Raw genomic sequence first — 115343 nt, forward strand, 5'->3', positions numbered from 1 at the left:
CTCTTGCCAAATGTTTGAGGATTTGTAATTCTACATCCATTGCCCTGCTTACCTTCCAGAGTTTTTTCTTTTCATCCTTTTATTCAGAATACTCGGAAAGTGACAGAAGAGGGTTAGTCCTTAATCTAAAAGCACTAAAGTGCTTACTACAAGCCTATCTAAAAAGTTACCACACTACGAATTGATTCACCCTTGTGCATTAAATCTAAAGCATCATTAATCTTTTCAATTGGCATTACATGAGTAATTAAATCATCAATATTTATCTTCCCATCCATATACCAATCAACAATTTTCGGCACATCTGTACGCCCTCTAGCACCACCGAATGCTGAACCTTTCCACACGCGCCCAGTGACTAATTGAAAGGGACGAGTGCTAATTTCTTGTCCTGCACCAGCAACACCAATAATTACACTCATACCCCAACCTTTATGACAGCATTCTAAGGCTTGACGCATGACTTTAACATTGCCAATACATTCAAATGTGTAATCAGCACCGCCTTTGGTTAACTCCACTAAATAAGCGACTAAATCACCTTCAACTTCATTGGGGTTAACAAAATGCGTCATGCCAAATTTTTCAGCCAAAGCACGTTTACTAGGGTTAATATCCACCCCAACAATCATATTAGCTCCCACCATCCGCGCCCCTTGGATGACGTTTAAACCAATACCGCCTAAACCAAAAACTATGACATTTGCTCCTGGTTCTACCTTGGCTGTATTGATGACTGCACCAATACCTGTAGTGACACCACAGCCGATGTAACAGACTTTATCAAAGGGTGCATCTTCACGAATTTTAGCAACAGCAATTTCTGGCAATACAGTGTAGTTAGAAAATGTCGATGTCCCCATGTAATGATGAATCATCTGCCCATCGATACTAAAGCGGCTACTACCATCGGGCATAACACCGCGTCCTTGGGTAGCGCGAATTGCTTGACAGAGGTTAGTTTTAAAACTTAGACAATATTCACATTGTCTGCATTCTGGGGTGTACAGAGGAATTACATGATCCCCCGGCTTGACACTGGTGACATCAGCACCTACCTCTACCACCACACCCGCCCCTTCATGGCCTAAAATGGCGGGAAATAAACCTTCGGGATCGGCTCCTGAAAGAGTGTAAGCATCGGTATGGCAAACTCCACTGGCTTTAACCTCAACCAATACTTCTCCCGCTTTCGGCCCTTCAAGTTGAACCGTTTCAATGGTCAACGGCTTACCCGCGCCGTAAGCTACTGCTGCTTTCACTTCCACGCGCTAGCCCTCCTAATCAATTCAAAATTCAAAATTCAAAATTCAAAAAACACCTATGCTGCAATCGTACCTGGAATAGGTGAGGAGTGGGGAGTGGGGAGTGGGGAGTGGAGGAAGTGGGGGGAGATGAGGAAGTGGGGGGAGATGGGGGAGTGGGGGAGCAGGGGAGCAGGGGAGCGGGGGAGCAGAGGAGAAAATATTCATTATCACTGTCAACTGTCAACTGTCAACTGTCAACTGTCAACTGTCAACTGAATAACTGTCTCCTGAATTGCATTTTTTTCTAAGATTGGTACATTAGTTACAGGCGACAAGTCTGGAAAATGTTAACTGTCTGGCGCATTAGGCGCACAATTTTTGTCAACTCGATTATCTTTACTGTTAAAACTTATGAACCCTGCCCTAACTAAAATTGGCGATCAAATGTCCAACCTGACTGGTGTACGAGCGATTATGAAGGACATTGTGGAAACGTTACAGTCTGGTGGAGGGCAGGATTTAATTAATCTCAGTGCAGGCAACCCGTTGATATTACCAGAGGTAGAGCAGCTATGGCGGGATGCGACAACAGAACTTTTAGCTAGTTCTGAATATGGGGAAGTGGTTTGTCGTTATGGTTCTAGCCAGGGTTATGGGCCTTTAATTACGGCGATCGCCAAAGATTTTAATCAGCGCTACGGTTTAAACTTGACTGAGCGCAACATCTTAATTACTCCCGGTAGTCAAACTCTCTATTTCTACGCCGCTAACGCTTTTGGGGGCTACGCTAGCAATGGTGAACTCAAGCAGATAGTTTTGCCTTTGAGTCCTGACTACACTGGTTATGGTGGTGTGTGCTTGTTCCCAGAAGCTTTACACGCTTACAAGCCTACTCTGGATATTGATGCTGCTAACCACAAGTTCAAATATCGTCCTGATTTTAGTCAACTGTCAGTCAATGAAAACACAGGCTGTATTATCTTCTCGCGTCCCTGCAACCCTACAGGTAACGTTTTAACAGAAGAGGAAGTGAGAAAAATTGCTGCCCTGGCTGCACCTTACAATGTACCTGTATTGATTGATTCTGCCTATGCCCCTCCTTTCCCAGCTCTCAACTTTACAGAGATGCAGCCAGTGTTTGGTGACAATATCATTCACTGCATGAGTTTATCGAAAGCAGGACTACCTGGAGAACGCATCGGCGTTGCTATCGGCGATGAAAAGTTAATTCAAGTTTTAGAGTGCTTTCAGACAAATTTGTGCATTCATCCCTCACGCTATGGACAGGCGATCGCAGCTCGTGCTATCAACTCCGGTAGCCTCGTACAAATAGCCGAACAAGTTATCCGTCCCTTCTATCAAAACAAATTCACTGTTCTCGAAAATACATTAGATGCCGCTATGCCCAAGGATTTACCTTGGTTCCTCCATCGCGGTGAAGGGGCAATATTTGCTTGGTTGTGGTTAAAGGATCTCCCCATGACTGACTGGGAATTCTACCAACTACTCAAGAAAGTAGGTGTCATTGTTGTCCCTGGTAGTACCTTCTTCCCAGGTTTAAAAGAAGACTGGCAGCACAAACACCAATGTCTACGCATCAGTCTCACTGGTAGCGATGAAGAAATTGCCCTGGCTATGCAGCGTCTAGCCAAAGCCGTCACCCAAGTTTACCAGCCTACAGCTGTTAGTGCCTAAGAGATGAAGCGTAAAGAAAGCAGAGGCGCAGGGGCGCAGGGGGAGCAACCCACCCCTAGCCCCTCCCAAGAGGGGAACGGAAAGCAGGGGCGCAGGGGCGCAGGGGCGCAGAGGAGAAACAAAGCCAAAAAATCCCAGTCCCCAGTCCCCAGTCCCCAGTCCCCAGTCCCCAACCCCGACGAATGGCTACAAATTGGCAAAATCGTCGCCGCACAGGGCTTATCTGGGGAAGTCCGAGTCTATCCTGACTCCGACTTTCCCGAACGCTTTGAAGTGCCGGGAACTCGGTGGATATTGCGTCCGGGGCAGACTGAACCCCAACCTATAGAATTGTTACACGGTCGTTATCTAGAAGGGAAAAACCTGTATGTTCTGGAATTAGCTGGTGTGGAAAATCGCAACCAAGCAGAAGAATTGCGCGGTTGTGTGTTGTATGTGCCAGCAAGCGATCGCCCCGAATTAGGCGAAGATGAATATCATGTCATCGATTTGATTGGTATGGAAGTATTCTTACAGACCTCCGGCGATTTTGTAGGCACAGTAGTTGATGTCATCCCGGCTGGTAATGATTTACTAGAAGTAAGTTTGCATCAGCCAGATGCTAGCGACAGAAAACCCCAGACTGTATTGATACCCTTTGTCAAAGCGATCGCACCTGTAGTAGACTTACAAACTCACCGCATTGAAATCACTCCCCCGCCTGGGTTGTTAGAGTTGGGGAGTTAATCAGTTATCAGTGAACAGTTAACAGTTAACACTGAACATAACCTGATAACTGACAACTGATAACTGATAACTGACCAGTCCCTACTTCTTCGCTTCCTGCAACGGCTGTGCTACACCACCTTGTTGAGACAGAATCAAAGTTGTGCCGGCTACTGCTAACATTGCAATGATGGCTAAACCCAAAACAGCAGTTTGCCTTTTCAACCTCATGACTGTGACCAAGATTTCCATAGCTGTAGCAGTCCCCGTGGTGGGAATAGGCTTGAGTGCTGCTAAAGCATCTGCCGCATTAGCATAACGATATTGCCATTTGAATGCCGCCATCCCCATTAACCACGAACGGAAACGTAAATTAACTTGGGGAGCTAATTTTTGGAGGTTAAAACAACCATTACTGTTAATTAACTGGTCAATATTTATAGAACAGCTATTAGTCAGCAAACAAATTATTGTTACGCCTAAACTATACAAATCTGAAGCTAAAGAAAGAGGATAACCTAATTGTTCTTCTGGTGACATGAAACCGGGTGTTCCTGCTATCAAGCTGGTGAGAGTTGTTTCTGTACCTTGCACCCTAGCTAAATCAAAATCAACCAAGTAAGCATTTAATTGTTCATCAATTAAAATGTTTTCTGGTTTGATATCTCGATGAATAATTGGGTCAATTCGTTGTTGTAAATAAACTAAAATTTCTAGAATTGACAAAGCAATTTGCTTAATTTCCTCTGGATGAAATCTGTGTCTTGAGCTTAAAGGCACAGCCTTTTTATACTCCATTACCAGATAAAAAGCCGTCTGAGTTGCAAAAGAATTTAAATAGCGGGGAATGCGGGGATGATTTAGCTTTTGCAGGATTTGGGCTTCGTGTTCATAAGCTTGAAAACCAGACCAGTCAGCAGTGGTACTGGGACAACTAAACTCTTTAATTACTACCTGTTGCTTGGACTTACGGTCATAAGCTAAATAGGTGATGCGTCCTTCTTCTCGGTTACGTCCCAGTTCTCGAATCACTTGATAGCCTAAAGCAGCACAATCTGGATGATGAATTAAGGGAATTGCCCGTTTATCACGCACATCAAGCTCCATTACACACCACCTGAGATTGATTTTGTCAAGGTGCAACCCACCAATTATAAACATTCACCCAGACTGTTACTTGCCATTTTGCCTTATTTAGTCCATAGTCAGTTATCAGTTATCAGTTGTCAGTTGTCAGGTTATTTCTACTGTTCACTGTTCACTGATAACTGTTCACTGTCCCCAGTCCCTAACCTCTGGACTCTAACCATTCAACAATTTGGGCGTTGACAACATGGGGAACTTCGTCGTGGGGACAATGACCAGCGCCAGGAATGGGAATAATTGTGATGTCTTTGCCGTTCTCCTGCGCTTGTTCGTAAATCTTCACGCCTGTAATTGGTGTCCAGGGGTCGTCAGCGCCCCAAATCACCAATAGGGGATGTTCAACTTGGGGTAATAGTTCCCCTGGTGTGGGGCCTGGTGGTGCTGTGAGGATGGAGGCGAAGACTTGTTGCGCTCCGGGGTCGCAGGATGGGGTATACAGTAAGTCTACTAACTCATCGGTGACGGCTGTGCGATCGCGGTAAACTTGGTAGAGTGTGCGGCGAATTTGCGCTTTTTGGCGGATGCGGTTAAACACGAATTTGCCTGTGATGGGCGATCGCACTACTCTATTAAAAGTAGACATAACAATCCGCAATGGTGGGTTCAATTCGTGGGGACGATGACTCAAACCACCAGCCGAGTTAATTAAAACGCCACCAGCCGTAATTTCTGGATATTTCGCCAGCACTATCAAACTAATAAGCGCACCGATAGAATTACCAATAAATACGGCTGGTTGTTGGATATGATCTGTCCAAAAATCTTTTAAAAGTTCTACCCAAACATCCACACTATAATCAATTGCGGGTTTCGCCGAACCACCAAAACCCAACAAATCAATAGCATACACTTGGTAGCCTGCATTGGCTAAAACGGGAATATTTTTGCGCCAATGTCCAATGGAAGCACCGAAGCCGTGAACCAGCACCAACGGCTGTCCAGTACCCATGACTGTGTACTGAATTTTGTAATTGCGCCAAGTCCAAACCAGTTTCTCAAAATTAGCGATCGCACTTAGCTGTTGAGTGTTTAAAGTCATTCTTATGATTAAGATTCCTATATTCTCATTTTCTATGGTAAAGCCTCTCACCTGCCAGAATTTACGGCAAAATGGGATTTTTTAGCCACAAGCATCATCAAAGTAGATATCAATAGTATTAATTAATACTATTGATTAAAATTTAAATTTTTCCCTAACCTACTGTATTAGCCTTGACAAGCTCAGGACTTACGCAAGTGTCACAATTAGTGGTTGGTGCGTGACGCTACAAGTCTCATGACTACGTTCAAATATTATCGCTCCTCACACACCCTACAGAAAAAATATGCCAGTTGCGTAAGTCCTAAAGCTAATAGGGTGGGTTAGCACAATCTTTTGAGAAAAAGCGACCATTCGCTGCTATTTTCTAAACTTTATCGCTGTTTTGCACATATACAGTTCTCACAGGAAACGGAATTGAAATACCTGCTTGTTGATAACGTTTATGCAGCTTTTTAATAAACAGATGTTTACCAATACGCTGATCAAAATATTCACTAACACGCATATATAAGGTATAGTCTATACTAAAATCACCAAAAGTATGAAACCTAATATATGGCTCATTTACAATTAATTCTGGAGCTATTTCTCGCATTACCTCTTTAGCAACCTCTACAGTTATTCTTTCTACTTCTTCTAAATCACTGTCATAACTCACCCCCACCTTCATTGTTAAAGTAATTTCTTTAGCTGGGAGATGATAGTTAGTAAAAATTGCCGAAGCTAGCTTCGAGTTGGGAACAATAATTACATTATTCGATAATTCCCTAATAGTAGTATTACGCCATGTAATATCAGTAACATAACCTTCTTGTCCAGCATCTAGTTTGACATAATCTCCAGTTCTAACTTGCTTGGAAATAATTAAATAAAATCCAGAAAATATATTAGCTAGAGTATCTTGTAGCGCTAAACCAACCGCCAAACCACTAATTCCTAATGTTGTCACAATTGGTGTAATTTCAATACCCAGCGTTTGTAATAAAAGTAATGCGCCTAAAACCAAAACACAAGCTTTAGCCAGATTAGCAATGAGTGATGCTGTAGCTCTTTCTGTTTTATGCGTATATAACCGGACAAAACCTGAAACCAGATTAGCTAATACTAATGTGACTGATGAGAGGAAAGCAATTTTAGTAATTCTTTGAAGTAAAATAATAATATCTGGCTTGAGAGGCGCACTCACAATTGCTGCCGAAAGCCCTGCAAGTGTAAACCAGATAAATGGCATACGCCGCAAAGCTTTAAATATGATGTGACTTCCCGGAATTTCCTTTTTTACCGCGAATTTTTCTAACTTTTTGAAGATGAATTTCTCGCCAATCACTCCGGTAATTAAACCAAACAAGAGCAATCCTAGAGGTAAAATCCAGTCAGTCATAATTATTAAGTCGGTTTAAGAACTTATCATATCGTAGTGGTTGGTAATTGGTAATGGGTAATAGGTAATAGTAAAACCCAATTACCTATGACCTATGACCTATGACCAGCCAGCCTAACCATATTTTAAGTAATTAGCCTGATTTTACATAACATGGAATTACCAATCATTTATCACCCAGATTACGTCGCGCCACTACCCCAAGGACATCGCTTCCCGATGGCTAAGTTCAAACAACTTTATGAATTGCTGTTAGCTGATGGTGTAGCACAAACAGAACAAATTCACACACCAACAAGTCCACCCCAAGAGTTAATTGCATTGGTTCATACCCCAGACTATGTGCAAGCATACTGTGAAGGCACATTAAATCCTCAAGCACAGCGTCGTATTGGTTTACCTTGGAGTCCAGCCTTAGCAAATCGTACCTGTGTAGCGGTAGGGGGAACAATACTTACAGCACAGTTAGCACTTAGTCAAGGTTTAGCTTGCAATACGGCTGGCGGGACTCATCACGCTTTTCCTAGTTATGGTTCTGGTTTTTGTATTTTCAACGATTTAGCGATCGCATCCCGCGTTTTGCAGAAAATGGGACTCGTGCAGAAAATCCTCATCGTTGATCTAGATGTCCATCAAGGAGACGGTACAGCGTTTATCTTCCAAAATGACGATAGTGTATTTACCTTTTCCATGCACTGCGAAGTCAACTTCCCTGGAACAAAGCAAAAAAGTGATTTAGATGTTCCCCTCCCCGTGGGAATGGAAGATGACGCTTACCTCCAAACCTTAGCCAGCTACTTACCAGATTTACTCACAGATATCCAGCCAGATGTAGTATTTTACGATGCAGGCGTTGATCCGCATATGGGCGATCGCTTAGGTAAACTAGCCTTAAGCGATACTGGTCTTTTCCGTCGGGAAATGCAGGTTTTGACTACCTGTGTCAGTGCCGGTTATCCCGTCGCCTGCGTCATCGGTGGCGGTTACGCTGATGATATGCAGGCCCTCGTTTGGCGACACTCCCTATTACATCGCGCCGCCAGTCAAGTCTACCACCAATACAAGCTTTAATACACTAGTTGACATCCTCCTCAGCCTGAAGGCGTGAGGATTCCAATTCTGTGGGAGGAGCGCCGATTGAAGTGTTAAAAGAGTATATTAAGAATCAAAGCCGCCCTCCGCTACACTCTCATAGCGGGGCTTGAATCCCATTCTTTTGGTCAATAAAACGCTAGTATGGACTTATACTTAAGTAACAATTGACAAAATTTACTTTTGGCTGAAACTGGTATCCTCTTAATGTATAATCCAGTTCTGATGAGCGAAACCACCGTTACAGAAGTTATTATCAGAAAATCGAATTTTCTAATTATTTAAAAATTAGGAAATTTGCCAGAATTATGCTTTTTGAATGATCATTCATAAATTAACCTGGAGTGGGGTCACAAGTTCAAAAGTCTCAGTCTATGGTTGCATAATTCTTAATGGAAAATTCGGTCGTATGTTGATGTAAGGGATTGTCTTACTCGATACAATTTAAAAGCTAGGACAGCCGAGGAGAAGCAAGTGGTTTTATTAAAGGGCTTTGAAATTGAAATGTACACCGGAACGCCTCAAGGTGAAATCGTCGGTCTCTCGGATAAAATTGTGGCGGAATTGGACGGGTTTGTCAGAGAACCGGATAGCCGGAACGTAGAATACACAACCAGCCCATTAAACAGTTATGAAAGTTTATTGTGTGCCTTGCTACGTCCTCGGCGTGAATTAAGAAATTACCTTCAGCAATTGGGCGACTATACCCTAATTCCGGGGAGTACCTTATCTTTGGGTAGAAGCGATCGCTTTTTCCGCTCCGACCCAACTAACCCCTATCATGACTATATTGAGCAAACCTACGGCACAAAAGTAGTCACCGCTAGCGTGCATATCAACGTAGGCATTGATGACCCAGAATTGTTAATGCGTGCTTGTCGGTTAATTCGTGTAGAAGCGCCTTTGTATTTAGCCCTCAGCGCCTCATCTCCCTTCATCGACGGTAAAGCCACAGGCTATCATTCCACCCGTTGGGGACTCTTCCCCCAAACACCCACCCATGTTCCCCTATTTACCAGCCACGCCCATCATATCGAATGGGTAGAACAGCAATTGGCTATGGGGACAATGCAAAACGTCCGTCACTTGTGGGTGTCAGTAAGACCAAATGGCGATCGCCGTCCCTATGATTTGAATCGTCTAGAATTGAGAATCTGTGACCTAGTTACAGACCCAATTTCTTTATTAGCGATCACTGCCTTCTTAGAAGCCCGCTTATTACAGCTAATAGAGAACCCTGATTTAGATCCGTTAACCCAAAGTCAGTTTTCTGCTGAGGAACTTATTACCCTCACCAATAAAAACGAAATGGCCGCCGCTAGTGCTAGCCTTGATGCCCAACTCACACAATGGCAAGATGGCAGAAGCATAGTAGCTAGAGATTGGATTCAAGAAATATATCAACAAGTTTGGGCGATCGCCAAACAACATGGATTTAGTTGCTTCCTCTCCCCCTTACAAAAAATCCTCCGGGAAGGAAACGAAGCCCAACATTGGCTACAACTGCATAAAGTCGGCTTTGATACCCAGTGCGTCATCACCCAAGCCATAGCCGCCACCCAAGAACGCGAAATTGAACTGCAAGATAAACTTTGTATGCCAGCAACAGCATAAATCTATAGTCCATAGTCAAAACTGTTGACTGTTGTACGGGCGGGTTTAACTGACATATTTGTTTTCGCCATGAATTTCTCCATAAACCCGCCCCTACTGACTAATGACCAATTTTTTTGTTTTAAAATTCTAATCGATATAGTTAAATTTACACTTATTAATAAAACCTATGATTGCCCTCTACCTTTTGGTAGATTTATCATAATTAATAGATATTTTGATACAAACATAAGATATATAGACAATGCCGCAGGTAGTTTTAGTTAATCCACAAATCCCCCCCAATACAGGCAATATTGCTCGTACTTGTGCCGCTACAGGTACAGAGTTACATTTAGTAGGGCCATTGGGATTTGAAATTAGCGATCGCTACCTCAAAAGAGCCGGGTTAGATTACTGGCCTTACGTCAAACTGCATTATCACAAAACTTGGGAAGCCTTTAAAAATATACATCAAGAGCGTGGGGGCAAATTATTAGGTTTTTCAGTTAGAGGTAGTTCTAATTACATCCAATTTCAATTTCAACCGGATGATTGGTTGCTGTTTGGTAGTGAAACCACAGGTTTACCTGACAATGTTCTGTCGGCTTGTAATGCCACCCTCCACATTCCTATGGCTGAAGCTGGTGTTCGTAGCTTAAATCTTTCAGTTAGTGTGGCAATAAGCTTGTTTGAAGCACGTCGTCAGTTAGGGTATCTGCTATAAATAGTTACATGATTTTATTAGAACTTACGCAAGAAAACGAAAAATAAGGGTTTAGACAAGGGTATAGGGGTCTAGTGCTGTAAATGTTCAAAAAACTTATCTAGCAGTAGCCAGATAGGTTAGGACATAGATAAATCATCAAATCTTTCAACCAAGCAGCTTGTGAGGCTGTCAACTCTCACCTGTCACCTGCTATATTTCTATATCTTTACACCCAGTTTTAACAGACACCCTTGGTGCATAATTCCTGTTTGCCACTTAATAAATAAATGTATTAATTAATACTGCTCCTGAGTGAAAACAGTGTATATATTGAAAATATTGAGAAAATACAGGGAATTAATTATAAGAAATTTGTATAGGAAAATCCATCGCATTTGCGACTTGAATGATAGATTTTGATGAATTAAAATCATCTCAATTTGCGGAAACAAAAGGGGTGAAAGCTATTCATATAAAGCATTTGCACTGTCATATCTGGTTATGGGTGCTTGAACAGTCAAAAAAACTGTTAAAAGTGTGTACGGTTGTTTTTTTGGGAATAATCGACGTAAAGTCTCATGTTGGGAAGACTGATCAAGTCAAAAACACTTGAAAAGATCAACAGCAGGGGGCATTGCTTTTCCAGAGTCATAGCCGAGAAATTGCTGATGGCAACAGTTGACTAGGTAAGTATATAATTTCCGGTCAACAGCACCTAAAGCAAAATCAGCCAAGACAAGTGTGAATAGCAAACTGTGTAAGGGTGTGTGGAGTGGAAAAGACAGGTAAACATAGCAACTGTAAATTTTGCTGACAGGTGTGAACTTGTCTAAATCAGAGAAGCAGGTTAATCTTGCCTAAGTATCTCTGGTGAAAGTGATTGAAATCTATCTGATGATGTGATCTAAATCATTGACTAGTATCCAACTGGAAAATTGAGGTCAGTTAAGCGCTAGTGATCATAGGAGGTCGTCTTTGAAACGAGCATTGAAAAAAAGAGTGAAAGCTGTGTTGAACAATACCCCTAGCAGCGATGATGCCCCGGCAGATCAGTTAAACGTAGTAAACCACCAAGCTAATCGCCGAGCGCGTAGACAAGCGGCAATGATTGGTTTAGCCATTTCTATGGGAGCAACCAGCCTTTTGGTGCCTCGACAAAGCGATCAAGCCCAAGCGGCTGCGCCTGTGGGTAGTCAAAAGGCAGCTTCAACTATTCCTACAACTTCCGATACTGAAGCAAAATCAGCTGCGACAAAACTAGGCACGCCGCTAGCTATATCGGCCAGCACACCAGAGAATCCTGTCATATTAGAACCGACAGCAGTGTCACAGTTGCCTGGACTAGAAGCTAAGTTGCAGGTTTTGGCAAGTGGAAAATCCGTTCAACTTCCCGTACCAGAGAATAATACTCAAAACGTTGCCGCAGCAAAAGATGCCGTCAACCAGCAAGCTCAACTGGCACAAGGGGAACAAACAACCAAGCCAGTAGAACAGGTAGCAGCACAACCTAGCAATGTCAACGGTGCGACTGCTGAAGAAAACACAATATTAACAACACAGTCAGCAGACAATACAACTGCTGATGATGAAATAAACGCTCAATTAAAAGCGCAGCAAGAGTTTGCGCTGAATCGTTTACAAGAAAAATCGAACCGTTTAAGAAAAAGTCTGGCGGAGTTGCGGTCTGAGGGGTCAAAAGATACATCAAAAACTACTGTTGGGTTGACACAGCCAACAGTTTTAGCCAATCAACTGCCACCATTGAACACAAATGGTACAGTCATCGAACAGCCGTTGACAGTAGCAAATGGCAAAGAGAATCTGGCAACGACTATAAAACAGCCACAGCCGATTACCATCCCAGTACAACCAATTACAGGAAGCGCACCATCAACAGCAAGCAGTTACGAAGTTAAACCTGGAGATACTTTAGCGGCGATCGCCAGCAGATACAAAACCACAGTGGCAGCACTGGTAAAAGCCAACAATCTCAGCGATCCCAATCAACTACAAATTAGTCAAAAACTAGTTATCCCTGGTGCGACAGTTAACAAAACTACCATCGCTCAAGCACCAGTCATCATTAGCTCTAACCGCGTGCAGTATGCTACCACGCCTTTATTGCCTAACGTCTCATCAGACAATACCAGAGTTAACCCGACTGTGCCAGTTGCTCAGGCTCCAGTGGTAGCGGAAAACAGCAGTATTCCTATTGCTGTGCCAACACCAGGAACAGTTGAAGGTCAACAACAAGTTGATACAATTGTTCCGCCAGCCCCAGAATCAGAGCCTGTAACAGCTGATGCTCAAGGCGTAGGTGGTAATGCTCCCATCCCCAAAGCCTTTATCGAAATACAGCAGCCTCAACAACCTGCTAATACAATCGCTAGAGGCAGAGGCGATCGCCTGCGTAGCTTACAAGCAGAGATTCAAAAGCTACAAGCCAAATACCGCGCTCAACAATCTGGGACTCCATCTGCACTAGTAACCGTTAGTGAAAACAACGATACTGCTGTACCCATCCCTGTCGCTAGCCCCAGAAATGCGACAGTTACTAGACCCGTTTCCAGACAGCTAGAAAGGGTTGTACAGATTCCTGTTCCCACACCGCTAGCACCAAACTACAGCAGCGAACCTGTTAAGCCTGAATTTCGCGCTACCATCCCTGTCAACGAGCCACTAAATCCAGATTTTATCCTCAATCAAAGGGGAACTAACGTATCTCCTGCTCGTACAGGTAAACGTAATGCCACACCGCCTACTCGACTCAATGCTTCTGAGTCACTAGGAAGGCTGCGAGGAACTACTGTATCTCCCTCATTGCCACCTTTGGCAGCTGTAGACCAGTATTTACCTCAAGCAGTTGATGAGAACGTACCTCCTCCATCGAACTCGTCAACAGTAGCATACAACTGGCCAGCAAAAGGTGTACTCACTTCTGGCTACGGTTGGCGCTGGGGGAGAATGCACAGAGGTATTGACATCGCTAACGCTGTAGGCACACCCATTTATGCTTCAGCCGATGGTGTTGTTGAAAAAGCTGGCTGGAATAAAGGCGGTTACGGTAATCTTGTAGATATTCGCCATGCAGACGGCAGCTTGACCCGTTACGGTCACAACAGCAGAATTTTGGTACAAGTGGGTCAGCAGGTACGCCAAGGGCAGCAAATCGCCGACATGGGTAGCACTGGCTTTAGCACTGGGCCACACAGCCATTTTGAAATTCATCCATCTGGCAAAGGCGCAGTCAATCCTATCGCCATGCTTCCAACCAACCGCATATAAGACCAATTCGCCGTAGCCTGCGGCTAGGCTAACGTCTCCGTAGGTAAGGCTTAAGCCTAAGCAATTAATAAACATAGATGCGGCAAGACTTTCGTGAGAAAGCATCTGCCGCCTAATTTTAGAGAATTGGTATAATTTTTGCCTATCTTCAATTCAATAATTGCTTTATCTGTAGAGGGGGTTTAAACTCCCTCTTTTATTTTGGTTACAGGATTGGGGATTGGGGATTGGGTACTGGGGATTGGGGATGAGAAGAATGTAGGGTGCGTCAGTAAGAGAAACCCTGGCTGTACCAAGAAAATATTCATACTGACGCACCCTACTAACTCTGGGGATTGGGGTAGATTAACAGATACTTCTCTCTGCTATCCTGAGTTTGGCAGAACGCGATCGCGGGTTATTGGCAATCTCAGCTTCTGTAGCAGTGATGGGTTTTTTGGTTAAAACTTTTAATAGAGGTGAATTTCTTAAACCGTGTTTTACTAAACGGTCTTCCAAGCTGTGAAAACTGATGATGGCGATTTTGCCACCAGGGACAAGGGCTTGGGGCGCTTTTTCTAAGAAAGTTTCTAGGGATTTTAACTCATCATTGACGACGATACGCAGGGCTTGGAAGACACGGGTAGCGGGGTGAATGCGACCATAACGGTATTTGGGGGGAACAGAAGATGCGATCGCCTCGGCTAATTCTGTCGTGGTGTGAAAGGGGCGTTTTTCTACAATTCTTCTCGCAATGCGTCGTGAAAGTCTTTCCTCGCCGTATTCAAAGAAAATCTTGGCTAACTCAGCTTCATCCCCATCATTAATCACATCGGCGGCGGTTAAGGTTTGTCTTTGATCCATCCGCATATCTAAATCTGCTGCATGGCGAAAGCTAAAACCCCGTTCTGGTGTATCTAAATGATAAGAACTCACGCCTAAATCGGCGAGTATCCCATCAAAACTAGCGCTGGGGAACTCATAAGCGGCAAAATTACTGCGAACAAATTTTACGCGATCGCCAAATTCTCCTAACTCTTTCTGCGCTGCTGTTAAAGCATCCTCATCTTGGTCAACAGCAGTTAGCTTGATATCTGGTGCAGCCTCTAAAATCAAACGACTGTGACCACCACCTCCTACCGTTGCATCCAAATAATGACCGCCTGGACGCACCGCTAGACCTGCGATTACTTCTTGCGGTAATACAGGGAGATGGGAAAATATTGGTTCTTGATTAGTCATTGGTCATTGGTCATTGGTCTAGAGAAAGGGGAAGGGGAAAGGGGAAAGGGGAAAGTCTTCTCTGTTTACTCCTTCACCTTTTACCTTTTCCTCTCTTCCAGTCAACAGTTAACAATATCACTGTTCTACAATTACATCCAAAAAATACTCAAAAATCAACAATTGAATGCTAATGATTGAGAATGGCTGCATTTGATAAGAGTTGGAATTTTTTCTCAATCTTGGGATTGTTATTTAAAACTACAAAAAAGGCAGGATAGGGAAATTCTATATTTTGAGATAGAGTATTGGCAAGTTCAGAGTTAGCTGATTCAGATGCAAATTGCCAAAAATTATTTTTTCGCACCACTCCCAAAACATAGAGTGGTTTTTCTGGGAAAAATTGGACAACTTTTCTAGTTAAGTAAGCTGTGGTAATTTGAGGATAACGAGATAACTGTTGACGCAGTTTATTTACTTCTGATTCTGGTAAATTATGAGAGAGAAATTCGTCACTATTCTTGATAGTTGAGCGTTCAGCTTCCGCTTGCAACATTAGCTGATAATGCTCCTCTGCACGTTGTCGATAAGACTGTGCTTGTTCTAAATTTCCTTGTTGTTGTAGGAAGTCATAAATTAGCCGACAACCGTCAATTACTGCATCCTTATCTTTGGCGATCGCTCTCTCAATATATTCTATGCCTTGCTGATCTTGTCGCTTTAATAATATCTGCCCTAATAAATAATTAGCTGAGACATGATGCTCATTTCTGCCGACAATTTCCTCTAATATCGGTAAAGCTGCTGACTCACTTTCAAAATCCCATGTCAGGAAAGCTAGTTGTAGAGATTCATCGATGGTAAGTTGTTCTTTTTGGGCTTTCTGTTGTAATTGTTTGAATGTAGCTCTTGATTCTTGAATTTCTGTATGTTTTTGTCGCCAAGCGGTGGCTGTCTGTTCTCGCCAAGCTTGGTTAAAATGCTCGATAAATTTGATTAAGGACTCTCCCAAAAACCCATTAGCTGCATTAGTTGTAATAGACATATTGATGTCTATATCTTCTTCAGCATAGGGAATATAACCCAAAGCCCTCAGCCTATCTTTTAAACAAGGACGAGTATCGGCGTTATTAGTTTCCTCGGACAGAGATACTTTTAAATATAAATCTGCTGTCTCTCTATTAATTGCTTGTAAAAAACCTTTCTCCATTTGTGCATAAATTTTGCTGGGAGGTTCAATTTCTGTTTGTATCTGTTGATAAACATCAGACCAGAAATTATTCTGTAAAAATCTAGACTTGACCTCAACATTTATTAACGTTTCTGCCGCGTTTTGCACCCCAGTAATATCAACAGCACATTTATCAGCTTCATACTCATTCCTCCGGGCTAAAACAAAGGAATAAGCATTGAAAAAGGGGACATATAACTTGAGAAACCAATCAAAAATTAATAATGAGAATTGATTTCCACCTTGTTCTCATCCTGCTATCAGGCGATACCAAGTATAACGCTGGCGATAAATCCAACCACTGAAACGATTGTGATTTCCTGATAAATGTCCTAATTCATGGGCTACAACAGCAAGAAATTGTGCCGGTGATAGTGCTAGCATGAGAGGTAGACCAACAATTAAGTAATTGCTGTACCATAAGAGCAAACCTAAACGTGGTATTTGGATCACACCCGCGTTAAAATCGGCTGTAAGCAGAATGTGGTGAAACCTTGGCGCTTTTAACTGGGAGGCGATTTCGTTAACTACACGATAGAGTTCGGGTGCATCTTGGGCTTTTAATGGTAAACCATCTGGTGGGGGAAAAGCAACCCAGAGCGATCGCAATAACACAAATGCAAAGGCCAGCAAAAACAAGCTACCTCTAATTGCTGAGGAGGAAATTCTTTGACTATTCAACATCAGCAGCAGCAACCCCACAGACAAACCCAGCGTCGCCGCTAAAATCAAAAATATGTAGGCGTAACCCAAAGTAGCCAAAAAAGCAACGTGTAACTTACAGTAATTTGTAGGTAAATGAGGTACAGATATAAATGGTAAAAGTCTTGTGGGGTGGGCATCTTGCCCGCCCTTTTGTAACTCACTCAGATGAAATATGCTGTATAAGTACGTGGCTGTTTGTGAGCGAAGATTTCTAATTTCTGAATTAACGCATCAAAACGCTCTTGATTGGCAATCATAAGTATGTATTAGAAATGTAAAACAGCAATATAACTGAAACATAACCTGTCTGACTTACGTATAAATTCAGATAAGAATTGAAGATATTGTGATTTAATGCCAATTAGTGGAGTGATGACGATAAATCACATCAATTGAGTCAATAGATATTCATGATTATTTTTTCTTCCCCTTTACCCATTGACCAAAGAGGAAAAAATTCTTATGGCTCAACATTTTTAGCTATCGAGCTTTCCTATAATAATTGAAGAAGTGAAACAAAATGAAACATCAAGCAAAACCCCTCAGTTGCCCTCATCTCTCAGATATACCCGCCTATGGATAACACATTTAGGGCGTATCCCCAAGATCATCATACAGACTTGATTTTGGCAGATGTGAGCGAGCTTGTCTGGATGGCATCAACACGGTTCAACTCGAAAATTTCATAATGGGAGAACAAGGAATTTATGGCAAGAATAGAAACCCGCACTGAACCAATGGTGCTGAATATGGGGCCACACCATCCCTCAATGCACGGGGTTCTGCGGCTAATTGTCACTTTGGACGGTGAAGATGTTGTTGACTGTGAACCAGTAATTGGCTACCTCCACCGAGGAATGGAAAAAATAGCCGAAAACCGTACCACTATTATGTATGTCCCCTACGTTAGCCGATGGGACTACGCAGCTGGGATGTTCAATGAAGCTGTCACCGTCAACGCACCGGAAAAGCTAGCTGGTATTGCTGTTCCTAAACGCGCTAGCTACATCCGCGTCATCATGCTGGAATTGAACCGTATCGCTAACCACTTATTATGGTTCGGCCCGTTCTTGGCTGACGTAGGCGCACAAACTCCTTTCTTCTATCAATTCAGAGAACGGGAGATGATTTACGACTTGTGGGAAGCCGCCACAGGCTACCGTATGGTAAATAACAACTACTTCCGTGTTGGTGGGGTAGCTGCTGATTTACCCTATGGTTGGGTAGACAAGTGTGAAGAATTTTGCGACTACTTTTTACCTGTAGTTGATGAATACGAAAAGCTAGTCACCAATAACCCCATTTTCCGCCGCCGCATTGAAGGTATTGGCACAATTAGCCGCGAAGAAGCGATTAACTGGGGACTTTCCGGCCCCATGTTGCGTGGTTCTGGCGTAAAATGGGACTTACGGAAAGTTGACCATTACGAATGTTACGACGATTTCGACTGGGATGTACAATGGGAGACTGCCGGCGATTGTTTAGCCCGTTATATGGTCAGAATGCGGGAAATGCGCGAATCTGTAAAGATTATTAAGCAAGCAATCAAAGGATTACCCGGTGGCCCTTACGAAAACCTGGAAGCCAAGCGTTTAGCGGCTGGGAAGAAATCAGAATGGGATGCGTTTGATTATCAATACATTGGTAAGAAAGTTGCGCCCACCTTCAAAATGCCCAAGGGGGAAATTTACGCCCGTGTAGAAAGCGGTAAAGGGGAACTAGGAATTTATCTCATTGGTGATGATAATGTCTTCCCTTGGCGGTGGAAAATTCGTCCAGCAGATTTCAACAACCTGCAAATTCTCCCTCACCTGTTGCGCGGTGTGAAAGTCGCGGATATTGTCGTTATTCTCGGCAGTATTGACGTGATTATGGGTTCTGTGGATAGATAGGGGGTTCGTAGTAAGGACTTTAGTCCTCAAGAAAGGGCTAAAGCCCTTACTACAAACTTTATATTGTGTCTGGGTCGATATTTAACTCCCGCAATTTTGCTGCTAAACGTTCGGCTTTTTGTTCTACCTGTTCTATTCTTTGTTGTCTCTGGTCTGCTGTTTCTTCAGGTGTTGGGACTAATTGTCTATCTGCTGTAAAAAACCGCAACAAGCCCTGATGGACTCCCAAATATAAGCCTAACTGTTGACTCCATAAATATCCTTGTTCGTCTGGTTGCAGAGGTTGATATTCTCCATCGACTAAATGAAATCCGGCGAATTCTAAGGTGTAGGGGTCAAACCAAAGATAATCAAAAGTGCGGAAGGTATTTTGGTATATTTCTTTTTTTAAATTTCTGTCAGTCTTGGCTGTGGAGTCAGATAAAATCTCCAGAATGAAATTTGGGTATTTACCATCTTCTTCCCAAACTACCCAGCTTTTTCGGGTTTTACGTTCACACCCCAACACTACAAAAAAGTCTGGGCCGCGAAAATATTCTGATTTGAGTTGACGCGGACTGTAATAAATGGTCAAGTTTCCCGCCGCGTAGAAATCATTTCTATCTCGCCACAGCCATTCTAAGCAGGTTAAAAGTAAAATTATTTGTCGCAGATGCAGTTCAGTTTCCAAGGGTGGTTCGTCACTATATAAATCACCAGGGGGAAATATTACATCACTATGGATGTTTTCTTGAGATGCTAATTCTTGAGCAATGGTCATAGAATTGATGGGGCATCAAATATTTATGGATTTATTTTAACAGTGTGGTAATTGCTTATTTTTTTTTGCAGATGATAAGTAGAGAGACTTAATAAAATGTAAGTTTGTAGTAAGGACTTTAGTCCTTTAAAACCCAGCAACAGAGCGATAAATCGCTCACTACGAACAACAATCCATTTTACATTTAATTATGTCTACGTACTTACTACTCAATACTGTTCCCTGTTCCCTGTCCCCTATCACCTGTCCCCTGTCACCTAATATTATGCTCCTGGTTGGAAATAATCAAGGAGGCGATCGCCTGAATCGGCGCGAATCAATGCCACAACTACATCGGGTAAGGCGGTTAAACTGGGGTAAACTAGATAGCGTGCTTCCCAATGAGGATGAAATTTATCTTTATAGGTGTGCAAGCCTTGAAAATTGTAGAAACGATTTAAATGTTCCACAAGGTAGCGTAATACTTTCTCTAATCGCTTTGATTCTGGTTTTTCACCAACCCCAGCTAATGCAGATAAACCAAAGTTAAAGCTGTCGTAACCCTGATCTTTAAAATGTTGTAATAGGGAAGTAAAGAGAAAATCCATTGTCCCATTTTCTATCGATGGGCGATGACGCATCAAATCGATGGTGGCTTCATTAAGTTGATATTCTGATAAAATGTTGGTAAACGCATCAATTTGACCATCGGGATTTGTGACAACAGCAATCTCACACTCCCGTAAATAAGCTTCATCAAACCAACCTAAAGAAAAGCGTTTTTCTGAACCTTGCACCATTTTTAACCATTCATCACTCACTGGTTTAAGTTGCTGCAATAATTCATTAGTAATTGGTGGTTGATAGAAATTAACTTGATAACCTAATTTTGTTAAACGGTTGATAGAAGGACGAAAGTTTTTACCTGCTTTGCCTTGTAAAGTGAAACTCTTGAGGTCAACGATCGCCTCTTCCCCAATTTTCAGCACCTGAAACCCTAAATTGGTGTATAATTGCAAATCATCGGGTAAAGTTTGGTAAAAAGCTGGATACCAATCATTACGCTGGCAAAACTCTCGAAAACTGGCGATCGCTTCCATTCTATCTTCGATGGGGCCGATGGGATCACCTAAAGCGATCGCTCCTCTGCCTTTAGGAACATAAGCAATTACACTCAGACCAGAAGGGCTAAAATAGTAACTTTTATCACTTAAAAGCGTTAAAGCTGCTAAGGAAGAACGTCCATATTGCTGGACAATTTCTTTAGCTTTGCGTTGTTCACTTGCAGTAGTAGAATTACGCGATAAAACAGGCTGTAAAAGCATAATTACTGCAAATGTCATTGTACTGGCAGCAATTATATAAATAGAATTGGCGAAAAATTCCCCAAATCTACTTTTTGGTTGCAGTCCCCAATTATCCTCTGTAAAAAACATTGCCAAAGTTTGCACGACGGCTTCACCCCAATTAAAATTTTCGGTGAATTTGCCATCTAACAAATAAAATCCTACTGTTCCATAAGCCAGGGTGAATAATAATGCACCTATTAATATCCGCACACCCCGCGCCACTGAAGGACGGTCAGATTGTGCTGTAAACACATCGCGCATTAAAATTAACTGTACCAATAAAACCCCAGATAAAAGACTTTCTTCGTAATCCCATCCTTTTAATAAATGACTAATTATAGAAATAACTAATAAACCTATAGTCAAAATCCAAGCTACTCGTTTTCGTCGTAATAAATTACTGGCAAGTGTTAATAAAATAAACCCTGTGAGGGCAGCAAATATATGTCCAGTAGCACGAATATCAAACGGTAAAAATTCTTTTAACCAATGATTTCTGCCATACAAGTTAGGGGTGACTGCTGATAATAAATTAACTACTCCAACTATTGCAGTTAGAATAGAAGCACTCCCCAGTCCTAGTTGAGTTCTAGATATCTTATTCATTTGGATTTGGAATTATTAAACTGTTCTCCCACATAAGTCAGCGAATCTCTCAGATGTTTGTGAAAATAATTCCACCCTATATCAGCACCTGATAAACCATGTCCTCCGGGAAATTGATAGAAAACATTCTTTATTCCTAACTGATTTAATGTTTGATGAAATGATTTTGTCGAAGCTAGTAATTCCGTATCATTCATGCCTGCATCTAAATAAATATGCAGTCTTTTTCTATCTTCAGGTGATAGCTGTTGGACAAATTTTTGGGGACTATTTTGTGGGCCGCTATTATCAGTAAAATAGCCACTGTGACTAAAAAAGATATTGAAGTTGTTGAGATAGCGTAACCCGATATTTAATGCCCCCCATCCCCCGGAAGATAGACCTCCTAAAGCCCAAAATTGAGGTGCTTCGAGAGTGCGGTAGCGTGATTTGACTGTTTGGACTAACTCCGAACCTATTAAAGTGCCTATTTTACCGTTAGTCCCATCAAAATAGTCGGGGTCATATAAAGGACTAGAACCGCGATTGTCGTTACCATCGGGTGTAATCACAATTGATGGAGGTAACTTTTTACTCTTATATAAGTCAGATAATATATTTAATATGGCATATTTATCAACATAAGCACGGGCATCATCATGACCGCCGTGTAATAAAAATATAACAGGATATCGCTTTTGAGGATTTTTGCTATAGCCGGGAGGTAAAATCAAGCCATAATTGCGGACTGTACCCATTGCTTGGGAGTTGAAGGTTTCTAACTTAAATTTTAGCCCGGTATTGTCTTCTTCTTGGGGTGGGTCGAATTGCGGTGCGCCTAATACAAATACATAGTAATAACCGCCACCGATGAGGATAGCGATCGCACCGAATATACCCATGAAAATTCTCGTAATTTTCCGATTTTTCGTTAATATATAAGGCATACTTTATTTTTAAATTATTAGTAGAGTGGGCAGTGCATCGCCAAAAAGATCATACATTAAGCATTGCCCAGATCCAGGTACTGAATTGAAAACTATTGTTGATGAAGTAAATTTTTAGATGTGCTGGCTGTTTGGGCAGTTTTAAATTGTTCCCCGACAAAAGTCAAAGAATCTGCTAAATGTTCCCGCCAATATTGCCAAGTGTGACCTCCAGAATATTCACGAAATACATGATAGATATTTAAGCGTGCTAGTTCTTGACTAAAATCCTTACTTTCTTTTACTTCATCACGATCTGAGCTACCTGTATCTAAATAAATTCTTAATCTTTTCTTAGCTGCTGATGGTACATCTTTAATATAAGTGATTGGGCTATTGGCTGGGCCGCTTTTATCTTGAAAATAACCACTATGACTAAATAAAATTGAGAAATTATTTAAGTTACGTAAGCCTACATTAACTGCACCCCAGCCACCGGAAGATAATCCACCAATTGCCCAAAAATCAGGATTAGGTAAAGTACGATAACGGCTTTTAACTACTTGTACTAGTTCCTTACCAATAGCTGTAGAAACATTCCCATTAGGGCCATCAAAATATTCAGGGTCTCTATAGGGACTAGATCCCCTTTTATCGTTACCATCTGGGGTAATGATAATACTAGGCGGTAACTTGCCTGTGGCGTAGAGTTGTTCTAAAGTTGTCAAAGCTTTGCCCTTGCCTAACTTAAACCAATCTATGGGTGAACCATGTCCACCGTGAAGAAGAAAGACAACTGGATAGCTTTGCTGTGGGTTTTGTGCGTAGCCTGGGGGTAAGGATACCCCGTAGGTGCGGCTTCCCCCCATCACTTGGCTGTTGTAGGTTTCTATTTGATAGCTGAGGGATGCTACCTTCTGGGTGCTTGGTTGTGGCTGTGATGTAGAGGGGGTTGTTGGTGGTGTTTGTGCGGTAGCTGTTAATGTGAGGAGACAGAAGGAAATACTGGTGAGGAAGAATAATCGAGATGTTTTGTTATTCATACTTCGAGATTAATAGTAACACCAATTTGAAAAAAGAAGGCGACAAATCCAAAGCCCCAAAGCCTTGTTGTGTCTGGATTTCTAATTTTGAATTTTGAATTTTGAATTTTGAATTGGTATAACTTTTTGTTTTAACCAATTAGCGATCGCTCCATTCACCAACTCAGCACATTCAGCCATGACCAAATGTCCCCCATCGGCAAAATGTAAATGAGTCCCGTGATCAAAGTGACTGGTTAACTCATCCCCCATCTTGGCGGTAAAGGTGGGGTCTTTTCCGGCTGTAATTATCAAAGCCGGAATATGCAGATTCTTGGGTAAGGGATGACGGATAAAAAAGTTGTAGTTCCAAAAGATTTCTAAGCTTTTATAAGCATCAAAATCTGTAGGTGCTGGGTTCTCTGTAAAAAACCGTTCCATGACACTGTGACGGTAGGAAGTTGAGAGAAATTTATTAATTGTTTGCACACCAGGCAAATGCAGCAAATATCTGCCACCCCAAGCCATAAACTTCATCAAAGGAATTTCCCACCAAGGCGCTAAATCATGAGTTCCCCCAGCAATAGCAATAATTCCCCTGACTTGATGATGCTGGACAAACTCTAAACCGATGGGAACGCCGTAACTATGGCAACACAACACAGGTGATTGCATCCCGAAGCGGTGCAATAATCGGTGTAAGTCTCGACAATGCCGCCTGATGGAATAGCGAGAGTAACGACTAGACTGACCATTCCCTGCCAAATCATAGGCTAAAACCTCCCAACCTTGAGCCAAGGCATACTCATACTGCATCCTAAAATTGAAGCGGTTCCCCGTTCCCCCGTGGATGAAAACCATCGGTGGATAAACACCAGGACTATGGCTGACTTGTAAATTTACGCCTCGACGTAGGTGAATTTTTTCGCCAATAAGTGCATCATGATGAGACATAAGAAATGGGGAATGAGGGTAAACAGGAAAAACAAGAATTGACCACTGACTTACGACTAATTTCCATAGCTTACGCAAAACATTTGTCAATAGTGTGTCAACCTGATGGACAATTGACGGCTACTTTTCCCTGACTTTTCACGTTATGTGGAAAAGCGTTCCGTCAGACCTAACCCCCCAGCCCCCTTCCCTACAAGGGAAGGGGGAGAAATCAAAGCCTCTAACGCCACTTGCTACAACGCGGGAAACCCGCGCAACGCAGTGGCTCCTCCTTGTAGGAGAGAGGTTTGGAGAGAGGTCTTCCAGATCCCGTGAAAAGTCAGCTACTTTTCCCTGTACCCCCAAGCCTATATGTTCAAAAATCTCCGATTTAATTTTGGTTACTTGTTGAGTTTGTTATTATTGGCGCTTTGTATATGGGCGATCGCTAATGAATTACGAGCTTATAATTATCAAGATATCCTCAACTCACTAGCGACTATTCCCAAAAGGCGATTAAGTTGGGCGATCGGACTAACGATGGTTGGTTATTCCATCATGGTGGGTTACGATATTTTGGGCTTTCACTACGTTGGTCGCAGCCTATCGTGGCCTAAAATTGCTTTAACTAACTTTATTAGCTCGGCGTTTAGTAATACTATCGGTTTTGCCTTATTAACTGGCAGTGCTATCCGCTATCGATTTTATACCGGGTGGGGCGTGCCAGTGGTGGCGATCGCACAAATAATTGCCTTTGTGAATTTTACCTTTTGGTTAGGAATGCTCACCGTTGCCGGGTTGATTTTTCTCACAAATCCTTTGCCAATTCCGACTCAATTACACTTATCTTTTACTTCAGTACGTCCTCTGAGCTTTATTTTTATATTTTTACTAGCGATTTACTTATTCAGCAGTATTTTCATTAAACAATCATTAACAATTCGTGGTCATGTCTTCCGTTTTCCCACCTTCTCTATATGCCTAGCCCAAATCGCTATATCTAGCCTTGACTGGGTTTTCGCCGCCTCAGTTCTTTATGTCATTCTGCCTACTAATACAGATTTGTCTTATGCTAATTTTTTAGGAGTTTATTTACTAGCGATGTTAGCCGCAGTCATTAGTAACATTCCAGGGGGATTAGGTGTATTTGAAACTGTAATATTGCTCTTACTTTCTTCTAAAATATCAGCAGTAGCAATTTTAGGTTCACTATTAGCTTATCGGGGAATCTATTATTTTTTACCTACATTATTAGCAGCTAGCTTACTTGGTATTTTTGAACTTAAATATAGAAATACGATTTAATAATTAAAAAAAATAAATATCTTTGAGGTAGGCAGTGCATCGCCCTACTTATAGCTGAAATATTAAAATTAAATTAAACTTTTGTGGGTGGACATCTTGCCGCCCTAGTAGGAGCGCACATCTGTGCGCCCCTACAGATAATCAATGTGTTGTAAATATTTTTGGAATCGGTATTATAGCAGGGGACAGGGAACAGGTTCAAAAGCCCTTTAAAGTAAAGGTTTTATGATTCATGTATGTCCTAACCTATGTGGCAACTGCTATATATAAAATAAATTTTAATTAGAACAGCATCAAATTAGATCCTGTAACTGTGTCAAGATTAAATGAAATAAGTATTTAGCAGAAAAAGTGTGAAATCATGATTGTATGGTAGTTCAGGTTGTCTACTTCTTTTAGTATCATTGTTGAATTAAAGTCTGATAAATTACTATATAAATCAGGACTTACGCATCGAAGTTTTCTGTTGAGGCAGGGTGTAAGGGTGTAAGGGTGTAAGGGTTTTAAAGATTTACACCCCTATACCCCTATACCCCCACACCCTTGCCCAAACGCTTGATTTTTCGTTTTTATGCGTAAGTCCTATAAATGTGAAAGACTGGACTTATTCATAATTTTAGAACTGTGCAAATTCACTCCCACGCAGAATTTGAACCTAGCCCAAATAACCCTACTGAACAGGGTTTACAAAAAGTTCTCCAGCGTCTTGTGCAAACAATGCAAAGGGACGCATTAGTGAGACAAACGACGAACAACCTCAGAGAATCGCTGCAAGTTGATCGGGTAGTGTTATATTACTTTTACTCGCAATGGCACGGACAAGTCACCTTTGAAGCATTAAGTGCGGAAGAATTTTCCATATTAGGGTCAACTGGGCCAGATGAATGTTTTAATGATGAGTATGCAGCCTTGTATTTAGCGGGACGTACAAAAGCGATCGCTGATATTGAATCAGAAATCATCAACCCTTGTCACCGCAACTTCCTCCGCACTCTGCAAGTCCGCGCTAACCTAGTCGTACCCGTTTTAGTCCCCAAAGGATTATGGGGACTGCTAATTGCCCATCACTGTCAAGCACCCCATTCTTGGACAACATCAGATATACAACTAATGCAGTCAGGAGCGGAAACTTTAGCCACATCGCCTTACATCTTGGAAAGTTGAACTAGGCAGGGGAAAAATCAATTTAAAATACCTCTGAGATTGAATTTAACTAAAACTTACGCAACTGGCAGATTTTTTCTGTAGGGTGTGTGAGGAGCGATAATATTTGAACGTAGTCATGAGACTTGTAGCGTCACGCACCAACCACCAATTGTGACACTTGCATAAGTCCTGTGAAAATTAACAACGAACAAATCAGGGTTAGAAAAAACGTGAGTGAATACTCTGACAAATGTTGAGATAGATCCGGGTAATGGATAGCCTTGCAGGGGAGAGGAATTGAAGTGGGGTTTTGCAGATCCCGTGAAAAGTCAGATAATTTCGTAGGGCGCTGCACTGCCCACCACCAGCTTATTGAGAAGATGCAAGATGTCAGTGAACCCTCCGTCAGTGCTACAAAAAGCCATAGCCCAACGCATTGCTAACAGCCCCGAAAGGCGAATAACCTTTGCAGAATATATGGACATGGTGCTATACCATCCCGAACAAGGTTATTATTCTAGCAATGCCGTAAAAATTGGCTTCAAAGGCGGTGATTTTTTCACCTCCGTTAATCTCGGCGCTGACTTTGGCGATTTACTAGCAGAACAATTCGCCCAAATGTGGGATATTTTAGGGCAACCCGTACCCTTTTATTTGGTAGAAATGGGTGCAGGACAAGGACTGTTAGCTTTACATATCCTCAAATATATCCAGGCGCAATATCCCCAATTATTTGCCGCCTTGCAATACCTAATTGTAGAAAAGTCCCCAGGCTTAAAGCAAGAACAGCAGCAACGCTTACAAGAGTTTCCTGTGCGCTGGTGTAATTGGGAAGAGATAGAATCTAACTCAATTATTGGCTGCTTCTTCTCCAATGAGTTAGTAGATGCTTTCCCAGTGCATCAGTTCATGATAGAAGCAGGCGAGTTGCGAGAGATTTATGTAACCTTGCGGGGAGATGAGGGAGTGGGGGGAGATGGGGGAGATGAGGGAGATGAGGGAGATGAGGGAGCAGAGGAGCAGAGGAGCAACCCACCCCTAACCCCTCCCAGGAGGGGAAAGGAGCAGAGGAGCAGAGGAGCAGAGGAGCAGAGGAGCAGAGGAAGAAATACTTATTTCCCAGTCCCCAGTCCCCAGTCCCCAGACGAATTAACAGAAATAACCGCCGCACCCTCTACGCCTAAACTCGCCGAATATTTTGATTTAGTGGGGATTAATTTAGCCCAAGGTGGTTATGAGGATGGCTACCGTAGTGAAATTAATTTAGCAGCCCTTGATTGGTTGAGTATAGTAGCCGACCGCTTGCAACGCGGGTATGTGATAACAATTGATTATGGCTATCCTGCCAGCCGTTATTATAACCCCAGGCGATCGCAAGGAACCCTACAGTGCTACTATCAACACCGTCACCATGACAACCCCTACATCAACATTGGACAGCAAGATATCACCGCCCATGTTGACTTTACCGCATTGGAGAAATGGGGCGATCGCTGCGGTTTAGCAAAGCTGGGTTTTACCCAGCAAGCTTTATTCTTGATGGCTTTAGGATTAGGCTTACGTATCGCCGCCCTCTCCCACCAACAAATCTCCGTCCCTGAATTGCTAAATCGACGACAAGCCCTACACCAACTAATCGATCCCACAGGACTAGGAGGTTTTGGAGTTTTAATTCAAAGCAAAGGACTGACAAAACAACAAGCTTCTCAACCACTCAAAGGTTTGACTGTACCGGGAGGTTAGGGACTGGGGACTGGGGGGGAAAGGGGAAGGGGGGAAGGGGAAAGTAATCTATGGACTGTTGACTATTGACTATGGACTAATGACTAATGACTAATGACTAATAACCAAATAATTAAAACTCTATATTAAGAATGCTCAATCGGCTGTATATAGACTAGCATAACAGTGATTACTATGAGTCGAGCATCAGAGGGGAGTTACAATTATGTCTACTCATGACCTAATAGTGCTAGTAACATTACTGAGTCCTGGCATCTTGCTTTCAGTTGTCATTATGGCAACATTTGCCGCAGGTGGCTGATCGCTAGATCCAGGCGTAGGGAGTAGAAAAACAACGTAAATCTGTTAACTGTCAACCGTCAACGTCAACAGTTAAATAACTACTCCCTGACAACGTAGAATCAAACGATGACAACGCGGCACAATCAAAGGAACGTGAAAAATGAAGGTGGCATTTCTGGGAACTGGACTCATGGGACTACCAATGGCCCAAAGATTGTTAGCAGCAAATATAGAGGTAGTCGCTTATAACCGTACCCCAGAAAAATTAGCACCATTACAAGCAGCAGGCGCGGAAGTAGTGACACATCCCCGCTACGCCATTCGAGAGGCTGAATGCGTCATCCTCATGCTAACTAACGCCGCCGCAATATATCATGTATTGCTTTCGGATACATCTTGGCGGACTCTGGAAGGACGTACTATCATTCAGATGGGAACAATTACTTCCACCCAAAGCCAAGAAATTCGCAATTCTGTCATTGGTGGTGGCGGCGAATATATAGAAGCGCCAGTGTTAGGAAGTATACCCGAAGCCAAGGCGGGAACGCTGACGGTGATGGTAGGTGCTGAACCCGAACAATATGAACGCCGTCTAGATTTACTCAAGAATTTTGGCCCAGAACCTTTACTAATAGGGCCAGTAGGAACAGCATCCGCTTTAAAATTAGCCTTAAATCAGTTAATAGCTTCATTAACTACTAGCTTTGCCTTGAGTTTAGCTTTTGTGCAGCGTCAAGGTATTGATGTAGATAAATTTATGGAAGTCCTGCGGGGAAGTGCGCTATATGCGCCTACCTTTGATAAAAAGCTGCAAAGAATGCTGGATGGGGATTATAGCAATCCCAATTTTCCGACAAAACACTTACTCAAAGATACAGATTTATTTATTTCCGAAGCTCAATATTTAGGTTTGGATCTCAGCAGTATTGAAACTGTGCAGAAAATTTTACAAACAACAATGAAGATGTCGTTTGCTAATGAAGATTATTCTGCCATCTTTTCCATTATTAAAGATTGGGGAGAACCAAGCGGCGGTTAGTAGGGGCGCATGGTTTGTAGTAAGGACTTTAGTCCTTTTCTCAGGGCTAGAGCTGCTTACTACGAACTGTTATATCCCCCTCTCAAGCTTCATGTTTGTTGTAGCTGTGCAATTCTTTCTACCAAAAGATTAACTTGAGCAGGTTTGTTGCGGAACCAGTCTGTTGACCATATTCGGTGGATTTTCCAACCAAGTTTTTCCAAGACTTGTTGTCTGAGGCGATCGCGATCGCGTGCAGTCGGTGAACTATGATAAGATGCACCATCGCACTCAATCCCCAACAAAAACTCACCTGGACGGTTTCTATTGACAACTGCCAAGTCAATGCGATAACCTGAGCATCCAACTTGGGAACGAATTATATATCCTCTTGAAGTTAAGGCGTGATAAACGTCTTCTTCAAATGGAGAGTCGAATTTAAGTTGGTCAGTATAAAAATTACCTTCTAGTCGTTCTCCACCACTAGCTGCGTACTCTAAGTAATCTCGTAGTAATCTTAAACCTTCGCTTTTGCTGCGTGATAAGTCGATGTCACCAGCCACAATGGAAGAAACTAATGTTATTTTACATTTTGCTCTGGTCACAGCTACATTCAGCCGTCGTTCCCCACCTTGTTTATTGATGGGGCCGAAGTTAAGATTCAGCTTACCATCAGCATCATAACCATAGCCAACGCTAAGTATAATTGCATCTCGCTCATCACCTTGGACGTTTTCCAGCGCTTTGAGGAAAAACTGGGGTGAATTATCGTTGCAAAATGCTTCAAAATCAGGATTATCTTTGCCTAAAATCTCAATTTGCTCCTGAATAGCATCAGCTTGAGCTTCGCTAAAAGCAATAATACCCAGAGATTGAGCCGGAACAAGTTGAAAATGTTCTAAAGCCAATTGTGCAACTACTTGAGCCTCTCTTTGATTATCCTTACGTCCAGCGCGATCATATACACCATCAGGAACGTGTTTAAACTTTACGCCCAAATCTGGATTTTGAATTGGGTTAGGAAATGTTACTAATTGAGAATCATAAAAATGCTGGTTAGAGAAAGCTATTAATCGTTCATCTCGACTACGATAATGCCATTTTAGTGTACGTCCAAACATAAAGTTTGAACATTCATCTAAAACACTTTCAGCATTTGCATCATCTTCGTCAATTATATCTTCATCATTGTCTTCCACTTTAAAAAATGATGTGGGAGGCAGTTGTTTTCTATCACCAATTATAATTACTTGATCAGTGCGGATAATTGAGGGAACCACATCCTCTGTGCGTAACTGAGAGGCTTCATCAAAAATGAGAACATCAAAATGAACTTCATTAGCATCAATATATTGACTCACTGCAAGCGGACTCATCATCCAACAAGGTTTTAAGGCTTTAACTATATTTGGTATTCCCTTTTGTTTGTCATTCAGCAGTTTACGAATTGGTAAATGCTGTCTTCTTCTAGTTACTTCTTTCTTTAATCTTGGTAATTCAGATTGAATAACCGAAGCTTTTTCTCTGTTTTGCCAGCGTTGTAAATGAAACCGTTTTAGTCGTTCTCTAGCTAAATATAGTTGAGAGTTATCTAGCTTAAAAAATTCTTGTATTCGCTGTTCATGTACTGCTGGATTAAAATTTTTTAACTCTGTTTTTCTAGCCCAAATGGCATCTAAGCAGGTTTTATAAATTAGCTTTTCTAAAGAGGGATACCATTCTTCAGGTTCTATTTGACTATCACGCAAAGCATCAATAAACTTCTTATTTACCAGATTTTCTAGCTTTTCACAAGTCTCTTTGTAAGCCAACCATCCTTGAAAATCTTGCAGTTCAGAGTCAGCTAAATTTAAGAATCTTTCCAATTCTCCAAAAGTAATTTGATTATATGTTAGGTAACTATCTGTAATATCACTTTCTCTAAAGTACGACAGAATGAAATTCCATCCCTGCTTAATCTCATTAACATTAGAGGAAAATCCGTTGACTATTTCAGATAATTCTCTTCGCCGTGAAGGTACATTTATAATTTGCTGAACAGCATCACCAGGAAGAGAGTAATGTTGTAAACCAATCAACCAATCTAAAGCTGCTTCAATTGGTTTCAGATCCTCTTCACTAGACATTTGCGGGTCAAATAAAAAGCCAAAAATTTGATTGGGTAGATAGTCAACTTGACTGAGCTTATTTCGTAAGACAACAATAGGATTAGGTTTATTGTTTCGCAAAGCTTCTATAAAAGCCTGAGCGCCTAAACTTTCAAGTTGATCATAAATTTCTTTAAACCTCAACCAGTCTCGAAAGTTCCGTATATCAGTTTTGGCTAGACTTAGAAAATTTGCCAAATCAGTAAATAAAATTTGCTTGTGCGGTAGCACTTGCCCAAAAATATCACTTTCATTGAAGTATAAAAGCAGAAAATTTATTCCTTGTTGAAAATCTTCATTGAAAGATTCTAATTTCTGAATTAATTTAGCTAACTCTTGGCGCAGAGAAGGAGAATTTACAATATGCTGAACCGCAACCGTAGGTAGTGAATACTGTTTTAATTTGTTCAGCCAGCTTAAAGCTTGTTCAATCTGTCTTAATTCCGCTTGCGTAGCAAATTCTGGATTAAATAAAGAGCCGAAAATCTGACGAGATGGGTAATTGCTTTGATACAGTTCGTTGCGTGCGGCTTGTATTTTAACAGCTTGTACTAAATCTTGTTTTAATTCTTTATATGAAAGCTGTACCTCTGTAGTGCGTAGTCTTTTTAAAAGCTTAATATCACGCCTGTATCTAGGATTCAAAACTCGAAAAATCCAAAAGCGACTGTATTTTTGAAATCTATTGGCTAAACCTGGTAATTCAGAGGAGAATAAATCAGAATGATATTTTTGGTTAATAAAGGGTTCATTTTCTTCTAAAAACTTAATATCTGCTTGCAACTTAGTAAACGCATTCTCAGCAGTTGAAATATCCACTAACGTCCAATCGTTAGGTAAATTAGCAGGAGCATTTAATATATGCTTCAAAGCAGGAAGATAAGTTTCTACATTTTCTAGATTCAATAGGGTTTCAACTCCTAAAATCCTTTGTAAGGATTGACTCAACTCCTGAATTAGAGAAATAGATTTTTGGAATTTATCAAGTTTTTGAGAAATTTCTAACTCCTGGGATTCTGAAATGAACTTTGATTTACTTCTTTCCCAAATATTTGTGATTTCTTCTCTTAAAAATGGTATGAATGAAGAAAGATGATTCAATAAATCTAAAACTTCTGGAGAAGGCATTCTCATCGCAATTTCTCTAACATCCTGCCTCAAAATGTTAAAAGCATTACGAGCGATCGCAACATTTACCTGAGTCCAATTCTCTGGTAATTGCAGTGGTGCTTTTGATACATATGATAGAGCTTGATAGTAAGTGTCTAATGACTCTAGATTAGATATAGGTTGAAGTTGTATAATTGATGATAATTGTTGACTAAGCTTTTGAGTTACCAAAATCGCTTGTTGAAAATCCGCTAGTTTCTCTCTAATTTCTAATTCAAGCTCATAAGAATATGATTTAAGGGAACTTTTTGCCCAAATCGTTGTCTTCTCTCCCTTGAAGAATGGCAAAAACTGAGCTAACTGATTTAATAAATTTTTGGCTTCAACCAAGCGAATTTGATTCCATTGATTGAAGTTAGACAAGATAACATTAATGTTAGGAACGCCTTGACGTTCTTTTTGCAAAATCTCACCATAAAATAAGTGGTGAAAGTAAAGCCTCCTCTGGCTTGTCCTTGTCATACCAAGTTAGCGTACCCATTGCTAAGAATAAGCTATTGAATCCTCGTTCTTCAATTGATTTACGTGCTTCAGTACGCAATGTCTTCAGCCGCTTGATTTGCTCGTTTCCTGTTTGACGAGTAATTAATTCAAGAGGATTTTTTGATGAAGATAATGCTTTAGTGCTTTTCGACAGCACATTATCTTGAAAGTCGCTATCAACAATGGAAAATTTGAATGTTTTCCTTTTTTCTACAAAGTCTGTAAAGATAATATCTAATTCGTCTGTCAGCACTTCCAATGTTCGGCGGTTGTCTGGTTGAAACTTAATCAAAGGATTCTTACGCCCTAAATCAGCCAATCCAGCTTTCCATTTAGCAATCTTTTGAATAATTTTCTGTTGAGCTTCTTGATTAAGCGGCTTCACGTTTATTCTTTAGCATAAATACTTGTTGTTTAATATTATACATAAATTTTTATACAAGTATTCGTCACTTTATTACAAGGAATTTACAAATTTTTATTGTATTGAATTAAATAATATTAATAAGTTTAAAGTACTATTTTAGCCTTGCTACAAGAGTAGATTTTTCTATATAACTACTAAAAGTTAGAGGGGCGGACAAGGTTTGTAGTAAGGACTTTAGTCCTTTTCTCTGGGCTAGAGCCGCTTACTACGAACTGTCCCCAATTCTCTAACGCCCGTTACTAGAACGGATGATGGGATTTTCTACAGAATCACGATACTGTTGAACTGCATCTGTGTAACCGATAGGTAGCACAGCTTCAACGTTTTCATGGGGGCGGGGAATAATTACCCAAGACTCTAAAGTACCACCGTGAACATTCTGTGCTGCTTCCACACCAGCAGCCATTGCTGTCTTAACTTCGGAAACGTCTCCACGAATATTTACTGTAAAACGAGCGCTACCAACTCGGATATAGCCTACGAGAGTAACACGGCCAGCTTTAACCATAGCATCTGCTGCTGCTAACACAGCCGGGAAACCCTTAGTTTCTAACGCTCCCACTGCTTGTAATGACGACATTTAGTAATCTCCTGTATGAATAATAATTTTATGTGGCGTACCAGTTTATTGTACGCAGCTACGCTACATAAGCTGATAGCAAAATTGCTTAGAAAGCCCTAAAAGGCTCTGATTTTGAGGTAAAGTGAATGGGAAGAATATCTTCCACATTTGCTGGAGGGTTGGGAACTATGTAATGGGTGATTACTTCACCACCATATGCTTGTTCACCAGCCTCAATTCCCGCCTCAACGGCTCTTTTTACTTCCGCAACTTGTCCCCGCACAGCAACTAACAAACGAGCGCTTTCTGCTTGACCATAATATACAAGGGTAACTGCGGCAGATTTTACCATCGCATCTGCTGCCGCTAACACAGCCGGAAATCCTAAAGTTTCGATTACGCCAACCGCCATTGGCATGGCATTAGCTCCTGATACAAAAAAGTTAAGTGATATTAATTGTACGAGGCTTTCGACTCCATTGTGATACTGAGGGGGAAATTTCTTTTGGGGGGAAGGGGGAAAGGGGAAAGGGGGAAAATAATTAACAACTGTCAACTGTCAACTGTCAACTGCCAACTGTCACCTGATAAACTAGAATTTATGTTTCCAAGTTTTTTACCTGCCGCAGTTGGGCAACTTACCGAAGCTGAGTCGATCGCCTTAGCTAGAAGTATCCAAATTCATGCGATCGCTACTCCCCTGAGTAACCAACCAATCACCACAGCCTACGTACATCAAGGGAGTGGGGGTATACCTATTTTATTAATCCACGGCTTCGATAGTTCTGTATTAGAATTTCGTCGTCTTCTACCACTGCTAGCACAAGAAAATGCAACTTGGGCGGTGGATTTGTTGGGTTTTGGCTTTACCGAAAGACTCGCGGGGTTACAATTTAGTCCTGTTGCGATTAAAACTCACCTCTATTACTTCTGGAAAACTCTCATTAACCAACCTGTGATTTTGGTGGGTGCATCAATGGGCGGTGCAGCAGCTATTGATTTTACCCTGACTTACCCAGAAGTAGTAGAAAAATTAGTATTAATTGATAGTGCTGGTTTGCGCGGGGGTTCACCGCTAACTAAATTTATGTTTCCCCCATTGGATTATATGGCGGCTCAGTTTTTGCGGAGTCCGAAAGTGCGCGATCGCGTCGCTCGTGCTGCTTACAAAAATCCTAGTTTTGCTACTGTTGATGCTTTATATTGTGGTGCATTACACCTAGAAATGCCTAGCTGGCCTGAAGCTTTAATTGCTTTTACTAAAAGCGGTGGTTACACAGCTTTCCGATTTAAAAAATTGGCAGAAATTACCTCACCTACCTTAATTTTATGGGGTGATAGCGATAAAATTTTGGGTACTGAAGACGGCAAAAGATTTAAAAGGGCAATTCCCCATAGTCAACTAATATGGATCGAAGATTGTGGTCACATACCACATTTAGAACAGCCAAAAATTACTGCTCAACATATCCTAAATTTTCGTAGGTAAAGAGGTTAGGGGTTAGAGGCTAGAGGCTAGATGCTAGAGACTAGAGGTTAAAAGCTAGAGGTTAGGGCTGGGGGTGAGAGTAACTTATCTCAGTTAGACTAAAAGTGCGATTCTGTCAATTATTAAACTGATAAAAGTTTCAAAGGCTGTAATTGTGATTTAAGGGCTAGAGCGTGTTTTCAAACTTTAAAAGTATGTAGGATTAAGCGTAGCGCAACCAACAAAGCCTCGCAACCCTTGGGTTAAGGAACGAAACCCAATCTACATCTAACCCCGAACCCCGAACCCCGAACCTCTAACCCCTTTCAAGGGCAGGTTTTTTACACTTCGACCCAAAAACACTGATTTTAGGGTGTAGGGGTATAAGGGTGTAGGGGTGTAGGGGTAGATGAAAGTCTGATAATTTACTGAATCTTATAGTCCTCACTGATTACTTTATGAAAAACCTGCCCTTAAGAGACCTCTAACCCCTAGCCTCTAACCTCTAACCTCTAGCCCCTAACCCCTAACCCCCAAAGAGCTTTTCTCATGTCTAACTCCGAACAAGATAGAGTCATCGTTCGCCCAGTGGATGAGTATAACCAGAGATTGGTTGCTTATGTACATCCGCCCAATTGGGAAAATCCCCAACCTGCTGATTGTTATGATTTGGTAGTCATCGGTGCAGGGACGGCTGGTTTAGTGGTGGCTGCTGGTGCGGCTGGTTTGGGTTTGGGTTTAAAAGTGGCGTTGATTGAAAAGCATCTCATGGGTGGAGATTGCTTGAATGTGGGTTGTGTACCTTCCAAAACTATTATTCGGTCGGCGCGGGTGGTGGGGGAAATTCGCAATGCTAAAAATTTAGGTGTGAATATTCCCAATCAAGTTAATATCGATTTTCCCGCAGTTATGGCCAGGATGCGGCGAGTGAGGGCGGGAATTAGTCATCATGACTCGGCTGAACGTTTTACATCGCTGGGGGTTGATGTTTTCCTGGGGAGTGGGAAATTTGCTAGTAGTGACACTGTAGAAGTGGCTGGTAAAACCCTTAAGTTTAAAAAGGCTGTAATTGCTACTGGTGCAAGGGCGGCGAAACCTACCATTAGGGGGATTGAACAAGCTGGATATTTAACTAATGAAACGGTTTTTTCTTTAATTCAAAGACCAGAAAAGTTAGCGGTGATAGGTGGTGGGCCTATCGGTTGCGAATTGGCGCAAGCTTTCCGCCGTCTGGGGAGTGAGGTAGTGTTGATTCATAGTGGCTCCCATGTCCTCAATAAGGAAGATGGGGAAGCAGCACAAATTGTGGAAAAAGCGTTAATGCGGGATGGGATTCGCTTAATATTAAATGCCAAGGTAGAAGAGGTTGTCACTGTAACTGAGGGTAAGCGGTTGTACTTTTCTGCTAGCGGTTGTCGTGACTCTGTAACAGTAGATGAAATATTGGTGGGTGTGGGGCGATCGCCTAATGTTGAAGGGTTAAATTTGGCAGCCGTCGGTGTAGAATACGACCAGCGCCGAGGCGTAATAGTCAATGATTACCTGCAAACAACAAACCCCAAAATTTACGCTGCTGGTGATATCTGCATGGACTGGAAATTCACCCATGCAGCCGACGCAGCTGCGAGAATTGTGATTAAGAATACGCTATTTTCTCCCTTTGGTTTGGGAAGGTCAAAACTCAGTAGTTTGGTAATGCCTTGGGTGACTTATACTGATCCAGAAATTGCCCATGTGGGGATGTATGAACACCAAGCCAAGGAGTTGGGGATTGATGTAGAGACAATCAAGATACCTTTTAGTAGTGTAGACCGGGCGATCGCTGACGCGCAAGAAGAAGGTTTCCTGAAAATTCACCACAAAAAAGGGTCAGATAAAATTCTCGGTGCAACCATTGTCGCAGCTCACGCCGGCGAAATGATTTCCGAAGTCACCACAGCAATTGTTAACAATATAGGTTTAAGCAAATTAAGCAGCGTCATTCATCCCTACCCCACCCAAGCCGAAGCCATTAAAAAAGCCGCCGACACCTATCGCCGTACCCTTCTCACAGCGAATACGAAAAAACTCTTGGGATTTTTAACTAAATTTTCTTGAACTGGGGAAGGGGGAAAGGGGAAAGGGGAAAGGGGAAAGGGGAAAACTGATAACTGATAACTGACAACTGATAACTGTCAACTGATAACTGATAACTGATAACTGATAACTGATAACTGATAACTGTCAACTGATAACTGTCAACTGATAACTGATAACTGACAACTGATAACTGTCAACTGATAACTGATAACTGATAACTGATAACTGATAACTGATAACTGATAACTGTCAACTGATAACTGATAACTGATAACTGTCAACTGATAACTGATAACTGATAACTGATAACTGATAACTGATAACTGTCAACTGATAACTGTCAACTGATAACTGATAACTGATAACTGATAACTGACAACTGATAACTGTCAACTGATAACTGATAACTGATAACTGATAACTGATAACTGATAACTGATAACTGTCAACTGATAACTGATAACTGATAACTGTCAACTGATAACTGATAACTGATAACTGATAACTGATAACTGATAACTGTCAACTGATAACTGTCAACTGATAACTGATAACTGATAACTGATAACTGACAACTGATAACTGTCAACTGATAACTGATAACTGATAACTGATAACTGATAACTGATAACTGATAACTGTCAACTGATAACTGATAACTGATAACTGTCAACTGATAACTGATAACTGATAACTGATAACTGTCAACTGATAACTGATAACTGTCAACTGATAACTGATAACTGTCAACTGACAACTGACAACTGACAACTGACAACTGACAACTGACAACTGACAACTGATAACTGATAACTGATAACTGATAACTGACAACTGATAACTGATAACTGATAACTGACAACTGACAACTGACAACTGATAACTGATAACTGACAACTGATAACTGATAACTGATAACTGATAACTGTCAACTGTCAACTGTCAACTGAGAACTAGCAGCAATTAATGCGGCGGCTTCTAAACTAGGTAAGGGATGAGAGAAAAAGTAGCCTTGAACCGATTTACAGCCTAACTTGCTTAAAATTGTGACTTGTTCTTGGGTTTCTACACCTTCAGCGATCGCACTCATACCTAGTTTATTTGCTAAAGTGACGATAATTTCGATAATCTCTTGATTGCGGCGATCGCTGGCTAAGGGGTTAACGAAGGAACGGTCAATTTTTAATACATTCACCGGAAAGCTATAAAGGCGACCTAAAGAAGAGTAGCCTGTACCAAAATCATCAATCAATATCTCAATTCCCAATTCTCGTAGTTTTAGGAGTGTAGCAGTTGCTTCATCAGCATTTTCTACAATCACACCTTCGGTAATCTCTAGTCCTAAACAATTAGCATCAAGACCTGTTGATTGCAAAATTTGTCGAATTTGTTCGATTAAATTTGGCTGGGAAAATTGCTTGGCGCAAAGATTAACGCTCATTCTCATGAATGAGCGTTGAGGATAGTTGATCTGCCATGACTGCATCTGGCGACAAGCTTCATACAGCACCCAGTAACCAATATCGACAATTAGTCCAGTTTCTTCCGCTAAGGCAATAAAATCTACAGCATTGAGTAAACCACGCTCTGGATGTTGCCAGCGTAGCAGTGCTTCAAAACCTACAATATCACCACTCATGAGTGAAATAATTGGTTGGTAATACACTTTAAACTCTTGACGTTCCAGCGCTCGACGCAAATCAGCTTCTAACTGCAATCTCAAGAGCGCATTAGCATACATATCTCGGTTAAATAGAGCGTAGCGCGACTTTCCCAAGGCTTTAGCGCGGTACATCGCCGTATCTGCATCTCTGAGTAGTTGTTCTGGATGGTCATAGTTGACGGTGGAACTCAAAGCGATGCCGATACTTGCACTTGTAAATACTTCTTGTCCATCCAATTTTAAGGGTAATTTTAGCTCTTTTTGTATTCGTTCTGCCACCTTGATGGCATCTGAAACATCTTGAATATCTTCTAGTAGGATGGTAAATTCATCGCCTCCCAACCTTGCGGCTATATCTGTGGAGCGAATGCAGGCGGCTAGTCTTTTGGCAATAGTAATTAAGAATTGGTCTCCTTTGAGGTGTCCAAGACTATCATTGATGACCTTAAACCGATCTAAGTCTAGGAACAACACAGCAAATAAATAATCTTTCTGTCGTTTGGTTTGCTGGAGTGCGTGTTGTAAGTGTTCCATGAAGAGAGCGCGGTTTGCTAAACCTGTCAATCTATCGTAAAAGGCGTTCTGACGTAATTGTGCTTCTGTTTGCTTGCGTTGTGTCACGTCAAACGCTGTAGTAATTACCAAATTTCTGCCATCGGGTAGTTTTCCCAAGGTTGCAGAGTGAAAATCCCAGATGCGGGTTTCACCAGTGCTAATTTTAATGCTGTATTCTCCTTCAGCAATTCTCCCATCAAGATTATGTAAGGGTTCAATATCAGATTCCTTTTTTTGTTCAAGATTTCCAGAAGCTTTTTTAGTCCAGTCTGCAACTGTCTGAATTTCGTCGATGCTGTATCCTGTGATTTCTGTCCAAACATGATTAATTAACAGGACTTCTCCATCTTCGGTGTGCAGCATCATTGGTAAAGGCGCATCAAAAATGGCGCGGCGAAATCTGGTTTCACTTTGATGTAAGGCTTCTGAGGCGTAAGCAATTCTTAATGCTTCTTCTATCTTCTGACGCTTGACATCTAAGCTATCTAACCCTCTGGCGTAGTACCAAATTAAACCCATAAAAGCAGCTACATTGCCAGTTACGTGCAGGCTCAAGCTAAACGCATGATCAAACCATGCCATTCTCTCACCCAGCAATCCCAGCGATCCCAGGGAAAAGGGAATAGCGATCGCCGCCGGTAGTAGCATTCTCGCTGTCATTCCACCCGCACTATTACTGATGAGCAAACCCAAAAAACCCTGGGATGGCGCTAGCAATAATGTACCAATCGAGAGGAGGAAAAATGTTATACCTGTGTGAATGGCTGTGTGCGTCAACGATGACATTCCCAGAAGCTGTTTGACCCCGTAAATATAGCCAATCAAGACCTCTATGGATGTCAATGTAGTCGCAATTGTCAGTAATTGTACTGCCCGATAACCGACATGGTTAGCAGCCAAAAGCCATAATGCAGAACCAATTAAGCTAAAATTTAAAGCGGATACAGATGACATTCTACCAGGGTTTGCGGTAGCAGATTCTACACTAGTCTGGCTAATCGCTGCTAATTTATCGGCAAATAGCAGTTGATCAATTCCCAAATTCCATCCCAATAAATATTGACTGAGGGTCAAAAATCCTAATAGTGCGATCGCTATAGCTAGCACCTGAGCTATGGAATGCTTGATCTTTCTAGTTGAGTGCAGAAAATTTAATGCTAAACCAGATAACACAAAACCTAATGCTGTGTTAGGTTTCATCGTAGTCCACTCTGGAAAAATGCTTTTAAGGATGGAAATATCAAAATACCAACCTAACAGTACAGCACAACCTAATAAAATGACAAATACACTTATAAATTTTGAAGCGCTTTTTAGCACATTAATAAGATAGCTCTTTAGCGGATAGGTGGGCATAAATGCTAGCACTTTTCTTAAAAAAATAGCGATATTAAGCTGCTATCTTCAACCATATCAAAGTATAGATTTTTCTAATCATCACCGAGGGATGATTTATATGAAAGCTTAAATTTTAGCTTTGCATCTTATTTGTTATAAGAGACAGTTATTAAACGCATAATCGCGTGATTAGGGCGAGGCAAGATGGCAAATTTGCAGTAGAAAAAATTACAACAAGTTTAAAATTACATCTGGCGCTATCCCTTAGACTAGGGGCAGCAACCTTGTTCAGACTGGTCGAAGGAGGTGGAAAGTGACAGAAGTGAACAATTCAAACGTTACTCTTGGTGATGTTTCTCGTAGAGAATTGCGTGATTTAGTGCGAACTCAATTGCGAATGTTGCTAGAAGCAGGCGATTTACAGGGAGCGAAAGCTATTCTTGTACCTGTACAGCCTGCGGATATTGCCGAAGCAATTGAAGGTTTGCCAGAGACAATGCACGCTTTGGCTTTTCGCCTACTTTCTAAGGATGAGGCCATTGAGGTTTATGAGTATCTCGACTACAGCGTTCAAGAAAGATTAATTGCCGAACTCAAAAGTCAAGAAGTCCGGGATATTGTCGATCAAATGTCTTCTGATGATCGAGCCAGGTTATTTGATGAATTACCAGCAAAGGTTGTCAATCATCTATTAGAACAACTCAGCCCAACAGAACGTCAAGCTACAGCCTTGATGTTAGGTTATGAAGCTGATACAGCTGGGCGCATCATGACTCTAGAGTTTATTGCCCTCAAAGACAATATGACCGTGGCACAAGCCCTAGAACGTATTCGCTGCCTAGCTAATGCTAGTGAAATGATTTATTATCTTTACGTTACTGATCAGGCACGACGCTTAACGGGAATTGTCTCCTTGCGCGAGTTAGTCACATCTCAACCAGAACAAACCATTGGCGAGGTGATGACTCGTGATGTGATTTTTGTCAACACTGATACCCACCAAGAAGAAGTAGCCAAGTTAATTCAACGGTATGATTTTCTGGCTGTACCCGTTGTAGACAGACAACAGCTGTTAGTAGGGATAGTTACTGTCGATGATGTGATTGATATTCTGCAAGAGGAAACTACTAAAGATATTTATGCTTTAGGTGGTGGTGTGCAGTCCAGTGGAGACAATTACTTCCAAATGAATTTATTAGAAGTTGCCCGCAAGCGAGTGTTGTGGTTATTTGTGCTATTAATCACAAATACTGTAACTGGCACAATTATTAAATCCCAAGAGGATATTTTGACTCAAGTAGTCACACTGACGGCATTTATTCCTCTGTTGACTGGGACTGGTGGTAACGTAGGGGCGCAGTCTTCTACGGTAGTGATTCGGGGGATGAATACAGAAGAAATACGATCGCTCGGCCCTTTGCAGGTAATTGGACGGGAAGCGATCGCTGGTGCGTTGTTGGGGGGTATGCTAGGTACTATCGCTACTATCTGGGCTTATTTTCTCCAGGGTCGATTAGAAGTAGCGATCGCTGTCGGTGTTAGTCTCATAGCCATCTCGGTTTTAGCTTCCGTTTCCGGTTCAGCACTACCATTTTTATTCCGATTTCTGCGTTTAGATCCCGCCTTAATGTCAGCACCATTTATTACCACAGCCGTTGACGTACTTGGAGTTCTAATTTACTTCAACCTGGCACGGGTAATTTTAAGGTTATGAACTGTTGAGTATGGACTAATGACTAATGACCAATGACATTTACAATTCTGAAGCCGTATCAGGAGCTACAATTTCACCTTTACCCAAGTTGAGTATCAGGTCTTGGTCTGTAATTAGTTCGTTCAATTCTTTCACCTGTAAATTCATTTCCTCACAGGCTTTTCTCAGTTCTTGTGCGAATTTATTTAAGTCATCGCCGTAACCACATTGATAGGCAGCAGTTTCTATACCCTGTTTAGCATTTGCCCTCGCACAATCTACTAATTCTGTGCCATGTAATGGTTTTAGCGATGCCATAAGCCGTTTCTTTTCTTAAATGTTCCTTATTATGTATAGCAATTTTTCAGTCTTAAATCATCTCTCTGTTGGTAGACAAAGAAGGGACTGATACCGTTTATTGATGAAGATGCACTTTATTCTTGACTGTAGAGACGTTGCATGCAACGTCTCTACATAATTTATTTGCTGCAACTTCATAGAGAATTGGTATGAGGACTAAGGAATGGGAAAAACCTTTTTTATTTTTAATTAAGAGGTTTTTCCCTAATTTATTTTTTTGCAAATAATATATTCTCTTTCTTTTTAACCGTTAACTACTTCACCACCATTAGGATGTAAAACTTGACCAGACATATAAGAAGAGTCATCAGAAGCTAAAAATACATAGCTAGGTGCAACTTCTTCTGGTTGTCCTGCTCGTTGCATTGGTACTTGTTTACCAAAGCTTTCTACTTTTTCTTCTGGGAATGTAGAGGGGATTAAAGGTGTCCAAATAGGGCCGGGTGCAACAGCATTAACTCGAATACCCTTGCTCACTAAATTTTGTGATAAGGAGCGGGTAAAAGCAACAATTGCCCCCTTTGTTGCCGAGTAATCGAGCAATTGGGGACTGCCTTTATAAGCTGTAACTGATGTGGTATTGATAATTGCACTACCTTCTTTTAAGTGCTTGATTGCAGCTTTTGTGAGGTAGAACATGGAAAAAATATTAGTTTTAAATGTCCGTTCTAACTGTTCTTTGGTAATATCTTCGATGTTTTCTTGGGGATGTTGTTCAGCTGCATTATTGATGAGAATATCCAGTTTGCCAAACTCATCTACTGTTTGTTGGATAGCGCGTTGACAAAAAGCTTCATCAGTGATATCGCCAGCGATCGCAATTGCACGCCGTCCATACTCTGCTACTGAATTTTTGGTTTCTTCTGCGTCGCCATGTTCGCTAAGGTAGACAAACGCTACATCTGCACCTTCTTTGGCAAATGCGATCGCCACAGCACGACCAATTCCACTATCGCCACCAGTAATTAAGGCAACTTTATCCTTTAACTTACCACTACCGCGATATTTTTCATCATCGGCTTTGGGTCTGGGCTGCATTTTTGATTCTGTCCCAGGTGGTTGCTGTTGCTGTGGTGGTTGTAATGTTTGATTTTCTGGCATATATTTCTCTCGGTAATTTTTCAGCAATTTCTTAATAGAGATTAAAAAAATAATTGCCTTTTTTAATCCCCACAATTAAACCTTGGATCGACAACTCAACCCAAGGTTTAATTGTGCTTTTGCACTCACTTGCTAATTGCAAGTTTACGCATCTTCACCCCGGATGCTAGCCAAACATATTAATTGCTGGCTAATGTAAATAAATAACAATATTGCTCCTCACACCCAACACACAAGGATTAAATTGACCACGGAAAACAAGTACACAACTCTCTTTAGATGTAGGATTGCTCCTCTTCATCTGCTTTAAAATTATCTATTATGTAATTAATATTTATCGGTCTTTAGGCGGAAACAAAATTTATTTATTATCAATCTACAGGGGGAAAAATTAAGAGGCAGAAAGTACAAGTATCAAGACATAATTTATATTTATACCGTTTATAGATTTTTAACCCCAGTGAGACGCAAAAATAATTAAACGCAGATGCACGCAGATAAATTTGTACATCAGCAGACTAGGCAACGCTATATAAGTTTTACAGCAGATTGCGGGTAAATGAGGTACAAATGTTCAGCAAAAAGCCATGTAAAAAAAGACTTTCAAGCCTGTTCCCTGTCCCCTGCTGTAGATTTAATTTCACAAATTTATGTAGGGTGGGCAGTGCAGTGCCAGATAGATAATACTACAGATACTACTTACGAAATAAAATTATGACAACTCGCACTCTGGGACTACCTGCAAACCTATATGACTATTTACTAGCGATTTCTTTACGGGAACCAGAGGTATTAACCCAATTACGCCAGCAAACAGCCCAGCTTCCTGTGGGAAGAATGCAAATTGCACCAGAACAGGGTCAATTTATGGCGTTGCTGGTGCAATTGATAGGCGCAAAGAAAACCTTAGAAGTAGGAGTATTTACAGGTTATAGTTCTTTGATAGTTGCACTAGCTTTACCTGCTGATGGGAAGGTAGTAGCCTGTGATATCAGTGCAGAGTTTACCAGCATCGCTCAACTTTATTGGCAGCAAGCCCAAGTAGCTCATAAAATTGATTTACACCTCGCCCCAGCGTTGGAAACCTTAGATAAATTACTTGCAGCAGGGGAAGCGGAAACTTTTGACTTTGCTTTTATTGATGCTGACAAGAGCAACTATGATAATTATTATGAGCGATCGCTACAATTAATCCGTCCAGGCGGTCTCATTGCCATTGATAATGTACTTTGGTCTGGTAGAGTCGCAGACCCCCAAGTGCAAGATAATCGTACCAAAAAAATCCGCGCCTTTAACGAAAAGTTATTCCAAGACCAGCGTATCAGCTTAAGCCTCGTCCCTATCGGCGATGGATTAACTTTGGCAAGGAAGAAGTGACATACTCACGCTTCCTGAGTACAGGTAAGCGTGAGCTTCTCAGAGACTCTTCAATGAAGACTCAATATGAGTCAGAGAACTGTCGTCAACTCACACGCATTCATCCCACGCTCATTCGAGTGAGACGTGGGACTTCTGCTGAAATTAGTTAAAAACTAACTCTTAACTCTCAGCTATCGACACTCACCCTTGTTGGGTGAGTGTGAGTCTCCTTGCACAAAGAGGCAAAATATTATAATAATGATTATCATTTTAATTTTGCTCTATGTCAGTCAAACCATTGAACTTATGTCAACGTCCGCGTCGTCTGCGGCGCAATGCAACACTGCGAAGGATGGTAAGGGAAACAACTCTCAGCGTAGATGACCTAATTTACCCAATGTTTGTCATGGAAGGAGAAGGGCAAAAAGTAGAAATTTCCTCCATGAGTGGGTGTTACCGATATTCTCTAGATTTGTTGCTGAAAGAAATAGCCGAAGTGTACAGTTTGGGAATTAATGCGATCGCACTTTTCCCCGTCATCCCCCAACATAAAAAAGACGACACAGGTACAGAAAGCTACAACCCAGAGGGATTAGTACAACAAACAGTTAGAGCCATTAAACAAGCAGTTCCAGATATTGTTGTCATCACCGACGTAGCCCTTGACCCCTTTACTACTCATGGTCACGATGGCTTAGTCGATGAAAAAGGCAATATTTTAAATGACCCGACTGTAGAAGTGTTAGTAAAAATGGCACTTTCTCAAGCCACAGCCGGAGCAGATTTTGTCGCCCCTTCCGACATGATGGATGGCAGAATTGGTGCAATTCGTCAAGCTTTAGATGCAGAAGGTTACATCAACGTAGGAATTTTGGCATACTCCGCCAAATACGCCTCCGCCTACTACGGCCCCTTTCGGGATGCTTTAGATTCCGCCCCGAAATTTGGTGACAAAAAGACTTATCAGATGGACGCAGCCAACGCCAGAGAAGCCTTAAAAGAAGTAGAACTAGATATTATCGAAGGGGCAGATATCGTCATGGTAAAACCTGCCCTTGCTTACCTAGATATTATTCACCAAATCCGCCAAACTACCCAGCTACCAGTCGCAGCCTACAACGTTAGTGGCGAATACGCCATGATTAAAGCCGCCGCGCAAATGGGTTGGGTGGATGAAAAACAAGTAATTTTAGAATCCTTAACCAGCATGAAACGCGCAGGCGCAGATTTAATCCTCACCTACTTCGCCAAAGAAGTGGCGTTGATGTTGTCTTAGGTGGGTGACTATGGACTGTTGACTATGGACTGTTGACTATTGACTGTTGACTATTGACTGTTGACTATTGACTATTGACTATTGACTATTGACCAATGACCAATGACCAAAAAAATTGACCTAGCTATTGTTGGTGCAGGGCCTCATGCTCTGACCTTAACTACCCATCTACTGCAAAAACGGCAGTCTATCAAGGGTAGATTCTCGGTATTTGACCCCAGTGGTATGTGGATGAGTCGCTGGAAGCAGCAATTTACAGCTTTGGAAATTCCGCATTTACGTTCCCCCGCAGTGCATCATCCAGACCCTAACCCCTTTGCTTTGCGGAAATTTGCAGAATCTCGTCCCCATGAGTTATTTCCCCCCTATGATTTACCAGGGACGCAACTATTTGATGATTTTTGTCAGGATGTGATAAAAATCCGCCAGTTGCAAGACCAAGTTATTCCTTTAGCAGTCAAGAGTATTCAACCCTTACCTGATCATCTGCGTCCTCAATTCCGCCTCGGTTTGCAAGATGGACAAGAGGTAATTGCACGGCGGGTAGTTCTAGCAACTGGTAGCGCTCAACGTCAAATACCTAATTGGGTAAATCAAATTCACTCACCATATCCACAAGATAGACTTTGCCACTCTCAAACAATAGATTTACGAAAATTACACTTGGTGGGTAAGAGAGTATTAATTGTTGGTGGCGGGTTGACGAGTGGACATTTAGCTGTGGGTGCTATTTCTCGCGGTGCGAAGGTGCATTTACTAATTCGCCGACAGTTAGCAGAAAAGTTGTTTGACGCAGAACCGGGTTGGTTGGGGCCAAAGTACCTCAAGGATTTTTTTGCACAATCAGATTGGCAACAACGTTTTACCATGATTCAGCAGGCTAGAAATGGTGGGTCGATGACTCCGGCGATCGCCACCCAATTACGCAGACAAGCACGCAATGGTAACATCAGAATTGACGAAAACTGCCAAATCGTCAAAGCCCAATGGTTGGGTGAGAATTGGCTTGTAGAATGTAGTGATGGTAGCCAGCATGATTGTGATTATATCTGGCTCTCGACTGGTACTAAATTTGATGTCACCACTGAACCCTTATTAAAAGATATTCTACAGGCGTACCCTACCCCCATCATTAAAGGTTTGCCAGTCTTAGATACTTGTCTACGATGGCCTGGCTGTGAATTATTCATTATGGGTGGTTTAGCTGCCTTGCAAGTAGGGCCGACAGCCAGAAATTTATCAGGTGCAAGGATGGCTTGTGAGAAAATCGTTCCAGCAATTGTTAAACCGAGTGTAGCCTTTTCCCCCAGCATCATGGCAGCGCAAGCAAGTTAAACTTTCAGGACTAACCCGTCAAAGGTGTACGGGTGTAGGTGTTAAAAACCCTTATACCCCTAGACCCTTACCTCTCTACACCCAGTCTTAACAAACAATCTTGCCAAAGCAGAGCATTTTTAGCTAATATGATAACGATTCTCATTCCTTTCTCGGTTTGAGAGATGAATATATCTACACCTATTCAGCAAAGGAATTGATTGAGATGAATACTATCGCTGCACCAGATAACGATATCATTACTGAAGTTCCTAAGCGTGGAATGCCTGTGACCATTATTACAGGATTTCTGGGCAGTGGTAAAACTACACTACTCAACCAAATTCTCAAAAATAAGCAAGATTTAAAAGTAGCTGTCTTAGTAAATGAATTTGGCGATATTAATATTGATAGCCAACTGTTAGTTTCCGTAGACCAAGATATGCTCGAACTGAGCAATGGCTGTATATGCTGTACTATTAATGATGGTCTAGTCGATGCTGTTTATCGGGTTTTAGAAAGAGAAGAACGTATTGACTATTTGGTAATTGAAACTACTGGTGTAGCAGATCCACTACCGATTATTTTAACTTTTTTGGGTACAGAACTGCGAGATTTAACCAACCTGGACTCAATTATTACTCTGGTAGATGCTGAAGCTTTTACCCCTAACCATTTTGAAAGTGAAGCAGCATTAAAACAAATTACCTATAGTGATATTATTCTCCTGAATAAAACAGACCTTGCTCCTCTAGAAAAAACTAAAGAAGTAGAAGAATATATTCATAGTGTAAAAGAGGGTGCAAGAATTTTACATACTCAATATGGTCAGGTGGCACTACCATTAATTTTAGGATTAGAGTTAACGCCAACAGATAAATATACTGCTGAGGATGTAGATCATCACCATGTAGATGAACACCATCATCACCACCACGACCATGAACATGAACATCATCATGAGCATCACTCCCATCATTTAGAAAATGATGGATTTATATCAGTTTCTTTCCAAGCTGATAGACCCTTTGATGTTCATAAATTTGAAACTTTTCTCACGGAAGAAATGCCAAATAATGTTTTCCGCGCGAAGGGTATTTTATGGTTTAGTGATAGTGATTTACGTCATATTTTCCAATTAAGTGGGCCTCGCTATCACTTATATGCTGATGAATGGCGTACTCTCCCTAAAAATCAAGTGGTTTTTATTGGCAGAAAATTAAATATGCAGCAAATGTACACACAACTTAACAATTGTTTGGTATGATTAATTAGGGTTAAATAATTAACCAAATTTAGTTAATAGATATCAAAAAATAACCCAGCTATTTGGAGATAAATAGACCAATATAAGATATGTGTCAATTTATCATATTTGTTAATTTGGAAGCAATTAGCAAATATAGAATCTCCATTTTTTAATACTGAGTTAGATATTCTTTAAACTATTAACTATTTCAAAATTCCTACCAATTAAACAAACGAAATGACTTTATCGACTCGTCCCGACATTAATTCTGCTGCTCAGATGGTTTCGTCTTTATCTACTCAGCAACTACCAACTGTCACAGAAGCAGAAATGGTGCAGGCTGTGCGAACATTGCTAATTGGTCTAGGCGAAAATCCTGATCGAGAAGGGTTAAAAGATACCCCTAAGCGAGTTGTTAAAGCTCTGCAATTTCTCACTAAAGGATATCATGAATCTTTAGATGAACTGCTGAACGGAGCAGTTTTTACAGAAGATGCGAATGAAATGGTATTAATTCGGGATATCGATATTTTTAGTTCTTGTGAGCATCATATTTTACCGATTATCGGTCGCGCTCATGTTGCCTATATTCCTAATGGTAAGGTGATAGGGTTATCGAAAATAGCTCGTATTTGTGAAATGTATGCTCGGCGTTTACAAGTGCAAGAACGTCTCACACTGCAAATTGCGGATGCGTTGCAAGGTTTGCTCAAACCCCAAGGGGTTGCAGTTGTGATCGAAGCAACTCATATGTGTATGGTGATGCGGGGTGTGCAGAAACCAGGGTCTTGGACTGTTACCAGTGCAATGCGTGGTGTGTTTGCTGAAGATGCGCGGACTCGTGAAGAGTTTATGAATTTGGTGCGACACAACGCTAATTTTCACTCTTAAGTTTCGGCTGAAGTAAACGTTGATTTTTTATGTAGAGACAAGAAATGTTCTGTCTCTACATTATTTATTAGCCAACACTCATGATTTATTAGTGATGCTTGTAGCTACTGAAATATTGGCAAGTTTGAAGTTTAACGAGCAAGGTTTGATTCCGGCAATAGTTCAAGATTACCGCGATGGTACTGTTTTGATGATGGCTTGGATGAACTGTAAATCAATTCAAAAAACACTAACTACTGGTGAAGCTCATTATTGGAGTAGATCGCGCTCAGAATTATGGCATAAAGGGGCGACATCTGGACATATTCAAAAAGTGCAAGAGATGTTTTACGACTGTGATGGAGATACCATCCTGCTAAAAGTTGAGCAAATTGGTGATATTGCTTGTCACACTGGCGCAAGAAGTTGTTTTTTTAATGCTGTACCAATATCTCCTCCAGCTTAAATTTTAAAATAGTTGATTATGTCTACACCAATTATTACCGTGATTGCAGGCACATCTGGGTCAGGAAAAACTACCTGGGTTTGCCAACAGCTAACAAACATGAAGGTTGTTGATAAAATAATTTATTTGAGTCTAGGAACTGGTACTGTTCCTATTGACCAAACCCGCATAGCAACTGAATTTCCTGGGTTGCAGGTCTTTGGCGATGGTCAGGAAGTGGAATTGCTAGAGCAAATACGCCAAGCACAAGCGGTTTACATTGAATTAGGGTTTTACTTTGATCTGGGAGTGATACCTTCGGCGATCGCACAATTATTAGATAATCTAACTTACCATACTGTCGTCGTCTTACCCCCCGACCTGAAAAACTCCGAATACCATGCTTGGGGAAAAGAGATTATACCAGGCGCACCAGCCCAAATCAATACTGCTGAAGCTGTATGGCGGGTAGCCTGCAATGGTCAAGTGATTGATGAAAATAGTTTAGAGGAATTTTGGTATGAAGTCACCCACGGGGCTTACGGCAAAGTCACCCGCGCCAAGGCAATTTTTGATGTTAACGATGGTCGCTCACTTTACTGTGATTTCGTCGCTGGCGTTCCCCAAACTCATTTTCTAGAATTAGACCTACCACGTTACTTAGATGGTAGACCTCAGCGTTTCAGTGGCTTAGAAGTGGTGGGGAAAAACTTAGATGAAGCCGCTTTAAAACAAACCTTATCAGATTGTTGTTTGTCTGATGCGGCGATTATGCAATACCAACAAGAAGTCAAAAAGATTTTAAGTGAAACAACTTAAATAATGTTTGTAGTCAGGACTTTAGTCCTTCTTTTAAACTCAATCAAAACAACTTTTATTCTCAAATATTCACCTATTCCAAGGATAACAAACATGAAAATAGCCGTCATCTCATGTATTCATGGCAATTACGCAGCTTTAGATGCTGTATTACTAGATATCGATGAGCAAAAAGCAGAAAAGATTTTCTGTGTTGGTGATTTAGTAGGATATGGGCCGCATCCCAACGCAGTCATTAGCCAAATTCGTGCTTTAGATATTCCCACCTGTGTCGGGTGTTGGGATGAAGATATTGTGGAAGGTTTAAACGCTTGTGAGTGTAGTTATCCTTCATTATTAGCAGAAAAAAGAGGCATCAAAGCTCATGAATGGACTAATAAAGAAATTCACCCAGAAAACCGGGAATTTCTCGCCCAATTACCCCATAGCCTGAAAGTAGAAAATTTAGCTTTTGTTCACGGTAGCCCTTATAGTAACCATGAGTATTTGTTACCGGAACTAGATGCTTTTGTCGCCATAGAGCGTGTACTTACCACAGATGCAGATGTGCTGTTTTGTGGTCATACTCATGTGCCTTATGTTCGGGATCTTGATGCTGTTCAACTACAAGTTACTGTGAAAAAAGGAGAATTAACAGAAGAAAGGAATTTTATATCGCCTCTCAAAAGAATTGTGAATGTAGGTTCGGTGGGAGAACCAAGACATGGTAGACCCAATGCTACTTATGTAATTTATGACATGGAAACTCAAGAGATTAAATTGCGGGAAGTACCTTATGATTACCAAAAAACCTGTGCAGCCATTATCGAAAAAGGTTTACCTGCGATTTTTGCTTGGCGTTTAGCACATGGGTTAGAGTATGCAGAAAGAGCAGATGATCCGACTCATGTTTGCACAAGGTAATACCAAGTTGCAGTCAAAGATATAGGACTTATACCAATTCTCTATGAAGTTGCACGGAAAAACAATGTAGAGACGTTGCATGCAACGTCTCTACAGGGCAGAATAAAGTGCATCTTCATCAAGAAACGGTATTACGCATAAAAACGAAAAATCAAGGGTTTGGGCAAGGGTGTAGGAGTATAGGGGTATAGGGGTGTATGTCTTCAAAACCCTTACCCCCTTACACTCGTGACACCCGTGACCCCCATAGTATTAGTAACCGAAAATAAATATGAATAAATGGGCTATTTTAACTGGAATTGAAGGAAATCTTGCTGCTTATGAAGCTGTCATAGTGGATATTAAGCGTCAGGGTAATGTAGAGGCTTTGTATATTTTGGGTGATGTGGTAGGGCCAAGACCAGAAACAGAAAAGTTGGTGGAACGGATACAAAACCCAAAAAGGGGAGAATTAGAACCGTTAATTTGTAAAGGTTGGTGGGAAGAACAGTGTTTAATTTTGCATGGTTTGGGTGCGACTGGGGAGGCTAATGAACTCATCGCTAAATACGGTGGTGATACTGTGAAGAAATTGTGGGACTCGGTTTCTCGCCAGACTGTACAATGGTTGCGATCGCTCGATTTTGGATTTTTTGAATTAGATTGTTTATTAATCCACGGCTCAACGCTAGGTGTAGACGATGAACTCACCCCAGAAACTCCCCCCATTCAAATGCTTGATAGATTATCACGAATGCAGGCAAATAATTTATTTTGTGGGCGTTCTGGTTTAACTTTTCAGTATCAGTTGCAAGCTGGTTCTATTACAACTAAACTAACTACTCTTGATAGCCAAGTTTCCCCGCCAACCATCACCATTTCTCCGCGTCAAGTAATTGGAGTCGGTAACGTGGGACGCAATTTTGGACAAGCGACTTATACTCTCTACAATCCTAGTAACAATCAAGTAGTATTCAAGACTGTATCCTACGGCAATGGTAAAGGATTTCAAAGCCAAGGGAAGGTGAAAAAATCGCCATCTAGCGTTTAATTCCTCGATTCAGAGGTATAATCTTGATAACGATTCTCATTATTTTGAAGCAGGACAAACTGCGATCGCCGCAAATAAAAAAGGATAAATGGTGTGTCTGGTTTAAAAGCAAAGATACAAGGTGAGCTTGAGCATTATTGGCAACAGATGCTGTCAGACTACGTGACAAATATCGCTTGGTCGCCACAAGGTAAGACTCTCGCCGCCAGTTCTGCGGCTGGTGAGGTAGCTTTGTATTCTACTCCAGACAAGCAAATAGTCAAATCCCTACAACCTGCTGATGGACAATCTGTAGACTGTTTAGTATTTTCTCAAGATGGGCAATTTCTCGCCGCAGGTGGACAAAATGGCGAGGTGAAAATTTGGCGGTTACAGTCTGAGCCGGAACTTATCCGCATTCTCAAAAATGACCGTACTTGGATAGACCGTATGAGGTGGAGTCCCAGCAAAAACCAATTAGCTTTCAGTACTGGTCGCCATGTGCAGGTGTGGAATGCTGATAGAGACGAAATAGAAACTACTCTAAATTTTCAGACTTCCTCCGTACAAGATATTACTTGGCATCCCCAAGGCGAAAGTTTAGCCGTTGCTGGTTATCAAGAAGTCAAGATTTGGATGGTGGAAAATTGGCAGGATGAACCCTATTTATTACCAGTTGATTCAGCTAGTTTAGTAATATCTTGGTCGCCAGATGGTAAATATATTGCCTCTGCTAATTTAGATCGGACTATCACCGTTTTGGAATGGAATAACCCCCTTCCTTGGGTAATGAGAGGTTTTCCAGGCAAAATTCGTCATTTAGCTTGGTCGGATACAGCAACAAAATCAGGCGCTCCACTGTTAGCAATTTCCTGTGTTGAGGCGATCGCAGTATGGGAAAAAGAGGATTTAGAATGGAGTGCTATAGTCTTATCAAGGCATGAAGATATTGTAGAATCAATCCAATTTCAACCAAAATCTCATCTGTTGGCTTCGGCTGGAGGAGATGGGTTAGTTTGCTTATGGAACCAAGGTAAGCGACTAACTCAAATTCTTGATGGAGCCTCTGGGGGATTTTCCTGCTTATCTTGGCATCCTCAAGATAATCAACTCGCTGCTGGTGGCAAAAACGGCGAATTAATTATCTGGTCGAAAGCAATGCGCGGAAAAGGATTTGGTCGTCGTTAACAATTGAGTTCGTAGTAAGGACTTTAGTCCTTTTTTAAAGACCTTTCAGCATTACCTAAAAACAATGTAGGGTGAGCAAATTGCCCACCCTACAAAACTTGGTATATAATTTTATACCATACCGCCAGCAGCTTGAAAACGAGCGCGAGCGCGTTTAAAGGCTTGATTGGCTTGAATTTGGGCTTGGCGATCGCCTGCGGGTACTTGATTCAGCTTGGTTTGTGCTTGGCTGTAAGCAGTACGTGCTTCTTCTAGGTTAATCGCATCGCCACGTTCTGCACCATTTACCAGGATGGTGACTTCATTTTCTTCAACTTCGGCAAAACCACCCAATAGGGCGATCGCTTGCCAGTTTTGGCTCTTGCTGGCGCGTACTCGTAGTACACCTGTATCCAGCGCAGTTAACAGTGGGGCGTGTCCACTCAGGATACCTAGCTGACCGGTAGTGCTGGGTAAAACCACTTCATCAGCTTCCGCATCCCACACTGTTTTATCTGGGGAAATTACACGGACAGTTAGGGTCATGATTCAGTTTTCAGTTGTCAGTTTTCAGTTATCAGTTTTCAGTTATCAGTTTTCAGTTATCAGTTTTCATCTCTGATAACTGTTCACTGATAACTGTTCACTGAGATTTAGCCTTTGAGTTTTTCAGCTTTGGCGATCGCTTCGTTGATGTCGCCTACCAAGTAGAAGGCTTGCTCTGGCAGATCATCTAATTCACCAGAGAGAATCTTCTGGAACCCTTTGATGGTATCTTCCAACTTCACGTACTTACCAGGAGAACCTGTGAATACTTCAGCTACGAAGAAGGGTTGAGACAAGAAACGCTCAATTTTGCGGGCGCGTGCTACTGTCAGACGGTCTTCTTCAGACAATTCGTCTAGACCCAAGATAGCGATGATGTCTTGTAATTCTTTGTAGCGTTGCAAGGTTGATTGGACAGCACGAGCAGTATTGTAGTGTTCGTCACCTACGATGTTGGGCTGCAACATGGTAGAGGTGGAACCCAGAGGATCTACCGCCGGATAAATACCCTTAGATGCCAAACCCCGTGATAATACGGTTGTTCCATCCAAGTGAGCGAAGGTGGTAGCAGGCGCGGGGTCTGTCAAGTCGTCCGCAGGTACGTATACAGCTTGAATTGAGGTAATGGAACCTTCGGTGGTGGATGTGATGCGTTCTTGCAGTTCACCTACGTCAGTACCCAATGTAGGCTGATATCCTACCGCAGAAGGCATCCGACCCAACAGCGCGGATACTTCAGAACCAGCTTGCACGAAACGGAAGATGTTGTCAATAAACAACAGTACGTCTTGCTTGTTGACATCACGGAAGTATTCAGCCATTGTCAAACCAGACAAACCTACCCGCATTCTTGCTCCGGGTGGTTCGTTCATCTGACCGTAAACTAGCGCAATTTTCGATTCATTGAGGTTATCTTTGTTGATTACCCCAGATTCAATCATTTCGTTATAGAGGTCATTCCCTTCACGGGTACGCTCTCCCACACCAGCGAACACAGACACGCCACCATGTTGAGTTGCAATGTTGTTAATCAACTCCATCATGATTACGGTCTTGCCCACGCCTGCACCGCCGAACAGACCGATTTTACCACCGCGTCTGTAGGGGGTTAAGAGGTCAACAACCTTAATCCCTGTTTCAAACACAGAAGGCTTGGTTTCCAGGTCAGTGAGTTTGGGCGCGGAACGGTGGATGGGTAGAGTTTCTTGGTTATTAACTGGCCCTTGGTTGTCTACGGGTTCGCCAAGAACGTTAAAAATCCGACCGAGAGTCGCTTTACCAACGGGGACGCTGATGGGAGCGCCTGTATCAACAACTTCCAAACCACGGACTAAGCCATCGGTGGAACTCATAGCTACGGCGCGAATTTGGTTGTCGCCCAAAAGTTGCTGTACTTCGATAGTCAGGTTGATTTCTTGTCCTGCTTCGTTAGTACCTTTGATGGTCAGCGCGTTGTAGATTTGCGGTAGCTTACCGCCGGGGAATTTAACGTCTACAACCGGGCCGATGATTTGGGTAATGTAACCGATGTTTGTTTTTTCTGCGGTGGTGACCATGCTGCGCCTAATGATTGAAGCTATATTTCAGAATGGGTCGTCTAAGACCTTAGATCAAGCAATATCATCTATCAGGTTAGCATTGAACGACCCCTGTCTACGCCCTAAATTCTTTATTAAGGCTGGTGTCTGGGATCAATTTTGCTGCTATGTCCTCAGAGCGCATAAAACAAACTGAAAAACGAAATTGCTATGTCCAGTCTCGACGGACATAGCAAGAGTTAAATTTAACAGTAAACAGTTATCAGTTATGGCAGGTGACAATTTGTGGAAAAAGCTCTGTCTGAATTTCAGCGATCGCCATCTACGTTTGTTAGTGTGAGTTCTACCGATTTAAAAATGATTTATAAAGTAAACCTTAAATTTTAGGATACGTTAGCGCAGACTACTGGCGTAGCAAGACTAAAATGTTGCATTATTTTTTTCTTGTGGGACGGGCATCTTGCCCGTCCAGTGCAGGCAAGATGCCTACACCACAAGAGTTATATTTATACAATATTTTAGCCTTGCCATTCCACTACTAGCGTGGCAAGGCTAAAATGCAGCGATAGATTGAGAAAAAATTAATCGGCGTTCATCGGCGGTTTTTTATTTAAACCTAATGCACTATTTTAGTCTAGACACGCTACTACTAGCGTGGCAAGGCTAAAATAGTGCATTAGCAATCTATCATCTGCGTTCATCTGCGTTCATCTGCGTTCGATTTTTCTCAAATCTATTGCTACATTTAAGGCTAGACACGCTACTACGTTCATACAGATTAAGCTGTTGATGTACAGATAATAAGGTACATTCCCAAACCAGACGGGGTTGAGCGTAGGCAAGGAGATATTTACGGGTTTTTTCTAACTGACTGATTAGGCTTGGTTGGTGCTGGTTTTTCCAGTAAGATTGCTGTAAGTAATCAACTAACCATAATTGGGCTTCTGTATCTAAATCTTTATCGATTTTCTTTGCTAATTCCAAGGCATGACGTTGAGATTTAAGGGCTGTGGTTAACTCTTGCAGTAGTTCTGGGGGGATGGCTTGTAATTGTTCGTAAGAGGCGATCGCATTCCCCGGACTACCAGATGCTAAACTCAATACTGCCGGATGCTGCAAAATTTCTTGATTCCCTGTCTGTGTTAACACCTGAGTCAAAGACGTTGTATCTAAGCGGTGAAACGGTATACGTTGACAACGTGAAACCAAAGTCGGCAATATCGACTCAGGGGAAGGCGCAATCAATATTATAGTTGCTTGTCCCGGTTCTTCTAAAGTTTTCAACAAAGCATTTGCGGCTGGTTCCGCCATTGTTTGCGCTTCCTCCAGCACTACCACATTTCTTGGTGCTGACAAAGGAGGGCGGCTGAGAAATTCAGTGATTTCGCGAATTTGTTCTAAGCGAATTACTGGTGGTGCTTTGCGCTTGACATTTTTCTCGGCGGCTTGGGCGGCTGTGAGTCTTTGTCCTTGATATTGGTAAGTAGGCTGTACCCAAAACAAATCAGGATGATTACTTTGACGCAAACGCTGTTGTAGAGATGGTATCAGCCGCATTTCTATAACGCTGGAAAATAACAACTCTACAAAGCACCGTGCCGCTAAACTCCGTCCTACACCATCCGCACCCGCAAATAGATAAGCTGGGGCGACTCGGTTTTGTTTAACAGCTTGAGTTAATAATTCTACTGCTTGCTGTTGTCCTATCAGTGGTGCAAAGGAGTCATTTGTCATTATTTAATTTTGACATACTCCCCACCCTAAAAGGGCAGAGATTCTGGGTTCAAACAACAGCTGCGGGCATACCCGTCTTATACTATCTCGCCCAACAGACAATGCCCTGCTTGTTTTCATTATTGTATCAAAAAGCCGTCCTTAAAGGACAGGGCTTTAAACCCAATTTTTCGGTAATTATCTTTGTTGACGGTTGGCAGTTAACTGTTGATTGTCAACGGTCAAAAAAGCGCTTAAAATGTCTTGAATTGTTTTATGTACCTTCTCCTGACTCAAACTACCATCAACTCTGATGATGCGTGAGGGAGAAGACGCAGCTAAATCTGCATAACCTTTTTGTACAAGGCGATGAAAAGTAATTGTTTCCTGTTCTATCCGGTCTAATCCTACATTTTCTCCTCGTTTACGGGCAAGCCCAATTTCCACATCTACATCTAGCCAGATGGTGATGTCACTAGTTAACCCACCAGTGGCGATCGCATTCAGTTGATCAATTAAACTCATATCTAAGCCCCGACCGTAACCTTGATAGGCAATGGTAGAGTCGATATAGCGATCGCACAAAACATACTTACCCTGTGCTAACTGCGGTTTAAGTTCCTGGGCTACGTGTTGCGCTCTATCAGCAGCGTATAATAATAGCTCTGTTACCTCAGAGATTGGTTTATCTGCTGATTTTTGTAGCAACAACCGCCGCAATTCTACACCTAACTCCGTTCCCCCTGGTTCACGGGTGAGGACTACAGACAGCCCCAAACTTTGCAACCACTCCGCACAAAGCCGCATTTGGCTAGTCTTGCCGCAACCCTCTACCCCTTCAAATACAATAAATTTGCCACCCATACTGTTGTAATTTACGCTGACGTTTTCATACGCTACCAGCTAAATGTACGGCAAATTTGAAAACTATAAACATTACTGATACATCAATTTTTTTTGATGAATTTTTGTGTATAGTCAGCTAGTCATAGTTGACATATCAATTTTTTTTGAAATGATATAGGTATAAACCAATATCGCCCTAGAGGTGAGGTCAATGAAAACAACAGCCGAGAAAATCGCTCTCGCGCTTGGTATTTTTGCTGTCGTCAGTGGTTGTACCGCAGCTTCTAATCAAACTCAGCAGTCATCTAACGTTACTGAGGTGGCAAATTCAACGGTAGATAGAACAGCAACAATTACAGTAGATGGTTCGAGTACAGTTTATCCAATTACCCAGGCGATCGCTAAAGAGTTTCAAGCTAATAATAACGTCAAAGTTCAAGTAAATATTTCTGGTACTAGTGGGGGATTTACCAAATTCTGTGCCGGACAAACTAACATTAGTAATGCGTCTCGTCCGATTACACAAGCAGAGATGACAGAATGTAATCGCAACGGTATTAGATATGTAGAATTGCCTGTTGCTTTTGATGCCTTAACTATTGCCGTACATCCACAAAATAATTGGGCAAAAGACATTACAATTGCCGAACTCAAAAAGATTTGGGAACCTGGCGCACAAGGAAAAATCACCCGTTGGAACCAAGTCCGGGCTTCTTGGCCAGATAGACCTCTAAATTTATACGGTGCGGGTAAAGAATCTGGTACATTTGACTACTTCACCGAAGCAGTCACAGGCAAAGCTAAAGCCAGTCGTAGCGACTATACAGCCAGTGAAGATGATGATGTTTTAGTTGCAGGTATTGCCAAAGACCCCAACGCTTTAGGTTATTTTGGTTATGCCTATTATGAAGAGAACCAAAATAAATTAAAAGCACTACCCGTTGATAGCGGTAAAGGTGCAATCTTACCATCACGGCAGACTGTAGAAAAATCCCAATATCAACCGCTTTCTCGACCTTTATTTATCTACGTCAATCCTTGGTCAGTACAAAATAAAAGCGCCATCTATCAGTTTGTAGATTTTTACATTAAGCAAGCTCCAAAAACGGCAAGTTCTGTTGGTTATGTACCTTTACCGAGTGAAGCTTACCAAATAAATTATGTTCACTTACATCAAGGTAAAGCGGGAACAGTGTTTGCAGGCAAAGCCCAACTAGATTTAACAATTAGCGAATTATTACGCAAACAAAAGCAATTTTAACTGTCCATAGTGCAATACGGTTCAGATAAGAGTAATTAACCGCCGATAAAGAGGATAAACGCCGATAAATTAACATGGTTCATCATCTTGTCATTCAATTTAGCCTTAACTGAACTGTATTGATCCATAGTCAATAGTTAACTGATGACTATTGACTATTGACTAATGACTAATAACAATAGGAAAACGCATGAAAGTTCGTGTTGGCATCAATGGGTTTGGTAGGATTGGAAGACTAGCATTGCGGGCTGCTTGGGGTTGGCCGGAACTAGAATTTGTCCATATTAATGAAATTAAAGGTGGAGCAGTAGCAGCCGCCCACTTGCTCAAATTTGATTCTGTTCACGGACGCTGGACACCGGAAGTAGAAGCAGAAGGTGAACGTATACTAATTGATGGCACACCTTTGAGCTTTAGTGAGTATGCAAAACCGGGTGATGTACCTTGGGAAGATATTGGTGTTGATATAGTTTTAGAGTGTTCCGGCAAATTTCGGACTCCTGCAACACTCGACCCCTATTATAAAAGGGGAGTGCAGAAGGTAATTGTTGCTGCACCTGTGAAGGAAGAAGCCTTAAATATTGTCATGGGAGTTAATGATGATCTCTATGAGCCGGAAAAGCATCACCTCTTAACGGCGGCTTCTTGTACAACTAACTGTTTAGCACCAGTAGTCAAAGTTATTCACGAAGGCTTAGGTATTAAACACGGAATCATTACCACCATCCATGACAATACTAATACTCAAACCCTCGTCGATGCTCCTCATAAAGATTTACGTCGTGCCAGAGCTACCAGTTTATCATTAATTCCCACAACTACAGGTTCGGCAACTGCGATCGCCTTAATTTATCCAGAACTCAACGGCAAGCTGAACGGTATCGCGGTGCGAGTACCGCTACTCAACGCTTCCCTGACAGACTGCGTTTTTGAAGTTGTCCGACCCACCACAGTAGAAGAAATTAACGCCCTACTGAAAACGGCTGCTGAACAAGCACCGCTTAAAGGCATCCTGGGTTATGAAGAACGTCCTTTAGTCTCAATTGATTACAAAGACGACCCTCGTTCCTCTATTATTGATGCCCTTTCCACAATGGTTGTCGATGAGACACAAGTAAAAATTCTGGCTTGGTATGACAACGAATGGGGTTATGCCAACCGTATGGTTGAACTCGCCCGTAAGGTGGCATTAAGTCTTAAATAGCACTTAGGAACTATAACACCGATTCAATAATTCTGGAAGAACCTCTCCCCCAACCCCTCTCCGACGCGGAGAGGGGAGTTTAGCTTCTCCTTCCCTAGTAGGGTTAGTTTGATGACTGAATTGATGCTCTAGGTATCCTACTCCCTAGTTCTTATTCCCCAGCCCCTCATTTCTCATTACCGATGACAACTACAGCTTCTAATGCCAATTTCAAAAATTATATTCTAGTAACTCTAGCCTATTGGGGTTTCACTCTCACTGATGGCGCTCTGAGAATGTTAGTGTTGCTGTATTTCAATAATATTGGTTACACTCCACTACAAATTGCTTCTTTATTTCTGTTCTATGAAGTATTTGGTATTGTCACTAACTTTTTAGGTGGTTGGATTGGCTCACAATTAGGATTGAAGGTAACTCTCTACACTGGTATTGGCTTACAGATTTTCTCTTTGGTGATGCTAGCATTTCTCAATCCTGGTTGGGTGCAATGGTTGGCTGTGACTTATGTGATGGTAGCTCAAGCATTTTCGGGAATTGCCAAAGACTTAACTAAGATGAGTTCTAAAAGTGCTATTCGCTTGGTGGTTCCCCAAGATGCACAGTCATCTTTGTTTAAGTGGGTAGCTATACTGACGGGTTCTAAAAATGCCTTGAAGGGAGTTGGCTTTTTTATTGGTAGCGCTTTGTTAGGTGCTTTTGGCTTTGTCAATGCGCTGCTAATTATGGCGACTGGTCTATTTTTGCTCATGTTTACAGGGTTGATGCTGCCTAAAGGTATGGGCAAAATTAAGAAGAAGGTGAAGTTTAGCCAACTGTTTTCTAAGAGTCCAGAAATTAACATTCTTTCCGCCGCCCGATTTTTTCTGTTTGGTTCGCGGGATGTGTGGTTTGTGGTGGCGTTACCTGTATTTTTACGTCAGGTTTTAGGTTGGTCATTCTATCAAGTGGGTGGATTTTTGGCGGTGTGGGTCATTGGCTATGGGATAATTCAGTCATCAGCACCAACACTGATTAGGCGATTTGGTTCTGGTCGTCCGCCACAATCGAAAACTATACAATTTTGGACATTTACTTTAACTGCTGTTCCAGCTGCGATCGCCTTAGCTTTGCAACTAGGTGTACCTGCTAATTTTGCCATAGTTGGGGGACTACTCCTGTTTGGTGTGGTGTTTGCTTTTAACTCTGCGGTTCACTCTTACTTAGTTTTAGCATTCACCGATGATGATAAAGTTGCGCTCAACGTCGGCTTTTACTATATGGCTAACTCTGGCGGTCGCTTGGCTGGTACGGTTTTGTCTGGTTTGGTTTATCAATGGTTGGGGTTGGTTGGTTGTTTGTGGACATCAATGTTTTTGGTACTAGGAGCAGCTGTAGTTTCTTTGAGATTACCAGATCCCAAACCAAGTAAAGCGATCGCTTGGAAAGCTGGAGATGGAGATTAAAAACGATGAACCTAAATCAAAAAACTGAAAATAATCTCAGCTTTTTTGAAAGATACCTCACCTTGTGGGTCTTTTTGTGCATATTTGTCGGCATTGCTTTAGGAAGATTATTTCCAGAGGTAGCGGTCAGACTAGATGCAGTTAGTGTGTATCAAGTCTCAATTCCCATTGCGGTATGTTTGTTTTTCATGATGTATCCCATCATGGTAAAAATAGACTTTAGCCAAGCCATGAATGCAATTCGTGCGCCAAAACCAGTAATTCTTACCTTAGTGGTGAACTGGTTAATTAAGCCATTCACAATGGTGGTGTTTGCCAAGTTCTTTTTAGGCTGGTTGTTTCGTCCGTTCATCGCCGGGACAGAATTAATTCGTGGTAGTGAAGTAGCGATCGCTAATTCCTACATAGCTGGAACCATCTTACTAGGAATTGCCCCCTGTACAGCAATGGTTTTAATGTGGGGTTATCTCTCCTACGGTAATCAAGGTCATACTTTAGTCATGGTCGCTGTTAATTCTCTGGCGATGCTATTTTTATATGCTCCCTTGGGAAGATGGTTACTAGCAGCAAATGATTTAACTGTACCCTGGCAAACTATAGTTCTCTCGGTGTTAATTTATGTTGGTTTGCCATTAATTGCAGGCATATATAGCCGTTACTGGATTTTCAAATATAAAGGTAGAGAATGGTTTGAAAGACGATTTCTCAAATATCTCAGTCCCATTGCGATTACTGCTTTACTATTAACTTTAATTTTGTTATTTGCTTTTAAAGGTGAGTTAATAGTTAGTAATCCCTTACATATTTTATTAATTGCCGTACCACTATTTATCCAAACAAACTTCATCTTTTTAATTAGTTATGTAGCAGCCTTAAAACTCAATTTGATTTACGAAGATGCTGCACCAGCCGCCTTAATTGGTGCGAGTAATCATTTTGAAGTTGCGATCGCTACAGCCGTAATGCTGTTTGGATTAAATTCTGGTGCAGCACTCGCTACAGTAGTAGGTGTTTTAATTGAAGTTCCAGTTATGCTAATGTTAGTCGAGGTCTGTAAAAAGACAGCATCTTGGTTTCCACGCCAGCCAGAAAAAGCATCGTTACCAGACCCACGCTGCATTACTTCACTTTAGTGGCTTGTCAAGAATAAACTGCATTAGCCAATAATCTAACATCTTATTTATCTGCGTTTATCTGCGTTCATCTGCGTTCAATTTTCCAAATATATTGCAATTCAGTTGTTGAATGTAAGTAAACCGTCGAAAATAAATCAAACTATATAAAGTTACCACAATTGAGTTCGTAGTAAGGACTTTAGTCCTGTTTTGAGGACTAAAGTCCTCACTACGAAACTTGATTTAACGTGAGTTCGACAAGCGTTGTTTTGACCTCTCCCCCAACCCCTCTCCTACGAGGAGAGGGGAGTAAGACGAACCTAATAGAACAAAATTTGGTAGGTAAAGACAAAACTGGTATTTTTGTTAGAGTCTTTCCCAACGGAAAACCAATTATTGTATTAAGTCATCCACAACAAGAAACTATAGTTAAGCTGATTCCTGAGCGAACATATAATATAAGTGGCGAAATCTATAGTTCTAGCCATGCAAAACGTCCTGATATCGCTTTAGAAATTCAGCTTGCAAATGGTTCACATTTAGTTTATATATTTGACCCCAAATATAAACTTGAAAGCGAAAATCAAGACAATATAAGCAGAAAAAGCAAGCCTATAAGGCAGGATATTGACAAAATGCACGCTTACAGTCATGCTATTCGAGATAGTAAGGGTCGGCAAGTTGTAAATTATGCTGCTATTCTTTACCCTGGTACTCATAAAACTTACCCCAATGCACAAATAGAGGCTTTACCTGCTTATCCAGGTAATGAAGCCGAACTTAGAACACATTTGCGTCGAATTTTAACTCAAGCTTTGATTGATGTTGCTAAATCAAGGGATGAAATTTGATTTACTTAGCACAAACAGAAAAGCAAGCTGTCAGCGCCTTGGGCTGACTCTATCACTTATAGACAATAATTGAGGAATTGATGACACTAATACCAATTCTCTATGAAGTTGCACCAAATAAATGATGTAGAGACGTTGCATGCAACGTCTCTACAGTGCAGAATAAAGTGCTTGATGTCCCTTTTTACTGAGCAAAATTTAGATTTCACAATGTAAGAAATTGCTAAGGATACGGAATCTCTAAATCTTTGCAAATTTTAACAGCCAGAACATTAACAATTTCTATATGTCTGGGAATTGCTGATGTTCTATTGTTGACTGGATTGTAATAGATTGTGTGCTTTCCACCTTCTCTGAGAAATAAACAACCATTCTGTTCTAAATGGCGAATTAAGTCACGTCTTTTCACTATATTTTCACTTTAATCTGTTCACGAATCACATTTTTATCGAGAATTTGCCTCTCTGCAAGTTCTCGATTAGAAATCAGGATAAGTTCAACAGCTTCTCGTAAACTCTCCCTTGCTTCTGCTAAAGTTTTCTCTTGAACATTCGCTCCCGGTAACTCTTGGACATAGCCTATATACCAGTCATCCACTTTTTCAAATACAGCAGTGAAAGAGTTTTCCATATTATTAATTAATAGTTTCCTAGTTAAAAAAAGTGTAAATCACAATTGGCACTAGATATCCCAATTAGATACACACCTCCATTATATAATGGAGGTAAGTATAGCTAATATTAATCATCTGCGTTTATCTGCGTTTATCTGCGTTCAATTTTCCAAATCTATTTTAAACAGTCACCCCTTCCAATTGTTCATCAGTCAACTCATACAACTGACGCAACTTAGCTAACTTATCTTCATCAGCTTGCCAAAAACCGCGCCCATGCGCCTCTAACATTCTGCCGATAATATTACGAAAAGCTTCGGGGTTGGCTTGGCGTAATTTCTCTGCCATTTGGGCATCTAAAGCATAGGTATCAGCAGCCTGATCATATACCCAATCATCGGTAAAATCAGCCGTACCACCCCAACCAATTAAAGCTGTCATGCGTTGAGATATTTCATAAGCACCACCGGAACCTTGACTCGCCATTGCTTGCGCCCATTTGGGATTAAGTAATTTTGTCCGGTATTCCATCCGCAGCAAATCTTCTAAATTGCGGGGTGTGGTGTCTTTAGAGAAACTTTCCACAAAGCTAGTAGTAACTTTTTTCCCGCGTTGCTTTTCGGCTGCTTTTTTCAAACCGCCTGTGTTGGCGTAATATTCCTGAATATCGGTCAAACCATATTCTACCGAATCTATTTCTTGGACGATGCGATCGCACTTCTTCAACAACTGCTGCAAAACTTCCGGTCTAGCCTGTCCCTTATCCTGTCTGCCATAGCTAAACACATTGCGACTTTGCCAAGTATTACCTAATTCTTCCCCAGATTCCCAATTCCCGTCAACAACTTGGTCATTCACCAAAGAACCAAAATCACCCGCAGGGTTAGAAAATAATCTTGCAGAAGCATTTTCTACACCTTGGGCTTTTAAAGCTAAAGCGTGTTTTCTAATAAAATTCTGGTCTTCTGGTTCATCCGCATCCGCCGCCCTTTGAAATAAATCATCTAATAATTCGATGATATTCACAAAACTATCCCGAAAAATTCCCGATAGATTTCCTAACACATCAATACGCGGATGTCCCACTTCAGCTAAAGGCTTCAACTCATAACGAACAATGCGCCCCGTTCCTTCCTTCACAGGTTCAGCACCCACTAATTCTAATAGAATACCTATAGATTCACCCTTAGTTTTAATCGCATCTAATCCCCACAATAAAACCGCCACCGTTTCAGGATATGTATGGTGTTCTTGTAAATGCTGGGCGATAATTTTCTTAGCAATTTCCTTACCCCGTTCATAAGCTGCGGGTGATGGCATTCTATAGGGGTCTAACGCATGAATGTTTCTCCCCGTAGGTAACACACCAGCACCATCTCGTAATAAATCTCCTCCAGGTGCTGGGGGAATATATTCACCATTCAAACCCCGTAATAAATTAGTTAATTCATCTGTGGTTTGCATTAATAAATCGGTGATTTGCTTTTCTGTTTCTGGCGATTTTGTTTGTCCTTCACCAAAATAAGCTTCGAGATAAGATGCTAATTCCTCCTCATTTGGTGGTTCACCTAACGTATGCAGTCCAGAAGAAAACAAGCGATTTTCTAACACTTGCAAATACTCATACAACTTCACCAAATAATCATCAAAAGCATGGGCGCTAAACATCCTAATATTTTCAGGCGTAAACGGAATACCCAAGCGTTTGGCATCATCAAATGGGCAATCTGTATCTAAACCTGTATCAACAATCTTCTTACAAATCCCTGCTTTTAAAACGTAATTCTTTTGCGGGTCTTCTCGATATTCCGCAATTAAATCACGCAGTGCAACCAGTTCCTTATACAAACCAGCCCGACCATAGGGCGGTACATTGTGAGAAATTAGCACCCCATAACCGCGACGCTTTGCCAAAATTGACTCAGAAGGATTATTTGCCGCATATATATATAGATTAGGCAAATCTCCTAACAAAATATCCGACCAAGAATAACCAGTATTACCCAAAGGTGAACCCGGCAACCATTCTACAGTCCCGTGCATCCCAAAATGGACTACAGCATCGGCTTGGAGTTGATTTTGCAACCATTTGTAGAAAGCGGCGTATTGGGGATGGGGCGTTAAATCTCGTTCAAACATCAAGCGCATGGGGTCGCCTTGTAACCCCAAGGGCGGCTGGACACCTATCCAGACGTTTCCTAACTGTACACCGCCAATGTGAAATTCATCGCCATAGGTTTTAATTCCGCTACCTGTGAGAGATTTCCACTGTTTTTCGATGCGGGATGTGCGGAGATATCCTAACCATTTTTCTAAGGTACGGGCGTTGACGGTATTAACCGCCGATGAACGCCGATGAACGCCGATATCTATGTGGGTTAATTGGTGTGCATCCGTGGTTTCTGTTTTTTCATCGGCTTCTTTTACTTGGCGAATTAGTTCTTCGCCATCTTCTGGGATATCGCCGACGTTGTAACCTTGGTCTTTGAGGGCGTGGAGTAATTTAATTAAACTGCGGGGGACGTTTAATAATGCGGCTGTACCCACTGCACCGTAACCAGGGGGGAAGCCGTATAAAATGATGGCAATTTTGCGTTCTGAGGCGGGTTTTTGGCGTAAAGCTATCCAATTTTTGACTCTACCTATTAAACGCTGTACCCGTTCAGGAACTAAATAGATATCTTCTCCTACTAAGCCACCAAGGGGGACGGTATCAATAGCGCCGTCTAATTCTGGTAAGGCGTATAACACGACGCTTTGCAAACCACCCACGCCTTGACGTGTCCAAGAGTAGATATCTTGAATTAATAATGGTGCAGCGACGGTGTAGGGGACGTTTTTGGCAGTGAGGATGCGTTTTGCTACTTCTACCTGACGACCTGCTTCCATTGAACCAGCCGGGCCGCCTACAAGGGGAAAGCCGATGGTGGAAACAATAGCATCAACTTTGACTGCTTCTGGGGAAAGTGACGGGGTTTCAATATTATCTATTTGCCGTTGTTGCTGTTCGTAGTCAGTTGTCATCCAGTCTCTTACAGCAACGTGTCCTTCCACACCGTTAATGAAAATCGGTAAGGGTATCAAACCCGCTTCCTCAAAACGGCGAATTAGTTGAGGAATGTATGGTTGTTTGGTGATGACGTGTTTACGGTAAAGGAGAATCCCGACGATGGGATGTGTAGAGACGTTGCATGCAACGTCTCTACCACCACGGGTTTGATACCATTGCAAATATTCACGGGGGGAGGTAAAAAACCCTTGGTAGTCTGGATGAAGTAGCCCCATGTTGGGGGTTTCTATTGGTGGGGGGATGTCGCCGACCTTTAAGTTGAGGTATTTTTCTGCTATTGTCCAAAATAGGGATGCGACGTTTTCGGAACCGCCTGCATTCCAGTAACCGTAGATAATTAACCAGTTGCGTAAGTCTTGGACTTTTTGGACTGGGACGAATTTTAAGAGTTTGGGGCCGATTTTTAAGAAGCTAATATAACCGGCGAGTTTGTCTTCTTCGCGTCCGTTGCTAAATTTGTCAAGAATGAATTTAACGGGTTTGGGCATTCCTTTGGGTTTGTCGCCAATGGCGAAAGCCCCCAGTTTGGTTAAACTCATCAGTTCTAAGGCTGACTCGAAGACTAGGCGGATGGGAATTTGTGAGACGCGATCGCGCAACCACAAAACTTGGTCATAATCAAACAATAGGCTACCAAAAAACACATCTGCGCCTTGTAATGCCGCTTCCACTTCCTGGCGGTTGCTGGTAATATTGCGATCGCTAAACACTCGAATATCCAAATCAGCACAGCGAGAACTAGCTAAAGAAGCCGCCTTTCTGTACAAGTCAGCGTTAAATGATTCAAATCCAGCAATCAAGACGATGCGTTTCATTACCGTAAGCCAAGAAATATTTCTTTACTTAAGATTTTACATAACCTATTGACAAATGGAAGGAGGCAAGAGATAAGAAGCAAAAGAAAAATATCCACCTCAAATACTCGCTCATCCACCTCAAATACTCATTCATCTATCTCAGATACTCGCTCATCCACCTCAGATACTCATTCATCTATCTCAGATACTCATTCATCTATCTCAGATACTCATTCATCCACCTCAGATACTCATTCATCCACCTCAGATACTCATTCATCCACCTCAGATACTCGCTCATCCACCTCAGATACTCATTCATCCACCTCAGATACTCATTCATCTATCTCAGATACTCATTCATCCACCTCAGATACTCATTCATCTATCTCAGATACTCAAAACACTTACTCCCCTGCTCTCTGTTTCCCTCCTGGGAGGGGCTAGGGGCTGACAGGTGTAGGTTTTTTACGTAGTGTTCCAAAAACCTTGGTTTGGGGTGTAAGGGTGTAGGGGTGTAGGCTTTCAAGGGCAGGTTTTTTACACTTCGACCCAAAAACACTGATTTTAGGGTGTAGGGGTATAAGGGTGTAGGGGTGTAGGGGTAGATGAAAGTCTGATAATTTACTGAATCTTATAGTCCTCACTGATTACTTTATGAAAAACCTGCCCTTAAGAGAGGGGTGTAGGGGAGCCAGTCGCGTGGGCGGGTTAAGAGACTTGAGCGAACTGGCGTGTGGATGAAACAATGATTTTCTCGTTAGTAGGGGCGGGTTTACCAAGATCATCATCAATCATCAAAGGTATTTATCAACCCGCCCCTACAACTCACTGCTATATTAAAAACCTACACTTGTGAGGGGGCTAGGGGTGGGTTGCTCCCCTACCCCAGTCGCCAGTCCCCAGTCCCCAGTCCCCAGTCCCCAGTCCCCAGCGATGCACTGAGCTTGTCGTTCGCGCAGCGTCCCGTAGGGAAGTGTCCCCAGTCCCCAATCCCCACTCCCCAATCCTCTCGTAATTTGGGAAAATAATAGATTAAGTTGAGTATCACATAACTCACTTGATTTGCTCATTTCCTCTAGGAAAATATGACTCATCCTTTCCTGAAACGCCTGCACAGTCCAGAACTTCCAGTAATTGTTTTTGACGGTGCAATGGGTACTAACTTACAAACCCAAAACCTCACGGCTGAGGATTTTGGCGGTGTGCAGTATGAAGGCTGTAACGAATACCTAGTCCATACCAAACCCGAAGCTGTCGCCAAGGTTCACCGCGACTTTCTCGCCGTGGGTGCAGATGTCATCGAAACTGATACTTTTGGTGGTACTTCCATTGTCTTGGCAGAATATGATTTAGCAGACCAAACATACTACCTCAACAAAACAGCCGCCGAATTAGCCAAGAAAGTGGCGGCGGAGTTTTCCACACCCGAAAAACCCCGGTTTGTTGCGGGTTCCATCGGCCCCACAACCAAACTACCCACCTTGGGACATATCGACTTTGACACCATGAAAACTGCTTTTGCAGAACAAGCAGAGGCGTTGTTAGATGGTGGAGTTGATTTATTTATTGTGGAAACTTGCCAAGATGTGCTGCAAATCAAAGCGGCGCTGAATGGAATTGAAGAAGTTTTCGCCAAGAGAGGGGAACGCATACCCCTGATGGTGTCGGTGACTATGGAAAGCATGGGGACAATGCTGGTAGGTTCAGAAATCAGTGCTGTCCTGACAATTTTGGCACCTTTCCCAATTGATATTCTCGGTCTTAACTGTGCCACAGGCCCAGACTTGATGAAACCGCATATCAAATATTTGGCGGAACATTCGCCGTTTGTGGTTTCCTGTATTCCTAACGCGGGTTTACCGGAAAACGTGGGTGGACAAGCGCATTACCGCCTCACACCGATGGAATTACGCATGGCGTTGATGCACTTTGTTGAAGATTTGGGTGTCCAAGTGATAGGGGGTTGCTGTGGGACACGTCCAGCACACATTCAACAATTGGCAGAAATTACCAAAGATTTAAAGCCGAAAGTCAGACAGCCAAGTTTAGAACCTGCGGCTGCATCAATATATAATACTCAACCTTACGACCAAGATAATTCTTTCTTGATTGTGGGTGAACGCCTGAACGCCAGTGGTTCTAAGAAATGCCGTGATTTGCTAAACTCGGAAGATTGGGACGGGTTGGTTTCAATGGCGCGATCGCAAGTTAAGGAAGGCGCACACATCCTCGATGTTAACGTCGATTATGTGGGACGGGACGGTGTGCGGGATATGCACGAATTAGTTTCCCGTATCGTTAATAATGTCACACTACCGTTAATGCTCGACTCCACCGAATGGGAAAAAATGGAGGCGGGTTTAAAAGTGGCTGGTGGTAAATGTTTGCTGAACTCCACCAACTACGAAGATGGCGAACCGCGTTTCTTGAAAGTGCTGGAATTGGCGAAGCAATACGGCGCTGGTGTCGTCATTGGCACAATTGACGAGGAAGGAATGGCGCGGACGGCAGAGAAGAAGTTTCAAATTGCCCAACGTGCTTACCGTCAAGCGGTAGAATATGGTATCCCTGCTCATGAAATATTCTTTGATACCCTAGCTCTACCAATTTCTACGGGAATTGAAGAAGACCGGGAAAATGGCAAGGCGACAGTTGAATCGATTAGCCGCATCCGCCGAGAATTACCAGGTTGTCATGTAATTTTGGGTGTATCTAATATATCTTTTGGCTTAAGTCCAGCCGCGCGGATTGTGTTAAACTCGGTGTTTCTCCATGAGGCAATGGCGGCTGGGATGGATGCAGCGATCGTCAGTGCTAGCAAGATTCTACCATTATCCAAAATCGAAGAACGCCATCAAGAAGTTTGCCGTCAGTTGATTTATGACCAGCGTCAATTTGAGGGTGATGTCTGCGTTTATGACCCCCTAACAGAACTTACCAAACTGTTTGAAGGAGTTACAACCAAACGCAACAAAGGCGTGGACGAAAGCCTACCCATCGAAGAACGCCTCAAGCGCCACATCATCGACGGCGAACGCATCGGTTTAGAAACGCAATTAGCCAAAGCCTTAGAACAATATCCTCCCCTGGAAATTATCAACACCTTCCTCCTAGATGGGATGAAAGTAGTCGGGGAATTGTTCGGTTCAGGACAAATGCAGCTACCCTTCGTTTTACAGTCAGCCGAAACCATGAAAGCGGCGGTAGCTTACCTAGAACCCTTCATGGAAAAATCTGAAGCCGGAAATAACGCCAAGGGGACGGTAATTATCGCCACCGTCAAAGGCGACGTTCACGACATTGGCAAAAACCTAGTAGATATCATCTTATCTAACAACGGCTATAAGGTGATTAACTTAGGCATTAAACAGCCAGTGGAAAACATCATTGATGCTTACCAAAAGCATCAAGCTGATTGTATTGCCATGAGTGGGTTACTAGTAAAATCCACCGCCTTCATGAAAGAGAATTTGGAGGTATTCAACGAAAAAGGTATCACCGTTCCGGTAATTTTAGGTGGTGCAGCTTTAACACCTAAATTTGTGCATCAAGATTGTCAAAAAACCTACAAAGGTAAAGTCATCTATGGAAAAGATGCTTTTGCCGATTTACATTTCATGGACAAATTAATGCCAGCAAAAGCCACTGGCAAATGGGATAATTTGCAAGGATTTTTAGATGAAGTAGCAACTGATGAATCAGTAATTACTAATCATAAACACCCAGTTTCTACCCAGTCCCCAATCCCCAGTCCCCAGTCCCCAGTCATAGACACCCGACGTTCCGAAGCCGTAGCCATAGATATACACCGTCCCACACCGCCATTTTGGGGAACGCAGTTGTTACAACCAACTGATATACCTTGGGAGGAATTATTCTGGTATTTAGATTTGCAAGCCTTAATTGCGGGACAATGGCAATTCCGCAAACCCAAGGAACAATCTAAGGAAGAGTATCAGGATTTCTTGCATGAGAAAGTATATCCAATTCTCGAAAGTTGGAAACAAAAAATCATTACAGAAAACCTGCTGCATCCCCAAGTAATTTACGGCTATTTTCCTTGTCAATCTGAGGGAAATACATTGTATATCTATGAAAGCAACAGCCTAGATGCAAAAGCAAGAACTCACTTTGAATTTCCCAGACAAAAATCCTCCAGAAGACTATGTATTGCAGATTTCTTTGCACCGAAGGAGTCAGGAATTATTGATGTCTTCCCAATGCAGGCGGTGACTGTAGGGGAAATTGCTACAGAGTACGCACAAAAACTATTTGCAGATAATCAATACACTGATTATCTGTATTTTCACGGTTTAGCAGTGCAAATAGCAGAAGCCATAGCTGAGTGGACACACGCCAGAATTCGCCGTGAATTAGGCTTTGCGACTGAAGAACCTGATAATATTCGGGATGTGTTAGCACAGAGATATCAAGGTTCTCGGTATAGTTTTGGCTATCCTGCTTGTCCGAATATTCAGGATCAGTTCAAGCAGTTGGAGTTGTTGGAGACTAACAGGATTAATTTATATATGGATGAAAGTGAACAACTTTATCCAGAACAGTCTACAACGGCGATTATTACCTATCATCCTGTAGCTAAATACTTCAGCGCGTAATTTAAATATCATTCTCCTCCTCTTGTGTGTGAGAGGAGGAGATTAATTGGTAAAAAAACGTGAGTTCGACAAGCATTGTTTTGACCTCACCCCCAACCCCTCTCCTACGAGGAGAGGGGAGTAATATCAAGTTCGGCTAATTACTTATAATATGGTTGTTTTGGTCGGTAATTGGTAATAGCGGCGTTGCTGAATCAAGATATGAATTTGTCTCACGCAAAGGCGCAAAGGCGCTAAGTTACAAAGAAAAAGGAAGGTCATTTTGCGATTTCATATTCCAATTCAGCAACGCCGTAATAGCTAATAGGTAATTGTTGTGAGCCATTACCGATTACCGATTACCTATTACCAGCCCCCAATATATGATAAGTATTTAAGCGGACATGATATAAGACGGTGATTTTTTCGTTTCTCCTCCCTCGCCTTATAAAGTAAATATGAAGTAGGGTGTGTTACGGCTATGTAAGGATTTGAGCGTTGGCGAAATGAGAAATTAGCCGTAACGCACCAGCAAATACGGTGCGTTAAGCGCTGCTTTAACGCACCCTACTAGCGTGTCTAGGCTAAAATGTTGCAAAAAATTTTCTTGTGGTGTAGGCATCTTGCCTGCACTGGACGGGCAAGATGCCCATCCCACAAGAGTTTGCTAATGCACAAATTTAGTCTAGACAGTCCACTACTGGCTACTGGCGTGGCAAGGCTAAAATAGTGCAATAAGTTTCCTCTCTAACCTCTGTGTCTCTGTGCCGAATGGCACTAAGTTAAGCGCAAATCCTTAATATAGCTGGCTTTTAGGGTGTAAGGGTGTAAGGGTGTAGGGGTGTAAGGGAAAGAACTAATAATTAAATCAAAATACCTGATCAATACTGTTTTTCTTATAACCCCTACACCCCTACACCCCTATACCCCTACACCCAGTCACAGTGAGAGTTTCACGTTATCTTAGTGCCATTCGTCTCTGTGCCTCTGTGGTTAATTAATGCAACATTTTAGTCTTGTCAGTCCACTACAATTTAAGGTTTACTTTATAAATCATCTCTTACCAGCCGATTGAGCAAATTTATATAGCAGCAAAATTGCTTGCTCATACAACAGCAAATCTACCTGATGTACCTCAATTCCTTGACCAATTTTTTGCAACAAAGTAATAGTTAATTCTCCGCCCAAATGTTCGCGAAACTCAGATAAGCCTCGAAAAAGAGATTGGGGATGGTTTGGTTGGTGTAATCCCTCTACCAATGCGGATACGTATAAATTAAATCCTAGTGCCTGTAATAGATGCAAAACTCGCCGCCATTCTAACTTTGAGAGGAAACCTGCTAGGTAAGAATAGGTAGTATCTAAAGCTATGCCTATAGCCACCGCTTCACCATGCCGTAGTGCATAGTTGGTTAACTGTTCCAATTTGTGCGCCGCCCAGTGACCAAAATCTAGGGGTCGAGAGGAACCCGCTTCAAACGGGTCTCCTTGATGAGTAATATGTTCTAAATGTAACTGAGCGCAACGGTAGATTAGCTGTTGCATTGCATCCATATTGCGATTAACAAGTGCCTGCGCCTGTATTTCCATCAACTGAAAAAAATCTGCATCTTTGATTAAGGCGACTTTCACTGCTTCAGCAATGCCGGAACGCCAATCGCGATCGCTTAAACTAGTCAGAAAAGCAAAGTCATTCAATACCGCATAGGGTGGTGCAAAAGTGCCGATAAAGTTCTTTTTGCCAAAGGCATTAATCCCATTTTTCACTCCCACACCGGAATCATTTTGCGCTAACACGGTTGTCGGTACTCTAATTAAGCGCAATCCTCGGTGAGCTGTTGCTGCTGCATATCCTGCCATATCTAGTACAGATCCACCACCAATAGCCAACACATAAGAGTGGCGACACAAGCCAACATCATGAATTACTTTGTGCAGTCGCTCGACTAAGCTTGAGTCGTTTTTAGCGGCTTCTCCACCTGGGATGATGATTGGCTCAACTGCCAACTTGATCGTATCTTGATACTTGTGGGCATAAGCTGTTAATTGCTCTAGTAATTGATGATGGTGCAACAATAATCCGCCATCGACTACGGCGACTACTTGCTTAGGGCTTTTCTCTCCTTGGGTGGCGATCGCTTGTGCAAGAATGGGATTGGGCAAATCAAACAACCCATAAGTAAAGTGAACTTTATAAGTGAAAGTCACACGCACCAGTGGCTGGAGAGACGCAAACCTTAAGTCTTTCGAATGTTGAGGCTGAATGCTAAAAGTTGTCATAACTTACCTTCAAGTCACAGCAAACAGTTGTGCTAACCTTGCCGAAATAGGCAGCAGCAGCAAAACCAATAATCCATAAACCCAACCAGCAAAGCCAGCCGCCATTGTCGCATCTAATACAATCAAAGACAGTACACCCGCCTTGACCGCAGATTTGATTAAGTCAGGTTGCGGTTGTCCTGCTGCTTTGACAAACGGTGGTAAGACTCTTCCTGCTAGTAAGCCAACAAACGGCAATGTAATTAAAACTTGATAATTTGGCAACAGTCCCAGAACTAACAGCCCACTAATTACTACCACAATCAGCCCAATTGCGATCGCTCCAATAGTCTTTTTTCCCCCATGAACTTCACCTTGGCTGATAGCTGTGATAGCTGCAATATAAGCGATGGGAATTAAAGCCAAAAACCACTGCTGTGCTACCATCGTTGGCACAGCACTTACACCCAGTAATAAATTGCCACCACGACAACAACCCATATTGATTGGCCCTAGCCAAGGGTGATGTTTGCCAAGGGCATCATAAATTATAGCTGCGAGGGCAACGATCGCCGCCAAAGTGAAACTTAACAAAGTGACTTGAGATGCTGCTATCACCCCCATCAGTAACAACAAACTCCCTAACCAAATAGCACCTAGACGGGAAGCACGCCCACTAGGAATTGGGCGTTCTGGTCTTTCTTGTGCATCTATTGCACTGTCAAATACATCATTAAAAACGATACCACCGCCATAAAGCCCTGTTGTAGATAGCAGCAACCAGACAATCTCAGTTGTGTGCCAGCCATAGTCGCTCAAAAACAAACCAGAAGCCGCATAACCTGCTAAGATATCAGCCCAAGCTGTGACAATATTAGCTGGGCGCATCAGTTGTAGATAAGCCCAGAAGGTTTGCGAGTTTAAACTCGTATTTAATTTATATTCCCTAATATTCATAGAAAAACAAAAATGTGTATCTCTCTTTTTGTAAGTAAAACGTCCTAAATAAATCAAGGTTTGTAGTAAGGACTTTAGTCCGGGGAAAAGGACTAAAGTCCTTACTACGAACTCAATTTTAAAACTTTACATTACTCAACATACTTTGATTTATTTTCGACGGCTTACTTAAATTATTTTGATGAATATGCGCTTTATTTCTGGATATATAGGAATCCGATTTGATTTATGAAAAAACTTCAGTATCTGTAGGGTAGGCATTGCCCACCAGATCCGGGTTTTGGTGGGCAATGCCCACCCTACTAGCTACTAGCGCGACCGGACTAAAATAGTGCAATAGATTTAAATAGAAAACCGCCGATGAACGCCGTACCCGTTGGGAACCGAAGGAATGAACGCCGATAAAACGGATTTTTTATTGCACAAGTTTAGCCTTGCCACGCCACTACGTATATTTCAAAAATCAAATATGAGTCCTATAGAGATTGATATATCAATCTCTATATCATTTATTTGCTACCACCTCGTATAAAATCGTTATCAGAATTTTTATTGGATTATTCAATAATTAAGGATTCAAATTCATCGGCAAATTTTGGTTGCTGTCCCCGCAGTACGGAATTGCCGTTGAACAACTGGCGTTGATCGACAGGAGGCGGGTTGAGCCAATCATCTTCCTGCATCTGACCGCTTTGACTATATGCTTTCAAGGCATTTTCATAACAAACAGCCCGCACCGCCGCTTCGGAAATTCCCCGTTCCAGCATTAACTGAGCCGTCTTCGGTACAGCTAAGGTATCACTCATTCCCCAATCGGCGGCACTGTCTACAATAATGCGATCGCAACCATACTCACGTACAATTTCCACCATTCGCGCATTGCCCATCTTGGTCTGGGGATAAATAGAGAAAGCTGCCCAAAAACCCCGCTCCAGTGTCTCTCTGACTGTTTCCTCATTCACATGATCGATAATCACCCGCGACGGATCTAATCCATGCTCAAGACAGACATCCATACTCCGAGTTGTGCCTTCTTTCTTATTGCGATGGGGAGTATGTACTAGCACCAGCATATCCAGTTCTTTAGCTAGTTCTAGTTGTTGACGGAAGTACTTGTCTTCTGCTGCTGTCATTTCGTCGTAGCCAATCTCACCAATAGCCACCACTCCTTCTTTGCAGAGGTAAAGAGGTAACAATTCCATTACTTGTTCTGCCACTGCCTCATTATTGGCTTCTTTGGGGTTCAAGGAAATCGTGCAGTAATGTCTAATGCCAAACTGACCAGCGCGGAAACGCTCCCAGCCGATTAAACTACTGAAATAATCTTTGAATGTCCCTGAGCTAGTCCGAGCTTGTCCTAGCCAAAAGGATGGCTCAATCACAGCCACAACCCCATATTGCCGCATGACTAGGTAATCATAGGTGGTGCGGGATGTCATGTGTGCGTGCGGATCGATGCACATGATCTGATTTGCAAGCATGATTTATCAGCAGGTTGCTAAGTGATTTTCACTGAAACTCGTCCAAGTCAAACCTCCTTCCTCAATTAAGGAGCGCAAGTCTGGGCGACTAGCTAGTAGGGCTTGGGCTTGTGGTAGGGTAGATTGGGAACAGGCTAAGGCGGCTGCTTTTTGTTCGATGATATTGGGCTGATTCAGTACCTTTTCTAGATCGGCAGCGATCGCAGTATCGGCAAATGGCCCCACAAGCCGCCAGAGTTGAGGATGCACAGGACGTTTTGCCGCCCAACGTTCGTGAGCGTAGTCAATCAACATCCGGGCTAACTCTGCATTGGCTCGGCGGTCAAGTCCCCAAATTAAATGTAAGGGACTGCCAATAAAAAGAGCTTTGAGAACCATCTGATTCCAGGCGGGGGGGTCAAAATAATCAGCCGGGTAAGGATTATGCAGTGCTACGGCGTTGAAGACCGCAGTCATATTGCTGCGGATACCCTCCGCCGCCCACTTTCGGTGCAGTTCTGGATGAGGTAAGAGTGGCAAACTTTGATAAATGGTGACTAACTCCCCGACATCGGCAGTTGTGCAGATTTGTTCGAGCGATCGCACATAGGTGGCAACATGATCATGGGGAAGTGCTAACAGCAATATTGTCCGCCCCACCTGATCAACCGTCCAATACTTGGGATACCAACCAGAGCGAATATCAACAGCCGTTTGCACATCTTCTGCTGTCAATTGCAAATCTTTCTTACCTGTATAGCGAGGCACAGCACTGAAAGCCGTAAAGAAAACTCTTTCAGTAGCCCCTCTAGCAATCTGCTGTCGCTTTTCTTCTAACCATGTAAAACCTTCCTCAGTAACATATCGTGAAAGCCAGCAACACAGGAGATTCGTGATGCTGTCCACGTTAGTAAGCGTGGAAGAAAACATAAAATTGTAATAAATTATTGCTCATAGAAAACCTGTATAAACTTTATCACGCTCCTCTCTAATTCAACTATTCCTTTAAATATCTTCATAGTTATTATTTTTACTTTTATTGATTGTCTATTTACCAAAAAATTTGGTTTTTCTTAAGTATTGTATGCTTGTTAACATGATAGTTTTTTATTGGCACAAGATAGCCAATGACATAACAACAAATTTCCATATATCGAGGCTGTTTTATCTAAATTTTGCAGTAGTGATTCCCGTCCCTACAACATTTGTTTTGCTGCTGATTCGGCTCAATCAGTCTGCCATTGAAGTTTGCCAATGGTCAAAAATAAATTAGCAACTTAGTCAATCATTTGAGTTGCCACTACTCAATGATTAGTACAAATTAAAAACAGTGGTTAACTAGGCTAGTCTTGGTAAGTTTTTATAAAAACTTAACCAGCTATGCTAATTAATGACAATTGCCATGCAGGCAAGTCAGAAAACTGAAAATAGCCAGCTAATTCAAACATTGAAACCTAATTATTTGATTCTTAACAAAAGTATGAAGAGCATATTTTCAGCGATTAGCCTTCCTTGATGAAGGGTTTTGCTATTGGCTCAATGGAGAAAGATTCTGTCCAAAACATCAACTAAGGATTAGTGATGAGTTATCTAAATAAAACACGACTGGTATTTGCAGGTGATTTTCAATCAGATGTCTCAACAGTGAACAACGATGTCAGACACTATGACAATGCTACTTTTGAAAAGCGCTTTCAAGATTTTTCAAAAGGTGAAATTCTCAATGGTTGGTGGAACCCTATAGGTTCAGGAGCATTCCGTTTAATAAACTGTAGAGTTAAGTCCGTTTTTATTGATGGTCAAATGAGGAAGGACTCTGCTCTAAATCTTGTCATTGATGGTTCTAACAACCGAGTGGGAGGCAAGATGGTGGATCTTGACCCACAATTCCAGATGGCCTCTGCAATTTGGGGGTTAACCATCCGGTTAACAGATGGTCAGCGAGATTTTTTGGTTGGGCAGTTCGAGCCAGCCTCTTTTCGGGATATCATGTTTGGTCGTCGTCAAAAAGCGCGTGCCTCTACAGGAGCCTCTGCTGCTTTTCAATCAGTACTGACAAACCTGCAATGGGGCAATGATTTAGAGGGATCTTCGTTTTTAGAGGAACTAAAGGCTGCATTACCAAAAGAAAACGGGAAACTGTCAATCCGGTTTACCACCTTTGGCTACAGTACAGACAAGAACGACGAGCGGTTTACCCTGGGTAAAGTAATTGGGGCGATCGGCCCTTACTATGAGAATGAGCCTCACTCGTTTGTTCTAGGGCGGCGGATGGTACCTAATCTTGATAAAGATACAGGAGCGCCCCTAAACAAAATCAACTTCTTTGATGCCTTAGTTAATGAACAAGAAAACTCTGTATCAGTTGATTTGGGCAATGCCCTACCTTTGAATTTTGATTTGACATTGCAAGACCTTGGTGAACTTCAGTTGGCAGTTATTGATAAAAACATTCAGGAGTCTCAATGCCTGGAAGAAGGCATTGAGTTTGTGGCATTAGGCAGCCCAATTCCCTATCATAAAAGGCCAGGCTGGTTGTACAACACGGCTGGAATTTGGGCTACATCTGTAGATGCCGAGCAACTGGAGTACCTACATGAAAATCCTTTGGCGCTCATTCAGAGGCTTGATGATGGTAGAGGAAAAGTTTTGGTGCGGGAAAGTATTGACGGGTTATTTGTTCGCGCCGACAAATTTGTGCAACGAGTTGAGCCAACAGAAACGGCTGAGATCGAACTTTTTGCTAGTCGTTATGGCAAACCACTACCCAATACCTCAGTGAGTATTGCTTTCAGTTGTCCAGATAATACTGCGGGCGGCGGTTCGCCAAAAGATCCCGCACCTCCCCAGGCTCAAATACCTTGGACAGACTGGCCCAAATCTGCACTCAAAAACTTACCACTAACACTAACGACTGATACTGCTGGTAAAGCTAAATTGTCAATTGAAACGGAAGATCCTGGTAATCCCCGTGGTTACATTGATGGGCAAATCTATACGCTGCAATACTCTCTCCAAGGGCAAGCAGACAGTCAAAAACAATCCCTTGATGCCATCTACGTTTTACTCTTTGATGCCTATGCAATTCCCGTTCGCCCTACCTGGTTGGAGCATATTCACCCCATTTTCCAACAGTACGGCAACCTCTATCCCATTATGAGTAAGCGCTTAGTTGACCTGGGAGACTACGATTCAGTGCGGGAGAACCGTGCCATTTTAGAATTGGCTTTTTCTTTAGATATTCATGACCCCAATTCCATGCCAGTTACCCGTGACCTCTCTCGTGCCAAGCGAGTCACAATTCTGCGATGGTTGCAGGAGAAATCCACCGATGGCAGCTATGTCCTGCGGCTAGGACAGAAACCTTCCCAAGCAGAAGGGCGACAAACAATTGAGAAAACATCTATCCCATCATTGGTACTAGAGTCTCAAGACACATCTGCACCAATAGAAGACGATAGCACCGCACACGGTTACCAAAATTTGCAAATCGCCCTACGGCGAATTCAAGGCAACTCATAACATAAAAACACTCTACACAAGAAGGAGAACTGTATGTTAAAAATTCCCGACATCTCGTAGAGAACTGTCGAAATGCTTCTTCTAAATAATTGTGTCTACCTACTTAGTCGTCTGCCAATAATGCTAGCGATCGCACCTAATTTAACCTAACTCTAAGAGAAGGATATCTCCATGCTCAAAATACACACTTCCGTTTTAAAAGGAATTTTTCAAGCTTCTGGACCTGCCAAGTTGTATTCTTACCTCCAGTCGGCTATTCAATTAGAACACTCCACCATTCCCCTCTATCTCACTGGCTTATACTCGATTAAATTAGGCTCCAATCAGGATGCTTACAACATAATCCTCTCCGTGGTAATAGAAGAAATGCTGCACATGACAATTGCCGCTAATGTTCTCAATGCCATTGGCGGTCGTCCCATCATTAATCAACCTGGTTTTATTCCCAGTTACCCTGGCCCTTTACCAATGAATATTGGTGATTTGAGAGTTAATTTGGCTCCTCTTTCCAAAGACGTGCTGTTTGATACCTTCATGAAAATTGAAGAACCAGAACATCCGATTAACTTTCCGGTTAAACGCCTATTAGCAGAAGAAGCACCATCCTATGCCACTATCGGTCAGTTCTACCAAGCCATTATTGAAAAGCTGCAAGAATTAGGGCCAAAATCTATGATTGGCAACCCCGCTTTGCAGGTAGTAAATGACCAATGGTTTCCATTGGATCAACTATTTCCCATCAGGACGTTAGATGATGCAGTCAGGGGATTAGAATTGATAGTTCAGCAAGGCGAAGGTACTCAGAAAAGCCCTTTAGATCCAGAAGGAGAATTCGCTCATTATTATCGCTTTGCCGAAATCTATTATGGCCGCCGACTGCGCCCAGATTCCACAACCCCAGAAGGCTATTCTTATAGCGGCGATCCCATATCCCTTGACCAAGATAATATCTGGGATTTAGTAGAAAACTCCAAAGCAAAGATGTACAAACCCGGTACAATGGCACGCCGCTTGGTGGATCAGTTTAATTATTCCTATACCAGCCTTCTTAACAGCCTGCATGAAACTTTTAATGGCAAACCAGATTCCCTCAATACTGGCATCGGAATCATGATTGAGTTGAAATTACAAGCACAGAAAATGACAGAGAAACAAATAGAATCTACCGACTTAAATGATGGTGTTTCTCCAAAGGGCAGAGTGGGTAAATATCTTGCCCCATCATTTGAGTATGCTTTGGTTAATGATTAAGACTTCCAAATCAAAAAAAGCCGAAAGTGAGGTATATGCTCACTGAGCAAATACCTCTTACTTTGAAGATTTTTTGCGGTTTATTTGGTTTATTAACACAATTCGAGTCAATTATATATGCTAGAGAAGCCTAGACAAATACAAAAAGTTACTGATGCAATAGTACAAGATGATGAGATACCAATCACAAGTAAAGACGATTTAATAGCAGCGCTTAAGGATGCGGCAGAGCTAGAACATAATTTTATGTGTATGTATCTTTATGCTGCATTTTCTTTGAAGAAAAACGCTGATGATTCTTGCAGTGAAGCGCAACTTGAATACGTGCGACGCTGGGCATCGCAAATTTATGCGATCGCTCGTCAAGAGATGGAACATCTATCCTTTGTCAATAGTATGCTAGCAGCAATTGGTGCGCCTCCTCACTTTGCTAGATACAATATTCCTCTTTTGCCTTCTTACCTTAGTTCACAAGTTATAGGAAAATATAATGTCTGTTCTTGTGAGAAACTAACACCCTGTGATTTGCCAATTACATTTGAACCATTCAGCCTGCAAACCGCACGTCGCTATACCTGCATGGAAAGTCCTACCCTTTCTTACTTACAAGGAGAGGACTATAAAACAGCTAAACAATGGTGTTTCAAAGATCCACATGGCAATTGCAACTGCATCAACAGTTCTAGCAATAATAAACCCCTCTATCAAAGTCTCAAAGCTAGGGAATACAGCCATTATTTACAACATAAACTTAATTCCCTAGCTTCTAACCAAGCCCAAGATGGAGACATAATTCTCGGTACAATCGAGAAAATGTATCTCCGAATCAAGAAAGGTTTTCAAGAAGTTGCGGCGCAAGCACAAGAACAACCATTGTTTGTTTCCCATTGCAACCAGCATCAAGTTGATATTCTCAGTGAGTATAATATTTACATTTTTCCAGTTACAGACTTACTCTCGGCTTGCAATGCTATTGACCTCATTACTGAACAGGGAGAGGGAGTTGGTGGACTAAAGGGTTTAGACAGTCACTTTTCCAGCTATTACAAAATAGCCCAAGAGTATGAAGCAATTAAACAGCAAGACCAAAAATTTAACCCTGCTTTACTAGTACCTAATAATCCTTACAACGACAGCGTTACTCATCCCTTTACCAAGGAAGTCTTTGAGTTATTTAATTACAGCTATGTCACTTTACTTTATGTACTGACAGGGCTATACAAGCTTTATCAGCCTATTGAATTAACTGAAAGTTATCCTCATCTCATCGCAGCTTTGAGGGAAATTGCCTTTGCACCTGCTATGACTATGTTAGTCCGTTCTTTAGGGGAAGTTCTCGTACAACTACCAATAACACAAGATTCCTCTCTGCCTGCTGCACCTAATTTTTACTTGTTAAAAGAAGATTATGACAAGCTAAGTTGCTCAGACAAATTTAACTTTGCAGACATTAATCAATATTTGAGTCGCTTCAATGATATTCAAGGAAAACTGGAGGAACTTTCCCAGGAAAAAGACGCTCCAGAGGATGTGAAAAAATCACTGGAATATATTTACCAGAACATTTATCGCTTAACTGGTAATTTGCGGCAAATTTATCAAACTGGCGTTTATCCAAAATTCTACACTGTACCATGAGCCAACAAGCATCTCGAACTGAAATAATTGAGTGGGCTAAATACCTCACAGTTCACTTTGAAGGTTACTTTACTTGCCGTTTGTCTACCGATCCTGACCCGACAAACGAAGGTCGAGGCATGAGCGGCTATACAATGGCTCTAGTTAAAGAAGAGAACCTGGATCGAGTTATCCGCCTGCAAGTAAACGAGGAATTTATCAACAAAAATATCAGAACTCGACCACCTGCGGAAGAAATGGGTTTTGTCGAGTTGCTTCAGCAAGGGGTTTCCGTTAAACAGGTAACATTTGATGGTCAGCCTTTGCCAAATCATCCTTTGTGTGGTGCTAAGGTGAACTTATTAGGTAAAGATGAGCCTGCTAATGGGCCTACTTTTGAGAGCCGTAACAACATAACTGGCTCGGATGATAATTTTAGTTTTGCGATCGAGCCTTTTGAGTTGGAAATTTGTAATGACCAGATAAAGATTACTGCTCAGGATTATTTAGATCCTGCTGATGTTGGTAAACCTCCTCAAGAAAGCAAGCCAATCTGGAAAATATTAGACCCGGCTATTTATGGTCGTCGCTTACCTGTTTCTTTTGAAATAGGTTCTCAGGAAGTAGCCAGAGCGCTCAATGTTTTTGACCTTTATGGATACTTCTACGATCGCCGTCGTTTTCTGCAAAAACAGATTGACTTATTAAAGCAGAAAAATTCTCTTGATGCCGATGAGCAAGTCCAATTAGAACAATTCAAATCCCGTCTTTACCAGTTAGAATTTTGGGGCGATCGCATCATTAGCAAACTAGGAACTAAGGTTGATTGGTCATTTGAAATCAACGGCAATAAAACAGTCAGCGACAATCTCGGCGGAAAAGCTAATTTAGAACTGCCTTGGCCTGTTAAGTTTTGGTTTGGTGGTTGGGACGGAGATTTTTTGATTGGGTATATGCGAGGTAGCTTAAGTATACCTTTTGAGAAGGACAGTTAAATCGCAATTTTTTCATCCCTATTTAGGCAGATTCAGGCAGAAAACTGTTGTTCTGAATGTTGTGGGTTTGACACCCATCTTTTATGTTTCCCCATCTTTCGAGTATGCGCTGATCGACTAATAAAACACCATGCTGATGTCTGAGTTGAGAATGAATGGATTTTCCACATCTGACGCACCCTATCCCAAGTGCCAGTTACGTAAGTCCTGAGCAAAACTAACAGCAGCAAACTAATAAAAAGATTTCAGCCTTTTCGCTGTTCCTCTCCATAACAATGGTTTAATTTTATCTATTAAAATCCGAAAAATAGAAATGGAATTTTGTAGGTAAGGCTATACAAACTTAAAGGAACTGATCATGAAAGCCTTAAACAACAAAAGTACAAAATCTCTATGGGGAATTTTAGCTACAGTTACAGGTACAGCTTCTCTACTAACAGCTACAGTAGGCGCACCTGCTACTGCTGCTACTACTGAAAGAGTATTTGCTTGTAGTGCGCCAGATGTTTATGTTGAAGTGTCTCGCCTCAACAATGGAAAACTAATTTACACAGCCTACAATATCCCTACTACTTTACAACGTCCTAGCCTTATCCTCAATAATGGTACTGTTAGACGTAATGAAAATGGATACCCGGTTTATAGATTTACAAGCGGAAATTACTTGTATGCGGCTGTTCAAGATACTGGTTATGGCAGGGTTTTAGTTTATAAAAATAATCGACTTATTGCTACAAAATATTGTGGTGATGTGTAGGATTAATAGGTGATTAGGTTATGTGAAAGTGGGATAGATGACTAAACGGATTATCGGCTTAACTGGAGGTATTGCTACAGGTAAGACTACTGTTGCTAATTATTTGGGTAGTGTTTATAGTTTGCCTGTTTTTGATGCAGATATTTACGCTAGGGATGCAGTGTCTTTGGGTTCGCCGATTCTGGATGCGATCGCCAATCGTTACGGTAAAGAAATATTACTACCAGATGGTAGCCTCAACCGTCCAAAACTGGGTGAAATCATCTTTCCTCATCCAGAACAACGGCAATGGGTAGAGAGTATCATACATCCTTATGTGCGCGATCGCTTCCTTAAAGCCATTGTCGAGTCCCCTTCTACAACCTTAGTCTTAGTCGTACCCTTATTAATTGAAGCCCAAATGACTGATTTAGTCACAGAAATTTGGGTAGTCATTTGTTCCCCATCACAGCAATTGCAAAGATTAATTGAACGCAACCACTTAACCCCCCAACAAGCACAAGCACGTATTGATAGCCAATTATCACTCACGCAAAAAGCTGCGATCGCAGATGTAGTTTTAGATAACTCCTCATCCTTGGAAGCACTGCTGAAGCAAGTAGATCAGGGACTGGGGACTGGGGGGAGATGAGGGAGTGGGGGGAGATGGGGGAGATGGGGGAGTAGAGGAAAAAACACCTGTCAACTGTCAACTGATAACTGATAACTGTCAACTGTCAACTGATAACTGTCAACTGTCAACTGTCAACTATCAACTGTCAACTGACTATTAACTTTCTCCACCGACTACTACATCTTTAATTCGTAGGCTAGGGCCGCCACAACCTACAGGTAAACCATTTTGTCCACCTTTACCGCAGCCGCCTGATTCATCCCAGTAAAAATCATCACCGATGGCTTCAATATCCGCGAGGGTTTGAAAAACGTTACCTGAAAGAGTTACATCTTTTACAGGTTCGTCAATCTTACCGTGTCTAATCATCCAGGCTTCCCCAGCGCTAAAGGTGAACATTTCGCCGTTTGTCATCCCACCTAACCAATTACGGGCATATACCCCTTCTTTGATACCTGTAAATAAGTCGGCAACAGGCGTTTTACCTCGCTCAATCCAAGTATTAGTCATCCGTACAATGGGATTAAAGTGATAATTTAAACAACGAGCGTTACCTGTGGGTGCTTCGTCTAACTTACCTGCGGTTTCACGGGAATGCAGTCTTCCTACTAAAACACCATCTTGAATTAATTGGGTAGTGGTGGCGGGTGTGCCTTCATCATCGTAAAAATAACTACCACGATGTCCTTGTGGGGCTGCACCATCGAAAATTTGTAATTCCTCCGGGCCAAATCGCCGTCCGATGGTCATCACTTCTAGTAAATCTGGGTTTTCGTAAGCCATATCAGCCTCGGAGAGATGCCCGAAAGCTTCATGAACAAATAAACCTGTTAAAATTGGGTCAATGACCACGGTGTAAGTGTTACCCTTGACTGATGGCAGAGACAAAGCTGCAACAGCCCTTTGTGCCGCATTTTTGACTTGATCATCTAAATTGATTAAATCTTCGTAGGCTGTGCGCGAACCTGTGGTTTCTCTACCAGTTTGCACTGTTTCCCCATTTTTCGCAGTAGCGGCAAAGCGCATTTCCATATCCACCCAAGACTGCTGAATGAGAGTGCCTTCAGAGGTGGCTATAATGACTTTTTGGGAGCTGTCACTGTAACGGACTGAGGTGGTAGTAATGCGATGATTTACGCTTTTGAGTAAGTCAGAATAGCGATCGCATAATTCTTTTTTCTTTACTAGGGGAACTTTTCGCGGGTCTGTACCTGTTAAAGGTAGACTGCATATTGCTTGCACTGGGTCAATAGGAGCGAGTATAGTTTCTTCATCTCCTACCATGCGAGCTGCGGCGATCGCTTCTTCAATCCTATCTTTAATTGTCGCCAGTTGATTAAAGCAGCTCAACCCCCAACCGCCTTTATAACAAGCGCGGATGTGTCCGCCAATAGAAATTCCTTCACTGAGAGTTTCTACCTTGTCGCCACGCAACAAGATATCAGTCCCTTCGGCTTCCTCTAAGCGAATCATTAAATAATCTACACGCGATGAGTAGCGATCGATGAGGTCAGAAAGTAAATTTTGTGCGTCAACAAGTGTAGTAGTCATTAGTCATTAGTCATGGGTCATTAGTCCATAGTTATTAGATAACATCTTGGCTACAATGGACTACTTTTATTTTGCAATTTTTCAGGTAATGTTTGCTACTGCTGTTAAGCAACACAGTTAGTTGTTGACTGTTGACTGTTGACTATTCAAAGACTATCCGGGTCGATATTTAATTCTCGTAACTTAGCGGCTAGGCGTTCAGCACGTTGCTTTTCCTGTTCGGCGCGTTGTACTGCTTGTTCAGCGCGTTGTGCTGCTTGTTCAGCACGTTGTGCTGCTTGGTCGGCGCGTTGTGCTTCTTGCTGTGCCAATTCTTCAGGTGTTGGTACTAGCTGCCCTTGTGGGGTAAAGTAGCGTAGCTTATTGTCCTGTACACCTAAATATAAATTTAACTGCTGACTCCATAACCACCCTTGGGGGTTCGGTTCTATTGGCTGGTAATTTCCATCTACTAAATGAAAGCCTGTAAATTCAAGATTATTGGGGTCAAACCAAAAATACTCAGGTGTACGGAAGATATTTTGGTAAATTTGTTTCTTTAAGCCTTTGTCCGTGGTTTTGGTGGAAGAGGAAAGCAATTCGACAATTATATTGGGGTATTGACCATTTTCTTGCCATACTACCCAACTTTTACGGGGTTTTCTTTCGCATCCCAACACCACAAAAAAATCCGGCCCGCGAAATTCCTCTGATTTAAGTTGACGCTGGCTATAGTAAATTGTCAAATTCCCAGCAGCATAATAATCATTGCGGTCTTGCCACCACAATTCTAGGCATTTTAATAAGAGAATAATCTGGTGTAGATGTAAATCGCTTTCCAACGGTGGTTCGTCGCTATATATATCTCCTGGTGGAAATATTATATCTTTTACTGGTTCCAAGTCTTGAGCAACTGACATAGCTTTATCGTGAGGAGGGGTGATGTAAAATTATAACAATTAAGTTCGTAGTAAGGACTTTAGTCCTTTTTGGAAAACTTTAGCCCTGACTACAAAGTTAATTTATGTCGTTCTACTTAAATTATGATATGGGATTCATACTTGATTTTTGAATGATAAGTAGGGTGGGCATTGCCCACCAAGACCATAATATGGTGGGCAATGCCCACCCTACGGGTACTGAGATTTTTTCAGAAATCAAATCGGATTCCTATAATAATCACAAAAAATTAAGTAGGTAGACATAATTAAATGTAAAATGAGTTTTTGTTCTTAGTGTTAGCGCAGCGTCTGGCAGAGAGCGATTTATCTTTCTGTGGCTGGGTTTGAAAGGACTAAAGTCCTTACTACAAACTTATATTTTATTAAGTCTGTCTACTTAGCTAAATTTGCTCCCTTCGCTTGATGGGGAATTGACTCCCCAGCACGATTATTCTAAGACATATTTTTCTGCCACTTTCCAATAGCGGGAAAAGCGCTTCAAGTCGATGTATCCGTCGTAGTCAAAAAATGGTTCCACTTCAAAGACTTCTACTTTAATAGACCGCTCAATTTCATCACAGATATCATTAAATCTGGGGCTAGGACTATCTGCTGTCACCACTAAATTAGCGTTATGTTCTTTAGCAAATGACAAAACTTCTGGCGCTACATTACCACGACGAATTTCTACAGGTAACTCTAGCAAACATTCATATATAAATGTGATGCGTTTGAGGCTTAATTGCCATTCTTCTATCAAAGCATCATCCCAAACCCAAATAGCAGGCGCATCTGGGTATTCTTGCAAGGCTGGGTTGTGAGGGCTGAGACAGTCGCCGTGTATCCAGATAATTGGTTTACTCATGATTCAAATGGGGGATGGGGGGAGATGTGGTTCGACTACGCTCACCAACCGGGAGATGAGGGAGTGGGGGGAGATGAGGGAGTGCGGACAGTGAACAGTGAACAGTGGACAGTGGAAATAACCTGATAACTGATAACTGATAACTGATAACTGACTACTTCTTCTTCCCCCGTTGCCAACTTTGACTGTTGGGTTGTCTGGTAAATTCTCCTTTGGGAAAAAGTCGCTGTTCTAATTCTTCATAACTGCCTTCAAAATCGCAATGACCGTAAAGGGGGCATTTTTGACAGTACAAGCTTTTGGTGTAGCGTTCTAGGTTCTCGCGGTTGAAAAAATATGGTTTGTGACTAAAGGTGCTAGCTACCCATTGCCAAGACATATTATTACTGGCAGGATCGCCATCTAAAAGGTGTTCTAGAAACCATTTGGCTCCGGCTTGCCAACGGATGCGTCGCCAATGGACAATATAGGCAGCTAGCCACATTCTCATGTGGTTGTGTAAGTAGCCAGTTTCCTGTAATTGCTGGCTGAAGCTGTCGATGCAAACTAATCCGGTGTTACCTTGTTTAATGTCTGCTGGTAATTCTGGTTTATATTCTGCGGGAGTGTTACCTGTTTTATATTCTTCTTGGTCTTGCCAGATACCATTGCCTAGCTTGACATATAATCTCTGCCAATAATCTCGCCAGCCTAATTCATTGATGAGTTTTGTGGCTTCATCAGGGTGTTTGACGTTATCAAGTACATAATCTCGGATTTCTCGCAGGCTCAAAACTCCGTAACGGATGTACGGTGAAAGGCGTGTGACTTCGCCTGTTAAAAAGTTGCGTGTTTTGGCGTAAGCTGCGGGGTTAACTTTTTTTAAAGCTTGCTGGGCGGCTTTCCTACCACCCTTAGTATCACTGATATGATCGCTTCTGTCTGCGGCTTGAGGAAATTGTTCACGCAGGTAAGATATTAACTCGTCTCGATTAGCAAATTTACGTAACATAAGCCAGTTAAATAAACATTAGATACAGCTGACAATATATATAGCTAACGAGTTAAATAGCTAATACTAATTAAACGTTAGTTACAAGTGATCAACATTCAAGACTGGTAATGGGTAATAGGTCATGAGTTATTCTCAACACATTACCAATCTCAAAACTATATCTATTTTCCCGCTTATATCTCAACTCTTGCAAACAGGAATGAACAATTGTGTCTCAAATCATTAAAACTGAACAACAAGGTCACTACCGCTATAATCCTATCGGGTTAAATCACAAAGGCCCGGCGCGGATATTTCCTTATACGGGAGAAGATGGGGCGCTGCTGTATGTTGTGACAAAATTGCGGGAAGATGCGTTAAAGCAGGGAAAGTTGTCTGAACCTTGGAGTTTGCTACTCAAGCAGTTTGAGCAGGCGATCGCATCTTTTGATCAAACTTGGTTAGACTTGTCTACACTCTTGGCAGATTGGGAAATTTTTCAATCGGGATGGTTTAATCTCTATCTTCCGCCGAATGAGCAATTCAATTCTAGTTATATGCGAGAACGGCGGGAAATGGAACAACGCCTAGCAAGCGCTAAGAAAGCAGCGCAAACAAAAACATGGATGGAAAAGCAAAGAGCGGTATTTTATCAATCTCTGGAAACAAGCGCTAAAGCGAAGAAGAATCAATATCCTTATATTCCCACTCGTCCAGTAGCTAGTGTAATTCATGAGCGGGATGGGGGTTTAAGCGATCGCGAATTTAGTCGGCAAAGATTAGCTGGGCTTAATCCAATGGTACTCCGGCGAGTCCAGCCCCAGGAGCAAGCTAGGGTACAAGCTTGGGCGAGTCACTCTAGCAGCGTAGATTTAATTCAATCAGCCGCCGAAAATCGCTTATTTATTGCTGAATACCCTTTATTAAAAGATTTAAAAGTTACAGATTTACAACCCGGTAAGTATGTAGGTAATTCCGTTGCATTATTTCATCGGGCTGAAGGTGGGTTAGAACCGCTACTTATAGAATTAGAAAAAGGTAGTGTAGTTACGCCTGCGTTTGGTGGGGGAGGCGCAGATGACTGGACAAGGGCGAAACTCTATGTGCAGTCGGCGGATGCCACCCATTATCAGTTATTTTCTCACCTGAGCTATACTCATTTAGCGATGGAAGTTTTTGCGATCGCCACTCCCAGACAGTTACCCAGCAATCATCCTTTCTATCAATTACTCAATCCCCATCTGCAATTTTTGCTGGCAACTAATCAACGTTATAATCAAATTTTCCTGCAAGCAGGCTCGGCTATAAGTTCGCTGATGGCTCCTGTCAGGGAGGTATGCTTGGAGTTGATGAGTAAAGCCTATCGAGAAAAGGTTTTTTGGGATTACGCTTTACCTAATGATATTGAACACCGAGGGATTGAAAAGAAATTTCTCTCTGAGTATCCTTATCGAGATGATGCTTTGCTGTTGTGGGATGCGATCGCCAATTATGCCAAAAATTACTTACAACGCTACTATCTAGATGATAAGGCTGTCTTGAAAGACGCATATCTGCAAGCTTGGGCAGATGAACTTAGCACACCTTTAAATACTCGTCCTAAATCAGAGTTTCCCCAATTACCAGCTTGGTGTCCAACCGAATGGGCGATCGCATTTGGACTACAACCCCAAGAATTACCCCCCAACCCCCGCGTTCCTGGTTTTACGAAAATCACCAGCCTGCAACAACTTATAGATATTGCCACTATCATCATTTTCACCTGCGGCCCCCAACACGCAGCCGTTAATTTTAGTCAGTTTGATTATTTGGGTTACGTAGCCAATGCACCTTTCGCACTGTATAGCCATCCTGATACACCAGCCAGTTTACCGGAATTGCTCCCACCAGCCGAAAAAGAACTCAAACAAATGGAGTTAACTTTTGACTTGACTGGGATTAGTTGGGGAAAACTGGGTAGTTCGGAGTTAATTCGGTATGCGAGTAGAGGCGATCGCCAGATTCTCTCACAATTCCAAAACGAATTAGCAGAGATTGAAAGCAAAATCAAACTCCGCAATCACAAACGCTTGGTAACTACTGGTGTTGATTATCCTTATCTGCTACCCTCCCGCATTCCCAACAGTATTAATATTTGATGAGTCTTGGCTGGAGGTAAATTGACAAGCGATCGTAGGCATTAAATCAGTTATCATATCATATCCGCTTAAATACTTATCATATCTTGGGGGTTGGTAATTGGTAATTGGTAATTGGTAATTGGTAATGGTAACAAACAATTACCGATTGCCTATTACCCATTACCGACTAAACCAACCATATCGTAAGTAATTAGCCGGACTTGATATCAGTTATCAGTTATCAGTCCTGACGGAGTATTGTGGGCGATTTAGACAAGCTAAAATACGCCTTTTACCAATTGGTGTGGTGTTTCACCAACGTATTTATGATATTATACAATAGGAGGCTATTTATTTGCAGGTATTAAAATTATAGAAACAGGCTTGCTCAAGTTTCTTGATAATATTATCCGCTCACCAAATTTGACTTAAATCTAAAACAAATCCAGGCAATAAATCTCCACCGCTTAATGTAGAGGGATTATCTAATTCTTCCACAGCTTGATTAGGACGATAAATAAATACTTTACGTTGTTTTCTGTCTAGTAACCAACCTAATTCTGTACCATTCGCCATATATTCTTCCATCTTTTCTTGTAATGTTTTCAAGCTATCAGTCTCCGATCGCAGTTCCACTACAAACTCAGGACAAATAGGCGCAAACCTCTTTCTTTGTTCTCCGGGTATGGCTTCCCATCTGGATTTTCTGATCCAGGCTGCATCAGGAGAACGCACTGCACCGTTAGGTAAGGTAAAACCACCGCTAGAACCAAAACCTACACCTGTACCATCTTGCTTTGTCCATGTCCATAATTGACCAGTTAAATTAAAATTGCGCTCATCTGTTTCTGCGCCTGTCGGGGGCATAATTAATAATTCTCCCAGGTGATTACGTTCAATGCGAAAATCACGGTTTTCTTGACAGAAATCAAAAAATTGCTCGTCACTAATGATTATATTTGGCTGCATTTTCAGCACCATTCCTAAGATGTCTGTGGCTACAGGTGATTGGGTGTTCATAATCTTGGGAAATGTCAATTCCTATATCAGTTATCAGTTATCAGTTATCAGTTATCAGTTATCAGTTATCAGTTATCAGTTATCAGTTAAATAAGAGGGTTTAAGTCACCCACTACTTAGTGGTAGGTGTTGTGACTTTTTTGAATCCCCCAGCATATCCCTGATAACTGTTCACTGTTTACTGTTTACTGATAACTGTTTACTGATAACTGATAACTGTTTTAAAACTCCCCAGCTAAGGCGGGAACGCAGCGTTCACAAAGTAGGGGATGTTCTGCTGATTCTCCTACATGGGTGGAGTAGTTCCAACAGCGATCGCATTTTTCCCCCTCTGCATTCACTACCCCAATTTCCCAACTATCAGACTGTAAGCTGTATTTCACATCTTCCAGTTTGTCAGGAGAATCTAACAATTCAACTTGCGATGTCAGGAATAGATAACGCAGTTCATCGACACCGTTACCAACTTCAGGGTTTAAGGTTGCAATGGCGTTGCGAGAGTTAGCATCTTTGACATAAATCAAAGCTTTCGCCTCTAGGGAAGAACCAATCATTTTTTCTACCCTAGCCTGTTCTAACACCTTGTTAACATCAGTACGTAACTGACGCAGTTGTTGCCAAAACTCCGCCAACTCTGGATTATGCCATTTCTCCTCTACCTTGACCCAACCAGCTTCAAACACTGATTTATACGGGGTTTTGTAGGGGAGATATTGCCAGATATCCTCGGCGGTGTGGCAGAGTACGGGTGCGATCGCTCGTGCTAAATTCTCTAAAGCAATGTGGATCACCGTTTGACAACTGCGGCGACGGAAAGAATCTACTGCACTGATATATAATCTATCCTTAGCTACATCTAAGTAGAAGTTGGATAAATCTACTACACAAAAATTCTGCACAGTTTGAAAGAAGCGGAAGAATTGGAAACTCTCAAAAGCCTCCGTCACCTCCTCAAACACCTCACGGATGCGGTGCAGCATATACTTATCTAACTGCGGTAATTTCTCAAAGGGAACGGTATCTTTTTCTGGGTCGAAATCATGCAAACTACCCAGCAAGAACCGCGCCGTATTGCGAATCTTACCCCTGACATCGTTGAGTTGCTTAATGATATTGCCACCCAAACGCACATCCGCAGTGTAATCTACAGAAGAAGCCCATAAGCGCAACACATCTGCACCGTAAGCGGGTTCTTTCTTCTGGTCTTTCCCACCGGAAATCATGATTTGTGGGTCAACCACATTACCCAGAGACTTACTCATCTTCCGCCCTTGTTCATCCAAAACAAAGCCGTGAGTCAACACAGTTTTGTAAGGTGCGATATCATTCACCGCTACACTGGTAAGCAAACTTGACTGGAACCAACCGCGATGTTGGTCGGAACCTTCCAAATACATATCAGCCGGGTAGCGTAACTCTGGACGCTGCTTAACTACAGCCGCCCAAGAAGAACCAGAATCAAACCATACATCCATCGTGTCTGTACCTCTGCGGTAAGACCGACCATTATTTCTGTAAGATTCTGGTAATAATTCCTCTACCGACAATTCCCACCAAGCATCAGAACCCTTTTCAGCGATGATGGCTTGTACATGGTTGATAGTTTCCTCATTCAGCAGAGGTTCGCCGGTTTCCTCATCGTAGAATACCGGAATTGGCACACCCCAAGCACGCTGACGGGAGATACACCAATCAGAACGTTCTGCAACCATCGGCGTGATACGATTTTCACCTTGGGCTGGTATCCATTTTACAGTAGCGATCGCCTTCAGCGCCTCCTCCCGAAAACCCTCCACCGAAGCAAACCACTGTTCAGTCGCCCGGAAAATCGTCGGCTTCTTCGTCCGCCAGTCGTAAGGATACTTATGTGCGTAAGCCTCCTCCTTCAACAGCGAACCCGCAGCCAAGAGCGCATCAATGACCGCCTGATTTCCCTCACCCAACACATTCAACCCAGCAAACTCTCCCGCCTCCAGGGTAAAATCGCCACTATCATCCACAGGTGCAAGGATAGGCAACTTATAACGCAGCCCCACAATGTAGTCCTCTTGACCATGACCAGGGGCAGTATGTACCAATCCAGTCCCCGACTCAGTTGTGATATAATCACCACCCACAACCACCGGACTTTCCCGGTCATATAAAGGGTGACGGTAAGTAGTATGTTCCAACTCCTTACCCTTAAAAGTCGCCTTCACCGTCAACTCTGCCGAGATAGTAGCCGCCAAACGCTCCACCAAATCAGCCGCCACAATAAGGTATTTGAAACTACTTTGCGTTTCCGCATCTTTGCGTGAAACTTCCACCACAGCGTAGTTAAGATCCCCATTCACCGCCACCGCCAAATTCCCCGGAATTGTCCAAGGCGTAGTAGTCCAGATAGCCACACCCAAATCAGGCAAATATTCACCCAACACAGGTTTCACCGCCTCAGCCAACCCAGTCACTCTAAAAGCCGCATAGATACTGCGAGAAGTGTGACCTTCTGGATATTCCAATTCCGCCTCAGCCAAAGCCGTCCGCGAACTCGGACTCCAGTGTACAGGCTTCAACCCACGATAAATATATCCTTTTAACACCATCTGCCCAAACACGCCAATCTGCGCCGCCTCATATTCCGGCTTCAGCGTCAGATATGGGTGATCCCAGTCGCCCCAAACACCATATCTTTTAAAACTTTGGCGTTGGTCATCAACAGTAGCCAAAGCAAAATCTCTAGCCTTCTGGCGTAATTGCAGAGGTGTGAGATTTTGCCGTTCTGCTGACTTGAGATTTTGCAAAACCTTCAATTCAATTGGTAAGCCGTGACAGTCCCAACCAGGCACATAACGCACCTTACGACCTTTCAGCAGTTGGTAACGATTAATAATATCTTTGAGAATTTTATTTAAGGCATGACCAACATGAAGAGAGCCGTTTGCGTAGGGAGGCCCATCGTGCAGTATAAATAATTCACCTGGATTATTTTGCGACAGGCGTTCAAAAATTTTATTGTCTGCCCAGAACTTCTGAATTTCGGGTTCCCGCTTGATGGCGTTCGCCCGCATATCAAAATTCGTCTTGGGTAGATTTACAGTATCTTTGTAGCTTCCAGTTTCTGTCACAGTTTCATGCCTAAGATTATGTATGCAGGTTCTATCAATTATAGAAGATGGGATGAAGCCTAAAGCTAGGGGGCTTCATTTCTCGACATTCAGTAATCTACCATTTACTATATTGGTAATATACATCTATTAGCTACGTATGAGCAACTCTTCTTTTTTTGATGAACAAAAAGAGCAGTCCTTAGTTAAAGCGAGAATTGTGGAAAAATATTTTTGGGCTTGGGCAAAGGTAATTATACCAACAGCTAAAAAGGCAGGAAATAAAATCGCCTATATAGACCTATTTGCAGGCCCTGGAAGATACAAAGATGGTTCACGATCAACCCCTATCAAAGTTTTAGAAACAGCAATTGCTGACCCAGATATGCAATGTATGCTCAAAACATTATTTAATGATGCTAATTCTGAACATACTAATTCTTTACAACAAGCTATAGATACAATTCCCGGAATTGAAAAGTTAAAGTATAAGCCTGACGTAATGAATTTTGAAGTAGGGGAAAAAATTGTTAATGCTTTTGCTCAACTCAACTTAGTCCCAACATTATTTTTTGTAGACCCCTGGGGATATAAGGGATTATCACTACAACTTATCAACTCAGTTGTCAAAAACTGGGGCTGTGATTGTATTTTCTTTTTCAATTATAATCGCATTAATATGGGTCTAGGTAATGCAGCAGTTGAAGAACATATAGATGCGTTATTTGGAAAAACAAGAGCAGACAAATTACGAGAAAAGCTGTACCCACTTAAAGCACAAGCAAGAGAGTTAACCATAATAGAAGCGCTTTGCGAATCTCTGCAAGAAATGGGTGGTAAGTATGTATTACCTTTTCGCTTTAAACATGAAAACGGAAACCGGACTAGCCATCACCTGATTTTTGTCAGTAAGAACTTCAAAGGCTATGAGATTATGAAGGAGATAATGGCAAAAGAAAGTTCCGAGCAAAATCAAGGTGTACCATCTTTTGAATATAGTCCAGCGACTAATATGCAGCCCTTGCTGTTTGAATTTTACCGTCCTCTTGATGAATTAGAAGGAATGCTACTAGATACATTTGCAGGTCAAACAATAACCATGCAAGAGATTTATATGCAGCATAATGTTGGTAGAAGTTATATTAGTAAGAATTATAAGGCTGCTCTTAATAGTCTGGAAGCTAAGGGAAAAATTAAAGCCGAACCACCAGCTAATAAAAGACAAAAACGCAAAGGTGAAATTACATTTGCAGATTCAGTTAAAGTGACCTTTCCACCTAAGCCGTAAGTTCTAAATTTCCTCCTCTAAATGAGCGTTGTTGTGTAAAATTACTACACTTATTTTGATGCTCCTGCCAAGCCGGAGGCATTTCATCCCAGATTTGTCCATTTAATAATCTACCTCCAGCTTTAGAAGTTCTACCACCAATCTGCTTAAAGAAAAATGCTACTCCTGCTTGTTGGCATTGGTGGCGAATTTCTTCCGCCCATTCCATCTTCATGGGACGATGTTTTTGTCCAGACTCTCCACCAACAATTACCCAATCAATATTTGTTAAATCAAGATTTAATGAACCTAACAGTGGTTCACATGAAAGAAAACGCACCTTGGCAGGAACTTGACGAAGATAATCAACACGATGGATATAATTTTGATTTTCAACAGACACACCCATCCAAATATTTTCATAAAATTCTAGATTAGGTGCTAACTCAATCAGTCTTTCAGGTCTTTTTGTTAATATTTGATATATGTGCCAAGGCGTAGCCTGAATCACTTTAAATACATTCTGAATAAAATCAAGAGGCACTTCTTCGTGAAACAGATCACTCATTGAGTTTACAAATATTCTACTGGGACTACGCCATTTTAAAGGTTCTGTTAACCTTTCTGGATGTAAAGTTAGCTTAAAGCCATCCTTGAAATTATTAGGAAAACGTTTAGTAATGGCTTCTGCATAGCAATTTAAACAACCCGGACTAACTTTATTACAACCAGTTGTAGGATTCCAAGTTTTATCCGTCCACTCAATACCTGTATGAGTACTAGACATAATTTTTTGACCTCAATGATTATTGAGTTTGCTAATTTATAATATTTAATTCATCTGTACTATTATACAATAAGATTACTGACAAATCTACCATTGTAACCATTTTTAGAATTATTGGACATTATTCGGTTTCTTGTTTTAGTTAGGTAAATCAATGTTGAGTTTAGTAGCGAACTATTTTTAATTACTCTAGGCAAACAATAAAATCGTAGTTCTAACTGAACAATACTTATAAGTAGAAAACATAAAATGAGTATAAATACACCAAAGTTTCTAGATATAGTAGCACTCACGATTGACTTAGCAGAGTATAATTTATTGCGTGGTCAAGTGGGGACAATCGTAGAAATATTAGCTGATGGTGCTGCATTTGAAGTAGAGTTTAGCGATACCTGCGGCGGGCTACGCCTACGCAATGGACAAACCTATGAATCTGTTGGTTTACGTCCAGAGCAAATTATGGTGTTACATTTTGAGCCAGCATCGCCTAGTTCAGTACCAGAAATGGTTACAGCATAGGTACATTTAGAAAGACTGACAAAAATAAAAATTATATTGATACAACTTTAATAGTCAATTTATGGTGCAATCTCAACCGGATATTATCACAACAGAAGAGTTGCGATCGCCTACTGGACTGGCAAGGCTAAACTTGTGCATTAGCCAACAATCTCACATCTTAATAACAATTCAAAAAATCTTGGCAACACATCCCTTATCTGTAGTAGCGCATATCTGTACGCTACTGCATATATGCGTTTACACCGTTCGCGTAACGTTTCCGTTTAGGAGAAGTTCTGATGCCTTCGGCGGGCTGCGCCAACGGCGGAAGCCGCCGCTCAGACTTCTCTGTGCGTTTATCTGCGTTCAATTTGAGTCAATCATCAAGTTCTCACAGCTTACTATTATGTGCTTGATATTTGCTTGACGTAATGAGAACTTACGCAAGTGTCATCATCAAACTAACTGTAGAGTGCGTCAGCCCCAACAATGTCGTACAAATCCAAGGATTTTCCACATCTGACGCACCCTACTCCAAGAGCCAGTTGCGTGAGTCCTGTTAATACCAATGAGATCCAGTTGATAGACAAACAAGCAAAAAAAATGAAAAAATTATTAACATTAATTTTTGTTGCAAAAATGAGTTTGATACAAAACTAGCTTAGTCAATCAAACTGCTGAACGATAACATCTTTTTCTTGATTGAAAATCAGGAATTATACGGATATAAAATGAATAAAAAGTATCTAAAATAATATACTATTAATGAATTAATATTTATTTCGGGGTGTGGAAGAATAGCAAGAGTAACTAATTGAAAATTGAAATATTTTTGGTGAAAGAAAAAACTGTGAAATTTATTTTGAAAAATTCATATCTTTTTCTACCTTTAAATACCATAATTATTTAATTTCAAGTTAGTGAAACTATAAAACAAACGATTATTATTGACCAGTAAATCTGGCAAAAATAAACGGCTTACTAGTTTGGGTTTTGAAAAGGTTAATAGCCTGTTTTTAGATGACAAATATGAAGTACAAACTACCGGAACCGATGGTATCAGATAACGTACTTAACGAATTTAAGACCTGTACCCAACTCCAGTACAACGGCCAGTTGAATATTAAAAGTCCCAAAGGGCATCAATGGACATTTTATTATCGGCTAGGTAGAATAGTTTGGGCTGCAGGCGGAACTCATCCTTTTCGACGCTGGCGGAGGTTGATGGCTCAACATTGCCCACAAATTGATGTTGAAAAAATGCAGCTACGCAAGCAAGATATCTCCATTAGTTACTGGGATTATCGTCTGCTGGAAATTCTGTATAAAAGACAGAAAATTCAACGAGAGCAGGTTCATGCGATCGTCGATAATACCATAGCTGAACTGTTGTTTGACCTAGCCCAGCAAAGTAATTTCATCTCTGTAAGTGGCGATGCCTCCGGCGCTACACTTGTTGTAGAACGCAATGAACAAGTCGTTCTCGAAACACCCATGAGTTTCACGAGTGCAGACCTATCGATGAAACAGATGCTAGAATCTTGGCAAATGTGGTCAGCAGCAGGCTTGGCAAATATTTCTCCCGACTTTGCACCGATAATTCGCCGACCAGAACAACTCCAGCAACAGGTAAGCCCATCTGTTTACAAGAACTTTGTGACTTTGATTAATGGTAAATCGACACTGCGCGATTTATCTGCCAAAATGAAGCAGAATGTTTTACCAGTTTCCCGTTCCTTGCTTCCCTACGTCCTCAAAGGAATCATTGAATTAGTGGAACTACCTGATTTGCCTATAAATATTCTAGACAGTCCTGCTACCCCTACCCCTGCACAACCTAAAAAATCTAAGGTTCCTGTCATAGCTTGCGTAGATGATAGCCCTCAAGTCTGTAAAATGTTGGAGGATATTGTCACAGCCAACGGGATGAAGTTTATCAAGATTCAGGATGCCATACAAGCTCTACCAATTCTCATTCAAGAGAAGCCAGACCTGATCTTCTTAGACTTAATTATGCCAGTCGCTAGTGGTTATGAAATCTGCACACAGTTGCGGCGAATTTCTCATTTTGCTAACACCCCAGTAGTGATACTCACAGGGAATGATGGTCTTTTAGATCGAGTCCGTGCTAAGGTAGTCGGTTCTACTGACTTTCTCACTAAACCTGTAGCACCAGATAGGGTGATGAGTATAATTCGTAAGTATTTACCCATGCAAGCTTCACCCGTAGCCAAACCTGGAACACATTTAGAAATGTGCCATTGAAAGGTGTCCCTGTTAATGACCCAATCAAAAATTTGATTGGTGCAAGCAAGATACTCTCCAAGGTTAATTATCGTTAAATCTGGTACACAATTATTTGCATGGAATATGTAAATTTCAGTCCCCAAATCTGAATGATACGTATTTTTTCTGATCCAGATTTAAGCGCAAAGGATCAAAATATAACAGAATGTCAGCCTGTGTTTATCAGGCTTAAATACATACTTTGATTTCGCTAGATAAGTTAAGAAGGATTTGAGAGAGAGGGAAATTCTATGAGTACCGCGTTAGTTATAGAAGATGGTTTGACAGATCGCGAAGTTTTGAGTCGTTATCTCCAACAGGCTGGCTATTCTGTGATTAGTGCTACCAGCAGTGAAGAAGCGCAAATAAAATTAGATAGCACTCAGCCAGATTTAATCTTTCTTGATGTAATTTTACCAGGTAAAAGTGGTTTTGAAATTTGTCGAGAACTGAAAAATAATCCTAAGACTAGTAATATTCCTGTTGTCTTCTGTTCAACAAAAAACAGCGATGTAGACAAAACCTGGGGAAATATGCTAGGTGCTGAAGCTTATCTTTCTAAGCCAATTAATCAGGAAGAGTTAAAATTAACGCTCAAAAAGCTCTCTAGGTAATGTCAAGAATAAATATTCAATAAATTAAAGGGTAAAAATTTGGAAAGTCAACAGAAATTTTTAAGCTTTAATTTGGGAGTCAAAGATACAGCAGTAATTTCTCTACATAATATTACAGAAGTTTTGCCTGTATCTTTGGTGGATATATGTGGTGTTCCCCAAATGCCAAGTTGCGTTTTAGGCGCGTATAATTGGCGCGGTGAAATGTTGTGGTTAGTCGATTTAGAAGAGATGTTAGGCTATCCATCATTATCACAAAACGCCAATTTTCTCGCCAAAATGATGGCAATTGTGCTAGAAGATGAGGGTAAATATTTAGGAATTCTCGTCCGACAAATGCTGGATATAGAGTTACTAGATCATCATCAAATGAAAGCACCATCTGCTGAGTTATTCTCATCATCAATTTCTCCTTTTCTCCAAGGATACTTTCTTCACAGCGATGAGCGGATGATGTTCAACTTGGATGCTAGCGCTATTATCCACTCTCCCATATGGAATACTCATAATTAATCTTAGCTAGATATAGCAGGAGACAGGGCTGAAACTCTCTTGTTATATCGCTTTGTTATTAAAGTGTGTACCTTATTTACTTGCAATCTGCTGTAATTTGGCATTTTGGGGTTGAAGTTAATTAATCCCCAGTTTAAATTTCTGGCTAGCAGTGATAGTTGCTTATAAGTTATTTATCTGTAGCAGCTGACAGGAAACAGTTTTCATACTTAGTTGATGTCCTCATCTATCTGACAACTGCTATAAATATAAATTTACCATTGATTGGCAACTTTTCAACAATTAATTTAAAAATTTTGAGGTTAAGCGAATGACTATTGCGTACCATAATAGTAATGAAAATGAATGGGTCGGTACTGGTGTTGTTTCTGGGGAAAATCAAAATTTAGTTAATAATTACCCAAAACTAGGTACAGAAAATAGTGCGATCGCACAAGAGGTAAAACTTTGGCGACAACAACTGCAAGACATCATCACCCAGATGCGTCAAGTTTCAGATTGGGATGCACTGGTAAAAGTGACGGCGGCTAAAGTTAGGGAGAAAATATCTAGCGATCGCGTGTTAATTTATCAGTTCAATTCCTCAGAATCTGGACTTGTTGTCGCTGAATCTAGAAGCTTTGGTTGGACACCAACATTAGGGGAAATCATCCCAGGAATTACCTTTGGCTTACAAAGTAATAAGGATTATGTAGAGCCGATAGTAATAGATGATGTTACGCAAATTCAATTAACTCCTTATCAAAAACAACTCTTAGAAAAGTTTCAAATCAAAGCTAGTTTGGCTTTACCAATAGTTGTAGAAGGTAAAGTTTGGGGTTTACTAGTAGTGAATAGCTGTGTCAGTCCCAGACAATGGCAAGAAACAGAAATTACTCTCCTGACGCAAATCAGTACAGAATTAACCTACAGATTGCAGAGTTTTGAATTTCAACATCAAATACGCCTGCAAACTCTCGCTAAACAATCTGTTTCTAAAGTTATTGATAAAATATTACGTATCACCAACATCGAGAAAGTTTTTCAAACTACTACTCAAGAAATCCGCCAATTATTAAAGTGCGATCGCGTAGCTGTTTATCGCTTTCATCCCGACTGGAGTGGTCAATTTATCGCAGAATCGGTTGGTAATGGTTGGGTAAAACTAGTCACTCCCGATCACAAAACCGTTTGGGAAGATACCCACTTACAAGAAACCAAAGGAGGACGTTACGCCCAAGGGGAAAGTTTTGCTGTCAACGATATCTACAAAGCAGGACATTTGCCCTGTCATGTGGAAATTTTAGAACAGTTTGAAGTCAAAGCTTTCATGATAGCTCCCGTATGTGCTGGCGAACAATTATGGGGTTTATTAGCAGCTTATCAAAACTCTAGTTCTCGTGATTGGCAAGAGTGGGAAATTAGCTTTTTGACTCAAGTAGCTTTGCAATTTGGTGTCGCAATTTCCCATGCAGAATATTTGGAACAATTACGCCTGCAATCAGAACAACTAGTCCAAATTGCTGAACAAGAAAAAATCTTCACCAGGATAGTTAACCGTATTCGCCAAGCCACAGATGTAGACAGTATTTTTAGAACTACAACTCAAGAAGTCCGCCAAGCATTAAGATGCGATCGCGTTGCAGTTTATCGCTTTAAACCAGATTGGGGTGGCGAATTTGTGGCTGAGTCAGTCGCGCAGGGTTGGACAAAATTAGTAGGGCCAGATATTAAAACAGTTCTGGATGACACCTACCTGCAAGAAACCAAAGGTGGTCGTTATGTCAGAGGTGAAAACTTTGTTGTCAATGATATCTATAAAATAGGTTTAGCATCCTGCCACATTGAGATATTAGAGCAGTTTGAAGCCAAAGCTTATATCATTGTGCCTATCTTTTTTGGAGAACAATTATGGGGCTTATTGGCAGCATATCAAAACTCCGGTTCCCGTGAATGGCAACCTTGGGAAGTCAACTTTTTAAATCAAATTGCTTCACAATTTAGCCTAGCTAAAGCACAGTTAGATTATATAGAACAGGTGCGAGTCAAATCTGAGAAAATTGCTCAGATTGCCGAACAGGAAAAAGCCTTCACTAAACTAGTCAACCGCATCCGCCAAGCTGTGGATTTGGATGAGATTTTCAAAATCACCACCCTAGAAGTACGGCAATTATTAAGGAGCGATCGCGTAGCTGTTTATCGGTTTAATCCTGATTGGACGGGTCAATTCATCGCTGAATCTGCGGGTGGAAATTGGGTCAAACTTGTAGGACCAGATATCAAAACTGTGTGGGAAGATACCCACCTGCAAGAAACTCAAGGCGGTAGATATGCTAAAGGAGAAAACTTTGTTGTTAACGATATCTACAAAGCAGGTCATGCTCCCTGCCATATAGAAATTTTGGAACAGTTTGAAGTCAAAGCTTATATAATTGTGCCTATTTTCTTTGGCGACCAATTGTGGGGATTACTCGCAGCTTATCAAAATTCTCGCCCGCGTGAATGGGAAGAATCGCAAGTCACCCTCTTAGCAAGAATTGGCGACCAATTGGGATTAGCATTACAACAAACTGAATATCTCCAGAAACTACAAGCACAGTCAGCACAACTAGCCGAAGCCGCAGAACGGGAAAAAGCAGCCAAGGAGTTACTGCAACAGCGTTCCATTCAACTGTTATTAGCTGTGCGCCCAGCCCTAAATGGTGATTTGACAGTCCGCGCCCCCGTCACCGAAGACGAACTAGGCACAATTGCTGACGCTTACAATAACACCCTGCAAGCCCTGCGGCAACTTGTCGTACAAATGCAAGCCGCCTCCCAACAAGTGGTGCAAACCTCGATGGAGAGTAACAATTCTCTGGCTGGGTTGAATAACTTAGCCAAACAACAATCAGACGAAATCAATGTAGCTTTGGGTGAAATTCAACGGATGCTAGACTCTACCCAAGCCGTAGTATCTAGCGCCGAATTGGTACAGGTAGCAGTGCAACAAGCCAACCAAACCGTTGAATCTGGGGATGCGGCGATGAACTTAACAGTGCAAGCCATCCAAGCAATTCGGGAAACCGTGGCGCAAACCAGCAAAAAGATTAAGCGCCTGAGTGAATCTTCCCAAAAAATCTCCAAAGTGGTGAACTTGATTAGTAGCTTCGCCACCCAAACCAACGTCCTAGCTTTGAACGCAGCCATTGAAGCAACTCGTGCTGGTGAATACGGTAAAGGCTTCGCAGTTGTCGCCGATGAAGTCCGTTCTTTGTCTCGCCAGTCAGCCGCAGCTACTATCGAAATCGAGAAATTAGTCCAAGAGATTCAGGAGGAAACTGGAGAAGTTGCAGTAGCTATGGAAACCGGGATTCAGCAGGTAGTCGAAGGAACGAATTTTGTCAGCGAAACCAGACAAAACTTAAATGCGATCGTTTCTGCAACTGCGGAAATTAGTCAACTAATTCAAAAGATTACTGATGCTACGCAAAAACAAATGGGGCAATCTGTATTAGTGACTAATTCAATGAAAGATGTGGCAGAAATTGCCAATAAAACTTTTGCTGAATCACAAGATATTGCTACTGTCTTCCAAGATTTATCGGGAATGGCGCAAGATTTGTTAACAGCTGCTAGTAAGTTCAAGGTGAATTAATTATCAGGGGCTGGGGCGTGTTTTCGCGCGTCTTATGATCCCTCTTTGTTTAAGGCAGATTGAGAGGGAAATTAAAATTAAAAGTAGGGTGGGCATTGCCCACCAAAGCTATGATAATGTGGGCAGTGCATCGGCCTACAAATAGCTTTCCCAGTCCCCATTACCCAGTAACCAACCCCAAAATTATGATTACCGACCCAGAAATTCGTGAACAAGGCTATGCTTATTTTTTAGCAGAAGCCCCAGAGTTAATTCAAACTATTGAGCAAGAATTATTTAGTCTCGTAGAAGGTCACAGCACGGCTAAAGTGCATAACTTAATGCGGGCAACTCATACAATTAAAGGTGGCGCTGCTACTGTTGGGCTAACAACAATTCAGACGATCGCCCATTCTCTGGAAGATGTCTTTAAGGCTTTGTATAACCCCAATATAGTTATTGATGATGAGTTACAAACACTTTTGTTTGCAGTTTATGAGTGTTTGCATCTGGCATTAACGGCGGAGTTGAATGGCAATATTATTAATGAAGATGAAATATTACAAAGGGCTTCTGATATTTTTGCTAAATTGCAAACGAAATTAGGCGATGATTTTGGTAATGATGCTCATATACCTACCTCGGAGGAGTTAGGTTTTGATATTGTTAAATCTATTTTTGAGGTAGGTGTTAAAGAACGCTTAGAAAGTATTCAAACTGCTATTAGTAATCTAGAAGATGATACAGAATTAATAACTTTTTTAAGTTCGGAAATTGAAGTATTTATTGGCTTGGCAGAGTCTTTAAATTTACCTGGTTTTGGAGAAATTGCCCAAACAACTTTAGCGGCGTTGCAAGCTAATCCTAGTCAAGCAAAGCAAATTGCTGAGATTGCCTATGCTGATTTTATGCAGGCACATCAAGATGTGTTAGCAGGCGATCGCACTCAAGGCGGTAAGCCTTCTACTGCTTTAAAGCAACTAGTAGCCACTACAAAGCCATCTGCAGCTGCTAACTCACAATTTTTAGCTAATCTAGCAGAATTTTACCAATTTTTAACTACATCTAGCAATAATAAAGACGATTGTATTCAACCAACAACTGCCAAATTGTATTTAAAGGTCATTCATTATATTTTCGGCTGGTTTAACCACGAAGTAGCAGTACCAGAATCAGCATTAAATTGGGATTTACTGATTACCAATTATGAGTTTACCAGTTCATCCGAATATATTGAAACTTGGGTACATAACTTTTTAGAATTTGTGCGTGATGAAGGAGATAGCCAAAGTATTCGCCTTTATCGTCAAGGGATTGTTTTAATTATTCTCCTAGCAGTTGTAAAATTTCAATATTCAATCACTAAAGCAAATAATTATGTCTTAATTATCCGGTATCTACATACTAAAATTAGTTTAGTAGCTAAACAATATAAGCAACATCCGCCCGTTACTGCTCAAGAAAAAAATTGGACTGACAACCCTAAATTACAAAAACTGCTGGTGTTTCAAGCGGTTAAAACTTCCACATCTCATCCAAATGATAGTTTGTTAGAGGCAATCTGGGGCGGAGAAGTGCAAGCGGTTGAAACTCAAACTGCACAACAAATAGAATTTAATGAAGTTGTCGAACCTACAACAGCTTTAGCCGTAAGTCAGCCATCAACTACAGATATTACCGAAACTTCTATTGATGCAGTGAATGAACAAATAGTTAAAAATTCGCAAATCAAGAAAAATCAGAAAGTTTCATCTGTACGTGTAGATGTTGAAGGATTAGAACGGATTAATTATTTAGCAAGTGAACTACTAATCCATCAGAACCGACACAGTCTCAATAATGAACAAATTCAAGATATTACCCTACAGTTATTACAGCGACTCAACAAACACCAAGAAACATTAAATCAACTCCGTGATTTACCAATACATAGGCAAGTAACAACGCAACAGAAACAAAGTTTTGCTTCCGTGGATTTTGATCCATTAGAAATGGATGCTTATACAGAATTTCATGTGACATTACACGAAGCAATAGAAGAGGTATCACAATTACAAGAAGCAACAGAATCTATTGATTTACTTCTCAAACAAGCTACTCAAATTAGTAATCGAAAACAAACTTTAGCTTTCAACCTCATAGATAACCTAGTGGAAGCGAGGATGTTACCTTTAGCTAGCATTCTCAGCCGCTTCCCGCAGATGGTGAAAAATCTCAATGGCGTTTACCACAAACAGGTAGAGTTGAAATTTAGCGGTACTGATGTACTAATAGATAAGGCGATCGCAGAAAAGCTTTATGACCCCCTATTACACTTAGTACGTAATGCTTTTGATCACGGTATTGAAACCCCGCAAGTTCGCCGACAACTAGGTAAACCAGAACAAGGTGTCATTGAAATCTGTGCATATCATCAAAGTAGTCAAACAATTATCGAAGTTCGAGATGATGGACAAGGCTTAAAGTTAGATCGCATACGTCAAAAAGCGATGGAACTGAATTTAATTACAGCCAGCAATGAATCTCAAGGCTATTTATCACCAAAGAGTGATTCTGAACTGTTAGAGTTCATGTTTGCACCCGGTTTTAGCACCGCCCAAAAAGTCAGTGAACTTTCTGGGCGGGGGATGGGATTAGATATTGTCCGTTCTCAACTGCAAGCACTTAATGGCTCAATTTCTGTACAAACATTGCCGAATCAAGGCACAAAATTTATTCTCAAAATACCCTTTTCTATGACTACAGATCAATTAATGTTAGTGCAAGCTGGAGGTGTGATTTATGCTCTACTATTGGATAGCATCGAAAAAATAGTCATTCCCTCAGCACAACAAATTAAAGAATTTGAAGGTAAACGAGTCCTACATTGGGATACTGGTAATGAAGATACTATGGTTAGTCTGCATCAACTTTCAGAGTTGATGTGTTATAATGGTAGTCTATTTAATAATTTAAATGTCAGTAATTTACTACCTGAGCATCATACAGAAACAATGAATCATCCTGTATTATTGCTGAGGCGTAATCAAGGTATTTTTGCATTACAAGTTGACCAAATTATCGGTGAACAAGAATTAGTAATTAGACCTTTAGGAAATGCGATCGCTCCTCCCAAATACGTGTATGGTTGTAGTAGCCTAGCTAATGGCAACCTCATGTTAGTTATTGATGGAGCTTTACTGTTAGAGTCGGTAGAGATGGAAGCAACACTTGATATTGCTACACTACCAAAACCTGATTCTGTCAATCAACAAGCCTTAGTTGCATCAGAACCTACCAGCCCATCACTACCTTTATTATCTGCCGCCGCTCCTCAAAATAATCAAGTAGTTTTAGTTGTGGATGATGCCATTAGTTTGCGGCAAACCCTATCCTTGACTTTGCAAAAAGCCGGTTATCAGGTAATTCAAGCACAAAATGGAGCCGAAGCTTTAGAACAGTTACAACGCCACACAGAAATTCAACTCGTTGTTTCTGATTTAGAAATGCCACGGATGAATGGGTTTGAGTTCCTCAGCCATATTCAACAAAACCCCAAATACATCAAAATTCCCGTAATCATTCTCACCTCTCGTAGTGCAGACAAGCATCGCCAACTCGCCCAAGAATTAGGTGCAAAAGCTTACCTATCTAAACCTTATTTAGAGCATGAGTTGATTGCTACTGTGGGAAATTTAATTAATTCAGCAAAAGAAGATTTAAATCGGTTACTGACAGTTTGAGGAACTGGGGAAAGTTCTCTACCTTTCCTACGGGGCGTTGCTGAATCAGAGTATGAAATATTAAATTAACTCTTATTTTTCTTTGTAACCTTGCGCCTTTGCGCCTTTGCGTGAGGTAAATTCATACTTTCAATCAGCAACGCCCCCTACGGGACGCTACGCGAACGCGATAGACGCTGCGCGTAGCTTGCTTCCCCGGAGTGGTACATGAGCTTCAGCTGTAGGGTGCGTCAGACCCAATAATTTCGTACAGATTTAAGGATTTTCCACATCTGACGCACCCTACCCCATGTGCCAGTTGCGTAAGTCCTGTTGAAGAACACAATTTGCCGTAATCCTTTTAGAGTCTGCTTTTCAAGGAACGGGCGTTGTTGGTAGGTTAAGAGTGCAGTACAAGCGATCGCGATCATCAAACCAAAAGCTTCGGCTCAAACCCTGATTCTCTGGTCAACTTACAAAAGTTTTCGGTATACTGACTTTCAGAACTTTTCCCAAGATGTTGGTAAAAAATGTGCGATCGTCACCAGGCTTTGCATAGGTATCGTATATTGGCACGTATTATTTATATGATTACATCACATTGATCATGCCCAAATAAAAGTGATATCACTTAAGAAAGCTAACATCTACAGCCGTCAATTCCGTCTCCGTACTACTCTTTTGACGACTTTTGTCCTCCAAATTATTGTCGCAGTTGGACTAGTTGGCTATCTTTCCTTTAGAAATGGGCAAAAAGCTGTCAATGAGCTTGCCAATCAGTTGATTCAAGAAGTTGCTAATCGTACTACTGGACACCTGAATACTTATTTGCAAACTCCTCAACTGGTGAACAGTCTCAATGTGGATGCGGTACGGCTGGGTGAAGTAGATTTGCAAAATTTATCTGCTGTAGAAAAACACTTATTTGTTCAACTCCAACGATTTAACTCAATTAGCAGTATCCAAGTTGGCAGTGTTGGTAATGATTTTCGCCAAGTAATTCGCCAGCGCCAATATTCGTTATTCAAGTCAGTCTCAGGTCAGCCACAAACCATTGAAGAATACCAGTTAAATTCCCAAGGCCAACCAATGCGATTGTTACGTACTTATTCTCAGCAAACTCCTGTTCGGAATCGGCTTTGGTATCAGTCGGCTGTCTTTGCAGGGAAATCTGTTTGGAGTCCAATTTCCCCACTCAACAAAAATAGTGATTTATCGCTGACACTTAGCACCCCAGTTTACGATCGCCAGGGTGAGAAACTCGCAGTTTTTTCTTCATCGGTCTTTCTTTCATCCATCAATGACTTCCTGAGTGGACTGGATCTCAAAAAGTCGGGCAAGATTTTGATCATCGAACGGAATGGTTGGATTGTAGCAGCCTCTCATCAAACCTTAACAGGTGAGCTGAGACCATTTCAACCATTTAATATAGTCAGCAGTTCTGACCCAGAAATTCGCGCAGCAGCTAGGTTTTTACTGGATAGCTTTGGTGATTTCAGCCGGATATCTCAAACACACCAATTGTCTTTTGTTGACAATGGTGGTGAACGGCAATTTATCCATGTTATGCCATTAAAAGACGAAAATGGTTTGGACTGGCTAATAGTTGTGATGGTTGCTGAATCTGACTTTATGGCAGAGATTCATGCCAATACTCAGATGACACTTATATTGTGTTTTGCTGCCTTAATTGCCGCCCTCTGTGTTAGTGTATTCATCACCCACTGGATTCTTCAACCGGTTCAGCGAGTTTCTCTGGCTTCCGAACAGATTGCTAAAGGTGACTTAGACCAGCAGGTTCCCCCCAGTATCATTGCTGAGATTGACCAGTTAGCCACTTCTTTTAATAGTATGGCGAAACAACTCAAACAGTTCATTGCAGCCCTAAAACAGAGTGAAACCCGCAACCGTGCTTTTGTGGATGCAATTCCTGATTTAATTTTGCGAATCAGCCAAGATGGAACTTACTTAGATATTGTGGAAGCTAAAGGTGTTAATTTAGTAACGACCAGTGAAAACTATATCAGTAGGAATATTGAAGAAATTCTGCCTAATGAACTGGCAAAAAAATACATTTATTATATTCATCAAGCAATTCAAACAGGTGAAACTCAGGAATTTGAATATCAACTGACAATAGAAGACCGTACTGGTGAATATGAGGCACGAGTAGTCAAAAGTGCGGAGCAAGAAGCAATTTTAATTGTCCGGGATATTACGGAGCGCAAACATACGGAGAAACTCAAGCAAGACAATCTCCGTATGAGCGCTGAACTAGATGTTGCTCGCCAGATCCAACGAATGATTCTCCCCAAATTAGCAGAACTGCAAATTGCGGGTTTGGAGATTGATGCTTTTATGGAACCTGCTCATGAAGTGGGGGGTGACTATTATGATGTACTTAATCACAATGGGAAGGTGAAAATTGGTATTGGTGATGTAGCTGGACACGGATTAGAAAGCGGTGTGTTGATGATTATGTTACAAACTGCTATTCGCACTTTAGTTGTAAATAATGAGACAAATTATCGTCGCTTCTTGAGTACCATCAATCAAGTAATTTACCAAAATATCCAGCGCATGAACTCGAACAAAAGTATATCTCTAGCATTGCTGGAATACCAAGGCGGCTGCATTAAGTTAAGCGGACAACATGAGGAAATGCTGGTGGTACGTGCTAATGGAGAAGTTGAGCGACTGGATACAATTGATTTAGGTTTCTTGTTAGGAATGATATCAGATATTTCTGATTTGATTGGTCATAGGGAAGTGCAGTTGCAACCAGGGGATGGAGTGGTACTTTACACCGATGGCATTACGGAAGCAGAAAACCAGGCTCAGGAATATTATGGTTTGGAGCGGTTGTGTGAGGTAGTCAGCCAAAACTGGCAATATTCAGCGAATGAAATTAGACAAGCGATTATTGAAGATGTGCGATCGCATATCGGCGAACACATTGTTTATGATGATATCACCTTGCTGGTGTTGAAGCAGAAATAATCAATATAATCATCCAGAGCCGGATACAACAAGCGATCGCCCCTGACCCCACAAACAGGCGATGTCTACGACGGGTTACGCCTACGCCCTTTCA

Annotated in this window: 84 protein-coding genes; 46 read left to right on the forward strand and 38 right to left on the reverse strand. The window is 41.7% G+C overall.

Features of this window, described 5'->3' with window-relative positions; genetic code table 11:
- Positions 1 to 158: 158 nt before the first annotated feature.
- Positions 159 to 1268 carry an S-(hydroxymethyl)glutathione dehydrogenase/class III alcohol dehydrogenase gene (locus tag H6G83_RS15730; RefSeq protein WP_190473906.1) on the reverse strand — a complete coding sequence of 370 codons (1110 nt, stop codon included), beginning with the start codon at positions 1266 to 1268 and terminating at the stop codon, positions 159 to 161.
- A 390-nt stretch (positions 1269 to 1658) separates the two neighbouring features.
- On the opposite strand from H6G83_RS15730, the gene H6G83_RS15735 reads away from it, so the two are divergent.
- Both H6G83_RS15735 and rimM read left to right on the forward strand, forming a co-directional pair.
- Positions 1659 to 2942, forward strand: a complete 1284-nt coding sequence (locus H6G83_RS15735; protein ID WP_190473908.1) for a valine--pyruvate transaminase — start codon at positions 1659 to 1661, stop codon at positions 2940 to 2942.
- A 3-nt stretch (positions 2943 to 2945) separates the two neighbouring features.
- The gene (gene rimM, locus H6G83_RS15740) at positions 2946 to 3668 is read left to right on the forward strand and encodes a ribosome maturation factor RimM (RefSeq protein WP_190473910.1); all 723 of its coding nucleotides are present in this window, start codon (positions 2946 to 2948) and stop codon (positions 3666 to 3668) included.
- Positions 3669 to 3749: 81 nt separating this feature from the next.
- Here rimM and H6G83_RS15745 read toward each other — a convergent pair whose 3' ends face one another.
- From H6G83_RS15745 to H6G83_RS15755, 3 genes are all read right to left on the reverse strand, one after another.
- Complete coding sequence (locus H6G83_RS15745) at positions 3750 to 4754, reverse strand: serine/threonine protein kinase (protein ID WP_190473912.1); 1005 nt, start codon at positions 4752 to 4754, stop codon at positions 3750 to 3752.
- 181 nt (positions 4755 to 4935) lie between these two features.
- On the reverse strand, positions 4936 to 5832 hold the full coding sequence (locus H6G83_RS15750; RefSeq protein ID WP_190473913.1) for an alpha/beta fold hydrolase: 897 nt from the start codon (positions 5830 to 5832) through the stop codon (positions 4936 to 4938).
- A gap of 367 nt (positions 5833 to 6199) precedes the next feature.
- Complete coding sequence (locus H6G83_RS15755; protein WP_190473915.1) at positions 6200 to 7216, reverse strand: mechanosensitive ion channel family protein; 1017 nt, start codon at positions 7214 to 7216, stop codon at positions 6200 to 6202.
- 153 nt (positions 7217 to 7369) lie between these two features.
- Here H6G83_RS15755 and H6G83_RS15760 point away from each other — a divergent pair, with 153 nt between their 5' ends.
- From H6G83_RS15760 to H6G83_RS15775, 4 genes are all read left to right on the forward strand, one after another.
- Complete coding sequence (locus H6G83_RS15760) at positions 7370 to 8287, forward strand: histone deacetylase family protein (RefSeq protein WP_190473917.1); 918 nt, start codon at positions 7370 to 7372, stop codon at positions 8285 to 8287.
- 495 nt (positions 8288 to 8782) lie between these two features.
- Positions 8783 to 9922, forward strand: a complete 1140-nt coding sequence (gene gshA / locus H6G83_RS15765) for a glutamate--cysteine ligase (protein WP_190473919.1) — start codon at positions 8783 to 8785, stop codon at positions 9920 to 9922.
- 244 nt (positions 9923 to 10166) lie between these two features.
- The gene (gene trmL / locus H6G83_RS15770) at positions 10167 to 10628 is read left to right on the forward strand and encodes a tRNA (uridine(34)/cytosine(34)/5-carboxymethylaminomethyluridine(34)-2'-O)-methyltransferase TrmL (RefSeq protein ID WP_190473921.1); all 462 of its coding nucleotides are present in this window, start codon (positions 10167 to 10169) and stop codon (positions 10626 to 10628) included.
- 990 nt (positions 10629 to 11618) lie between these two features.
- Positions 11619 to 13895 (forward strand): peptidoglycan DD-metalloendopeptidase family protein, encoded by a 2277-nt coding sequence (locus H6G83_RS15775; protein ID WP_313936263.1) that lies wholly within the window; start codon positions 11619 to 11621, stop codon positions 13893 to 13895.
- A gap of 345 nt (positions 13896 to 14240) precedes the next feature.
- Here H6G83_RS15775 and rsmH read toward each other — a convergent pair whose 3' ends face one another.
- The 3 genes from rsmH to H6G83_RS15790 form a co-directional block, all read right to left on the reverse strand.
- Entirely contained in the window at positions 14241 to 15116 is an 876-nt protein-coding gene (gene rsmH, locus H6G83_RS15780; protein ID WP_190473925.1) for a 16S rRNA (cytosine(1402)-N(4))-methyltransferase RsmH, read from the reverse strand.
- A 169-nt stretch (positions 15117 to 15285) separates the two neighbouring features.
- Positions 15286 to 16434 carry a tetratricopeptide repeat protein gene (locus tag H6G83_RS15785; protein WP_190473927.1) on the reverse strand — a complete coding sequence of 383 codons (1149 nt, stop codon included), beginning with the start codon at positions 16432 to 16434 and terminating at the stop codon, positions 15286 to 15288.
- A gap of 141 nt (positions 16435 to 16575) precedes the next feature.
- Positions 16576 to 17088: a M48 family metallopeptidase gene (locus tag H6G83_RS15790; RefSeq protein ID WP_190473929.1), complete on the reverse strand. Its 513-nt coding sequence runs from the start codon at positions 17086 to 17088 to the stop codon at positions 16576 to 16578.
- 650 nt (positions 17089 to 17738) lie between these two features.
- Between H6G83_RS15790 and H6G83_RS15795 the strand changes: the two genes are divergently transcribed.
- The gene (locus H6G83_RS15795; RefSeq protein WP_190473931.1) at positions 17739 to 18923 is read left to right on the forward strand and encodes an NAD(P)H-quinone oxidoreductase subunit H; all 1185 of its coding nucleotides are present in this window, start codon (positions 17739 to 17741) and stop codon (positions 18921 to 18923) included.
- Positions 18924 to 18981: 58 nt separating this feature from the next.
- Here the strand turns inward: H6G83_RS15795 and H6G83_RS15800 are convergent, their stop codons facing one another.
- The 5 genes from H6G83_RS15800 to H6G83_RS15820 form a co-directional block, all read right to left on the reverse strand.
- Positions 18982 to 19683, reverse strand: a complete 702-nt coding sequence (locus H6G83_RS15800) for a Uma2 family endonuclease (protein ID WP_190473932.1) — start codon at positions 19681 to 19683, stop codon at positions 18982 to 18984.
- Between the two features lie 263 nt (positions 19684 to 19946).
- Complete coding sequence (locus H6G83_RS15805) at positions 19947 to 21617, reverse strand: phosphatidylglycerol lysyltransferase domain-containing protein (protein ID WP_190473934.1); 1671 nt, start codon at positions 21615 to 21617, stop codon at positions 19947 to 19949.
- The gene (locus H6G83_RS15810) at positions 21614 to 22543 is read right to left on the reverse strand and encodes an alpha/beta hydrolase (protein ID WP_190473936.1); all 930 of its coding nucleotides are present in this window, start codon (positions 22541 to 22543) and stop codon (positions 21614 to 21616) included. The genes H6G83_RS15805 and H6G83_RS15810 overlap by 4 nt, the downstream gene beginning before the upstream one ends.
- Positions 22544 to 22635: 92 nt before the next feature.
- Positions 22636 to 23565 carry an alpha/beta hydrolase gene (locus H6G83_RS15815; RefSeq protein ID WP_190473938.1) on the reverse strand — a complete coding sequence of 310 codons (930 nt, stop codon included), beginning with the start codon at positions 23563 to 23565 and terminating at the stop codon, positions 22636 to 22638.
- 81 nt (positions 23566 to 23646) lie between these two features.
- Positions 23647 to 24498: an alpha/beta fold hydrolase gene (locus H6G83_RS15820; protein WP_190473940.1), complete on the reverse strand. Its 852-nt coding sequence runs from the start codon at positions 24496 to 24498 to the stop codon at positions 23647 to 23649.
- Between the two features lie 351 nt (positions 24499 to 24849).
- On the opposite strand from H6G83_RS15820, the gene H6G83_RS15825 reads away from it, so the two are divergent.
- From H6G83_RS15825 to H6G83_RS15840, 4 genes are all read left to right on the forward strand, one after another.
- Positions 24850 to 25782 (forward strand): lysylphosphatidylglycerol synthase domain-containing protein, encoded by a 933-nt coding sequence (locus H6G83_RS15825; RefSeq protein WP_190473942.1) that lies wholly within the window; start codon positions 24850 to 24852, stop codon positions 25780 to 25782.
- 624 nt (positions 25783 to 26406) lie between these two features.
- A complete protein-coding gene (locus tag H6G83_RS15830; protein ID WP_190473944.1) occupies positions 26407 to 26946 on the forward strand; it encodes a GAF domain-containing protein in 540 nt (179 codons plus the stop codon).
- A gap of 369 nt (positions 26947 to 27315) precedes the next feature.
- A complete protein-coding gene (locus H6G83_RS15835) occupies positions 27316 to 28671 on the forward strand; it encodes a class I SAM-dependent methyltransferase (RefSeq protein WP_242044613.1) in 1356 nt (451 codons plus the stop codon).
- Between the two features lie 442 nt (positions 28672 to 29113).
- On the forward strand, positions 29114 to 29992 hold the full coding sequence (locus H6G83_RS15840) for an NAD(P)-dependent oxidoreductase (protein WP_190473946.1): 879 nt from the start codon (positions 29114 to 29116) through the stop codon (positions 29990 to 29992).
- An 89-nt stretch (positions 29993 to 30081) separates the two neighbouring features.
- On the opposite strand, the gene H6G83_RS15845 is transcribed toward H6G83_RS15840, so the two are convergent.
- From H6G83_RS15845 to H6G83_RS15860, 4 genes are all read right to left on the reverse strand, one after another.
- Positions 30082 to 33750: an AAA domain-containing protein gene (locus H6G83_RS15845; protein ID WP_190473948.1), complete on the reverse strand. Its 3669-nt coding sequence runs from the start codon at positions 33748 to 33750 to the stop codon at positions 30082 to 30084.
- Positions 33698 to 34156, reverse strand: a complete 459-nt coding sequence (locus tag H6G83_RS15850; RefSeq protein WP_190473950.1) for a DUF4011 domain-containing protein — start codon at positions 34154 to 34156, stop codon at positions 33698 to 33700. Before H6G83_RS15850 ends, H6G83_RS15845 begins: the two co-directional genes overlap by 53 nt.
- Before the next feature lie 268 nt (positions 34157 to 34424).
- Positions 34425 to 34778: a carbon dioxide-concentrating mechanism protein CcmK gene (locus H6G83_RS15855; protein ID WP_190473953.1), complete on the reverse strand. Its 354-nt coding sequence runs from the start codon at positions 34776 to 34778 to the stop codon at positions 34425 to 34427.
- Positions 34779 to 34866: 88 nt separating this feature from the next.
- On the reverse strand, positions 34867 to 35178 hold the full coding sequence (locus tag H6G83_RS15860; protein ID WP_190473955.1) for a carbon dioxide-concentrating mechanism protein CcmK: 312 nt from the start codon (positions 35176 to 35178) through the stop codon (positions 34867 to 34869).
- 183 nt (positions 35179 to 35361) lie between these two features.
- Between H6G83_RS15860 and H6G83_RS15865 the strand changes: the two genes are divergently transcribed.
- Entirely contained in the window at positions 35362 to 36249 is an 888-nt protein-coding gene (locus tag H6G83_RS15865) for an alpha/beta fold hydrolase (protein WP_190473957.1), read from the forward strand.
- A 528-nt stretch (positions 36250 to 36777) separates the two neighbouring features.
- The gene (locus H6G83_RS15870) at positions 36778 to 38325 is read left to right on the forward strand and encodes a mercuric reductase (RefSeq protein WP_190473960.1); all 1548 of its coding nucleotides are present in this window, start codon (positions 36778 to 36780) and stop codon (positions 38323 to 38325) included.
- Positions 38326 to 39235: 910 nt separating this feature from the next.
- Here the strand turns inward: H6G83_RS15870 and H6G83_RS15875 are convergent.
- A complete protein-coding gene (locus H6G83_RS15875) occupies positions 39236 to 41725 on the reverse strand; it encodes a putative bifunctional diguanylate cyclase/phosphodiesterase (protein WP_242044614.1) in 2490 nt (829 codons plus the stop codon).
- 451 nt (positions 41726 to 42176) lie between these two features.
- Between H6G83_RS15875 and mgtE the strand changes: the two genes are divergently transcribed.
- Positions 42177 to 43577: a magnesium transporter gene (gene mgtE, locus H6G83_RS15880; protein ID WP_190473962.1), complete on the forward strand. Its 1401-nt coding sequence runs from the start codon at positions 42177 to 42179 to the stop codon at positions 43575 to 43577.
- Positions 43578 to 43616: 39 nt separating this feature from the next.
- On the opposite strand, the gene H6G83_RS15885 is transcribed toward mgtE, so the two are convergent.
- Positions 43617 to 43874: a hypothetical protein gene (locus tag H6G83_RS15885; RefSeq protein WP_190473964.1), complete on the reverse strand. Its 258-nt coding sequence runs from the start codon at positions 43872 to 43874 to the stop codon at positions 43617 to 43619.
- A 285-nt stretch (positions 43875 to 44159) separates the two neighbouring features.
- Positions 44160 to 45017: an SDR family oxidoreductase gene (locus H6G83_RS15890; RefSeq protein WP_190473966.1), complete on the reverse strand. Its 858-nt coding sequence runs from the start codon at positions 45015 to 45017 to the stop codon at positions 44160 to 44162.
- 714 nt (positions 45018 to 45731) lie between these two features.
- On the opposite strand from H6G83_RS15890, the gene H6G83_RS15895 reads away from it, so the two are divergent.
- The 10 genes from H6G83_RS15895 (at position 45732) to H6G83_RS15940 (ending at position 55449) form a co-directional block, all read left to right on the forward strand.
- Complete coding sequence (locus H6G83_RS15895) at positions 45732 to 46394, forward strand: class I SAM-dependent methyltransferase (RefSeq protein ID WP_190473969.1); 663 nt, start codon at positions 45732 to 45734, stop codon at positions 46392 to 46394.
- 265 nt (positions 46395 to 46659) lie between these two features.
- Positions 46660 to 47652, forward strand: a complete 993-nt coding sequence (gene hemB / locus H6G83_RS15900) for a porphobilinogen synthase (RefSeq protein ID WP_190473971.1) — start codon at positions 46660 to 46662, stop codon at positions 47650 to 47652.
- A gap of 102 nt (positions 47653 to 47754) precedes the next feature.
- Positions 47755 to 48987: an FAD/NAD(P)-binding protein gene (locus H6G83_RS15905; RefSeq protein ID WP_190473973.1), complete on the forward strand. Its 1233-nt coding sequence runs from the start codon at positions 47755 to 47757 to the stop codon at positions 48985 to 48987.
- 205 nt (positions 48988 to 49192) lie between these two features.
- On the forward strand, positions 49193 to 50233 hold the full coding sequence (locus H6G83_RS15910) for a CobW family GTP-binding protein (RefSeq protein ID WP_190473975.1): 1041 nt from the start codon (positions 49193 to 49195) through the stop codon (positions 50231 to 50233).
- Positions 50234 to 50452: 219 nt separating this feature from the next.
- Positions 50453 to 51106, forward strand: coding sequence for a GTP cyclohydrolase I FolE (gene folE / locus H6G83_RS15915; protein WP_190473977.1), 654 nt, complete (start codon positions 50453 to 50455; stop codon positions 51104 to 51106).
- Between the two features lie 94 nt (positions 51107 to 51200).
- Positions 51201 to 51551, forward strand: a complete 351-nt coding sequence (hisI, locus tag H6G83_RS15920) for a phosphoribosyl-AMP cyclohydrolase (protein ID WP_190473979.1) — start codon at positions 51201 to 51203, stop codon at positions 51549 to 51551.
- Between the two features lie 18 nt (positions 51552 to 51569).
- Positions 51570 to 52349: a CobW family GTP-binding protein gene (locus H6G83_RS15925; RefSeq protein WP_190473980.1), complete on the forward strand. Its 780-nt coding sequence runs from the start codon at positions 51570 to 51572 to the stop codon at positions 52347 to 52349.
- A 93-nt stretch (positions 52350 to 52442) separates the two neighbouring features.
- Entirely contained in the window at positions 52443 to 53252 is an 810-nt protein-coding gene (locus tag H6G83_RS15930; RefSeq protein ID WP_190473982.1) for a metallophosphoesterase family protein, read from the forward strand.
- Between the two features lie 271 nt (positions 53253 to 53523).
- On the forward strand, positions 53524 to 54282 hold the full coding sequence (locus H6G83_RS15935; RefSeq protein WP_190473983.1) for a metallophosphatase: 759 nt from the start codon (positions 53524 to 53526) through the stop codon (positions 54280 to 54282).
- A gap of 93 nt (positions 54283 to 54375) precedes the next feature.
- Positions 54376 to 55449 (forward strand): WD40 repeat domain-containing protein, encoded by a 1074-nt coding sequence (locus H6G83_RS15940; protein WP_313936275.1) that lies wholly within the window; start codon positions 54376 to 54378, stop codon positions 55447 to 55449.
- A 111-nt stretch (positions 55450 to 55560) separates the two neighbouring features.
- On the opposite strand, the gene atpC is transcribed toward H6G83_RS15940, so the two are convergent.
- The 4 genes from atpC to tmk all read right to left on the reverse strand — a co-directional run bounded on the left by atpC (position 55561) and on the right by tmk (position 60089).
- On the reverse strand, positions 55561 to 55974 hold the full coding sequence (atpC, locus tag H6G83_RS15945) for an ATP synthase F1 subunit epsilon (RefSeq protein WP_190473985.1): 414 nt from the start codon (positions 55972 to 55974) through the stop codon (positions 55561 to 55563).
- A gap of 107 nt (positions 55975 to 56081) precedes the next feature.
- The gene (gene atpD / locus H6G83_RS15950) at positions 56082 to 57530 is read right to left on the reverse strand and encodes a F0F1 ATP synthase subunit beta (RefSeq protein WP_190473987.1); all 1449 of its coding nucleotides are present in this window, start codon (positions 57528 to 57530) and stop codon (positions 56082 to 56084) included.
- Positions 57531 to 58199: 669 nt separating this feature from the next.
- Positions 58200 to 59246, reverse strand: a complete 1047-nt coding sequence (gene holB / locus H6G83_RS15955; RefSeq protein ID WP_190473989.1) for a DNA polymerase III subunit delta' — start codon at positions 59244 to 59246, stop codon at positions 58200 to 58202.
- A 177-nt stretch (positions 59247 to 59423) separates the two neighbouring features.
- Entirely contained in the window at positions 59424 to 60089 is a 666-nt protein-coding gene (gene tmk / locus H6G83_RS15960) for a dTMP kinase (RefSeq protein WP_190473991.1), read from the reverse strand.
- 193 nt (positions 60090 to 60282) lie between these two features.
- On the opposite strand from tmk, the gene H6G83_RS15965 reads away from it, so the two are divergent.
- The 5 genes from H6G83_RS15965 (at position 60283) to H6G83_RS15985 (ending at position 65944) form a co-directional block, all read left to right on the forward strand.
- Complete coding sequence (locus H6G83_RS15965) at positions 60283 to 61332, forward strand: PstS family phosphate ABC transporter substrate-binding protein (RefSeq protein WP_190473994.1); 1050 nt, start codon at positions 60283 to 60285, stop codon at positions 61330 to 61332.
- A 190-nt stretch (positions 61333 to 61522) separates the two neighbouring features.
- Entirely contained in the window at positions 61523 to 62536 is a 1014-nt protein-coding gene (locus tag H6G83_RS15970) for an ArsJ-associated glyceraldehyde-3-phosphate dehydrogenase (RefSeq protein ID WP_190473995.1), read from the forward strand.
- A 182-nt stretch (positions 62537 to 62718) separates the two neighbouring features.
- The gene (gene arsJ, locus H6G83_RS15975; RefSeq protein ID WP_190473998.1) at positions 62719 to 63978 is read left to right on the forward strand and encodes an organoarsenical effux MFS transporter ArsJ; all 1260 of its coding nucleotides are present in this window, start codon (positions 62719 to 62721) and stop codon (positions 63976 to 63978) included.
- A gap of 5 nt (positions 63979 to 63983) precedes the next feature.
- The gene (gene arsB, locus H6G83_RS15980) at positions 63984 to 65111 is read left to right on the forward strand and encodes an ACR3 family arsenite efflux transporter (protein ID WP_190474000.1); all 1128 of its coding nucleotides are present in this window, start codon (positions 63984 to 63986) and stop codon (positions 65109 to 65111) included.
- Positions 65112 to 65341: 230 nt separating this feature from the next.
- Complete coding sequence (locus H6G83_RS15985; protein WP_313936280.1) at positions 65342 to 65944, forward strand: nuclease domain-containing protein; 603 nt, start codon at positions 65342 to 65344, stop codon at positions 65942 to 65944.
- 223 nt (positions 65945 to 66167) lie between these two features.
- Here the strand turns inward: H6G83_RS15985 and H6G83_RS35365 are convergent, their stop codons facing one another.
- The 4 genes from H6G83_RS35365 to H6G83_RS16005 form a co-directional block, all read right to left on the reverse strand.
- The gene (locus tag H6G83_RS35365; protein WP_190474004.1) at positions 66168 to 66353 is read right to left on the reverse strand and encodes a type II toxin-antitoxin system HicA family toxin; all 186 of its coding nucleotides are present in this window, start codon (positions 66351 to 66353) and stop codon (positions 66168 to 66170) included.
- Positions 66353 to 66574 (reverse strand): type II toxin-antitoxin system HicB family antitoxin, encoded by a 222-nt coding sequence (locus H6G83_RS15995; RefSeq protein WP_190474006.1) that lies wholly within the window; start codon positions 66572 to 66574, stop codon positions 66353 to 66355. The genes H6G83_RS35365 and H6G83_RS15995 overlap by 1 nt, the downstream gene beginning before the upstream one ends.
- Before the next feature lie 163 nt (positions 66575 to 66737).
- Complete coding sequence (bchH, locus tag H6G83_RS16000) at positions 66738 to 70442, reverse strand: magnesium chelatase subunit H (protein ID WP_190474008.1); 3705 nt, start codon at positions 70440 to 70442, stop codon at positions 66738 to 66740.
- 821 nt (positions 70443 to 71263) lie between these two features.
- Positions 71264 to 71497 carry a hypothetical protein gene (locus H6G83_RS16005; protein WP_190474010.1) on the reverse strand — a complete coding sequence of 78 codons (234 nt, stop codon included), beginning with the start codon at positions 71495 to 71497 and terminating at the stop codon, positions 71264 to 71266.
- 15 nt (positions 71498 to 71512) lie between these two features.
- Between H6G83_RS16005 and metH the strand changes: the two genes are divergently transcribed.
- Positions 71513 to 75043, forward strand: coding sequence for a methionine synthase (gene metH, locus H6G83_RS16010; protein ID WP_190474012.1), 3531 nt, complete (start codon positions 71513 to 71515; stop codon positions 75041 to 75043).
- Between the two features lie 1032 nt (positions 75044 to 76075).
- Here the strand turns inward: metH and H6G83_RS16015 are convergent.
- The 4 genes from H6G83_RS16015 to H6G83_RS16030 form a co-directional block, all read right to left on the reverse strand.
- Entirely contained in the window at positions 76076 to 77302 is a 1227-nt protein-coding gene (locus tag H6G83_RS16015; protein ID WP_190474014.1) for a 3-dehydroquinate synthase, read from the reverse strand.
- Between the two features lie 9 nt (positions 77303 to 77311).
- Positions 77312 to 78238, reverse strand: coding sequence for a UbiA-like protein EboC (gene eboC / locus H6G83_RS16020; RefSeq protein ID WP_190474017.1), 927 nt, complete (start codon positions 78236 to 78238; stop codon positions 77312 to 77314).
- 557 nt (positions 78239 to 78795) lie between these two features.
- Complete coding sequence (locus tag H6G83_RS16025; protein ID WP_242044620.1) at positions 78796 to 79719, reverse strand: TatD family hydrolase; 924 nt, start codon at positions 79717 to 79719, stop codon at positions 78796 to 78798.
- A 6-nt stretch (positions 79720 to 79725) separates the two neighbouring features.
- The gene (locus tag H6G83_RS16030; RefSeq protein WP_190474019.1) at positions 79726 to 80628 is read right to left on the reverse strand and encodes an EboA family metabolite traffic protein; all 903 of its coding nucleotides are present in this window, start codon (positions 80626 to 80628) and stop codon (positions 79726 to 79728) included.
- Positions 80629 to 81279: 651 nt separating this feature from the next.
- Here H6G83_RS16030 and H6G83_RS16035 point away from each other — a divergent pair.
- From H6G83_RS16035 to coaE, 6 genes are all read left to right on the forward strand, one after another.
- Positions 81280 to 83220 carry a hypothetical protein gene (locus H6G83_RS16035; RefSeq protein ID WP_190474021.1) on the forward strand — a complete coding sequence of 647 codons (1941 nt, stop codon included), beginning with the start codon at positions 81280 to 81282 and terminating at the stop codon, positions 83218 to 83220.
- Positions 83221 to 83391: 171 nt separating this feature from the next.
- Positions 83392 to 84471 (forward strand): ferritin-like domain-containing protein, encoded by a 1080-nt coding sequence (locus H6G83_RS16040; RefSeq protein ID WP_190474023.1) that lies wholly within the window; start codon positions 83392 to 83394, stop codon positions 84469 to 84471.
- 117 nt (positions 84472 to 84588) lie between these two features.
- The gene (locus H6G83_RS16045; RefSeq protein WP_190474024.1) at positions 84589 to 86109 is read left to right on the forward strand and encodes a ferritin-like domain-containing protein; all 1521 of its coding nucleotides are present in this window, start codon (positions 84589 to 84591) and stop codon (positions 86107 to 86109) included.
- A complete protein-coding gene (locus tag H6G83_RS16050) occupies positions 86106 to 87083 on the forward strand; it encodes a hypothetical protein (protein ID WP_190474026.1) in 978 nt (325 codons plus the stop codon). Before H6G83_RS16045 ends, H6G83_RS16050 begins: the two co-directional genes overlap by 4 nt.
- Positions 87084 to 87441: 358 nt before the next feature.
- Positions 87442 to 87840: a hypothetical protein gene (locus H6G83_RS16055; protein ID WP_190474028.1), complete on the forward strand. Its 399-nt coding sequence runs from the start codon at positions 87442 to 87444 to the stop codon at positions 87838 to 87840.
- Positions 87841 to 87877: 37 nt separating this feature from the next.
- Positions 87878 to 88471, forward strand: a complete 594-nt coding sequence (gene coaE, locus H6G83_RS16060) for a dephospho-CoA kinase (RefSeq protein ID WP_190474031.1) — start codon at positions 87878 to 87880, stop codon at positions 88469 to 88471.
- 138 nt (positions 88472 to 88609) lie between these two features.
- Here the strand turns inward: coaE and H6G83_RS16065 are convergent, their stop codons facing one another.
- The 4 genes from H6G83_RS16065 to H6G83_RS16080 form a co-directional block, all read right to left on the reverse strand.
- Positions 88610 to 90004 carry a TldD/PmbA family protein gene (locus H6G83_RS16065; protein WP_190474033.1) on the reverse strand — a complete coding sequence of 465 codons (1395 nt, stop codon included), beginning with the start codon at positions 90002 to 90004 and terminating at the stop codon, positions 88610 to 88612.
- A 146-nt stretch (positions 90005 to 90150) separates the two neighbouring features.
- Positions 90151 to 90903 carry a Uma2 family endonuclease gene (locus tag H6G83_RS16070; RefSeq protein WP_190474035.1) on the reverse strand — a complete coding sequence of 251 codons (753 nt, stop codon included), beginning with the start codon at positions 90901 to 90903 and terminating at the stop codon, positions 90151 to 90153.
- A gap of 469 nt (positions 90904 to 91372) precedes the next feature.
- Complete coding sequence (locus H6G83_RS16075; RefSeq protein WP_190474037.1) at positions 91373 to 91789, reverse strand: hypothetical protein; 417 nt, start codon at positions 91787 to 91789, stop codon at positions 91373 to 91375.
- Positions 91790 to 91943: 154 nt separating this feature from the next.
- Positions 91944 to 92780 (reverse strand): FAD-binding domain-containing protein, encoded by an 837-nt coding sequence (locus H6G83_RS16080; RefSeq protein WP_190474039.1) that lies wholly within the window; start codon positions 92778 to 92780, stop codon positions 91944 to 91946.
- Between the two features lie 212 nt (positions 92781 to 92992).
- Here H6G83_RS16080 and H6G83_RS16085 point away from each other — a divergent pair, with 212 nt between their 5' ends.
- Positions 92993 to 94900: a lipoxygenase family protein gene (locus H6G83_RS16085; RefSeq protein WP_313936286.1), complete on the forward strand. Its 1908-nt coding sequence runs from the start codon at positions 92993 to 92995 to the stop codon at positions 94898 to 94900.
- Positions 94901 to 95296: 396 nt separating this feature from the next.
- Here H6G83_RS16085 and H6G83_RS16090 read toward each other — a convergent pair whose 3' ends face one another.
- Both H6G83_RS16090 and ileS read right to left on the reverse strand, forming a co-directional pair.
- A complete protein-coding gene (locus tag H6G83_RS16090) occupies positions 95297 to 95902 on the reverse strand; it encodes a Uma2 family endonuclease (protein WP_190474040.1) in 606 nt (201 codons plus the stop codon).
- 221 nt (positions 95903 to 96123) lie between these two features.
- Positions 96124 to 99006: an isoleucine--tRNA ligase gene (gene ileS, locus H6G83_RS16095; protein WP_190474042.1), complete on the reverse strand. Its 2883-nt coding sequence runs from the start codon at positions 99004 to 99006 to the stop codon at positions 96124 to 96126.
- Positions 99007 to 99145: 139 nt separating this feature from the next.
- Here ileS and H6G83_RS16100 point away from each other — a divergent pair, with 139 nt between their 5' ends.
- Positions 99146 to 100273 (forward strand): three-Cys-motif partner protein TcmP, encoded by a 1128-nt coding sequence (locus tag H6G83_RS16100; protein WP_190474044.1) that lies wholly within the window; start codon positions 99146 to 99148, stop codon positions 100271 to 100273.
- On the opposite strand, the gene H6G83_RS16105 is transcribed toward H6G83_RS16100, so the two are convergent.
- A complete protein-coding gene (locus H6G83_RS16105; RefSeq protein ID WP_190474046.1) occupies positions 100263 to 101039 on the reverse strand; it encodes a DUF5131 family protein in 777 nt (258 codons plus the stop codon). The genes H6G83_RS16100 and H6G83_RS16105 overlap by 11 nt on opposite strands.
- A 249-nt stretch (positions 101040 to 101288) precedes the next feature.
- On the opposite strand from H6G83_RS16105, the gene H6G83_RS16110 reads away from it, so the two are divergent.
- The 8 genes from H6G83_RS16110 (at position 101289) to H6G83_RS16145 (ending at position 115249) form a co-directional block, all read left to right on the forward strand.
- Positions 101289 to 101558, forward strand: coding sequence for a DUF4926 domain-containing protein (locus H6G83_RS16110; protein ID WP_190474047.1), 270 nt, complete (start codon positions 101289 to 101291; stop codon positions 101556 to 101558).
- A 61-nt stretch (positions 101559 to 101619) separates the two neighbouring features.
- The gene (locus H6G83_RS16115) at positions 101620 to 101967 is read left to right on the forward strand and encodes a hypothetical protein (RefSeq protein ID WP_190474049.1); all 348 of its coding nucleotides are present in this window, start codon (positions 101620 to 101622) and stop codon (positions 101965 to 101967) included.
- 626 nt (positions 101968 to 102593) lie between these two features.
- Positions 102594 to 103805 carry a response regulator gene (locus H6G83_RS16120; RefSeq protein ID WP_190474106.1) on the forward strand — a complete coding sequence of 404 codons (1212 nt, stop codon included), beginning with the start codon at positions 102594 to 102596 and terminating at the stop codon, positions 103803 to 103805.
- Positions 103806 to 104077: 272 nt separating this feature from the next.
- The gene (locus H6G83_RS16125; protein ID WP_190474050.1) at positions 104078 to 104440 is read left to right on the forward strand and encodes a response regulator transcription factor; all 363 of its coding nucleotides are present in this window, start codon (positions 104078 to 104080) and stop codon (positions 104438 to 104440) included.
- Positions 104441 to 104479: 39 nt separating this feature from the next.
- A complete protein-coding gene (locus H6G83_RS16130) occupies positions 104480 to 104953 on the forward strand; it encodes a chemotaxis protein CheW (protein WP_190474052.1) in 474 nt (157 codons plus the stop codon).
- Positions 104954 to 105263: 310 nt separating this feature from the next.
- Positions 105264 to 108569, forward strand: coding sequence for a GAF domain-containing protein (locus tag H6G83_RS16135; protein ID WP_190474059.1), 3306 nt, complete (start codon positions 105264 to 105266; stop codon positions 108567 to 108569).
- A gap of 185 nt (positions 108570 to 108754) precedes the next feature.
- On the forward strand, positions 108755 to 112270 hold the full coding sequence (locus H6G83_RS16140; RefSeq protein ID WP_190474061.1) for a hybrid sensor histidine kinase/response regulator: 3516 nt from the start codon (positions 108755 to 108757) through the stop codon (positions 112268 to 112270).
- 600 nt (positions 112271 to 112870) lie between these two features.
- Positions 112871 to 115249 carry a SpoIIE family protein phosphatase gene (locus H6G83_RS16145; RefSeq protein ID WP_190474063.1) on the forward strand — a complete coding sequence of 793 codons (2379 nt, stop codon included), beginning with the start codon at positions 112871 to 112873 and terminating at the stop codon, positions 115247 to 115249.
- Positions 115250 to 115343: the final 94 nt, after the last annotated feature.

The sequence above is a fragment of the Anabaena azotica FACHB-119 genome (assembly GCF_014697625.1).
Lineage (GTDB): Bacteria > Cyanobacteriota > Cyanobacteriia > Cyanobacteriales > Nostocaceae > Trichormus > Trichormus azoticus_A.

Excerpts from the sequence above, each read along its gene's own strand:
- H6G83_RS15735 (WP_190473908.1), top strand. The coding sequence starts at position 1,659 with ATGAACCCTGCCCTAACTAAAATTGGCGATCAAATGTCCAACCTGACT.
- rimM (WP_190473910.1), top strand. The coding sequence starts at position 2,946 with ATGAAGCGTAAAGAAAGCAGAGGCGCAGGGGCGCAGGGGGAGCAACCC.
- H6G83_RS15745 (WP_190473912.1), bottom strand. The coding sequence starts at position 4,754 with ATGGAGCTTGATGTGCGTGATAAACGGGCAATTCCCTTAATTCATCAT.
- H6G83_RS15750 (WP_190473913.1), bottom strand. The coding sequence starts at position 5,832 with ATGACTTTAAACACTCAACAGCTAAGTGCGATCGCTAATTTTGAGAAA.
- H6G83_RS15755 (WP_190473915.1), bottom strand. The coding sequence starts at position 7,216 with ATGACTGACTGGATTTTACCTCTAGGATTGCTCTTGTTTGGTTTAATT.
- H6G83_RS15760 (WP_190473917.1), top strand. The coding sequence starts at position 7,370 with ATGGAATTACCAATCATTTATCACCCAGATTACGTCGCGCCACTACCC.
- trmL (WP_190473921.1), top strand. The coding sequence starts at position 10,167 with ATGCCGCAGGTAGTTTTAGTTAATCCACAAATCCCCCCCAATACAGGC.
- rsmH (WP_190473925.1), bottom strand. The coding sequence starts at position 15,116 with ATGACTAATCAAGAACCAATATTTTCCCATCTCCCTGTATTACCGCAA.
- H6G83_RS15795 (WP_190473931.1), top strand. The coding sequence starts at position 17,739 with ATGGCAAGAATAGAAACCCGCACTGAACCAATGGTGCTGAATATGGGG.
- H6G83_RS15800 (WP_190473932.1), bottom strand. The coding sequence starts at position 19,683 with ATGACCATTGCTCAAGAATTAGCATCTCAAGAAAACATCCATAGTGAT.
- H6G83_RS15805 (WP_190473934.1), bottom strand. The coding sequence starts at position 21,617 with ATGAATAAGATATCTAGAACTCAACTAGGACTGGGGAGTGCTTCTATT.
- H6G83_RS15810 (WP_190473936.1), bottom strand. The coding sequence starts at position 22,543 with ATGCCTTATATATTAACGAAAAATCGGAAAATTACGAGAATTTTCATG.
- H6G83_RS15815 (WP_190473938.1), bottom strand. The coding sequence starts at position 23,565 with ATGAATAACAAAACATCTCGATTATTCTTCCTCACCAGTATTTCCTTC.
- H6G83_RS15820 (WP_190473940.1), bottom strand. The coding sequence starts at position 24,498 with ATGTCTCATCATGATGCACTTATTGGCGAAAAAATTCACCTACGTCGA.
- H6G83_RS15825 (WP_190473942.1), top strand. The coding sequence starts at position 24,850 with ATGTTCAAAAATCTCCGATTTAATTTTGGTTACTTGTTGAGTTTGTTA.
- H6G83_RS15835 (WP_242044613.1), top strand. The coding sequence starts at position 27,316 with ATGTCAGTGAACCCTCCGTCAGTGCTACAAAAAGCCATAGCCCAACGC.
- H6G83_RS15840 (WP_190473946.1), top strand. The coding sequence starts at position 29,114 with ATGAAGGTGGCATTTCTGGGAACTGGACTCATGGGACTACCAATGGCC.
- H6G83_RS15845 (WP_190473948.1), bottom strand. The coding sequence starts at position 33,750 with ATGACAAGGACAAGCCAGAGGAGGCTTTACTTTCACCACTTATTTTAT.
- H6G83_RS15855 (WP_190473953.1), bottom strand. The coding sequence starts at position 34,778 with ATGTCGTCATTACAAGCAGTGGGAGCGTTAGAAACTAAGGGTTTCCCG.
- H6G83_RS15860 (WP_190473955.1), bottom strand. The coding sequence starts at position 35,178 with ATGCCAATGGCGGTTGGCGTAATCGAAACTTTAGGATTTCCGGCTGTG.
- H6G83_RS15865 (WP_190473957.1), top strand. The coding sequence starts at position 35,362 with ATGTTTCCAAGTTTTTTACCTGCCGCAGTTGGGCAACTTACCGAAGCT.
- H6G83_RS15870 (WP_190473960.1), top strand. The coding sequence starts at position 36,778 with ATGTCTAACTCCGAACAAGATAGAGTCATCGTTCGCCCAGTGGATGAG.
- H6G83_RS15875 (WP_242044614.1), bottom strand. The coding sequence starts at position 41,725 with ATGAAACCTAACACAGCATTAGGTTTTGTGTTATCTGGTTTAGCATTA.
- H6G83_RS15885 (WP_190473964.1), bottom strand. The coding sequence starts at position 43,874 with ATGGCATCGCTAAAACCATTACATGGCACAGAATTAGTAGATTGTGCG.
- H6G83_RS15890 (WP_190473966.1), bottom strand. The coding sequence starts at position 45,017 with ATGCCAGAAAATCAAACATTACAACCACCACAGCAACAGCAACCACCT.
- H6G83_RS15895 (WP_190473969.1), top strand. The coding sequence starts at position 45,732 with ATGACAACTCGCACTCTGGGACTACCTGCAAACCTATATGACTATTTA.
- hemB (WP_190473971.1), top strand. The coding sequence starts at position 46,660 with ATGTCAGTCAAACCATTGAACTTATGTCAACGTCCGCGTCGTCTGCGG.
- H6G83_RS15905 (WP_190473973.1), top strand. The coding sequence starts at position 47,755 with ATGACCAAAAAAATTGACCTAGCTATTGTTGGTGCAGGGCCTCATGCT.
- H6G83_RS15910 (WP_190473975.1), top strand. The coding sequence starts at position 49,193 with ATGAATACTATCGCTGCACCAGATAACGATATCATTACTGAAGTTCCT.
- folE (WP_190473977.1), top strand. The coding sequence starts at position 50,453 with ATGACTTTATCGACTCGTCCCGACATTAATTCTGCTGCTCAGATGGTT.
- hisI (WP_190473979.1), top strand. The coding sequence starts at position 51,201 with ATGCTTGTAGCTACTGAAATATTGGCAAGTTTGAAGTTTAACGAGCAA.
- H6G83_RS15925 (WP_190473980.1), top strand. The coding sequence starts at position 51,570 with ATGTCTACACCAATTATTACCGTGATTGCAGGCACATCTGGGTCAGGA.
- H6G83_RS15930 (WP_190473982.1), top strand. The coding sequence starts at position 52,443 with ATGAAAATAGCCGTCATCTCATGTATTCATGGCAATTACGCAGCTTTA.
- H6G83_RS15935 (WP_190473983.1), top strand. The coding sequence starts at position 53,524 with ATGAATAAATGGGCTATTTTAACTGGAATTGAAGGAAATCTTGCTGCT.
- atpC (WP_190473985.1), bottom strand. The coding sequence starts at position 55,974 with ATGACCCTAACTGTCCGTGTAATTTCCCCAGATAAAACAGTGTGGGAT.
- atpD (WP_190473987.1), bottom strand. The coding sequence starts at position 57,530 with ATGGTCACCACCGCAGAAAAAACAAACATCGGTTACATTACCCAAATC.
- holB (WP_190473989.1), bottom strand. The coding sequence starts at position 59,246 with ATGACAAATGACTCCTTTGCACCACTGATAGGACAACAGCAAGCAGTA.
- tmk (WP_190473991.1), bottom strand. The coding sequence starts at position 60,089 with ATGGGTGGCAAATTTATTGTATTTGAAGGGGTAGAGGGTTGCGGCAAG.
- H6G83_RS15965 (WP_190473994.1), top strand. The coding sequence starts at position 60,283 with ATGAAAACAACAGCCGAGAAAATCGCTCTCGCGCTTGGTATTTTTGCT.
- H6G83_RS15970 (WP_190473995.1), top strand. The coding sequence starts at position 61,523 with ATGAAAGTTCGTGTTGGCATCAATGGGTTTGGTAGGATTGGAAGACTA.
- arsJ (WP_190473998.1), top strand. The coding sequence starts at position 62,719 with ATGACAACTACAGCTTCTAATGCCAATTTCAAAAATTATATTCTAGTA.
- arsB (WP_190474000.1), top strand. The coding sequence starts at position 63,984 with ATGAACCTAAATCAAAAAACTGAAAATAATCTCAGCTTTTTTGAAAGA.
- H6G83_RS15995 (WP_190474006.1), bottom strand. The coding sequence starts at position 66,574 with ATGGAAAACTCTTTCACTGCTGTATTTGAAAAAGTGGATGACTGGTAT.
- bchH (WP_190474008.1), bottom strand. The coding sequence starts at position 70,442 with ATGAAACGCATCGTCTTGATTGCTGGATTTGAATCATTTAACGCTGAC.
- H6G83_RS16005 (WP_190474010.1), bottom strand. The coding sequence starts at position 71,497 with ATGAGCAAATCAAGTGAGTTATGTGATACTCAACTTAATCTATTATTT.
- metH (WP_190474012.1), top strand. The coding sequence starts at position 71,513 with ATGACTCATCCTTTCCTGAAACGCCTGCACAGTCCAGAACTTCCAGTA.
- H6G83_RS16015 (WP_190474014.1), bottom strand. The coding sequence starts at position 77,302 with ATGACAACTTTTAGCATTCAGCCTCAACATTCGAAAGACTTAAGGTTT.
- eboC (WP_190474017.1), bottom strand. The coding sequence starts at position 78,238 with ATGAATATTAGGGAATATAAATTAAATACGAGTTTAAACTCGCAAACC.
- H6G83_RS16025 (WP_242044620.1), bottom strand. The coding sequence starts at position 79,719 with ATGCTTGCAAATCAGATCATGTGCATCGATCCGCACGCACACATGACA.
- H6G83_RS16030 (WP_190474019.1), bottom strand. The coding sequence starts at position 80,628 with ATGTTTTCTTCCACGCTTACTAACGTGGACAGCATCACGAATCTCCTG.
- H6G83_RS16035 (WP_190474021.1), top strand. The coding sequence starts at position 81,280 with ATGAGTTATCTAAATAAAACACGACTGGTATTTGCAGGTGATTTTCAA.
- H6G83_RS16040 (WP_190474023.1), top strand. The coding sequence starts at position 83,392 with ATGCTCAAAATACACACTTCCGTTTTAAAAGGAATTTTTCAAGCTTCT.
- H6G83_RS16045 (WP_190474024.1), top strand. The coding sequence starts at position 84,589 with ATGCTAGAGAAGCCTAGACAAATACAAAAAGTTACTGATGCAATAGTA.
- H6G83_RS16050 (WP_190474026.1), top strand. The coding sequence starts at position 86,106 with ATGAGCCAACAAGCATCTCGAACTGAAATAATTGAGTGGGCTAAATAC.
- H6G83_RS16055 (WP_190474028.1), top strand. The coding sequence starts at position 87,442 with ATGAAAGCCTTAAACAACAAAAGTACAAAATCTCTATGGGGAATTTTA.
- coaE (WP_190474031.1), top strand. The coding sequence starts at position 87,878 with ATGACTAAACGGATTATCGGCTTAACTGGAGGTATTGCTACAGGTAAG.
- H6G83_RS16065 (WP_190474033.1), bottom strand. The coding sequence starts at position 90,004 with ATGACTACTACACTTGTTGACGCACAAAATTTACTTTCTGACCTCATC.
- H6G83_RS16070 (WP_190474035.1), bottom strand. The coding sequence starts at position 90,903 with ATGTCAGTTGCTCAAGACTTGGAACCAGTAAAAGATATAATATTTCCA.
- H6G83_RS16075 (WP_190474037.1), bottom strand. The coding sequence starts at position 91,789 with ATGAGTAAACCAATTATCTGGATACACGGCGACTGTCTCAGCCCTCAC.
- H6G83_RS16080 (WP_190474039.1), bottom strand. The coding sequence starts at position 92,780 with ATGTTACGTAAATTTGCTAATCGAGACGAGTTAATATCTTACCTGCGT.
- H6G83_RS16090 (WP_190474040.1), bottom strand. The coding sequence starts at position 95,902 with ATGAACACCCAATCACCTGTAGCCACAGACATCTTAGGAATGGTGCTG.
- H6G83_RS16100 (WP_190474044.1), top strand. The coding sequence starts at position 99,146 with ATGAGCAACTCTTCTTTTTTTGATGAACAAAAAGAGCAGTCCTTAGTT.
- H6G83_RS16105 (WP_190474046.1), bottom strand. The coding sequence starts at position 101,039 with ATGTCTAGTACTCATACAGGTATTGAGTGGACGGATAAAACTTGGAAT.
- H6G83_RS16110 (WP_190474047.1), top strand. The coding sequence starts at position 101,289 with ATGAGTATAAATACACCAAAGTTTCTAGATATAGTAGCACTCACGATT.
- H6G83_RS16115 (WP_190474049.1), top strand. The coding sequence starts at position 101,620 with ATGGTGCAATCTCAACCGGATATTATCACAACAGAAGAGTTGCGATCG.
- H6G83_RS16120 (WP_190474106.1), top strand. The coding sequence starts at position 102,594 with ATGGTATCAGATAACGTACTTAACGAATTTAAGACCTGTACCCAACTC.
- H6G83_RS16125 (WP_190474050.1), top strand. The coding sequence starts at position 104,078 with ATGAGTACCGCGTTAGTTATAGAAGATGGTTTGACAGATCGCGAAGTT.
- H6G83_RS16135 (WP_190474059.1), top strand. The coding sequence starts at position 105,264 with ATGACTATTGCGTACCATAATAGTAATGAAAATGAATGGGTCGGTACT.
- H6G83_RS16140 (WP_190474061.1), top strand. The coding sequence starts at position 108,755 with ATGATTACCGACCCAGAAATTCGTGAACAAGGCTATGCTTATTTTTTA.